Genomic DNA, 110,574 nt, shown 5'->3' on the forward strand with positions numbered 1-110,574 from the left:
CGCCCGGTTCAAGGGCGAGGTGGCCGAGCCCCGGCCCGGTTTGCGCGCGGGCCATATTCCGGGGTCAAAGAATGTGCCCTATGCCACGCTGCTGAATGCGGATGGCACCCTGAAGCCGCCCGCCGAATTGAAGGCGGTGTTCGAGGCGGCGGGGGTGGATCTGGGCAAGCCTGCGATCACCTCTTGCGGATCGGGCGTGACTGCCGCGATCCTGAGCCTTGCGCTGGAGCGCATCGGCCACCGCACCCATGCGCTGTATGACGGATCTTGGTCCGAATGGGGCGCTTATGAAGATCTTGCCGTCGCCAAAGGATAGGCCCATGCTGGACGTGTTGAACCCGCAACCGCAGGACAAGATCCTGCAACTGATTGCCATGTACCGCGATGACCCGCGCGACACCAAGATTGATCTTGGGGTGGGGGTTTACAAGGATGCCAATGGCCTGACCCCGGTGATGCGGGCGGTGAAGGCGGCAGAGCGGCAGCTGTGGGAAACGCAGACCACCAAGAGCTATACCGGCCTTGCGGGCGAGCCTGCCTATAACGCGGCGATGGTTGGCATGATCCTGGGCGACGGCTTTGCCGAGCGGGCGGCTTCGGTGGCGACACCGGGCGGCACCGGGGCCATCCGGCAGGCGCTGGAGTTGATCAAGATGGCGGCACCGGGGGCCACGGTGTGGCTTTCGAACCCGACATGGCCGAACCATCCGTCGATCATCAAGTATCTGGGCATGAAGATGGCGGAGTATCGCTATTTCGACGCCGAGACGCGTGGCGTGGATTTCGCGGGCGTGCTGGAAGACCTGGGCAAGGTGGCCAAGGGCGATATCGTGCTGTTGCACGGCTGCTGCCACAACCCGACGGGCGCGAACCTGACGGCGGATCAATGGGCGCAGGTGGCCGATGTGCTGGAGGCGCAGGGGGCGATCCCGTTCATCGATCTGGCCTATCAGGGCTTTGGCGACGGGCTGGAAGAAGACGCGGCCGCCACGCGGATGATCGCGGCGCGCTTTCCCGAAGTGCTGATCGCGGCGTCGTGCAGCAAGAACTTTGGCATCTACCGCGAGCGGACCGGGGTGCTGATCGCGCTGACCGAGCCTGCGCGCCGCGCCGTGGTGCAGGGCAATCTGGCGTTTCTGAACCGGCAGAACTACAGCTTTCCGCCCGATCACGGCGCGCGGCTGGTGACGATGATTCTGGAAGATGCGGCGCTGCGCGCCGATTGGCAGGCGGAGTTGGAAGAGGTGCGGCAGAGCATGCTGGGCCTGCGGCAGACCTTGGCCGAAGAGCTGCGCCGCGCCACCAATTCCGACCGCTTTGATTTCGTGGCGCATCACCGTGGCATGTTCAGCCGCCTTGGCCTGACCGAGGCACAGGTGGTGACCCTGCGCGAGGATCACGGGATTTACATGGTGGGCGACAGCCGCATCAACATTGCCGGGCTGAACGCGCGCACGGTGCCGATTCTGGCGGCGGCGATTGCAAAGGTCGCAGGCTGAGCCTTTGACACATGATTGCGAAAACGCCCGCGCCGATGGCGCGGGCGTTTTCATGCGGGCTGGCGGACCCGCAGGAGGATAAAAAAGGCCCGAACCTTGCGGCTCGGGCCAGACGTCAGACTGACTGGGAGGAGGAGGTGTCAGCCCTTGGTGAACTCGGGGTAGGCTTCAAGGCCCAGCTCTGCCTTGTCGAGACCCATCATCTCGTCTTCCTGGCTTGGGCGCAGGCCCATGGTCGACTTGAGGATGACCCAGACGATGGCCGAGGCGACGAACATGAAGATGCCGATGGCCGCAAAGCCGATGAACTGGGTCACGAAGCTGGTGCCTTCGGTGTAGAAGGGAACCGCCATGGTGCCCCAGAAGCCTGCCACGAGGTGAACCGGGATGGCGCCGACCACGTCATCGATCTTGAGCTTGTCGAGCAGCGGGACGACGACCAGAACGATCACGCCACCGATGCCGCCGATCCAGACCGCGCCAAACAGCGTTGGGTCCAGCGGGCCTGCGGTGATGGAGACCAGACCGGCCAGCGCACCGTTGAGCACCATGGTGAGGTCGATCTTTTTATACATCACCTGCGACAGGATCATCGCCACCACAGCGCCCGAGGCTGCGGCCATGTTGGTGTTGGCGAAGATGATCGAGACGGCGTTGGCATCGGCTTCGGTGCCCAGAGCCAGCTGCGAGGCGCCGTTGAAGCCGAACCAGCCCAGCCAGAGCACGAAGGTGCCCAAGGTGGCCAGCGCAAGGTTGGAGCCCGGCATCGGGTTCACGCGGCCTTCTTTGGTGTATTTGCCCAGACGGGGGCCAAGGATCAGCGCACCGGCCAAGGCTGCAAAGCCGCCTGCTGCGTGGACAAGGGTGGAGCCTGCGAAGTCAGAGAAGCCTGCTTCGGACAACCAGCCGCCGCCCCACTGCCAGGATGCCTCGATCGGGTAGAGGAAACCGGTCAGCACCACGGTGAAGATCAGGAAAGGCCAGAGCTTGATCCGCTCGGCCAGCGTGCCCGAGACGATCGAGGCGGTGGTGGCGCAGAACATCAGCTGGAAGAAGAAGTCGGAGCCCGCGGAATAGCCGGTGGCCAGATCGGGGTCGCCGCCGATGGACTTGGGCGCAAAGAGCTGGCCGACATAGCCGGTGACCGACCAGGCATCGCCCGGATACATCAGGTTGTAGCCGACGATCCAGTACATCAGCGAGGCGATGGCAAACAGCGCGATGTTCTTGGTGAGCTGCATGGTGACGTTCTTTGAACGGACCAGACCCGCTTCCAGCATCGCAAAGCCGGCGGCCATCCAGAACACCAGAAAGCCGCCGATCAGGAACAGCAGGGTGTTGAAGATAAAGGCGTTGTCGATCACCGCCGGGGCGGCATCGGCCACCACTTCAGCGGCTTCGGCGGTGGCATCCTGCGCCCAGACGGGCAAGCTGGCAAACAGCGACGCGCCCAGCGTTGCCAGCCCAGCAAGTTTCATCGGAGTGTTCATCTTTGCGTTTCCCCTGTCCCCAACGCGTCAGAGCGCATCGTCATTGATTTCGCCGGTGCGCACGCGCACGGCATGCTGGACATCCAGCACGAAAATCTTGCCATCGCCGATCTTGTCGGTCTTGGCGGTGCTGCGGATCGTTTCGACCACGGCATCGGCAAGGCTGTCGGTGACCACGATCTCAAGGCGCACCTTCGGCACGAAGTTCACGGCATATTCGGCACCGCGGTAGATTTCGGTGTGGCCAGACTGGCTGCCGAAGCCCTTGATCTCGGTGACCATCATGCCGCGCACCCCGATGGTGGTGAGTGCTTCGCGCACTTCCTCCAGCTTGAACGGCTTGATTGCTGCAATGATTAATTTCACGTCCTTCCCCTTCTTTCGTTGGGGCCCGGGGTTGGGCCCTTGGCGATAAGAAGCGGCCTTTCGGGGGGGCAGAACAAGAAAACGACGGCGGAACCTTGCCGGAAACGCGGCGGGATTGCACAATTTTTATACTTATTGTGCGACTTGATTACTTTTTGAGCAAATCAGGTATCCGAATCGTGATCTGCCGCTCTCCACAACCCGCGATATTCCGGCTAGAGTCGCGCAAAAGAAGACGCTTAAACAGTTGGGCAGACAATGGCAGCATCGGGCAATGGTCGGGGGAAACTGACGGCGGACAAGCGCTATGGGGCGCCGAGCACCGCTGCGCGCAAGTCCAGCGCAGGCGGTGGCGGACAGCCGCCGCGCAAGCCAGCCCCCCGCAAGCCCAAGCGTCAGCATGGGCTGATCGTGGGGCTGATCGTGGGCCTGTGGCGGCTGATCTGGCGCGTGCTCTGGGGCATCACCTGGCGCGTGGCGGCGGTGACCGCCATGGTGCTGGGCCTGACCGTGTTCTATTTCTACAGCCAGTTGCCCGCCGTGACCGATTTGCTGGACGGGCGGGCGCGCGGCTCTGTCACCATGCTGGACCGCGAAGGTCAGGTCTTTGCATGGCGCGGCGAGACCTTCGGCGGCCAGATCACCGCCGAGAATGTGTCACGCGATTTGCACAATGCGGTGCTGGCCACCGAAGACCGGCGCTTTTATCAGCATTTCGGGGTGAGCCCGCGCGGCATCGCCGGGGCCATTCGCATCAACCTGAGCCAAGGGCGCGGGCCGCTTTCGGGAAATGGCGGGTCGACGATCACGCAGCAGGTCGCCAAGCTCTTGTGCTTGGGCGTGCCCTACAACCCGGCCGACTGGCCTTCGGAAGCCGCCTATGAGCAGGACTGCCGCAGCGGCGGTGTCTGGCGCAAGATCAAAGAGATCCCCTATGCGATGGCGATGGAGGTCAAATACACCAAGTCGGAAATCCTGACCATCTACCTGAACCGCGCCTATATGGGCGCCGGGGCGCGTGGCTTTGAGGCGGCGGCGCAGCGCTATTTCGGCAAATCGGCCAATCAGGTGGGCCCGGCGGAAGCGGCGATGCTGGCAGGGCTGCTGACCGCGCCCTCGCGCTTTGCCCCCACCAACAACCTGACCCGGTCGCAAGAGCGGGCGGCGGTGGTGATCGGGCTGATGGAAGAACAGGGTTTTCTGACCCGCGAACAGGCGGCAGAGGCACGTGCCAACCCGGCGCGGCTGTCGGCGGCGGCCGAGGCGCGGTCGGGCGGGGCCTTTGCGGATTGGGTGATGGAATCGACGCCCAGCTTCCTGTCTTCGGCGACAACGGAAGACGTGATCATCCGCACCACGCTGGACCAGCGCCTGCAAAAGGCGGCGGAAGAGGCGGTGGCCTTTGTCTTTGACACCAAGGTGAAGGAAGGATCAAAGGCGCAGGCCGCCGTGGTGGTGATGTCGGCCGATGGCGCAGTGCGCGCGATGGTGGGCGGGCGGCATTCGGCAGCGGCGGGCAGTTTCAACCGGGCGACACAGGCCAAGCGACAGACCGGATCGAGCTTCAAGCCTTTTGCCTATGCGGCGGCGATGGATCTGGGCTTTACCCCGGCGGATTACGTGGAAGACACGCCGCTGACCATCAACATTCCCGGATCGGGCGCGTGGACGCCCAAGAATTACGACAACCAGTTCAAGGGCATGATCACGCTGTCTCAGGCGCTGGCGGAGAGCCGCAACATCCCGGCGGTGCGGGTGTCGGAGGCGGTGGGGCGCGATGCCGTGCGCCGCGTGGCCAATGGGTTCGGCATCGTTTCGGCGCTGGCGGATGGGCCTGCGCTGGCGCTCGGGGCGTCTGAATCATCGCTTCTGGAAATGTCAGGGGCCTATGCGGGCATCTTGAACGGGGGCACGGCGGTGACGCCCTATGGCTTGCAGGAGCTGCGGTTGCAGGGCGAGCAGGAGGTGCTGCTGGGTGCCACGGGCGGCTTGGGGCAGCGGGTGATCAGCGAGGATGCGGCGCTTTACCTGACCTATATGATGAACCGGGTGATCGAGAACGGGACCGGCACGCGGGCCAAGATTCCGGGCTGGCAGGCGGCGGGCAAGACGGGCACCACCCAAGCCGCGCGGGACGCGTGGTTTCTGGGCTTTACCGCCGATTATGTCGCGGGGGTCTGGATGGGCAATGACGACAACAGCCCGCTGACCGGGGTGACGGGCGGGGGGTTGCCGGCGGAGATCTGGCGCGAGGTGATGGTGCGGGTCCATGAAGGCGTCCCGCCGCAGCCGCTGCCCATGCTGATCCCCGAGCCGAAGCTGCCGCCGGGGGGCTATGCCTCTTCGCCCAGCGTGATGGCCGACGGGCAGTCGCCTTCGGCGGCGCCGCAGGATTATGCCCCGCCGCCGACCGAGGTGCCGGCGCAGGATGTGATCATCTATGACGGGCCGGTGCCTGACACTTGGGTGAACGAGGGGCCGGTGGAAGGCGATCTGGCCGAGCAGATCCTGCGCGACGTGCTGGGGGGCTTTGGCAACTGAGGGCCGCAGAGGCCCACCGTGTAACACGGTGGGCAAAATGGAATGCCTTTTAGAATCAAGGGGGTAAGGGTGTGGGATTTACCCATCCTTAACCTTTGGAGGGCGTGTTCCGATGGCGGTTGTCGCACAAGGCCGGGCGCGGTTATAGACGTGGGCGGATCTATGGCCCGAGTCAAACCACGCAGGACTGGAGCGCGCGATGCTTACCTTGGCGATCAACCTTGAGCGCAGCACCGATCGGCGGGCGGCATTGGAAGCGCAGTTTGACCGTGTGGGTCGGACCTTCCAGCGCTTTCCGGCCATCGAGCCGCTGGAGGTGGAGACCCACCCGGGGCTTGACGCCCGCCGCTTTCGCAGCCTGCACAATCGCGCCATCCTGAAGGGAGAGTTGGGCTGTGCGCTGAGCCACAAGCGCTGTCTTGAGTTGTTTCTTGACGGTTCCGAGTCGCTGTGTCTGGTCTTTGAAGATGACGTTCGCTTTGACGACAGCACCTTCCCGACCCTTGATGCGACGGTGGAGTGGCTTGCCGCGCATCCCGATGTGCGCTGGCATTGCATCAATCTGTCGAGCGCCTATCGGCGGCGGTTCCGGGACTTGGCAGAGATCAACGGTCGGCGGCTGCGCCGGTCTTGGCAGTTCCCGCTGCTGACCTCGGCCCTGCTGTGGAACCGGGAAGGGGCCGCGGCCTTTCTGGCGCATCTGGAGGCGACGCGCATCCACACCCCGGTGGACAACCAATTGCGCGCGATGCTGAGCCGATCCGGCCTTGGCCTGTCGTTTGACAGGCCGCCCGTCGGGCTGACGCATGTTGAAAGCGTGATCGCACCGGGGACAGGGCCAAGATCCCATGCCACCAGCCTGCGCAATGGCTGGTATGATCTGCGGCGGCGCGTGCCCGTGTATGGCTGGGCGCTGTGGAACAGCTTTCGCGGCTGAGCGGGCAAAGCCCGGTGGTTCGCAGAGCCACCAAACCAAAACGCCGCCCCTTGAGGAGCGGCGTTTGTGGCGGGAGGCTGTGCCGGATCAGGCGCGTTTCAGGTCTTCGATCAGGCCGTTGATGTCTCCCCGGCGGCGGTCGAGCATGGCGCCGATCTCGGTGCGTTCGCTGGCGAGCATGTTCACGCCTTCGATGATGATGTTGAAGAACAGGTCTTTGCCGGAGCGGTCAGAGACGTGCCAGCGCACATCGAAAGGGGCTTGGCCGCGCAGGCGGGCGACCGAGATCACCTCGTAATAGCTTTTGAGCGCGCGGGCGCCCGTCACCTCGATCTGGCCGCCGATGAATTCGCGGAAGCGCGCGCCGTATTTGCGGGCCATATAGCCTTGATAGGCGGCGGTGAAGGCCGAGAGCTGCGCGGGGGAGGCACCACGCGCGGCCGGCCCCAGCGCCGAGCGGGCGATGGCGGGCACATCGGCGTAGCGGGCGAAGATGCGTTCAAAATCGCCATACATGGCGCTGGCGGATTTGCCCGAGTTGATCGTGCTGTTCACATCGGCCACGGCACGGCTGACGAGAGCCCCGGCCTGATCGGCGGTGAGTGCGGCCGCCGAGAGCGGCAACGCCAGAGCGGCGGCACCGCCGACAAGGCCGATGCCAAAGCCGCGGCGCGTGATGATCAGCCTGTCATTCGCCATAGATATCCTCATACGGGTCTACAAAGGCTTCGTCAGCGGCTTCACCGCTGGTCTGCCCCAGTTGGAAACGGCGGTTTTGCAGATAAAGCAGGCGGGCCTGCGCATAACTGTCCGCACTGTCATATAGAACAGAGTCAATGGTTTCGGAATAGCGGCCGCGATCACCAACGCTTGATAGCACGCTGGCGGCGGTGGGAATGTTGCGCTCGGGGTCGGGGAGCGCATAGCGCAGCGGGTTGAGGCCGAGATCGACCACGCGGCCCATCAGATCACGTTCGGTGGAGGGGCCAAGGAAAGGCACCTCGACATAATTGCCCTCGCCCGCGCCCCAGACATGCAGGGTTTCGCCGAAATCGGTGCGTTTGCCTTGCAGCCCGATGGCGGTGGCCGGATCGAAGAGGCCGCCGATGCCGACGGTGGTGTTGAGCGCAAAGCGCAAGGTGTTTTGCAGCGCGAACTGCGGGCGGCCTTGCAGAAGGGAGTTCACCACATCGCTGGGGGCATCAAGGTTTTGCGCGAAATTGCTGACGCCTTGGGCGATCGGGCCGGGGGTGTTTTCGTAATAGGCATTGCCCGCCGGGCGCAGGATCGCGCGGTCGATGCTGCGGTTGAAGGCGTGGATCTGGCGGTTGTTGGCTTCGAGCGGGTCGGTGATGCCGCTGGGCGCGGGCGCGGTGGCGCAGGCGCCGAGCAAAGCAAGCGCGGCAAGGCCGAAGGCGGCGCGGGGCAAGGACGGGAAAGAGGCTGGGTGCATCGGGGTCTGGGCCATTTTTTCTGCCCGCGCGGGGCGGCTGTCATATCCTGTTGTGAAAGGGTGATATAGGCCGGAGGACCGGATGACAACGCGTGCAGGACCGTGCGGGCCGCTTTGGGCGGGATTGTGATGGAGGGCGCGCCGAAAAGTTGTTCTGCGACACAAGCTTTTCCGCGCGGCCGGGTCGGCTGGCCTTGAAGCTGGGGGGCGGGGCGGCTAGCGTGCGGCAAAATGATGCGGAGGATACCAGATGTCGAAGATTGAATCGCGGTTGGCCGAGCTGGGGGTGACCCTGCCCGACGCCCCTGCCCCGGCGGCCAATTATGTGCCTTGGGTGATCAGCGGCACGCAGGTCTTCATCTCGGGGCAGATCAGCCAAGGGCCGGACGGGTTGATCAAGGGCAAGCTTGGCACCGATCTGAGCGTGGAAGAAGGCGCGGCGGCGGCCAAGGCCTGCGCGATTTCCCTGCTGGCGCAGGTGAAAGCGGCCACGGGCGGCGACATCGACCGGGTGGTGCGTCTGGTCAAGCTGGTGGGCTTTGTGAATTCGGGGCCCGATTTCGTGGATCAGCCCAAGGTGATCAACGGGGCATCGGATTTCATGGTGGCGGTGCTGGGCGATGCCGGGCGGCATGCGCGTTCGGCGGTGTCGGCGGCGTCTTTGCCGTTTGGCGTGGCGGTGGAGATTGAAGCGGTGTTTGAAATTGCCTGAGATGCCGCGCCCTGCCCTTGCCCCCGCCTTCCTGCGGATTCCGGTGACGCATCGCGCCTTGCATGACAAGGCGCAAGGGCGGATTGAAAACAGCCCCGCCGCGATCCGCGCGGCGGTGGCGGCAGGCTATGGAATCGAAGTGGATGTGCAGCTGTCGGCCGATGGCGTTGCGATGGTGTTTCACGACGAAACGCTGGAGCGGCTGACGGCAGAGCGCGGGCCGATATCGGCGCGGCGGGCGGCAGAGCTGGGGCAGATCAGCCTGAGCGGCGGCACCGACACCATTCCGACGCTGGAGGCGGTTCTGGCGATGGTGGCCGGGCGGGTGCCTTTGCTGATCGAGATCAAGGATCAGACCGGCGTGATGGGGCCGACCGATGGTCGGCTGGAATCTGCGGTGGCGCAGGCCTTGGTGGGCTATGCCGGGGATGTGGCGGTGATGTCCTTCAACCCCTATGCGGTGGAGCACATGGCGCAGCTGGCCCCGGATGTGGCGCGCGGGCTGACGACCTCGAGCTTTGATCCGGCGGATTGGGCGCCGGTGCCGGCAGAGGTGTGCGCGCGGCTGCGCGAGATCCCGGATTTTGACCGGGTGGGGGCGTCGTTCATCAGCCATCAGGGCAATGACCTGACGCGGCCCCGGGTGCTGGAGTTGCGCGCAAGCGGGGTGCCGGTGCTGTGCTGGACGATCCGCTCGCCCGATCAGGAGGCATTGGCGCGGCAGATTGCGGCGAATGTGACCTTTGAAGGCTATCTGAGCGCGATCCCGGCTTGAAAAACGCGGGCGGGGGCACAGTCTTTGGGCGGGGCGCGTGCCCGCGATGACAGAGCCGATGACCGAGATCACCCTGCACCAAAGCCTGAGCGAGATTGACGCCACCGCATGGGATGCGGTGGCGGCACCGGAACAAGCCGACGGGCGGCCGCTGGACCCGTTCACCACCTATCGTTTCCTGCATGCGCTGGAGGCCTCGGGCTCGACCGGGGCGGGCAGCGGGTGGAGCGCGCATCCTTTGGTGCTGCGCGAAGACGGGCGGCTGGTGGCGGCGGTGCCGATGTATGCCAAGGGCCATTCGCAGGGCGAGTATATCTTCGACCACGGCTGGGCACAGGCCTATGAGCGCGCAGGCGGGCGCTATTACCCCAAGTTGCAGATCGCGGTGCCCTTTACCCCGGCGACGGGGCGGCGGTTTCTGGGCGATCCCGCGCATCGCCCGCTGTTGCTGGGGGCGGCGATTTCGGTGGCGGCCAAGAACCGGCTGTCGTCGCTGCATGTCACCTTTTGCACCGCAGAGGAGGCCGAGGCGCTGGCCGGGGTTGAGGGCGTGCTGCATAGGGTGACGCAGCAATTCCACTTTGAAAACAACGGCTATTCCAGCTTTGACGATTTTCTGGCGCAGCTGTCGAGCCGCAAGCGCAAGATGATCCGCAAAGAGCGCGAGACGGCGCGGGCGGCGGGTCTGACGATCCGGGCGCTGACCGGCGATGCGATCGAGCCTGCGCATTGGGATGCATTCTGGCAGTTTTACCAAGACACCGGCGCGCGCAAATGGGGCACGCCTTACCTGACGCGCAAGGCCTTTACCCTTTTGCATGAGACGATGCGCGACGACATGCTCTTGGTGCTGGCCTTTGATGGCGCGCGGCCCGTGGCGGGGGCGTTGAACTTTATCGGGCGCGACACGCTGTTTGGCCGCTATTGGGGCTGTGTGGAAGATCACCCCTGCCTGCATTTCGAGCTGTGCTATTATCAGGCGATGGACTGGGCGATTGCCCATGGCTTGACGCGGGTGGAGGCGGGCGCGCAAGGCGAGCACAAGCTGGCGCGCGGCTATCTGCCCAGCCCGGTGCATTCGCTCCATTGGATCGCCGATGCGGGATTCCGGGACGCGGTGGCGCGCTACCTGCGCGAGGAACGCGCGGCGGTGGATGAAGAGATCGAGGTGCTGACGCAATATGGCCCGTTCCGGCGCGTGCAGTCCGAGGACTGACAGCGGCGCGGGCGCGAAGAAGGGGGACGCGGATGACAGGCGAGACCAAGCTGGAACGCGCGGCGCTGCTGCCGCTGTTTGCCACCGGGTGGAAGCTGGATGCGGGGGGCGCAGGCATCGAAAAGGTGTTCCTGTTCAAGGATTTCACCCAAGCCTTCGCCTTCATGACCGCTGTGGCCGCCGAGGCCGAGGATCTGAACCACCATCCCGAATGGTCGAATGTCTATCGTACGGTGCGGGTGCGGCTGACCACGCATGACGCGGGCGGGTTGACGGCGCTGGACGCCGAACTGGCGCGGCGGATGGACCGGGCGGCAGGCTATCAAGGATAAGGCGCCCCACCCTGCGACAGGGTGGGGCGCTGCGTGTCAGATCGCGGCCAGAAGCGCTTCGCCGCCCGAGATTTCGCAGGTGCCCGGCGACTCTTCGAGGTGCAGTTGGGTGACGGTGCCGTCTTCGGCGTAAAGCGCATAGCGTTTGGAGCGCGCCAGCAGGCCTGCGGGGGCGGCGGTGAAATCAAGCCCCATCGCCTTGGTGAAGCTGCCATCGGCATCGGCGAGCATGGTGACTCCGGCGGCGGTGGCCCCGGTGGCTTCGCCCCAGGCCTTCATCACGAAGGGATCGTTGACCGAGACGCAGATGATTTCGTCCACGCCCTTGGCGGTGAACTGGTCTTTGGTGCGGATGAAGCTGGGAACATGGGCCGAGTGGCAGGTGGGGGTAAAGGCGCCCGGCACGGCAAAGAGCACGATCTTGCGGCCTTTGGCCAAGGCGTGCAGCGACACCTGTTCCGGGCCCTTGTCGCCCAGCTTGATCAGGTTGGCTTCTGGCAGCGTGTCGCCGGTGGAAATCGTCATGGATCTGTCCCTCTCGCGTTGCGTTCCGACTGCGGCCAGATATAGGGTCCGCCCGGTTGGGCGACCAGAGGAATATGGCGATGCGGGTGGTGATCATCGGGGCGGGACAGGCCGGGGCGGCGCTGGCGGCCAAGCTGCGCAGTCTGGGGCATCAAGGGCCGCTGGTGGTGATCGGCGACGAGCCGGCACCGCCCTATCAGCGGCCGCCTTTGTCCAAGGCCTATCTGATGGGCGAGATGGGGCCTGAACGGTTGTGGCTGCGCGGGCCGGACTTCTGGGCGGAGCAGCAGGTGGAGTTGCGGCTGGGCGCGCCGGTGACGGGGCTGGATCTGGGCGCGCGCCACGTGCGGGTGGGGGGCGAGGCGCTGCCCTATGACGCGCTGGCGCTGACCACCGGGGCGGCGCCCCGGCGGCTTCCGGCGGCGGTGGGCGGCGATCTGGGCGGGGTCTATACCGTGCGCACGCTGGCCGATGTCGACCGGATGCGGCCCGAGTTCGTGCCGGGCGCCCGGGTGGTGATCGTGGGCGGCGGCTATATCGGGCTGGAAGCGGCGGCGGTGGCGTCAAAGCTGGGGCTGGAGGTCACGGTGATCGAGGCGGCGCCACGCATCTTGCAACGGGTGGCCAGCCCCGAGACGGCGGCGCATATCCGCGCCTTGCACGCGCGCCACGGGGTGCAGGTGATCGAAGGCGTGGCGCTGGACCGGCTGGTGGGCGACGCACGCGTGACGGCGGCGGTGATGGCCGACGGGCGCGAGCTCGCGGCGGATTTCGTGATCGTCGGCGTGGGCGTCACGCCCAACACAGCGCTGGCGGCGATGGCGGGCCTGACGCTCGACAACGGGATTGCGACCGACACCTATGGCCGCACTTCGGCCCCCGGGGTTTGGGCGGCGGGGGATTGCGCGTCCTTCCCTTGGCGCGGCGGGCGCCTGCGGCTGGAATCGGTCGGCAATGCGATTGATCAGGCCGAGGTGGTGGCGGCCAATATGCTGGGGGCCGCGCTGGCCTATGAGGCGCGGCCATGGTTCTGGTCGGATCAGTATGAGTGCAAGCTTCAGATCGCCGGGCTGAACACCGGCTATGACCGGGTGATCACGCGGCCCGGCGAAGGCGACGCGGTGTCGTTCTGGTATTACCGGGGGGCCGAGCTGCTGGCACTGGACGCGATGAGCGATGCGCGCGCCTATATGGTGGGCAAGCGGTTGATCGAGGCCGGGAAATCCCCCGACCCCCGTCTGGTGGCCGACCCTGCGACCGATCTCAAGGCGCTGTTGCGATGAGGATCATCGGCGGGCGGGCGCGGGGCCTGCACCTCACTCCGCTGGGCGCGGGCGATGCGGCGGCCCATCTGCGCCCCACCTCTGACCGGGTGCGCGAGGCGATCTTCAACCTGCTGATCAATGGCGGCCATGGCCAGCCGGTCCAAGGCGCGCGGGTGCTGGATCTGTTTGCCGGCACCGGCGCCTTGGGGCTGGAGGCGCTGTCGCGCGGCGCGGCCAGCGCCTGTTTCATCGAGGAGGGCAAGGTGGCGCTGGCGCTGCTCAAGCGCAACATCGGGCTGATGCGGGCGGAGGCGCAGGCACAGGTGCTGCGCCGCGACGCCACCCGCCCGGGCGCGGCGGCGGCGGCTTTCGATCTGGTGTTTCTGGATCCGCCCTATGGCAAGGGTCTGGGCGAAAAGGCCCTTGCCGCCTGCCGCGCGGGCGGCTGGCTGGCCCCCGGCGCGCTGATCGTCTGGGAAGAGGGCAGCCCGCCCTTGCCCCCCGCCGGGCTGGACCTTGTCGACCAGCGCCGCTATGGCGACACCCATGTAACCTTGCTCAGGATGCCGGAATGACCCCCAAAGCCGTGATTTTCGATTGTGATGGGGTGGTGGTCGACAGCGAAGAGATGACCTTCGTCCTGTTGGCCGAGGATTTCGCCCGCCATGGGCTGCACCTTTCGGTCGACACCATCGCGCGCGATTTCATTGGCGGCACCATGCGCGATCTGGCCTTGCGCGCGCGGGCGGCAGGGGCGGATTTGCCCGAGGATTGGGTCGAGACCTTTTACGAAACGCTTTACACCCATCTTGCCGCGGGCACCCCGCTGATCCCCGGCATTCTGGAGGTGCTCGACGCGCTTGACGCGGCGGGGATCCCCTTTGCGATGGGCTCGAACGGGTCGGACCGCAAGATGCAGATCACCTTGGGCCAGCATCCGGGGCTGCTCGCGCGGTTCCGTGGCCACCTCTATTCCGGGCAAACGCTGGGCGCGCCCAAGCCCGCGCCCGATCTTTACCTGCACGCGGCCCGCGCGCTGGGCGTGGCCCCGGCCGATTGCGTGGTGATCGAGGACAGCCCGACGGGCGCGCGCGCGGCGCGCGCCGCAGGCATGCGCTGTCTGGGCTACGCCGCGCATACCCCGGCCGAGCGGCTGGTGGCGGTGGGGGCCGAGCCTTTCACCGACATGGCCGCCTTGCCCGGCCTCATCGGCCTGCGCTGACCCCACCCGTCATCTGTTTCCAAATATCCCCCGCGCGGAGCGCAGCCTCCGAGCGGGTTGCGGCTTTGCCGCAGACGTGAGAAAAAACAGCGCGCGCGTCAGCGCGCACCATATTCTTAAAAACCCTTTTAATCCGCCGTGCGCAGCACTTGGGCAGGCCGGGCCGACAGTGGGCGCAAGGCGAAGGCAAGCCCGGCGGCCAGCGTGGCCAGCACCCCGCCGATCACGATGGCCAAGGCCGAGACGGGTTCAAAGCGGTAGCTGCTGTCCATCACGAAATGCATCACCGCCCAGCCTGCAAGCCCGCCGGCCACGATCGCCACCCCTCCGGCGGCGGCCCCCATCAGCCCTGCGCGCAAGGCAAAGCTGGCCAGAATGCGCCCGCGGGTGGCGCCCAGCGTTTTGAGCACCGCGGCCTCATAGACCCGCGCCCGCTCCCCTGCCGCTGCTGCGCCGATCAGCACCACAAAGCCGGTGAGCAGCGTGGCCGCCGCCGCCCAAGCGGTGGCGGTAGCGATGGCGCCCAGCGCCTCGGTCACGCGGTCGATGGCGTCTTTCACGCGCACGGCGGTGATGTTGGGATAGGCACGCGACAGGTCGCGCAGGATGGCGGCCTCGGCCTCGGGCTCGGCATAGACGGTGGCGATATGCGTGTGCGGCGCCCCGGCGAGGGCCGCCGGGTTCAGCGTCATCACAAAGCCCATCCCGGCGCTGGAGAAATCCACCTGCCGGAAGCTGGTGATGGTGGCGGTGATCTCGCGCCCCAGGATGTTGGTGGTGATGGTGTCGCCCAGCTTCAGCCCCATCTCGGCGGCCTCTTCGGCGGCAAAGCTGATCTGCGGCGCGCCCGTGTAATCGGCGGGCCACCATTCGCCGGCGGTCACCGTGGTGGTCTCCGACGGGGTGGCCGCATAGGTGACGCCACGGTCGCCGCGCACCACCCAATGCTCGCCCGCCACCTCACGCGCGGGGCGGCCGTTGATCTGGGTCACCACCCCGCGCAGCATCGGGGCGCTTTCCACCCGGCTGACCGCCGGATCGGTGTTCACCCGCTCCAGAAAGCCATCGATCTGATCCGGCTGGATGTCGACAAAGAAATAGGAGGGCGCGCGGTCAGGCAGATCCTGCGCGATGGACAAACGCAGGTTGGATTCGATCTGCCCCACCGCCGCCAGCACCGACAGGCCAAGGCCCAGCGAGAGCACCACGCTGGTCGCCTCGGCCCGCGGCCCGCCGATGGCGGCCAGCGCAAGGCGCAGGCCCACGCGCCCCCGGGTGAGCCCGGTGCGCGCCAGCCGATGCGCCGCGTGACGCAGGCCCCAGGCCGATGCGGCCAGCACGGCCAGCGCCCCGGCGATGCCCGCAGCCGAGCCCAGCGCCAGTTCCGGCACGCCGGAAAACCACACCGCGCCCAGCACCAGCAGCAGCAAAAGCGCCGCCACGCCCAGCGCGGCAGGCCAGCCCGCCCAGCCATCGCGCCCTGCCCCGCGATAGAGCGCCGCCGCCCGCAGGTTGCGGGTGCGCGCCAGCGGCCAGAGCGTGAAGACAAAGGCGGTGGTCAGGCCATAGAAGGCCGCCTCCAGCAGGGGCAGCGGATAGGGCCGGAAGATCACCGGCAAAGGCAAGGAGGCCGAGATCACCGGCGCCAGTGCCATCGGAATCAGCGTGCCCATCAGCAGCCCCAGCGCCACGCCAAAACCCGCCAGCACGGCGATCTGCATAAGGTAGATGCGAAAGATCATGCGCCCTTCGGCACCCAGCGTTTTCAGCGTGGCAATGGTCGCCACCTTGCCATCCAGATAGGCACGCACGGCAGAAGACACCCCCACCCCGCCCACGGCCAGACCCGCCAGCCCCACAAGGATGAGGAAAGATCCCATGCGTTCGACAAACCGCTCCACCCCCGGGGTGGCGCGGCGGCTGTCTTGCCAGCGCACGCCGTTTTCGCGGTAAAGCGCCTCGGTCTGTTCTTCCAGCGCGGCTAGGTCGCTGCCCGGCGGCAGGGTCATGCGGTATTCGGTTTCATAAAGCGACCCCGGCCCGATCAGGCCCGACTGCGCCAGATCGGCCGTAAGCACCATGGTGCGCGGGCCAAGGGTAAAGCCTTGGGTGGCGGAATCGGGTTCGCGCAGCAGCACGGCGCCCAAGTGAAACTCCTGCACGCCCAGACGGAAGGTTTCACCCGGGGTGAGGCCAAGCCGGTCGACCAGCACCCGGTCCATCACAGCGCCGGGCAGGCCGTTCACCGGGGCAAAGGCCTGCGCCAGCGGGATGTCGGGTTCCAGCGCCACCTCGCCCAACAGGGGGTAGGCCGCATCCACCGCCTTGATCTGGGTCAGCGCGGTGTCATCGCCGCGCACGGCCATCGAGCGGAAATCCACCACTTCGGACAGGCCGGTGGAGATGCTTTCCATATAGGCGCGCTCGGCCTCGTCGGCGAAGCGATAGGTGAATTCCATCTGCGCATCGCCGCCCAGCAGCACCGAGCCCTGATCGCGCAAACCCGCCTCGATGGCGGCGCGGACCATGCCGACCGAGGCAATGGCCATCACCCCCAGCGCAAGGCAGGCCAGAAAGATGCGAAAGCCGCGCAGGCCGCCGCGCAATTCGCGCCGCGCCAGACGCCAGGCCAAAGGCCACCCAGCCAGCCCGCTCATTCGGCGGCCGCCTTCATATGGCTGTCATCGGTGATGCGGCCATCGGCCAGACGCACCACCCTGTCGCAACGCGCCGCCAGCTCGGGCGCATGGGTCACAAGCACCAGCGTGGCGCCATGACGGTCGCGCAGGCCAAAGAGCATGTCCATGATCGCGGTGCCGTTGACCCCATCCAGATTGCCCGTCGGCTCATCCGCCAACAGGATCGCCGGGCGGGGCGCTGCGGCGCGGGCCAGCGCCACGCGCTGCTGCTCGCCCCCCGAGAGTTGCTTGGGGTAATGATCCAGCCGCGACCCAAGGCCCACGCTGCGCAATTCCTCGGCCGCGCGGTCAAAGGCATCGGCCACCCCCGCGAGTTCCAGTGGCACGGCCACGTTTTCCAGCGCGGTCATGGTGGGGATCAGGTGGAAAGACTGGAACACCACCCCCATATTGCTTCTGCGAAAGCGCGCGAGGGCATCTTCGTCCAAGGCGGTCAGGTCCGACCCCAGCGCCAGAACAGACCCGGATGTGGCGCGTTCCAGCCCGCCCATCAGCATAAGGAGCGATGACTTGCCAGACCCGGACGGACCGATCAGCCCCAATGTCTCGCCTTGCGCGACGTTCAGGGTGATGCCCTTCAAAATCTCGACCGGCCCAGCATTGCCTGCCAATGTCAGCGTCGCATCCTTCAACGCCAGAACGGTCTGAACCATGATCTTATCCTTTATGCTGTCCCGAGTTGGATATGGCGCATCGCGCGCGATCCGCAACCTAGGCCTCACGCTGGCGTTATCCTTTTCCGTCGCGGGCGCGGCAAATGCCCAAGGCGTGACCGTTTTTGCCTTGGGAGACAGCCTGACGGCAGGCTATGGCCTGCCCGAACCCGAAGGGCTGGTGCCCCAGCTGAACGCTTGGCTGGCGGATCAGGGGGCCGAGGTGACGGTGCTGAACGGCGGCGTGTCGGGGGACACTTCGGCGGGCGGGCTGTCGCGGCTGGCGTGGAGCCTGACGCCCGAGGTGGATGCGCTGATCGTCACGCTGGGCGGCAATGATCTCTTGCGCGGCCTGCAACCCGGCGTCACCCGCAGCAATATCGAGGCCATCCTGAAAGAGGCGCAGGCGCGCGACCTGCCGGTGCTGTTGATCGGGATGGAAGCGCCGGGGAACTTCGGACCCGCCTACAAGACCGCCTTTGATGGTCTTTATCCCGAGCTTGCCGCACAATATGAGGCGCTGCTGATCGACAGCTATTTCGGGCTGATCGACCCCAAGGCCAGCGACCCCGGCCAGATCGCGCAATATATGCAGGCGGATGGCATCCACCCCAATGCCCAAGGCGTGCAGCGCGCGGTGGAAAGCCTTGGCCCGCGCGTGCTTGAGCTTGTCGCGCAGATCGACTGAGTGCGCGCGACCGATGGGGTTTGCACCTTTCTGAAATACTCCCGCGCGGAGCGCATCCGACAGCGGGTCCGGGTGCGCCGCCCGCGGTGAGGCGCGCGCTTGGGGGCGCGCTTTGCGACGCAACATTGTATCCGGCACAGGACGGGGCTTGATGCAGGCGCGGGGACGGGTCATTCCTGCCCTGCCCCGTTTTCGCCCTGCCCCGTTTTTCCCTGCCCGCCCTGAGGTTCGCGCATGACCCTGCTCGCCGATCTGACCGCCCTTCTGGGCCCTGCCCATGTGCTGACCGGAGCCGATGTCGCGCGGTTTGCGCAGGACTGGACCGGGAAATACGCGGGCGCGCCGCTGGCGGTGGTGCGGCCCGCCAGCACCGAAGAGGTGGCGGCCTGTCTGCGGATCGCCGCGCGCCATGGCGTAGCGGTGGTGCCGGTGTCGGGTAACACCGGGCTGGTGGGGGGCACCCATACCACGGCGGGGGTGATGATCAGTCTGGAGCGGATGAACCGCATCCGCGATCTGAACCCGGTCGCGCGCACCGCCACGGTCGAGGCCGGGGTGATCCTGTCCACCTTGCATGATGCGGCGGCGGCGCAGGGGCTTTACTTTCCGCTGTGGTTTGGCGCGCGCGGCTCGGCCATGATCGGCGGGGTGCTGTCCACCAATGCGGGCGGGTCCAATGTGCTGCGCTATGGCTCCACCCGCGCGCTTTGCCTTGGGCTGGAGGTGGTGCTGGCCGATGGGCGGGTGCTGAACCTGATGAGCGCGCTGCACAAGGACAATTCCGGCTATGCCTTGCGCGATCTGTTCATCGGGGCCGAAGGCACGCTGGGCATCATCACGGCGGCGGTGATGAAGCTGGTGCCTGCCCCGCGCGCCCATGCCACCGCCACGCTGGCGCTGCGCGATCTGCGGGCGGCGCCGCGGCTTTTGAACCGGCTGCAAGAGGCTTCGGGCGGCTTGGTGGAGGCCTTCGAGTTCATGCCTGCCAGCTATTCCCGCCGTCTGGCGGACGTGCGCCCCGATCTGGGCCAGCCTTTTGCCGAGATCGCGGAGGTGACGATCCTGACGGAACTGGCCGCGACGGCGCCGGCGCTGTGCGCGGTGGGCGAGGATGGCACGGTGCCCTTGGCCGGGGTGTTGGAGCGCACAGTGGCCGCGCTGATGGAAGAGGGCGTGATCCTGGATGCCATCGTGGCGCAAAGCGAGGCGCAGCGGCGCGCGATGTGGGCGCGGCGCGAGGCGGCGGCGGAGATCACCTTTGCCAAGCGGCCGTTCGTCGACACCGATATCGCGGTGCCGCTCGACCGGGCGGCGGATTTTCTGGACGCGATCCACGCCCGCCTGCAGGCGGTGCCACAGGCAGCCGAGACGCTGACGGTGGCGCATCTGGGCGATGGCAATCTGCATTTCACGGTGTTCCCCGCCGACGGGTCTGACGCCACCTATGACCGGGTGATCACCCTGATCGAGGATGTGGTGGCGGAATTGGGCGGCAGTTTCTCGGCCGAGCATGGGGTGGGGCTGTCGAAACGGGCGTCGATGGCGCGGCGCAAGGACCCGGTGGCGCTGGCGGTGATGCGCAGCGTCAAGGCCGCGCTGGACCCTGACGGGCGGATGAACCCCGGCAAGGTGCTGCCGCCCGCCGGGGATGCGGCACCATGACCGCGCTGCACACGGTTTTTGCCACGCCGGTGTTTCGGATGCTGGCCGGGGTGATCGGGCTTTTGGGGCTGATCAATGCGTCGCTTTACCCTTATCAATCCTTGATCGGGATCGAGGTTCTGGGCCTGTCCGAGCCGCTGTTCGCGCTGGTGCTGGTGCTGGCCTCGGCGGTGGCGGTGACGACTTCAGTGCTTTTGGGCATCTTGTCGGACCAGAAGGCGAACCGGCGGCGGCTGGCGCTGATCACGGCGCTGATCGGGACGGCGGGCGCGGCGCTGATGGTGTTTGCGCCCGGCAAGCTGAGCTTTGTGCTGACCCACGGGATCTTGCTGCCCATCGCTTCGTCCATCTTCGGGCAGGCTTTCGCGCTCAACCGCTTGGCCACGCAGGCCTTGCCCGCGCAGCGCGAAGGGATTCAGGCCACCGTGCGGGCGGCGATGTCGGTGACCTTTCTGATGATGCTGGTGTTCTGGACCTTGGCCTTTGGTGCCGGGGCCGATGTGATGTGGACCTATGCCACCGGGGGCATGGCGAGCGTGGCGCTTTTGGCGCTGATCTGGGCCTGTTGGCCGCGCGACGGGCAGACGCAGTGGCAGGATCAGCCTTCGGGCCTGCGGCTGGGCGCGGCCTTGGCGCAACTGGCGCGGCCTGAGGTGGCCTTGCGGCTCTTGTGCCTTGGGGCCGTCACGTCATCGGGGGTGCTGTATATGATCCTTGCCGCCTTGGTGTTTTCCGAAACGCCGGGGCGCAGTGCGGCGGATACCGCGCTTTATGTCGGCATGGTGGCCGGGTGGGAGGTGCCCTTCATGCTGCTGCTGCCGCGCTATCTGTCGCATATCCCGCGCCCGACGCTGATCTTCTGGGGCACGGTGCTTTATGTAAGCCATCTGATCGCGCTGCCGTTTCTGGCGGATACGGTGTGGATCTGGGCGATGACGCTGCCTGCGGGCTTGGGCGGGGTGGCGATGCTGATTCTGCCGATTTCCTATTATCAAGATCTGATGGTCGGACGCCCCGGCACGGCGGCATCGATGCTCGCCTTGCAAAAGCTGGTGGCCGATGTGATGGCGGCCTTGGCCTTCAGCGCCGGGGTGGCGATTGGCGGCTATGCGCTGACGGCGGTGCTGGGCGGCGGCATTGCGGTGCTGGGCGCGCTGGGGCTGTGGCTGGCCGACCGGGGCCGCGTCACTGTGGGCGTGTGAAGTCGCGCAGATAGGCCAGCGTGGGCGGGATGGCCTGCACATCGCGCGAGGGTTTGGCAAGCCGCGCCACCCCGCGCGCCAGAAGCGCGATGGGGGCAAGGAGCCGGGTGAGCCGGTGCAGCGCCTGCCACAGGCCTTGGGGGGCTGCGCTGCGATAGGCGGTGAGCGCGGCATCTAGCTCGGGGCCGGGCGCGGTGTTGTGATCGGTGGCAAACCAGCTGTGGGTGAAGATCACCAGATCCAGCGCGCGCACCAGCGCGCTGCGCTTGCGGTTGCGGAACCGCTCCAGATCGATCAGGCGCAGTTCGTTGTTCTGCCAGCAGAAATCACGCAAGGCAGGCCGACCGTGCGAAAAGCCCGCGCGGTGCAGACCGGCAAGCGCAAAACCGGCGGCGCGGAAGGCGGCGATGCGGTCTGGCGCGGGATGCGTGGGGTTGCGCATCAGGTTGGCGAGCGTGGGGCCCAGATCGGGGAGCAGGAGGTAATCGGGACCTTCGGCCAGAACCTCGGGCACCGGGACGCCGCGCGCATGCAACAGCCGCAGCGCCTCGCGTTCGGCGACGAAGGCCGAGCGCCCGCTGCCCTTTTGCAGCCGCATCCGTCCGGTGGCCTGTTCCACCCGCTTGAGCCAGACCCGCCCGCCGCCCGGAAGCGGCAAAGGCTTGATCCGTTCCACCGGTTGGTCCAGCGCCGTTTGCAGGGCGGTGGCGACGGGTGAGGGCAAAGGAGAAGGGTCGGCATCGGTCATGACGCGACTGTAACAGCGCGGTGACGCGAAAGTAAGCGGGCCGCGCGCAGGGGCGGCCCGGCTGTGTCCCGGAGGACGCGGGCTAGCGCCAGCTGAAGAAATCGGCGGGGGCTTTGGCGAGCAGCTCTTCTGCCAGCGCGGTGCCAAGGGCGGCGGCGTCGCGGGCGGCGCCGCTGCGGCTGCCGGTGATCGATTCCGAGCCATCGGGGCGCAGGATTTCACCGCGCAGATGGAGCGAGTCGCCATCGAGCGTGGCGAGGCCTGCGATGGGGGTTTCGCAAGAGCCATCGAGCCGGGCGAGCATGGCACGCTCGGCGTTCAGGCGCAGGCCGGTGGGGATGTGGTGGATGGCGGCGAGCAAGGCGGCGGTGCGGTCGTCATCCTGCCGGCGTTCCACCCCGATGGCGCCTTGGGCCACGGCGGGGAGCATGTCATCGGTTTCGATGGCGGAGCGCGCCATATGGGCCATGCCAAGGCGGTTGAGCCCGGCCATGGCAAGGAAGGTGGCGACGGCCACGCCCTCTTGCAGCTTTTTCATCCGGGTCTGCACATTGCCGCGAAACTCGACCAAGTGCAGGTCGGGGCGGCGCAGGCGCAGTTGCGCCCGGCGGCGCAGCGAGGAGGAGCCGACCGTGGCGCCATGGGGCAGATCGGCCAGACGGGCGACGCTGGGCGAGACAAAGGCATCGCGCACATCTTCGCGCGCAAGGTAGCAATCAAGGATCAGCCCCGCAGGCTGCACCGTGGGCATGTCCTTCATCGAATGCACCGCGATGTCGATGGACCCGTCGAGCAGCGCCTCTTCGATTTCGCGGGTGAACAGGCCCTTGCCGCCGATATCCTTCAGCGCCTTGTCAAGGATCTGGTCGCCCATCACCTTGATGACGCAGATTTCAAACGCCGCTTCGGGCAGATCGAAGGCCACCATCAGGCTGCGCCGCACCTCATGCGCCTGCCAAAGTGCGAGGGGCGAGCCACGGGTGCCGATCTTGAGGGGTTGGGCGGGGTGGGGCAGGTTTTGCATCATGGCTTCCGGCATACAGCTGTCAGGTTCGCCTGACAACTCTTGACAACGCAAGGCGCACAGTCGACCCATGGTCGAAAGGAGCCCAGAATGACCGAAAAGACCATCCTTCGTGCCCTGAAAGGCGAAACCCTTCCGACTCCGCCCATCTGGATGATGCGGCAGGCGGGCCGTTACCTGCCAGAATACCGGGCAACGCGGGCGCAGGCGGGTGACTTTTTGTCGCTGTGCTACACCCCCGATCTGGCGGCCGAGGTGACCTTGCAGCCGATCCGCCGCTATGGATTTGATGCGGCGATCCTGTTTGCCGATATCCTGCTGGTGCCGCAGGCGCTGGGGCCCAAGCTGTGGTTTGCCGAAGGCGAAGGCCCGCGCATGGAGACGACCACCACCATGGCACAGGTGCGGGCGCTGAAGCCGGTGGAGGCGATCCACGAGACGCTGGCGCCGATCTATGAGACGGTGAAGATTCTGGCGCGCGAACTGCCCAAGGAAACCACGCTGATCGGGTTCGCGGGCGCGCCTTGGACGGTGGCGACCTATATGATCGCGGGGCGCGGATCGAAGAACCAAGGGGCGGCGCATGTGCTCAAGGCCTCGGACCGCGATACCTTTTCGGCGCTGATCGATGTGATCACCGACGCGACGGTGCTGTATCTGTCCGAGCAGATCAAGGCCGGGGCCGAGGTGGTGAAGCTGTTCGACAGCTGGGCCGGGAGCCTGAAGGGCGCGGATTTCGAGGATTTCGCGGTGAAGCCAGCCGCGCGGATCATTGCGGCGCTGAAAGAGAAGCATCCGGGGATTCCCGTCATTGCCTTCCCGCGCGAGGCGGGCGACGGCTATATCGGCTTTGCCGCCAAGGTGGGCGCGGATTGCGTGGCGATCGACAATTCGGTGAGCCCGGACTGGGCCGCGCAGCATGTGCAGGCGAGCGGCTGCGTGCAGGGCAACCTGTCGCCAGTGCATATGGTGACGGGGGGCGAGGATCTGGTGCGCGAGACGCGGCGGGTGGTGGACGCCTTCCGCAAAGGGCCGCATATCTTCAATCTGGGCCATGGCATCACGCCGGACGCCGATCCGGCGCATGTGCAGCTGATGATCGACACGGTGCGGGGCGCGTAAGCGCGCCGGGGGGCGGGCGGAGTGATCCCGCCCCCGCCCCTCGCGCCGGTCAGGACAACAGCGGGCCCATCATCTGCTGCAAGGCGTCGAGCGCCAGATCGGCGTCTTCGGTGTGCGGGCCGATGCGGATGGCCACGCTGCGCGCCCAGCCGAAGCTGGCCAGATGTTCGGGGCGCAGCGTGATGGTCAGCCCCTTGGCGTCGCGGGTGATGGATTGCACCGCGTCTTCGGCGCCAAACTCTTCGTCATTCACCGAGAACCACACCGGCCCGCCCGTGAGCGGCTGGCGGAACAGGGCATAGGGTTCATCCTCTTCCTCGCCTTGCGCGAAGCCGATGAACAGGAAGCCGTCTTCGTCATCCTCGACAACCGAGGCATAGGCGGCGTGGATCGTCAGGTCGGCGGTCATAGTGGTCAGGTCCATTTGGCGATGGGCGGCAGGCTCATCAGCACGGCATTGGCATCATGGCCGGTTTCCAGCCCGAATTTGGTGCCCCGGTCATAGACAAGGTTGTATTCGGCATAGAGCCCGCGGTGGATCAGCTGCGCCTCGCGGTCGGCATCGGTAAAGGGGGTGGCGACGCGGCGTTCGGTGAGCGGCACGAAAGCGGGCAGGAAGGCCGCGCCGACCGCTTGGGTGAAGGCGAAATCGGCTTCCCAAGAATCAGAGGCGGTGCCGCCGGTGTTCAGATCATCATAGAAGATGCCGCCCACGCCGCGCGCGCGGCCGCGGTGCGGGACGAAGAAGTATTCGTCCGCCCATGCCTTGAAGCGCGGGTAATAGGCCGGATCATGCGCATCGCAGGCCGCTTGCATCTGGGCATGGAAATGCGCGGTATCCTCGGCATATTCCAGCGCGGGGTTCAGGTCGGCGCCGCCGCCGAACCACCAGGCGTGCGGGGTCCAGAACATGCGGGTGTTCATGTGCACCGCCGGGCAATGCGGGTTGACCATATGGGCGACAAGACTGATGCCGCTGGCCCAGAAGCGCGGGTCACGGTCCATGCCGGGGACACCGCGGGCGGCCATCGCCTTTTGCGCGCGTTCGCCCAGCGTGCCATGCACTTCGGACACGTTGACGCCGACTTTTTCAAACACGCGGCCGCCGCGCATCACGCTCATCAACCCGCCGCCGCCATCGGCGCGGGTGGTGGGGGTGACCTCAAAGCGGCCGGGGGTGCCGGTGCCATGGGTGTCTTCCAGCCCCTCGAACGCGGTGACGATTCTGTCGCGCAAGGTGCGGAACCAGCTGGCGGCGCGGGTCTTGCGCGCCTGATACGGATCGGACATTCGTGGCTCCCCCTTCGGTGTTGCCTCTGCCTAGCAAAAGCGGGGCCGCGCGCCAACATGGCATTTCGGGACGGGGCGGCGTATAGAGGGGGGAGGCCTGAGGGAGGATGCCATGCGCCGCAGTCTTGTTCTTTTGGTATTGCTTGCCGCTTGCGGCACACCGCAAGAGCGGTGCATCGCGCGCGAGACGCGGGACATGCGGGTGCTGGACCGGCTGATCGCGGAAAGCGAGGGCAATCTGGCGCGCGGCTATGCGCTGGAGGAGGTGGTGACCTACCGCGACCGTTGGGTGCAATGCCCGGTGGTGCTGCGCCCGGCCCCGGCGGAAGGCGAGCCTGCGCCCGTGGTGGCCCCGCAGCTGTGTCTTGACGAGGTGGCCGAGACGGTGACGCGGCCCAAGGCGATTGACCTGCGGGCCGAGGCGCAGAAGCTTGAGTCGATGCGCGAGAAGCGGGTCGCCTTGGCGCGGGCGGCGGGACCGGCGATTGCGCAATGCAAGGCGCAGTTTCCCGAATAAAAAGCCCGGTCAGAAGGCGGGGATGGAGACGCGATCGAGCAGACCACGACCGCCATCGAGGTTGAGCACCTGCCCGGTCATGAAGCCGGAGGCGTCGGAGGCGAGGAATTGCATCACCTCGGCCAGTTCGTCGGGCGCGGCGATGCGGCCAAGGGGCGTGCCTTCGACGATGGCATCGCGCGCCTCGGGGGCGTCTTTCAGCGCGGCCTGCAAACTCGCGCTCATGACCGAGCCGATGGCGACCGCGTTGACGCGGATGCCTTTGGGCGCCAGCGCCACGGCGAGCGAGCGGGTCATCTGATCGACGGCGGCGGAGGCCATCGAATAGCCCAAGAGGCCCGGCTGGGTCTGGCGGGCGGCGATGGACGAGATGTTGATGATGGCGCCGATCGGGCCTTCGGTTTCGCCCGATTTCTCGGCCTGCGCGATCATGCGCCGCGCGGTCATCTGGGACAGGCGCAGGCTTGTCATCACGTTTTCCTGCCAGAGCAGATCGACCGCATCCTCTTCGGGATTGAGCGGATCGGAGACGGCAACGCGGCGGTTGGCGTTCACGAGGATATCGACGCGGTCGAAAGCATCGATGGTGGCCGAGAGCAGGTTGGCGATGGTCAGCTTTTCGCGCAGATCACCGCTGAACATGCGCACGGCGCCTTCGGCCCGGGCTTCGGTGCCCAGTTCCGCCTCGAGACAGGCTTCGTCGATGTCGACGAACATCACATTGGCGCCCTTGGCCTGAAAATGGCGGGCGACGGCAAGGCCGATGCCTTTGGCGGCGCCCGTGACAATGGCGGTCTTGCCGGAGATCGAGAGGGACATGCGAGCCTCGGGGTTGGGACAGGGTTAGCGCACCCGGAGGGGGTGGCTTGCGCGGGTCAGCCGGAAGGCGGAATCGCCGCCGATGTCTTCGACCTGCCGGAACAGGGTCGACAAAGGTTGATGATAGGGCAGATGGCGGTTGGCGACCAGCCAGAGCGTGCCATCGGGCACCAGCATCGACGCCGCCGCGCGCAAAAACGCCACGCCAAGGGCAGGATCGGCATCCCGCCCGGCGTGGAAGGGCGGGTTCATCACCACGGAATGCGCGGGGCGCAAGGGTTTGAAGCTGCGCGCATCGGCCCAGTGAAAGCGGGCGCGGGCGTCGGCGACATTGACGGTGGCGCAATCGAGCGCGTCCCTCTCCGCCTCGACCACGTCGAGTTCGGCCACGCTGGAGCGGGTGAGGATGGCCCGCGAGAGATAGCCCCAGCCTGCGCCAAGGTCGATCACGCGGGTGCCAAGCTTTTCGGGCAAGGCCTGTGCAAGGAGGGCCGAGCCCCGGTCAGGGCCATCGGCGGAGAAGACACCGGGCAGGGTTTGAAAGCCGCCATCTATGAGGCGCGGGCGGGCATCCCATCCGGTGAGATCGGCCCCGGCCTGCAACACGAAGGTTTTGCCATGCGCCTTGGACACCGGGCCCGAGAGCGCCAGACCCATGGCGCGGCAATCCTTGAGAATGCTGTCGATGCCATCGGTTTTCTGCCCATCGACGGCGACCGGGCCACCCGGCACCACCTCGACCATCGCGCGCGAGATCAGGGCGCGGGCCGCATCGCGGGCGCGCGGCAGGCAGACCACGGCGGCGGCATAGGGCGGGCCTTCTGCGGCCTGATAGCCGCGCGCGGCGAACCATTCGGCATCGGGGCGAAAGCCGGTGGCCACGCGGATGCGGGCAATGGAGATGCTGGACAGATCGTCGCCTTCGCGCGGGCGATACACGACCACCGGGCCTTCGGGCGGCAACACAAGGGCGCCGCTTTCGAGCGCGAAATCAAGGCGAGCAGAGCGCATCATCAGGTTGGAACAGGCGCGGGGCCTATTCCTTCTCCATCGTGCATTGCAGGGGGTGCTGGTGGCGGCGGGCAAAATCCATGACCTGCGCCACCTTGGTTTCCGCCACTTCATGCGAGAAGACGCCCACGACGGCGAGCCCCTTCTTGTGGACGGTGAGCATGATTTCAAAGGCCTGCGCGTGGTTCAGGCCAAAGAAGCGTTCCAGCACATGAACCACGAATTCCATCGGCGTGTAATCATCATTCAGCAACATCACCTTGTACATCGGTGGGCGCTGGGTGCGGGTCTTGGTTTTGGTGAGCAGCCCCGCGTCATTGCCCGGCCCATCGGTCTTGTCCGACATGGAAAGGGGAAATTGGATCACGGGCGGTGCCTCATGCGAAGGGATTCGGGGTTTCGGGTTCTGGCGGCAATATAAAGCTTTTTCGCCGTGGGGAAAGGGGATCCCCCCAAAGCATTGCGACAAAGCGGTAAAGGAGGCATGAACGCGGGCAGCAGGAGGTGGCGATGACCCTGAGCACGATCGGTTTCGACGCGGATGATACACTGTGGCAAAACGAGGCGTTCTTCCGGCTGACGCAGGCGCAATTCGTGGAGCTTCTGGCCGATTATGCCGGGCGCGACCATCTGGAAGAGCGGCTTCTGGCGGCCGAGCGGCGCAATCTGGGGCATTACGGATTCGGTGTGAAGGGATTCGTCCTGTCGATGATCGAGACGGCGATCGAGGTGACCGAGGGCCGGGTTCCGGCCTCTGTCATCAGTGATCTGATGGCGGCGGGGCGCGAGATGCTGCGCCACCCGATTGAACTGTTGCCACATGCGCGGGAGGCGGTGACGGCACTGGCGGCAGAGCACCGTGTGCTGTTGATCACCAAGGGCGATCTGCTGGATCAGGAGCGCAAGCTGGCGCAATCGGGATTGGGCGATCTGTTCCACGGGGTGGAGATCGTTTCCGACAAGACTCCGGGGGTTTACCGGGCGATCTTTGCGCGCCACGGCACCGCGCCCGAGCAGGCGATGATGGTGGGCAATTCGCTGAAATCGGATGTGCTGCCGGTGCTGGATGTGGGGGGCTGGGGCGTGCATGTGCCGCATGGGCTGACATGGGCGCTGGAGCATGCCGAGCCACCCAACGGCCATGGCCGCTTTCACCAATTGCCCGATCTGGGGGGCTTGGCCGATCTGGTGGGTCAACTGCAAAACACCCACAAAACCTAGAGGTTTCAGCATGAGGACTGCCTGAATTGCCACAACATGAGCGGAAAGCGCAAACCCCTTGAATTTCCGGGGTTTTGCGGAATCATCTGCTGTGCTAGCGTTCCAGCAAATCACGCCCCACGCGAAAAATCGGGGCGGGCCGAGGCAGAGCAAGGAACGACATCATGACAACGCGTCTGGGGCATCATGCCCGCAATTTCGTTTGTCTGGTGGCAATGATCGTGGTGGCGGCCTGTTCGTCCCCGCAGCCGTCAGGTGCAGCCCCCTATGCCGCGATTGTGCAGGACGCCCGCACGGGCGAGGTGTTGCACGCGGAAAACGCGGATACGCGGCTGCATCCGGCCTCGCTGACCAAGATGCTGACGCTGTATATCGCCTTTGAAGAGATCCAGCGCGGGCGGCTGACGCTGGACACGCTGGTGACGGTGACGCCAAGTGCGGCGGCCAAACCGCCCTCGCGTCTGGGCCTGAAGGCGGGGCAGAAGATTGCCGTGCGCTATCTGATCCGCGCCGCCGCGATTCGGTCGGCCAATGACGCGGCCTCGGCGCTGGGAGACCATATCGGCGGGTCGGAGGCTGGGTTTGCACGCCGGATGGATGCGACGGCCAAGGCCATCGGGATGCGCAATTCGACCTTCAAGAACGCCAATGGCCTGACCGCGAACGGGCACCTGTCGACCGCGCGCGACATGAACACGCTGGGGCGGCGGCTGTTCTATGATTTCCCGCAATATTACAACCTGTTCTCGCGCCGCACGGCGGATGCCGGGATGATGCAGGTGAACAACACCAACAACCGTTTTCTGGACGCCTACAAGGGCGCGGACGGGATCAAGACCGGGTTCACCAATGCGGCCGGGTTCAACCTGACCGCCTCGGCGGAGCGCGGGAATGTGCGGATCGTGGCCACGGTGTTCGGGGGCGCGTCGACGGCCGCCCGCAATGCCAAGATGGCCAAGCTGATGGATCTGGGCTTTAGCCGCGCGCCGTCGAATGCGCCGACGCAGGTGCCGCCGGCCCCGAATTATTCGGCGGATGTCGAGGCGGTGCTGATGGCCGAGGCCGATACGCTGCCCGAGGTGGCGAATGGCGCGGGCAAGACGATTCGCTTGCAGACGGCGGTGGCCAGCTCGCCCCGCCCGGTGACACGCCCGGATGCCGGCAAGGTGGCCGCAGCCGAGGTGGCGGTGGCGGCGATCGAGGACAGCATCGCGGCGGCCTTGGCCGAGGCGATGGGCGAGCCGCCTGCGCCCGGCACGCTTGATGCGCAGGTGGTGGCGCTGGCAGAGCCTGCGGCCCCGGTGGCCGAGCAGGTGGCAACGATCGCCCCCCCGCCCGCGCGCCCCGAGGGTCTGGCGCCCGAGTCCGCGCCCGCCGTGATGGCAGAGGCGGCCCCGCCTGCGGAACTGGCCGAGCCCGGCACCTTGGAGGCGCAGGCGCTTGCGCTTGCGGCAGAGCCGACGCTGGACGCGCAGGCGGCCCAGTTGGCGGGTCTGCCTTCCGATGAGATGATGGTGACCGAGCCGATGCAGGTGGCGGCGGTGATGGCCCCGGCAGAACCGGCGGCACCCAAGCGCAATGCGCCGATCTTTGACCGGGTGGACGAAGCGCCGCAGGTGCAGGCCGAGGCCGAGCCGGTGGTGATCCGGCTGTCGACGTCGAACGCGCGGCATTGGGGTGTGCATCTGGGGCGGTTCAACAGCCGGTCCGAGGCCGAGCGCCTGTTGCTGAAGACCCAGCTGACCGAAAGCGCGACCCTGAACGAGGGGCTGCGCAAGGTGGTGCAGAAGGGCGGCGGCTTCGAGGCGAACTTCATGGGGCTGACGCAGGATCAGGCAGACCTTGCCTGCCGCCGTTTGCAGGCCCGCGCGGTGCAATGCTTTCCGATGGGACCCTGAGCGATGAGCGGATATGTCTTTACCCCCCCTGCCCCGGTGAGCGTGGCCATCGTGGGAAGCGATGACCGCTTTCCGGTGCGCCGCATCTTTTGCGTGGGGCGCAACTACGCCGAGCACGCGCGCGAGATGGGGCATGACCCGCAGGCCGAACCGCCGTTCTTTTTCACCAAGCCCGCCGATGCGGTGGTGGCCAGTGGCGGCACGATTGCCTATCCGCCCGCCACAGCGGATTTCCACCACGAGGCCGAGCTGGTGGTGGCCTTGGGACACGGCGGGTTCATGGTGCCCGAGGATGAGGCGCAAAGCCTGATCTGGGGGCATGGGGCGGGCAATGACCTGACCCGGCGCGACATGCAGGCCGAGGCCAAGGCGGCGCGGCGGCCTTGGGATATGGCCAAGGGCTTTGACCGCTCGGCGGTGCTGGGCGCGCTCCGGCCGGGGCCGGTGGCGGCGGATGCGGTGATCCGCTGCACGGTGGATGGCGCGGTGCGGCAGGAAGCGCGGCTTTCGGACATGATCTGGCCGGTGAATGCGGTGATCGCCTATTTGTCGCGGCTGGTCGAACTGGCCCCCGGCGATCTGATCATGACCGGCACGCCTGCGGGCGTGGGGCCCTTGACGCGCGGGCAGGTCTGCGCGGTGACGATTGACGGGCTGGACCCGGCGGTGGTCACGATTTCCTGACGCTTGACGTTTCGCGGGTGGCGGCGTCGGGCTTTGGCCTGTCGTCGTAATCCTTGGTGAGGATGCGGTTGGCGTCGCCCTCGGGGTCGTCGAACTGTTTGGTGCGCATGGCCCAGAAGAAGGCCGCAAGGCCAAGGCCGCCAAGGATGAGCGAAACCGGGATCAGGATGCCGAGAATTTCCATCACTTGAGCCTGAGCGCGTTGAGCGAGACGGTGATCGACGAGAGCGACATGGCCAGAGCCGCCGCCAGTGGCGTGGCAAGGCCGACGAGCGCCAGCGGCACGGCCACCACGTTATACCAAGCAGAGATGGCGAAGTTTTCGCGGATGCGTTTGGTGGATTGCCCGGCGATGCGGGTGGCATCGGCGATGGGGGCCATGTCTTGGCCCAAGAGCACGATGTCGGACGCCACCCGCGCGGCATCAAGTGCCGAGGCGGGCGAGATGGAGACATGGGCGGAGGCCAGCGCCGCCGTGTCGTTCAGCCCGTCCCCCACCATCAGCACCTTGTGGCCTGCGGCGGTGAGATGCGCCACGGTTTGCGCCTTTTCGGCGGGCAGCGCGCCTGCGGTCCAGTCGGTGATGCCGAGGCGGTCGGCCAGATCGCGCACGGCGCCCGGGGCATCGCCCGAGATGAGCTTGATCGCCTTGCCTTGGGATTTCAGCGCGGCGATGGCGGAGTCGGCGCCGGGACGCAGACGGTCGGCAAAGGTGAAGGCGCGCGGGGGCGTGCCTGCGCCGGTGCAGAGATAGGTGGCGGTGACATCCAGCCCCGGCCCGCCGCACCATTCGGCGCGGCCAAGGCGCACGCGGGTGCCTTTCCACAGGCCTTCGATGCCATAGCCCGGCACCTCGCGGATGTCTTCCACCCGTTCGGGGCGCAGGCCCGCCTGCCGCGCGGCATCGGCCAAGGCCATGGCGAGCGGGTGCGACGAGGCGCTGGCGAGTGCGAAGGCCACTTCGGTGGCCGCACGGGGGTGGCTGCCCATGTTGGTGGGCTGCGGCGCGCCCATGGTGAGCGTGCCGGTCTTGTCGAAGACCACGGTATCCACCTCGGCCAGCCGTTCGAGCGCGGTGCCTTGCTTGATGAGAAGGCCCTTGCGGAAGAGGCGGCCCGAGGCCGAGGTGACGACGGCGGGCACCGCAAGACCAAGGGCGCAGGGGCAGGTGATGATGAGCACGGCGGCCGAGATGTTGACGGCATAGCGCAGATCGCCGCCGGTTTTCCACATCCAGAAGCCGAAGGCGGTGAAAGAGAGGATATGGACAAGGGGCGAGTAAAGCGCCGCCGCCCGTTCGGCGAGGCTGGTGTAGCGGGTGCGGGCGGATTCCGCCACGGCGACCAGATCGGCCATGCGGTGGAGGCTGCTGTCGTTGCCTGCGGCGGTGACGCGGAGGGTGAGGGGGCCGGTCAGGTTCACCTCGCCTGCCGAGACGATGGTGCCGACACCGGCGTAGACGGGCAGCGATTCGCCGGTGAGGAGCGAGCGGTCGAGTTCGGAGGTGCCTTGGGTGATGATGCCATCCACCGGCATCCGCCCGCCGGGGCGGACCCGGACCAGATCGCCGACCTGCACATCGGTGATGCCGACGGTCTGTTCGGCCCCGTCGCGCAGGACGGTGGCACGGGGGACTTCGAGGGCGGCGAGTTCTTCGGCGGCAGAGCGGGCCACGGCGCGGGTGCGGTGGTCAAGATAGCGGCCCAAGAGCAGGAAGAAGGTGAGCATCACGGCAGCGTCGAAATAGGCGTGATGGCCCGACATCCAGGTTTCAAAGAGTGAGATGGAGGAGGCGAGGATCAGCGCAAGGCTGATCGGCACATCCATGCCAAGCCGACCCGCGCGCAAGGACCGCCATGCGGATTTGAAGAAGGGCTGGCCGGAGAACACCACGGTGGGCAGCGCGATGACGGCGGAAATCCAGTGGAACATGTCGCGCGTGGCATCCTGCGCGCCCGACCAGACCGCGACCGAGAGCAGCATGATGTTCATCATGGAAAAGAAGGCGACACCCAGCCGCATCAACAGATCGCGGCTTTGACGGTCGGTTTCGGTGCTGGAGAGCAGGCCCGGGTCCAGCTCATGCGCCTCATACCCGGCGCGGGCGGCGGCGGCGATGAGCGTGTCAGCGGTGACGGAAGGCGCGGCCTCGACGCTGAGGCGGCGCAAGGTGAGGTTGAGCCGGGCCGAGGTGACGCCCGGCACCTCGGCCATGGCGCGTTCCAGCGTGGAGATGCAGAGCGCGCAATGGGCCAGCGGCACCGAAAGGATCAGCCGCGCGGCCTTTGGCTGCGCCATTTGCGCCAGACGCTCGGCAGAGGGTGCTGCGACGCAGGCCGGACAGGCCGAGAGGCTGGTGGTCATGGGTTCGGCGGTGTCGATCTGACCGGTGGCGAGGGTCATGGCCTAGCCCTCGACCAGAATGCTGACGCGTTGCGCGAACAGCGTGCCATCGGCGGCCCGCGCCTCAATGCGCAAGAGCCAGCGGCCGGGGGCAAGATCAAGCGGCGCGGTCCACAGGCCGGAGGCCTGCACGAAGGCGGGGCGCTGGTCATCGCGGGCAGCGGTGGTGCGGCCCACCAGAACTTGCAGATCGGCCAAGGGCGCGGGGTTGCCGCTGGCATCGTTGAAATCGAGATAGAGGCGTTTGCCCACGGCATCGTAATCGGGGGTCATCGTCCAGCCCAGCGCGGTTTGGGCGGCGCGGTTGCGATCAAACACCTGACTGGCGACATAGGAATTCTGCACCTCGAGACCCGGAAAGGTGCTGACGGCCTTGTAGGCGAGCAGAAGATTGACCGAGATGATCACGCCGAAGAAGCTGACCATGACAAGCGCCATCTTGCGACCGGTGAATTCCGACATTTACTGATCCTTTCCGTTGAACACGGTGTCATGATGGACCCGGTTCGTCGTGCCGCGTTCTTCGAACCACATCCGGATGTCGCTGCGGTCGGTGGTGGCGGCGGGGGTGCCGGGCGCGGCGTTCAGGTAGACGCGCTGTGACAGGGTCTGGTTGGCGCTGACGGTGACCGAGGGGCCGGAGAGGCCTTCGAGTTCGAGCGCGAGGCCGGAGTCGAAGGGCACCGAGAGGGTGAAAACGGTGTCGCTGCCCTGTTTGTTGCGCAGGCGCACGTCATAGGCATTGCGGATGGTGCCATCCGAAAGGGTGACAAAGGTGGGGTTGCGCACCGGGGTGACGTTCACCTCGATCGGGGAGCGCAGGAACAGCGCCACCACAAGGCCGATGCCGACGCCGGACCACAGCACGGTGTAAAGGATGGTGCGGGGGCGGAAGACGTGGCTCCACACCGATTTCGGCGGCACGCCCGCGCGCTCGGCGGTTTCGTCGGTGAGCGCGAGATAGCCGATCAGATCGCGCGGGCGGCCGATTTTATCCATCGTGTCGTTGCAGGCGTCGATGCACAGGCCGCAGGTGATGCAGGCGAGTTGCTGGCCATCGCGGATGTCGATGCCCATGGGGCAGACGTTGACGCAGGCCATGCAATCGATGCAATCCCCCTGCCCTGCCGGAATTTCATTCTTGTGCAGCTTGCCGCGCGGCTCTCCGCGCCAGTCGCGGTAAGCGATGGTGAGCGTGTCTTCATCCATCATCGCGGCCTGAATGCGCGGCCAAGGGCAGGCATAGATGCAGATCTGTTCGCGCGCGAAGCCGCCGAAGGCAAAGGTGGTGCCGGTGAGGATGAGGATGGTGAGATAGGCCACGGGGCTGGCCTGTCCGGCGAAGAGATCGACCAGCAGCGTGGGCGCATCGGTGAAGTAGAACACCCAAGCCCCGCCAGTGGCCATGGCGATCAGGAACCAGACCGTCCATTTCACCGCGCGCTTGCGGATTTTCTCGGCGTTCCAGTTCTGGCGGTGCAGGCGAATGCGGGCGTTGCGGTCGCCTTCGATCCAGCGTTCGACAAGGATAAAGAGGTCGGTCCACACGGTTTGCGGGCAAGCATAGCCGCACCAGACCCGGCCCGCCGCCGAGGTGAACAGGAAGAGGCCAAGCCCTGCCATCACCAGAAGACCTGCAACGAAGTAGAATTCGTGCGGCCAGATCTCGATCATGAAGAAGAAGAAGCGGCGGTGCGCCAGATCGAGCAGCACGGCCTGATCGGGCAGGTTGGGGCCGCGGTCCCAGCGAATCCACGGGGTGATGTAGTAGATGCCCAGCATCAGGGCCAGAAGCCACCATTTGAGCGTGCGGAACTTGCCGTAGACACGGCGCGGAAAGATCGGCTCACGCGCGGCGTAAAGGCTTGGCGGTTCGGCGGCGTTCGGGGTGGTCACGGGGAAAATCCGATCCTTGCTGTTCAGCGCCTTGCTAGGCGGTCGCGCGCGCGAGAACATTGACGTGGATCAAAATGCGCGGCGCAGATGCAGGTTTCGATGTGGCAGATGGGCGCGGGCGGGGCTGACGGAGAGACGGACCGGCCCCCGGCAGCGCCGGGGGCCAGAGCGGTTTGTGCAGGCCGGGCCTTGGATTACTGGCCGCCGCCCCGGCTGTGGACATAGAGTGCCACGGCGCGGATCTCATCTTCGGTCAGCTTGTCGTTCCAGCCCGGCATCACGCCAAAGCGGGCATTCACGACCGAGGTGGTCACCGCCTCGCGGCTGCCCCCATAGAGCCAGATCGCGTCAAAGAGGTTTGGCGCGCCTTGGGCGATGTCGCCCGAGCCGTCTTCCATATGGCAGGCGGCGCAGTTGTCGAGATAGACCGTTTCCCCTGCTGCGGCGAGCGTGGCGTCATGGTCCTGACCGGACTTCATCAGCACATATTCCACCACTTCGGCGATCTGGGGCCGGTCCAGAATGCCATCGGCACCAAAGGCGGGCATCTGCGACCAGCGCGCCTCGGGGTGGGTGGTGTTGCGGATGCCGTGGGCGATGGTGGTTTGGATGTTCTCGATATCGCCGCCCCAGAGCCAGTCGTCATCCAAGAGGCTGGGGTAGCCCTTGCCCGCGATGCCATTGGCGCCCGAGCCATGGCAGGTGGTGCAGTTGGTGCGGAAAACAGCCGCCCCGGCATTCTGGGCAAAGGACATGAGTTCGGCATCTTGCGACACGGTGGTCATGTCGGCCTGCACCAGACGCGCCTTGATCGGGCCATTGGCATCGTCGAAGCGCTGGATTTCGGCCACCACATCGGCGCGGGTGGAGGCCCCGAGCAGGCCCGGCGTCGCCCCCGAGATCAGCGGCCATGCCGGGTAGGCGATGGTGTAGCCAATGCCCCAGACGATGGTGGCATAGAACACCCAGACCCACCAGCGCGGCATCGGGTTGTCATATTCCTCGATCCCATCCCAGCTGTGACCGGTGGTTTTCACCTCGGTCGGCTTTTGCGTCACCTTCTTGGCGCACATGATGTCACGCCTCCTTCACATGGGGTTTGGGGTCATCCGCCGGGGCGGGTGTCTTGTCGTTGCGAAAGATGGAGTTGGCCACTTCGTCATGCACTTGGCGGCTGCCGGGGCGGAAGGCCCAGACGATGACACCAAGGAAGATGAGAAAGAGCGACAACAAGGCCCAACTGTCGGCGAATTGACGCAGGAAGCTGTAGGTTTCCATCGGCCCCTCCGTCAGCGGCTGGCATCGGGCGTGAAGGTCGAGAAGTCGACCATCGTGCCCAGCACTTGCATATAAGCGATCAGCGCATCGGCTTCGGTCAGCTGCGGCTGGCCATCGAAGTTGCGCACGTTGACGTCGGCCCCGTTGGGCACCGCCGCCGCGCCATAGCGCGATTGCAGACCCGAGCTGTCGCCGTTGGGATCGACCTGCGCCAGAAAATCGGCGCGGGCGTTTTCGATCATGTCCGAGGTATAGGGCACGCCGACCATGGCATGGGTGCGCACCACATTCTCGATATAGCGGCCGTCGATCTCGCGGTTGAAGAGGAAGCCATAGGGCGGCATCACCGATTCCGGCACCACGGATTTCGCATTGCGGAAGTGATCCTGATGCCATTCATCCGAATAGCGCCCGCCCACCCGGGCCAGATCCGGCCCGGTGCGTTTCGACCCCCATTGGAAGGGGTGGTCATACATCGATTCCGCCGCAAGGCTGTAATGGCCATACCGCTCGACCTCATCCCGCATCGGGCGGATCATCTGGCTGTGGCAGCCATAGCAGCCTTCGCGGATGTAGATGTCGCGCCCGGCGAGTTCGAGCGGCGTATAGGGGCGCACGCCTTCGACCTTTTCGATGGTGTTTTCAAGGTAGAAGAGCGGCACGATCTGGACCAGACCGCCGATGGACACAACCAAGAGGCTGAGCACCATCAGAAGCGTGGCATGGGTTTCGATTGCCTTGTGTTTGTCAAGAAAAGCCATTGTCCTGCCCCCCTATCATTCAGCAGGAACAGCCGCGTGTGACGTCACCCGGCTGGGTTGCGCACGCACGGTCATCCACAGGTTGTAGCACATGATGACCGCCCCGCCGAGGAACAGGAGCCCCCCAAGCATACGGACAACATACATCGGATATTTGGCGGCCACGGTGTCGGCAAAGGCGTTCACGAGGTAGCCGTTGGCGTCGACTTCGCGCCACATCAGGCCTTCCATGATGCCCGAGACCCACATCGCGCTTGCGTAAAGCACGATGCCGATGGTGGCGAGCCAGAAGTGCCAGCTGACCAGTTTCAGGCTGTAGAGCCCGTCGCGGTTCCACAGGCGCGGGGTCAGGAAGTAGAGCGCGCCGAAGGTGATCATGCCGTTCCAGCCCAGCGCGCCGGAATGGACGTGGCCGATGGTCCAGTCGGTGTAGTGCGAGAGCGAGTTCACCGCCTTGATCGACATCATCGGGCCTTCAAACGTCGACATGCCGTAAAAGCCGATGGAGACCACCATCATGCGGATCACCGGATCGGTGCGCAGCTTGTCCCAAGCGCCCGACAGCGTCATCAGGCCGTTGATCATGCCACCCCAGGACGGCATCCACAGGATGATGGAGAAGACCATGCCAAGGGTGGAGGCCCAGTCTGGCAGGGCAGTGTAGTGCAGGTGGTGCGGACCGGCCCAGATATAAAGGAAGATCAGCGCCCAGAAGTGGATGATCGACAGCTTGTAGCTGTAGACCGGGCGTTCGGCCTGTTTGGGCACGAAATAATACATCATGCCAAGGAAGCCTGCCGTCAGGAAGAAGCCCACGGCGTTGTGGCCATACCACCACTGGATCATCGCATCCTGCACGCCCGCGGTGACCTGCACCGATTGCGAGCTGAAGATCGAGACCGGAATGGCCATGTTGTTCACCAGATGCAGCATGGCGATGGTGATGATCATGGCCAGAAGGAACCAGTTGGCCACGTAGATGTGGGGTTCCTTGCGCTTCATCAGGGTGCCGGCAAAGACCACAAGGAAGGCGACCCAGACCACGGTGATCAGAATGTCGACATACCAGACGGGTTCGGCATATTCCTTGGACTGCGTGCCGCCGAGGATATAGCCGGTCGCGGCCAGCACGATGACCAGCTGCCAGCCCCAGAAGACGAACCAGCCAAGGTTACCGCCCCAAAGCCGCACCGCGCAGGTGCGCTGCACGATGTAGAAGGACGACATGATGAGCGCATTGCCGCCAAAGGCGAAAATCACCGCCGAGGTGTGCAGCGGGCGCAGGCGGCCGAAGTTGCCGATGCCGTTCAAGGCCTCGAAGTTGAGCCAAGGCCAAGCCAGCTGGCTTGCGATGACGACGCCGACCAGAAAGCCGACGATGCCCCAGAACGAGGTGGCAATCACGCCCGCGCGCACCACCCCATCCATGTATTCATTGGTGTTGACCGTTTTCACCTCGTCCATGCCGCGCAGCACCACCAGAAAGGTGATGCCCGCCGCGAGCATGACGATGATCGCATTGACCTGATAGGCCAGGTCCCAGGCGTAGTTGGAGGCAATGGCCGCCCCAAGGGCAATCAGGCCCAACACGACCAGCTTCAGATAATCCCACATTCCGCGTCCCTTCGTCATTGGCTGGATCCGGCCCCTGATTGATTCGGGGAACTGTCCACGCGCTTTCCGACACGAGTGTTTGTGCAGAAGAGGGCGGAGTGCGGCCTTGATCCATGTCAAATCATGGTGTTGCCCGCAGTGCTAAAGGTCAATGCGGCGTCATTACTCAGGGACGGGCAAGACGCCGCAGGGAAACCCGGACATAGGAGGCGCTTTCCATGACCTACAAATCCATCTTTACCGTTGCGACACAGGCCGCTGAAGTGCCGGTGACGATTGCGGCGGCGGCGCAGGTTTGTGCCCTGTGGGACGGGCATCTGGACGTGCTGGCGCTGGGGGTTGATCGCACGCAACTGGGCTATGCCTATGTCGGAGCGGGGGCGGTGCTGCTTCAGGTGGCGCAAGAGCGCGCCGAAGAGGCGGCGCGCGGCGTGGCACAGGCGGTGCGCGCGGCCTTTGCCGCCGAAGCGCCCGGCCTGCGCGCCGGGGTGGAGGCCGCGGTGACGCAGTTCGGCGCGCTGACCGATCTGGTGGCGCAGCGCGCGCGCTTTGCCGATCTGGTGGTGCTGGGCCGACCCTATGGCAAGGATCAAGGCGGCGAGGAGGAGGCCGTGATCGAGGCGGCGCTGTTCGAGGGGCGTGCGCCGGTGCTGGTGCTGCCCGAGACCGGGCTGGCGCAGGCGGCGCCCAAGCGCGTGGTGGTGGCGTGGAACCAGAGCCGCGAGGCCATGGCGGCGGTGCGCGCGGCGCTGCCGCTGCTGAAACAGGCCGATCAGGTGACGATCACCGTGATCGATCCACCGGTGCATGGGCCCGAGCGGTCAGACCCCGGTGGGATGCTGTGCCAGATGCTGGTGCGTCACGGCGTGCGGGCCGAGGTGACGGTGCTGGCGCGCACGCTGCCGCGCGTGTCGGATGTGTTGCAGCGCCATTTGCGCGACATGAGTGCCGACATGCTGGTGATGGGCGCCTATGGGCATTCGCGCTTTCGCGAGGCGATTCTGGGCGGGGCCACGCGCAACATGCTGGAGCAGGCGACGGTGCCGGTGCTGATGGCGCATTGACCGGGCTGGTGCGAACACGCGGGGCCGGGGGCGATCAACCCTCGGCCTTGGGCAGGTTGGGATCGGTTTCGCAGCGTGACAGCGGCAAGGGCTGCATCTGTGCGACGCGCAGCACCTCGCCCGCGGTGGCGGGGCCGAAACGGCCAGTGATGCAGGCGCAGCCATAGCCGTAAGAGCCGTTGGTTTCGACCCAGCTGCTGCCGGGTTCATAGGCAAAAGCCTCGGCCGGGAGGTCCATCCAGCCGGGCACTTCCGCGCCGCCTTGGGTGGAGAGGGTCCAGGTGGCGTCGCGGTCGGTGAGCCAATGGTTGCCGGGGGTGGGGTTGGCATACCAGCCGCAGCGTTTGACATCGGCTGCCAAGGCGGGGAGCGCGGGCCAAGCGCAGGCAAGGCCCAAAGTCAGCGCCTTAATCCAGAAAGCCGCCATCGCTGTCATCCCCTGTCTGATCCAGAAGCCGGTCGATCGAGGGTATCGTGACCTGCCGCTTGCCGTCCAGCTGGATAATGCCATCCCGCTTCAGCGCGCTGATCTGGCGGCTGACGGTTTCCAGCGTCAGGCCAAGGTAATCGGCCATTTCTTCGCGCGTGAGCGGCAGATCGAAGGTCAGAGCGCCCGTCTGGGCGCGCGGCTCTTTCAGGCTGGCATCCCGGCGGGCGATGATGGCCAAGAGGCTTGCGATCTTTTCGCGCGCGGTCTTGCGGCCCAGAAGGAGCATCCATTCGCGCGCGGCGTCGAGTTCATCGAGCGTCATTTCCAGCAGGCGCTGTGCGATATGCGGCGTGCTGGCCATCAGCTCTTCAAAGGGTTTGCGGCGGAAGCAGCACATCACCAGATCGGTGGTCGCGGTCACGTCATAGGCGGCAGAGGAGCGGCCCGGACGGCCCACGAAATCGGAAGGCAGCAAAAGGCCCACCATCTGGCGGCGGCCATCTTCCATCGTCTGCGTGAGCGTGGCGATGCCGGTGACGACGGAGGCCACGAAATCCATCTTGTCGCCCGACCAGATCACCGTCTGCCCGGCCTCATAGCTGCGGTAATACTTGATCTGTTCAAGCAACTCCAACTCATCCGCCTCGCAGCGGGCGCAGACCGCCCGGTGCCGGATGGGGCAGTCACCACAGTGCTGGCTGGGTGATCGGATGTCACGGTGAACGGACATGGCGACCCTTTCCTGAAGTTGATCTGCATCAAGGCGGATGTGGTGCTGTGGGCAGAGGATACGGGAATGACACATGATCCGCAACTTGCCCGCTTGGGTCTCTTTGATGCGCGCGTGCCGCGCTATACCAGCTATCCCACCGCCCCGCATTTCGGCGGGACGGTGGATGCCGCGCAGTTCACCCGATGGGTCGAGGCGATCCCGGAAGGCTCGGCGATTTCGCTTTATCTGCATGTGCCGTTTTGTCGGCGGCTGTGCTGGTTCTGCGCTTGCCGGACGCAAGGCACCCAGAGCGACGGTCCGGTGCTGGCCTATGTGCGCACGTTGATGGCCGAGATTGCGATGCTGCGCCAGCACCTGCCGCGCGGCGTGACCTTGTCGCGGCTGCACTGGGGCGGCGGCACGCCGACACTGCTTCCGGCGCCCGAGATGGCGCGGCTGGCGGCGGCGGTGATGGAGGCGGTGCCTTTGGGCGAAGGCGCGGAGTTCTCGGTCGAGATCGACCCGAACGAGATTGATGCCGCGCGGCTGGATGCGCTGGTGGCGGCGGGGATGACGCGGGCATCCATCGGGGTGCAGGATTTCGACCCGCTGATCCAGAAAACCATCGGACGCGCGCAGGGCTATGAGTTGACCCGGCAGGTGGCGGAAATGATCCGCGACCGGGGGGTGCGCAGTCTGAACGCCGATATCCTGTATGGTCTGCCGCATCAGACCACGGCGCGGATTTCGGATTCGGTGCAAAAGCTGCTGACGCTGACGCCCGACCGGGTGGCGCTGTATGGCTATGCGCATGTGCCGTGGATGAGCCGTCGGCAGCAGATGATCCCGTCGGATGCCATGCCCACCCCTGAAGAGCGGTTGGCGCTGTTCGAGACCGCGGCAGAGCTGTTTCGCTGGGATGGCTATGTCGATGTGGGGATCGACCATTTCGCGCGGCCGGAGGACGGGATGGCGCAGGCCTTGGCGGCGGGGCGGCTGCGGCGGAATTTTCAAGGCTATACCGATGACACTGCCCCAGTGCTGATCGGGCTGGGGGCCTCATCCATCAGCCGGTTCCCGCAAGGCTTTGCGCAGAACGTGAGCGGCACGTCGGATTACACCAAGGCGGTGCGGGACGGGGTGTTCCCCACCCATCGCGGCCATGTCTTTGCCGGCGAAGACCAGATGCGGGCGCGGATGATCGAGGCGGTGATGTGCGATTTCCACATCAGCCGGGCCGAGATCCTGCGCGATTTCCCGGTGGCGCCCGAACGGCTGGAAAGCCTGTTGCAGGCGGCGGTGACGCGCTTTGGCGATATGGTGGTGCTGGATGCGCAAGGGCTGACGATCCCGCCGCGCGGGCGGGCGCTGACGCGGATGGTGGCGCGGGTGTTCGATGCCTATGACCACAGCAAGGCGCAGCATTCTGCGGCGGTCTGACGACCCGGGCCTTACAATGCGGGGCCCCTGCCCTTAGGTTTATGGGCAGGAGACCTGCTATGAACCATTATTCGCTACTCGATCTGTCCCCCGTGCCCGAAGGCAGCAGCACCGCCGAGGCGCTGGCCAATACGGTGGAGCTTGCGCAACTGGCCGAGGCCACGGGCTATCACCGCTTCTGGCTGGCGGAACATCACAACATGCCGGGGATCGCTTCGGCGGCGACGCCCATCGTGATTGGCCATGTGGCCGGGGCGACCAAGACCATTCGTCTGGGTGCGGGTGGGATCATGCTGCCCAACCATGCGCCTTTGGTGGTGGCCGAACAGTTCGGCACGCTGGCAACGCTGTATCCGGGGCGAATCGATCTGGGGTTGGGCCGCGCGCCGGGGACCGACATGGCCACCGCCCGCGCGCTGCGCCGCCACATGGCGCCCGAGGACAGTTTCCCGCAGGATGTGGTGGAGCTGATCAGCTATTTCGACCCGGCGGTGGAAGGGGCGGCGGTGCGGGCCATTCCGGGCGAAGGCACGCAGGTGCCGGTGTGGATTCTGGGCAGCAGCCTGTATGGCGCGCAATTGGCGGCCTATCTGGGGTTGCCTTATGCCTTTGCGTCGCATTTCGCGCCCGCGATGCTGGAGGATGCGCTGGCCACCTATCGCGCCACCTTCCGCCCGTCGCGCTTTCTGGCGGAACCCTATGCGATGATGGCGGCGGGGGTTTGCGCTGCCGATACGGATGCCGAGGCGCAGGTGCTGCGCACGTCGCAGATGCTGGCCTTTGCGCGGCTGCGCACGGGCGCGCCGGGCAAGCTGCCGCGTCCGGTGACGGATATCGACGCGCATATCCCGCCGCAGGTGCGGGCCGGGGTGGATGCGGCGCTGTCGGTTTCGGCGGTGGGGTCGAAGGCGACGGTGCAGCGCCAGTTGGCCGCGCTGATCGACCGTTATCAGCCCGATGAGCTGATGGTGACCGGAATGATCCATGACCACAAGGCGCGGCTGCGGTCTTTCGCCATCGCGGCGGAGGCTTTGGGCGCGCTGTCGCAGGCGCAGGCGGCCTAGGCTGGCTGCGGGCCAAGGCTTTCGACAAAGGCGACCATGCGCGGCAGGCAGATGCCGCGCAGGTCATAGTCACGCTGAACCGTGGCACGGGCAGCGGCGCGCAGGGCACCAAAGCGCTGCGGATGGGCCAGCGCCTCGGTGAGGGTGCGCGACCAGCCCGCCACATCGAAGAAATCGACCAGCAGCCCGTTTTCGCCATGGCGCAGCACCTCGGCCACCGGGGCGGTGTTGGAGCCGACGACAAGGCCGCCTGCCGCCATCGCCTCGAGCATCGACCAGGACAGGACGAAGGGATAGGTGAGGTAAGCGTGGGCGCGGCTGATCTGAAGGATCGAGACAAAGGTGGGATAGGGCACCTTGCCCATGAAATGCACCCGGTCCATCGGCAGGCGGTGCTGCACTTCCGCAAGGATCTGGTCTTTCCAGCCTTTGGCCCCTTTGGGCGCGGCGCCATAGCTTACCTCATCGCCGCCGACGATCACCGCATGGGCCTCGGGGCGGGCGCGCAGCACATCGGGCAGCGCGCGCAGGAAGATATGATAACCGCGATAGGGTTCCAGATTGCGGTTGACGAAGGTCAGCACCTCATCCCCCGCGCGCAAGGTGCGGCCATCGGGCAAGGTCAGGCTGGCCTGCGGGTTGGGCTGCACCGCGGTGCAATCGACGCCGTCGTGGATGACCGTGATCATCGGGCGCAAGGCATTGGGGTAGGTGTTGGCCTGCCATGCGGTGGGAGAGAGGCCGGCATCGGCGTGCAGCAAGGATTGCCCCAGATGGGCCGTGCGGCCTTGGGCGATCAGGATCTGATCCAGACCGTAAGGGGTGAACTCTGGGTCAAATCCCACATCCGCCCCCACCCCGCGATAATAGAACTCGGCATAGACGATCAGTTTGGCCGAAGGCCAGATTTCCTTGAGAAACAGCGTCTCGCCCCAGCCAGAATGGCCGAAGATCACATCCGGGGTGTAGCCTTCGCCATCGCGCAGCTGCGCACAGGCGCGGGCCACGGTGACGCCGCGATCGGACATCAGGGTGTAATTGCGGCCCAAGCGGGTTTGCGCCGGGTCCACCGGGGCGGCGTCATGCTTGTAGCGGAAGGTGGGGACGCTGGATGAGCGGGTGTTGCGGGAATCGGTCAGCGCGCGCACGTCATGGCCGCGCCGCAGCAGTTCCGGGGCCAGATGCAGAAACTGGCCCGGGAAATTCTGGTGCAGAAACAGGATTTTCACACCGCCGCCTCGGCGCGCGCCCCCGGCACCGCGCCAAACGCCGCCTGCATCAGCGCGCGGGTGTAATCTGAGGCAGGGGCATCAAACACCGCGCGCGCGTCGCCCTGTTCGACCACATCGCCCGCCTTCATCACCATCACCTGATGCGACAGCGCGCGCACGACGCGCAGATCGTGGCTGATGAAGATATAGGCCAGCCCCCATTTCCGCTGCAAATCGCGCAAAAGATCGACGATCTGGACCTGAACGGTCATGTCGAGTGCCGAGGTGGGTTCATCCAGCACCACCAGTTTCGGGCGCAGGATCATCGCACGGGCGATGGCGATGCGCTGCCGCTGCCCGCCGGAAAACTCATGCGGGTAGCGCGTCATGGTGGCGGGGTCGAGACCCACCTCTGTCATGATGGCGGCCACCTTTTCGCGGGATTGGGCGGGGCTGTCATTGCCGTGCAGCGCAAGGCCTTCGGCGATGATCTGCTCGGCCGTCATGCGCGGCGAGAGGCTGCCAAACGGGTCTTGGAACACCACCTGCATGTCGCGGCGGACCGGGCGCAGGGCGCTGCCCGACAGGGCAGAGATGTCGCGCCCCAGCACCACGATGGGCCCGGTGGAGGGCACCAGCCGCAGGATGGCAAGGGCGAGCGTGGTCTTGCCCGAGCCGCTTTCGCCGACGATCCCCAGCGTTTCGCCCGCGCGCACCGACAGGGTGGCGTCGTTCACCGCCTTTACATGGCCCACCGTCTTGCGCAGGAAGCCTGCGGTGATGGGAAACCAGACGCGCAAGGATTGGGTGCGCACCACCTCGGCCGCGTCGGCGGGCACAGGGTCGGGCAGGCCTTTGGGTTCGGCGGCCAGCAGTTTGCGGGTATAAGGGTGTTGCGGATTGGCAAAGATCTCGGCCGTGGGGCCTTGCTCCACGATCTCGCCGCCTTGCATGACGCAGACCCGGTCGGCGATGCGGCGCACGATGCCAAGGTCATGGGTGATGAACAGCAAGGACAGGCCTTCGGAGCGTTTCAGATCGGCCAGCAGGTCAAGGATCTGCGCCTGAATCGTCACATCGAGCGCGGTGGTGGGTTCATCCGCGATCAGCAGTTCGGGGCCATTGGCCAGCGCCATGGCGATCATCACGCGCTGCCGCTGACCGCCGGAGAGTTGATGCGGATAGGCGCCAAGGCGGCTTTCGGCATCGCGGATGCCGACCTTTTGCAGCAGGTCAAGGATGCGGGCGCGGGCCGCCTGCCCTGTCAGCCCCTGATGCAGCGCAAGGCTTTCGCCCAGTTGGCGTTCGATGGTGTGCAGCGGGTTCAGGCTGGTCATCGGTTCCTGAAAGATGAAACTGATGTCATTGCCGCGCACCCGGCGCAATTCAGCCTCGGACGCGCCCACCATCTGGCTGCCCTGATAGGTGACCGAGCCTTGGACAAGCGCATTGTCGCCCAGAAGCCCGACGGTGGAGAGCGCCGTGACCGACTTTCCCGACCCGGATTCGCCCACCAGCGCCACGGTTTCACCTTTGGCCACGGTGAAGGACACGCCGCGCACCGCCTGTATCACCCGGCCATCCTGCCGGAAGCTGATCTGCAGATCCTTGACCTCTAGCACGCTCATTGAAAGGTCTTTCGCGGGTCAAAGGCATCGCGGACGCCTTCGAAGATGAAGACCAGAAGCGACAGCATGATGGCAAAGGTGAAGAAGGCAGTGAAGGCGAGCCAAGGGGCCTGAAGGTTCTGCTTGGCCTGCTGGGTCATCTCGCCCAAGGACGGTGAGGAGGAAGGCAGGCCAAAGCCGAGGAAATCGAGTGCGGTGAGCGCGCCGATGGTGCCGGTGATAATGAAGGGGAGCATGGTCAGCGTGGCGACCATCGCATTGGGCAGCACATGGCGGAACATGATGACGCGGTCGGGCACGCCCAGCGCGCGGGCGGCGCGGACATATTCGAAGTTGCGCGCGCGCAGGAATTCCGCCCGCACCACGCCGACAAGCGCCGTCCAGCCAAAGAGCACCATCAGGCCGACGAGAATCCAGAAGTTCATGCTGAAGATCGCGGCCACGATGATGATGACGTAAAGCGAGGGCGTGGCCCCCCAGATCTCGATGATGCGCTGAAAGATCAGGTCGGTGAGGCCGCCGAAATAGCCCTGCACCGCCCCTGCGGCGATGCCGATCACCGAGGTCAGCACGGTGACGATCAGTGCAAAGCTGACCGAGAGGCGGAAGCCGTAGATCACGCGGGCCAGCACGTCGCGGGCGGTGTCATCGGTGCCCAGCCAGTGCTGCGCATCGGGGGCCGAGGGCGCGGCCTTGCCGATGTCATTGATGGTGTTGAAGCTGTAAGGGATCAGCGGCCAGATGATGCGGCCTTTTTCAATGGCCTCGCCCGCGGCGGTGCCTTGGGCGGATGCCTCGGCCAGAATGGCTTCGGGATCATCCCAGCAGGCCTCGGACCCGGCGGCGATGATCAGGCATTGCACCTCGATATCCTTGTATTTCGCCTCGGTCTGGAAATCGCCGCCAAAGGCGGTTTCCGGGTAGAAACGGGCAAAGGGCGCGTGCCATTCGCCGCGAAACTGCACCAGAAGCGGTTTGTCATTGGCGACGAGTTCAGCACAAAGCGAGATGCCGTAAAGGATGGAGAACAGGATCAGCGACCAGAAGGCGCGGCGGTTCGATTTGAAGTTGCGCCAGCGGCGTTGGTTGAGCGGTGAGAGGGCCATGGATCACCCCCTCCGCTCGAAATCGATGCGCGGGTCGACCCAGACATACATGAGGTCGGACAGGATGCCGACGACAAGGCCGATGAGGCCAAAGAAGAACAGCGTGCCGAAGATCACCGGATAATCGCGTTCCACCGCCGCGCGGAAGCCAAGCTGGCCCAGCCCGTCGAGCGAGAAGATGGTTTCGATGATCAGGCTGGAGCCGAAGAAGACCGAGAGGAACAGCGCAGGAAACCCTGCGATCACGATGAGCATGGCATTGCGGAAGACATGGCCATACAGCACGCGGTTTTCCGGCAGGCCCTTGGCGCGGGCGGTCATGACATATTGCTTCTTGATCTCGTCCAGAAAGCTGTTCTTGGTCAAAAGCGTGAGCGTGGCAAAGCTTGCGATGGTGGAGGCGATCACCGGCAGGGTGATGTGCCAGAGGTAATCGAGCACCTTGCCGATCATCGAGAGCTGATCGAAGTTGTCCGAGGTCAGGCCGCGCAGCGGGAACCAGCGGAAATAGCTGCCCCCCGCGAAGAGGACCAAGAGCAGGATGGCAAAGAGAAAGCCCGGAATGGCATAGGCGGCGATGATGACACCGCTGGTCCAGGTGTCGAATTTTGACCCGTCGCGCACCGCCTTGCGGATGCCAAGCGGGATGGAGATGGCATAGGCGATCAGCGTGGACCACAGGCCCAGCGTCAGCGACACCGGCAGCTTTTCCCAGACCAGTTCCAGCACGCCGATCGAGCGGAAATGGCTCTCGCCGAAGTCGAACTGGATGTAATTCCACATCATGATGAAAAACCGCTCCCAAGCCGGGATGGCTTCCTTCACGCATTCCGGCGCGCGGGCCGAGGGGGTTCCGGTGAAGCCCGGTTCACAGACAAAGCGGGCAAAGCCGAACTGCACCTCAAGCTCGGCCAGAAAGCTGGGGTCAAGGCCTTGGGCGCCGACATAGCCAGAGTCGTTGCCCTGTTGCGCGATGCCGGCATCACCGGCGCCGCTGATGGCCTGAATGGAATCGCCGCCGCCATCGATGCGGGCCAGCACCTGTTCGATCGGGCCGCCGGGCACGAATTGGGTCAGCGCGAAGTTGATGATCATGATCCCGATCAGGGTCGGGATGATCAGCAAGATCCGCCGGAGGATATAGGCGCCCATCTGGTCTGCCTGCCTGTTGTTCTTGTTATCGCAGAACGCCGGAAGCTTTCAGGGCCTCTGCCTTTTCGGCGTTGTACCACCAGAAATCGAGTTCGCCCAGAGCATAGGGCGGCAGCGTCTCGGGGTGTTCGTACATGTTGTAATAGGCGATGGTGTGGGTGTTCTTATACCATTGCGGCACCCAGAAGCGTTCGGCGCGCAGCACGCGGTCCAGCGCCTGGGTGGCCACGGTCAGATCGTCCAGCGATTGCGAGGCCATGACATTTTCGATCAACTGGTCAACGGCGGGGCTTTTCAGACCCATGACGTTGAAGGCCGAAACATCGGCGGTTTCCGAACCATAGAATTGCTTGAGCTCGGAGCCGGAAATGTAGGACGACCGCGCGTTTCCGGTGATCATGTCGAAATCATAGGATGGCGGACGGGTGCGCGATTCCATCTGGGCATTGTCGACCCGGGTCATGCGGGCGTCGATCCCCAGCGCCTTCAGGTTTTCGACGAAGGGGTTCATCACCCGGTCAAAGGTGGGGCTGTCATTCAGCATTTCCACCGAAAGCACCTGCCCGGCGGCGTTGCGGCGCATCCCGTCGCTGCCCACGGTCCACCCGGCCTCGTCCAAGAGGGCGCTGGCGCGGCGCAGGTTGCCACGATCCAGCTGACGCGCGCCCGACTCGGGAGCCATCACCGCCTCATCCGTCAGGATGGTGGCGGGCAACAGGCCCTGATCCACCAAGGGCTGCAAGAGCGCAGCCTCGGCCGGGGTGGGGGTGCCGGAGGCTTCCAGCCATGAGTTTTCCCAGACCGAATGCACACGGGCATAAAGATCGTAGAACAGCGTGGCATTCGACCATTCGAAGTTGAACATCAGGCCGATGGCTTCGCGCACGCGCGGGTCTTGGAACTTTTCGCGGCGCAGGTTGAACAAGAACGCCTGACCACTGGCCTTGGCGCCATCGGGAAGCTCGGTCTTGATGATCTGGCCATTGGCGACTTCGGGGAAATCAAAACCGGTGGCCCATTTGATGCTGCTTGCCTCGTTGCGGAAGGTGTAGTTGCCCGCCTTGAAGCCTTCGAAAGCGGCGTCGTAATCGGAATAATATTCGACGCGGATGCTGTCAAAATTGCTGCGGCCCTTGTTCATCGGGAGATCCGCGCCCCAATAGTCAGGGTTGCGCACCCAAGTGATGGATTTGCCCACATCGATGCGTCCCGGCATGTAGGGCCCGGAGCCGAGCATCGGGGTCATGCTGGATTCTTCGAGATCAAGGTTATTGGCTTCGTAATGCGCCTTAGAGATCACCGGCAGCCCGCCCATATCGGCGGGCAGGTCGCGGAAGGGCACACCGTCCTTGAAGGTGAACTTGATACGCTGGGGGTCCAGCACCTCGACCGCTTCGACCTGCGTGGCCAGCACGGTGCGGAAATCGGTGAGGCCTTTTGCAAGGAAGGTTTCGTAAGAGAACAGCACATCTTCCGCTGTCAGCGGGCTGCCATCGGCAAAGGTCACCTCGGGGCGGAGGTTGAAGATCACCCAAGAGCGGTCTTCGGGATATTCCAGCGTGGAGCACAGCAGGCAATAGGCGGCCCCGATCTCATCTGCGGTGCCGACGAGGATGGATTCGTAAGGGGCCGAAGACAGCGCCGCCGCGCGGCCCTTGACCGAATAGGGGTTCATGCTGTCGAAGCCACCGAAGGCCCAGACCGAGATTTCGCCGCCTTTGGGCGCATCGGGATTGACGTAAGGCAGGTGGGGGAAATCGGCGGGCAATTGCAACTCGCCAAAGGTCGAGATGCCATGCGCGGTGATCACCGTTTCTTGCGCCCAGACCGGCAGCGCCGCCACGACCGCCGCCCCCAGCACCGCCCATTTGCCATAAGCCATCGCCATTCCGACCTTCCCCTTGTGCCTTTGCCGCTTTTGCGCGGCTTTGGTTCATGTTGGAAAGTAAAGCGCGCTTTGTCGATGTCTCAAGTGGCGTTTGCGTGATCTGTGCAAGAAAGGAGAAAGGGCCGCCCCAAAGGACGGCCCTTGCATCGGAATTGCGCCTGTCAGGGCGTGAAATCAGTTGGTGGTGCCGAGATAGGCGATCAGGTTCGCACGCTCGTCGCTGCGCGGCAGACCCGCGAACGCCATCTTGGTGCCCGGCGCATAGCCGCGCGGGTTTTGCAGGAAGGCATAGAGGTTTTCCGGCGTCCATGTCTCGCTCGCCATGCCAAGGAGCGCGTCGGAATAGGCGTAGCCCGCCGAGGCGGCCTTGGCCTTGTCGACGATGCCGTTCAGATGCGGGCCGACGCCATCGGTGCCATCCAGCTTGTGGCAGGCGCGGCACTTGGCAAAGACGGCTTCGCCTGCGCCTGCATCCGCTGCGGCGAAGATGGCTTCGAAATCCGGGGCCTCTTCGGCTTCGGCGGGTTCTTCCGAGGCGCCCGTGTCGATGACATAGGCTTGTTCGTGCCCTTCGCCATGGCCGCCACCCGTGGTGTAAAGCGCGCTGGCCGCCCAACCGCCCAGCAAGAACACCAGAAGCGAGCCACAGGCCGCCCCCAACACCTTGGTCATCGTCATCGTGTCGAACATGTCGCGCTTTCCCTTGGCATTCCGATTTGAGGGCTTCTACCCGCTTCCCTATGTGGGTTTCAAGGTGTAGGTGCGCGACCTATTGCCCCTTTTTACGCACCGTTCTTCCGTGGAGGCCTTCGCATGACTGGCAAAATCGCATTTCAGGGAGAGTTGGGCGCCTATTCGCATCAGGCCTGCCAGCAGGCGCGGCCGGATATGGAGGTGGTTCCCTGCACCACATTCGAGGATGTGGTAGAGATGACACGGTCGGGCGCGGTGGATCTTGGGATGCTGGCCGTGGAGAACAGCACCTATGGGCGGGTGGCCGATGTGCACAGCCTTTTGCCGAAATCCGGGCTGCACATCGTGGACGAGGCCTTTGTGCGGGTGCATGTCAATTTGCTGGGCGTGCCCGGCGCGCGCCTTGAAGAGGTGACCGAGGCGCATGGGCATGTGGTGATCCTGCCGCAATGCGCGCAGTTCCTGCGCAGCCATGGCATCACCGGACGCGTCAGTTCCGACAATGCCCGCGCCGCGCGCGAAGTGGCGGAAGCCGGAAACAAGACCCGCGCGGCGCTTGCCAGCGAGCTTGCGGCTGAGATCTATGGGCTGGACGTTCTGGCGCGGCATATCGAGGATCAGAAGAACAACACCACCCGCTTTCTGGTGATGAGCCGTGAGGCCGATCACAGCCGCCGGGCGGAGCAGATGATCACCACCTTCACCTTCCGGGTGCGCAACATTCCGGCGTCGCTTTACAAGGCCTTGGGGGGCTTTGCGACCAATGGGGTGAACATGACCAAGCTGGAAAGCTATATGGTCGGGGGCAGCTTCATGGCGACCGAGTTCTATGCCGATGTGGAAGGCCATCCCGAAGACCGCAATCTGGCCTTGGCGATGGAAGAGCTGCGCTATTTCACCGACAAGGTCACGGTGATCGGGGTTTACCCATCGGACCGCGCGCGGGGTTGACCGGACGGGGCTGACCGGACGGGGCGAGGCGGAGGGTCAGCGGCGGCTGGCGACGAAGCGGGTTTCCAGATCAAGCGCAAGGTCCTGCAGCCGCTTGTTCAGCTTGCCCTGAACCCGGTTCTTGGCCAGTTTCATCGATTGCAGGAACAGGCGTGCCGCGATGGTCAGCGGGCGCACATCGCTGTGCAGGATGAGCCGCGTGCGTTTGGGCGAAAGCGCCAGCAGATCCAGCGCCATCTCGCCTGCGACCATGCGGCCGGTGCCGGAGAAGCCAAGCTTGGCATCCGGCTCCATCGTAGAGAGGCGGATGTCGATCTGGCGTTCCTTGCCCCGGAAGCGGAAGGTGACGTGCCAGCCCATGCCAAGGCCGGGGGCGCGCAGACTGTCGGTGCGGCGGACATCGGCGCCCCGACGCATCGCCGCCCGCTCCCACGCCTCGAAATCGGCGAGGGCGGCATAGACGAATTCGATCGGTGCCTCAATGTCGGTGCGGGCCGAAAGTTTCATCCTGATCCCCTGCCTTGCTGCTTTGCGCGGGCCAGACAAAGAGATCCGCCGGGCCGCCGGGCTGTGATCGCCCTTTGAGGTAAAACTGGCGTCAATCCAGCCGGTCTGCAAGCCAGTTCTGGATGAGAAAATGGGCAATCGCCCCTTTGCGGGCGGGCTTGATGAAGGCGTGGCTCCCCGCCATCACGGCGACCATCTCTTCGCGGCTGACCCAGAGCGCATGTTCCAGCTCGGCCGGATCAAGGGTGATCGCATCGGTCACGGCCTCGGCCGCGCAGCCCAGCATCAGACTGGCGGGAAAGGGCCAAGGCTGGCTGGACAGATAGCGCACGGCGCCAAGGCGCACGCCCGCCTCTTCCCAGACCTCGCGGCGCACGGCGGCTTCGACCGTTTCACCCGGTTCGACAAATCCGGCTAGGCAGGAATACATGCCCTCGGGCCAGCCGGGACTGCGCCCCAAAAGCGCGCGGTTGCCATGGGTGACCAGCATGATGACCACAGGATCGGTGCGCGGGAAGTGATGGGCCCCGCAGGCCGGACAGTTGCGCTGCCAGCCCGCCATCGCAGGCTGCGACGCCGCACCGCAAACAGCGCAGAACCCGTGGCTGCGGTGCCATTGCAGCACGGCCTTGGCGGTGGCAGCCAGTTCCGCCTCACGCGGGGTGAGCCGCAGCATCGCCGCGCGCAGCTCGGCGAAGGCAAGCTCGGGCGGCAGGCTGGGATGGCGCTGTTCGCTTTGATCGAGAAAGCCGGATTGCACCGCCTCGGCCCCGGCCTCGGGCACCCAATCGGAGATGTCGGTGGCAAAGCACGGGCGGTCGTCATCAAGGCCCAGAAACACGGGCGGCCCGCCGTGGTGCAGCACCGGCGCATCCGGTGCAACCCACGCGAGCCCTGCGCCCGCGCGCAACAGCGGTTTGCCACGCCAGATCGGCAGCACCTGCCCGCGCGCCAGAAGGCGCGCCTGTTCCGCCGCGTCGCCCCGCATTTCGGCCGCGCGGTTCAGGCCGGAGCCGCCAAAAGTTACCGTTTCCGCCAGCCGCATTGCCGCCCCCAAAGTCCTTGTCTTGCGCCGATGGATCTGCGCGCGCCAGTGATGGCATGCGCCGCGCGCGGGCGCAAACGGGCGGGTCTCAGATAGTGTGAAAATACAACTAAGAGCGGATTCCCTTTGCGTCGAACCATTTTTGACTGTGCCGGTGGACACGACTTATTCTAACTCTAAACCATCACGTGCGCAGGGGCGGGTGGTGTATCAGTTGTCCAGATGTCAACGCAGCAGATGACGGCCGTTTTGCGGGGGGATCACCCCTCTTTGGCTTCCAAAGAGACCACAGCCCGGCTTCGCGTGCGGTTGCTGGCGACGAGCGATCTGCACATGCACCTGTCGGCCCATGATTACCACGCCGACACGCCTTGTGTGCGCAAGGGGCTGTGCCTGACCGCAACCCTGATCCGGCAGGCGCGGGACGAGGTGGCGGGTTCGGTCTTGCTGGACAATGGTGATTTCCTGCAAGGCAGCCCGCTGGGCGATTATGTGGCACGAGAACAGGTGCGCCCCCATCCGATGATCGCGGCGATGACGCATCTGGGTTATGATGCGGTCAACCTTGGCAATCACGAATTCTCGTTGGGAATCGGTGCCTTGACCGCCGCCTTGACCGAAGCACGCTTTCCGGTGCTGTCGGCCAATACCGAAGCCCGGGCGGACAGCGCGCTGGGGCCGCTGATCCGCCCATGGGTGGTGGTGCAGCGGGATCTGACCGATCAGCACGGGCGCATGCACCGCCTGCGTCTGGGGATCATCGGTGTGCTGCCGCCGGAAACCGCGATCTGGGACCGGCAGGCAATCGCGGGCGAGGCGCAGATGCACCCGATGGCGGCCAGCGTCGCGCGGCAGGTGGCACCGCTGCGGGACGCGGGGGCGGATGTGATCGTGGTGCTGGCCCATTGCGGCATCGGGCCCGCGCGCGATGGCACCGGCCCGGCAGACGGGGCGAGCCAGATTGCCGCGATCGACGGGGTGGATGCGGTGATCATGGGGCATGTCCATATGGTGTTTCCGGGGCCCGGGGTTTCGGATCTGCCCGAGGTGGACTCGCATGCGGCCACCTTGCACGGGAAACCCGCGGTGATGCCGGGGCTGTTCGGCTCGCATCTGGGGGTGATCGATCTGGATTTGCGGCAAGAGGGCAAGGGCTGGCGGGTTGGCGGACACCAGGTTGAGGCGCGGCCGATCTCGGGACGGGATGATCGGGGGGGGGCCACCGCTTTGGTGCAACCCGATGCGGCGCTGACGGCGCTGGTGCGCCCCACGCATAAGGCCACCCGGCTTTGGGCGCGGGGGCCGGTGGGCCACACCCCGACGGCCATCCACAGCTTTTTTGCGATGCTGACCGATTGCCGTTCGGTGCAGATCGTGAATCAGGCGCAGACCGCCTATGTGACGCGACGGCTGGCCGAAGGGCCGCTGGCAGAGTTGCCGGTGCTCTCGGCGTCGGCCCCGTTCAAGGCCGGGGGCTTGGGCGGACCGGAGAATTACACCTATATTCCGGCAGGGGATGTGCTGTTGCGCCATGCCGCCGATCTGTACATTCATCCCAATACGATCATGGCTTTGCGGGTCACCGGGGCGGAGTTGCGGCGCTGGCTGGAGTATTCCGCGCGGGGGTATCGGCAGATCCTGCCGGGCGTGGCCGACCAGATCCTGCTGGCGCCCGACCTGCCTTGTTTTGTGTATGATACGATCAGCGGGCTGACCTATGAGATCGACCTGACGCAACCGCCCTTTGCCCAAGGCGGCCAGCGCATCCGCAATCTGTGCTGGAAAGGGCAGCCTGTCGATCCCGAGCAGAGCTTCATTCTGGCGACGAACAGCTATCGTGGCACGGGCAATGGCGGCTACGCACCGCCGCGCACGGGGCAGGTGGTGCTGGATGAGCAGACGCCCAACCGCGATATTCTGATTGCGCATCTTGGCGCGGCCTTGGCGCATGGCGAAGGGACAGGTCTGGCCGCGCAGGCGCCGGGTTGGGCCTTTACGGCAACGCCCGAGACATCGGTGATCTTCGAGACCTCCCCCATGGCGGCGGCGCATCTGGACGAGGTGCCGCATCTGGCGCTGACGCCGCTGGACCGCACGCCCGAAGGCTTTTTGCGCTTGCGGCTGACGCTGTAGCGGGCGGTTGCCGCCACCGGGGGCTTTTTCATCGGGGGCCGATCTGCTATCGGCGGTTGCAAGCCGGGGCCTGTCGCCCTTTATCCGTTTCCTGTCACCCCCCAGCGCGAGGCCTGCCCAGTGTTCGATGCCGTATTCTTTGATCTTGACGGAACGCTGGTCGACAGCGAGCGGCTGACGGTGCAAACGGGTGCCGCCGCCTTTGCCGCGCAGGGCCATACGGATGTGGAAGACCTGTTGCACAGCCTTGTGGGGGTGGATCAGATCAGTTCCGCAGCGCTGATCCTGCAACGGTTTCCGGGGCTTGATCTGGAGCAACTGCACGAGTCTTGGCAGAGCGCGTTTCTGGCGGCACAGGCGGTGGATCTTTTGTTGAAGCCCGGCGCTTCGGACATTGTGCACGGTCTGCGCGACCGGCATGCGCTTGCGCTGGTCACGTCGTCGCGGCGCGAACCGGCCGAGGCCCGCCTGCTGCAAGCCGGGCTGCGGCCAGCGTTTCACGCGGTGATCACCCGGGACGATGTGACCGCGCCGAAGCCGCATCCCGAGCCCTATCTGCTGGCCGCGACACGGCTGGGGGTGGACCCGGCGCGCTGTCTGGTGTTCGAGGACAGCGAACCCGGCGCCGAGGCCGCCTTCAGCGCGGGGATGACCGTGGTGCAGGTGCCCGACATCATCCCCGCCTCGGGGCGATTTGCGCATCATGTGGCGGCGAGCCTGACCGATGGCGCCCGCTGGGCCGGGATCTGGACCTGAACGCCCGGCGCGCTTCGGGGCTTGCAAATGGCGCGCCCCTGCCCTATCTGACGCGGTGAGAGGTTGGCGCGGGCGAGCGCCTCGCCAACCCGGTCAGGTCCGGAAGGAAGCAGCCGTAACGAGCCCCGCTTGGGTCGTTGTCCAGCCTCTCACCCTTTCCCTCTTTTTGCTGATGCATCTGGCCCCTCGGGGCGCGTGCTTTGCTGCGCCAAGGCAAAACGCGGCCCCGGATGAGGCCGCGCTTTGGGATTTCTGGGGGCTGCCGCGCTGTCAGGCGCCGGTTTCAAAGGCGGTGGTATCGCCTTTCGGGCGCTGATCGGCGGGCAGAGTGCCGGTGACCAGATAGATCACCTGTTCGGCAATGCCGGTGGCGTGGTCACCGACGCGCTCGATGTTCTTGGCGATGAAATGCAGATGCATGCAGCCCGTGATGTGGCGCGGGTCTTCCATCATATGGGTCAGGATCTCGCGGAACAGCGCGCTGTAGATCTGGTCGATCTCCTGATCGCGCAGGCGCACGGCGGCGGCAAGCTCGGCATCCCGCCGCAGATAGGCGTCCAGTGCGTCCTTGAGCTGCTGCTGCACGGCCGTTGCCATGCGGTAGACCGAGGCCGCCGAATCGCCGATGGGCGGGGACTGATTGAGCACGGTGGAGCGTTTGGCCAGATTCTTGGCGTAATCGCCGCAGCGTTCCAGATTCGAAGCAACCTTCATCACGGTCAGCACGGTGCGCAGATCGCTGGCGGTGGGGGCGCGCAAGGCGATGACGCGCGCGCATTCCTGATTGATCTGTTCTTCCAGCGCATCCACGGCGGCATCCCCCTGACGGACCTGCTGGGCCAAGGCGATGTCACGGTCGCGCAGACCGCGTGCCGCCGACAGCAGGGCCTCTTCGACAAGGGTGCCCATGCGCAGGACAAGCGCCTGCACCGCTTCAAGGTCGCGGTCAAAGGCGCGGAGAATATGCGGATCGGATTGCATGTGATGGCCCCCCTTCAGCCGATCCGGCCGGAAATATAGGATTCCGTGCGCGGGTCGGTGGGGTTGGTGAAGATGGTGCCGGTTTCGCCATATTCGACCAGATTCCCAAGGTGGAAAAAGGCGGTGCGCTGCGACACGCGCGCGGCCTGCTGCATCGAGTGGGTGACGATGACCACCGAGAACGAGGCGCGCAGTTCGTCGATCAGCTCTTCGACCTGTGCAGTGGCGATCGGATCGAGCGCCGAGCAGGGTTCGTCCATCAAAAGCACCTCGGGCGAGGTGGCGATGGCACGGGCGATGCACAGGCGCTGTTGCTGGCCGCCTGACAGGCCGGTGCCGGGCGCGTTCAACCTGTCCTTGGCCTCGTTCCACAAGGCGGCCTTGCGCAAGGCACTTTCCACGATCTCGTCCAGATCGGCCTTGTTGCGGGTCATGCCATGGATCTTGGGGCCATAGGCCACATTGTCATAGATCGACTTTGGAAACGGGTTGGGCTTTTGGAACACCATGCCAACCTTGGCGCGCAGCTGCACCGGATCGACCCGTTTGTCATAGATATTCTCGCCATCGATCAGGATTTCCCCCGACACGCGGGCCGAGGCCACGGTGTCATTCATCCGGTTCAGGCAACGCAGGAAGGTGGATTTGCCGCAGCCCGAGGGGCCGATGAAGGCGGTCACGGTGTTGTCAAGGATATCGACGTTGACATCCTTCAGCGCGTGGGTGGTGCCATAATGCACCTGCACGCCACGCGCCGTGATCTTGGCCTTCTGGGTGTCCACGTCTCTCTCCACAATTCGCATGTCGTTCATTTGGAAGGCACCTTTGTGCGATCTGTTACCAGCGCCGTTCAAAGCGGCGGCGCAGCAGGATGGCGATGATGTTCATGGCCAGCAGGAAGGCCAGCAGCACGATGATGGCGCCCGAAGAGCGTTCGATAAAGGCCGGGTCTGAGCGCGAGGCCCAAGAGTAAACCTGCACCGGCAATGCGGTGGCCGGGTCGAAAAAGCCGCCATCAAGCGGGCTTGCCGGGTAGTTGGCGACGAAGGCCACCATCCCGATCAGGAGAAGCGGCGCGGTTTCGCCCAAGGCCGAGGCAAGGCCAAGGATCGTCCCCGTCAGAATGCCGGGGGCGGCCAGCGGCAGCACATGGTGAAAGACGGTCTGCATCTTGGACGCGCCGACGCCAAGGGCGGCATCGCGGATCGAGGGCGGCACCGCACGCAAGGAGGCGCGGGTGGCGATGATGATGGTGGGCAATGTCATCAGGGTGAGCACGAGCGCGCCCACAATGGGGGCCGAGGCTGGCAGCTTGGCGAAGTTGATGAAGATCGCCAGACCAAGGATACCGTAGACGATGGACGGCACAGCGGCGAGGTTCGAGATGTTCACCTCGATAATGTCGGTCCATTTGTTCTTCGGGGCAAATTCTTCAAGATAGATCGACGCGGCCACGCCGATGGGCAGCACCATGATCGCCACGAGGAACATCATGTAAAGCGAGCCGATGATGGCGATGCCAAGCCCTGCCGATTCCGGGCGCTGATCCGAGGCGTCGGGGTTGGTCAGAAAGCGCCAGTTGAACGCGCTGGTCAGCACCCCGGCCTCGACCAGGCGGTCTGCCAGTTGCAATTGGGCGGGGGTGATGTTGCTGTCGCGTTCGGCCGAGGCCATGGTGACACGGCCCTTGAGATAGCCATCGATCCGGCCCGAGGCGAAGGTGGAAAAGCGGATCGTCTGGCCCAGAAGATCGGGGTCGGCCAGCACCATGTTGCGCAACCGCGCCGGCGCATCGCGCGAGATGAAGTCGCCGACCTGCTTCGGGGTCACGCCTTCGACCGAGATGTTGCGTTCGGCCATATAGTCGTTCAACGCGCCGGAGAGCAGGTTCCCGTAGCCGATCGTGGTGACCTTGCTGAGCGATTCAAGGCTGCGGTCGCCTTCCGGGTCCAGCCGCTCGGGGTCGATCGTGACGGTCAGTTCAAGACTGGCCTGACGGAAGGCCGAGACCCCATCGGAGAAGATGGTCCACAGCATCACGCAAAGGGTGATCAGGCTGATCGAGATGGCGGCGATGCCGTAGAACTTGAAGCGGGCTTCGGCGGCATTGCGCCGTTTCATCAGCGCGTCCTGCTGAAGCAAGGACGCGCCACCCTGCGACCGGGCTTCGGGAAGGCCAGAGGCGGTTGCGTCGGTCATTCGTATTGCTCCCGATATTTGCGCACGATGATCAGGGCGACGATGTTCAGGCCCAGCGTGATCACGAAAAGGGTCATCCCGAGGGCAAAGGCCACAAGGGTTTCGGGCGAGTTGAACTCGGTGTCGCCGGTCAGCTGGCTGACGATCTTGACGGTGATTGTGGTCATCGCCTCGAAAGGGTTGAGGTCAAGCCGCGCGGCCGCCCCGGCCCCCATCACCACAATCATCGTTTCCCCGATGGCGCGGCTGGCGGCGAGCAGGATCGCCCCCACCACGCCGGGAAGGGCGGCGGGCAGGACCACCTGACGGATGGTTTCCGATTTGGTGGCGCCCAGACCATAAGACCCGTCACGCATCGACTGCGGCACGGCATTGATGATGTCATCGGCCAAGGAGGAGATGAAGGGGATGTTCAGAATGCCGATCACGATTCCGGCGGTCATCACCGAAGAGCCCGACGTGCCAAGCCCCAGCGGCTGGGCAAAAGCGTCCCGCAGGAAGGGGCCGACGGTCACCAGCGCGAACAGGCCGAACACAACGGTGGGGATGCCCGCGATGATCTCGATCATCGGCTTGATGATCGCGCGCAGGCGGGGGCTTGCATATTCCGCCAGATAGATCGCGGTGAACAGCCCGATCGGCACCGCCACCAGCATCGAGACGAGGCTGATGTAGAGCGTGCCCCACAAGAGCGGCGCGAGGCCCAGTTGACTGTTGCCTTGGAAAGAGGGCGACCATGTCAGGCTGAGGAAGAAATCCTGCCATGGATACATCGAGAAAAAGCGCAGGCTTTCGGTCAGCATCGACATCACGATGCCCACGGTGGTGAGAATGGCGATGGTGGAGGCCAGCATCAACAGCGCCAGCATCACCCGCTCCACCCGGTTGCGGGCGCGAAAATCCTTGTCGGTGACCTTGATCGCATAGGCCAGCCCGGCAAGCGCAAGTGTGAGCGTCAGCACGGTGCGCATCCATGCGCCAGAGAGGTTGAGCTCGCGGCTGCGTTGCGCGGCCTCAAGCACTTGCGGCGTCACCTCGGCCCCCAGCGCCACGCCGACGGTGCCCAGCACTTCGCGGATCGATCCCGTGGTGGTGCTGACTTCGCGGGCCTGAACGTCTGTCAGCGCGCCCCGCGCCACAGCCACATCCAGCCCGTTCGCCACGCGGCGCACATCGGCCATGATCAGCGTGCGGGCAGCGTCGCTTTCCACGCTGTCGGCGGGAAAATATCCCAGAACCTGACGCTCGACCACCATCGGCTGAAGGATCAGCCAGACGGCCAGAGCCAGCAAAGCCGGCACTGCGGCCATGATCGCCCCGTGCCAGCCGTAGTAATTCGGCAAGGAATGCAGAACCCGGATATTGCCCTGAGCCGAGGCCACGGCGCGGCGGCGCCCCAACACAAAACCGGCCACGGCCAGAACAAGCAAAACGGTTAAAGTGAGGGCGACGGTCATGGTGATCCTGCGCGCAAAAGATGTGGGGGCGGCGCTTGCGCGACGCCCCCGGGTCTTGGATCAGTTCAGCGGCGCCATCGGGGTGCGCGCAGCCACGGCTTCCTGAGTGGCAGCCAGTTCCGGGTCGGACACGAGGCCATACTGGGCCAGCGGCCCATCGGGGCCAGCCATATCATCCGACACGAAGAACTCGACATATTCCTTCAGGCCGGGGATCACGTCGAGATGCGCGGTCTTGACGTAGAAGAACAGCGGACGCGACACCGGGTAATCGCCCGAGGCGATGGTTTCGGTCGAAGGAACCACGCCACCCATGGTGCCGACGCGCAGTTTGTCGGTGTTGTTTTGATAGAAGGACAGACCGAACACGCCGATGGCGTTTTTGTCGTTTTCCAGACGCTGCAGCGTTTCGGTGTAGTCACCGTCGATGTCGACGTTGCGGCCATCGGTGCGCAGCTTGGCGCATTCGGCATTGGCGGCACGGTTCTTGGCCGAGTCGTCATCGCCGGCGACAACCGCAAGGAACAGGTCATGCGCGCCGGTTTCCTTGCAGCCTGCGATGATCACACGCTCGTCAAACACTTCGCGGGTGCCGTGCTTGGTGCCGGGCGACAGAACCAGAATGTCTTGCGCGGGCAGTGCCGGGTTGAATTCGGCCCACTGGCTGTGGGTGTTGGCGGTCAGCGCGCCATCCTTGACGACCTGCGCGGCCAAGGCGTTGTAGATGTCGCCTGCGGTGAAGGCGAATTCGGGGCCGTTCACATCCGAGGCAAAGACGATGCCGTCATAGCCAAAGCGCACTTCCATGATCTCGGTCACGCCATTGGCAGCGCAGGTGTCAAGATCACGCTGGGTGATGCGAGAAGACGAGTTTGCGATGTCGACAGTGTTCGGGCCCACGCCTTCGCACATCTTGGCGCGGCCTGCGCCCGAACCGCCGCCTTCCACGACAGGAGTCGGGAAATCGAAGTTTTCACCGAAGGCTTCGGCGACGATGGTCGAATAGGGCAGAACGGTCGAAGAACCGGTGATTTGCACGTTGTCGCGTGCCGCTGCGGCGGTGGCAGACACGGCCGCGATGGCCAGCGCCGACACGGTGAATTTCATGAGGTTCATATCACTCTCCAGTGGATTTCTCGGACCGTTCACATGTGGCCCTGCCGTTCTGCTACCCGGGGGCGACAACAGTTTTACAACAGCTTCATGACAGTTTTGCGAAGGTGCCTGTGGACATCTGGCCCCGCCAGAGGGTTGCGGTTGATGACGGGGGCAGAGTCTCTATATTGGAGATGCAGTCAGGAGAGCGCGATGACAGACGACACCCGCCAAAGAAAACCCGCGATGCTGCGTGGTTTGCGTCAGCGTTGCCCGAATTGCGGCGAAGGCCAGCTGTTCACCCGCTATCTGAAGGTGGCCCCGGCCTGCGCATCCTGTGGGCAGAGCTTTGCGCCACAAAAGGCGGATGACGGGCCGGCCTATTTCACGATTCTGGTGATGTGCCACATTGCAGGCTTCATGCTGCATTTCATGATCGTCTATACCGAACTTGGGCCGTGGATGACGGCGCTGCTGGTGGGGGCGGTGGTGCTTGCGGGCAGTTTGTGGATGCTGCCACGCATCAAGGGTCTGATGATCGGCTGGCAATGGGCCGACCGGTTGCACGGGTTCTGACACAGGGCGCGGGTGGCCCCACGGCCCCCCTGTCGCGGGCGCAATGATCTGCTAGGCTTTGCGTCTGATGCACAGCCGACAGGACCGACATGAGCCGTGAAGACCAGCCACCCGCAGGCAGCCCCACCATCCGCACCATCGCGATGCCCGCCGACACCAACCCGTCGGGCGATATCTTTGGCGGCTGGCTGATGAGCCAGATGGACCTTGCGGCCGGCAGTGTGGCCTCGCTCACCTCGGGCGGGCGCAGTGCCACGGTGGCGGTGGATGCGATGATCTTTCATCGCCCCGTCAAGGTGGGGGATGAGGTGTCGCTTTACGCCACGCTGGTGCGGCAAGGGCGCACCTCGATGACCATTCACGTCGATGCGTGGCGGCGCGCGCGGGCGCAGCCGCAATCGGAAAAGGTGACAGAGGCGAATTTCACCTTTGTCGCGCTGGATGAGGATGGTCGCCCGGTGCCGATTGCCAAGGCCGCCGATCCGCAAAGGGCGTGACAGTCCTTGCAGCGCATTTGCACGATGCAAAAGGATGCGCTTTAAGGAAGGCGCCGACCGATCCGCCCCGCACCGGCCGGGCACCTTGACGAAAGAACACCTGACCCATGCGCAATTTCCAGCTTCCCGGCCGCTCGCCGGCCCGCGCCACCCAAGCGATGGCGGCCACCTCGCACCCTTTGTCAACGCTGGCCGCGCTGGAGATCCTGCGGGCGGGTGGCAATGCGGTGGATGCCGCCATCTGCGCCGCCGCCGTGCAAGGCGTGGTGGAGCCGCAATCGACGGGCATTGGCGGCGATTGCTTTGTGCTGATGTGCCTTGCGGGGCAAGAGCCGGTGATCGCGCTGAACGGATCGGGCCGCGCGCCTGCGGGGGCGACGATTGAGGCCTATCGCGGCATGGGCTTGGACACGGTGCCGACCTATGGCCCGCATTCGGTGACACTTCCCGGCGCGGTGGATGCCTGGTGCCGGCTGTCGGCCGATCATGGACGGTTGGGCATGGCGGCCGTGCTGGCGCCCGCGATCCATTACGCGGAACACGGCTATGTGGTGCAGGACCGGGTGGCGCAGGACTGGGCCGATACGGCGGCCCGGCTGGCACAGGATGAAGGCTCGGCCGCCATCTTCCTGCCCGGTGGCCGCGCCCCCAAGGCGGGCGAGGTGCATCGTCAGCCTGCCTTGGCGCAAACGCTGCGGCGCATTGCCGAACAGGGCCGCGCCGGGTTCTATGAAGGCCCGGTGGCCGAGGCCTTGGTGGCCCGTCTGCAAGCGCTTGGCGGGGTGCATGTGATGGCGGATTTCGCCGCCACACGCGCCGATTACGTGACGCCTGTCTCTGCCCCCTATCGCGGTTATCGGGTGCACCAGATGCCGCCCAACAATCAGGGGCTGACGGCGCTTTTGATGCTGAACATCCTGTCGGGCTTTGCGCTGTCGGATCTGGCGCCGCTCGGCCCCGAGCGCCTGCATCTGGAGATCGAGGCCGGGCGTCTGGCCTACCGCGACCGCAACGACTGCCTTGGCGATCTGCCGCCCGAGGATGCCACCATCGCCGCCCTGCTGTCACCCGCCCGCGCCGACGGCCTGCGCGGCGCGTTGCACAAGGACCGCGCGATGACCGATCTGCCCGATCCGGGGCTCGCCAAGACCGATACGGTCTATATCTCGATCGTCGAAGAAGACCGCAATGCCGTCAGCTTCATCAACTCCACCTATCACGCCTTTGGCAGCGGCATCACCTGCGCGCAGACGGGCGTGGTGTTGCAGAACAGGGGCGCGAGCTTCCGGCTGGACCCGGCGCATCCCAATGCGCTGAGACCGGGCAAGCGGCCCTTGCACACGATCATGCCGGGGATGCTGACCAAGGACGGGCGCGCCGTGATGCCCTTTGGCGTGATGGGCGGCGACTATCAGCCCTTTGGCCACGCGCATCTGCTGGGCAATCTGCTCGACCACGGCATGGATGTGCAAGAGGCGCTGGATTGCGCCCGCGTCTTCTATCGCAACGGGGAAGTGCAGGCCGAGCATGGCGTGCCGCTGGACAGCGTCGCGGGGCTTCAGGCGCGCGGGCACAAGGTCTCGGTCGCGACGGAACCGCATGGCGGCGGGCAGGCGATCTGGATCGACTGGGAGGCAGGCACGCTGACCGGCGGATCGGACCCGCGCAAGGACGGGCTGGCGCTGGGGTATTGACCGGGCATGGGGGGGTTGGTGTTGAGCCAGCCCCGCAGGAACACAGGACACCGAAGATGACGACTCCTTTCCCCGGCGGGGCGACGCTGGCCGAGGCGCAGGCTTTCTTGCAGCGCTATCCCGACGTGCAGGCCATCGACATCGTGCTGACCGATTGCCACGGGATCGGGCGGGGCAAGTCGATCCGGCGGCATGAGCTGGAAAGCCTGTTCACCGCAGGGCGCGGGCTGCCCGCGTCGATGTTCGCGCAGGATGTGGCGGGCGATGATGTGGCGGGCACCGGGCTGGTGCTGGAAGATGGCGGCGGCGATCTGCGCTGTTGGCCGATTGCGGGGACGCTGGGGTTTCTGCCGGCGACCGGGCGGGGGCTGGTGCTGATCAGCATGTTCAACCCCGACGGCAGCGGCTTTGCGGCCGAGCCCCGGCATGCGCTTTTGCGGCAGGTGAAGCGGGCGGAAGCGCTGGGGTTTGCGCCGATGGGGGCGCTGGAGGTGGAGTTCTATCTGGTCGACCGCGAGCGCGACGGGAACGGGCGGATGCAGCCCGCCCGCTATCCGCTGACGGGGCGGCGGTCGGGGAACACCAACACGATGTCGGTGGATGAGCTGGACGAGATGTCGCCCTTCTTTGACGCGGTCTATGAAGGGGCGGCGGCGCTGGATCTGCCGCTGGAGGCGCTGATTTCGGAATATGCCTGCGGGCAGTATGAGCTGACGATCCGCTACCGCGACCTGATGCGGGCGGCGGATGATGTGATCCTGGCCAAGCGGCTGCTGCGCAGCACGGCGCGGCGGTTCGGGATGGAGGCCTGTTTCATGGCCAAGCCGTTCGGGTCGATGGCGGGGTCGGGGATGCACCTGCATCTGTCGCTGGCCGATGCGGGCGGCAGCAACCTGTTTGCCGACCCGACGGAGGGCGCGCTGTCGCCGCTGATGCTGCAGGCCATCGCGGGGGTGCGGGGGACGATTGGCGAGACGATGGCGGTGCTGGCCCCGTTTCAAAACTCGTGGCGGCGCTTTGCCAGCGTGAACTACTCGCCGGGGAATGATGCTTGGGGGGTGGAGAATCGGACGGTGGCGGTAAGGGTGCCGTCGGGGAGCGGGAAGACCCGGCATTTCGAGCATCGGGTGGCGGGGGTGGACGCCAACCCCTATCTGGTCGCGGCGGTCACCTTGGGGGGGGCGCTGGACGGGATCGCGGCGGGGGCCGATCCGGGGCCAGCCACGCTGGGCAATGCCTATGAGAACGCCCCCTCTGCCAGCCTGCCGCGGGACTGGCTGGGGGCCATCGAGCGGCTGGAGGGGTCGGATTTTGCCCGCCGGGTGCTGGGGGAGCCGCTGCACCGGGGCTTTGTGGCCATCAAGAAGGCCGAGGTGATGAGGATGGCCTTGGAGGTGAGCGAGGCGGAGTGGGCGCTGTACGGGTTTTCGGTGTGAGGGGGTTCCCCCTGTGTTACACCGACCAGCCCCTATGGAAATCAAGGGCTTGACCTGCGGGGATTCATGGTTCCTTAACCTTTTCGCCCTGATGCGAGAGTGTTGCCCGATGCCCGCCCAAGGGCTATGACCATGGAACCCGAACCACCATGAGGCCGCGCCATGACCACCGACCGCAAACCCGTTGTCCTGTGCATCCTTGACGGCTGGGGCATCGGCCCGGTGCGGGAATGGGACGCGGCGGCTTTGGCGCATACGCCCCATTTCGATGCGCTGATGGCGAGCTGCCCGCACAGCACGCTGACCACATTTGGCCCCGATGTCGGCCTGCCGAGCGGGCAGATGGGCAATTCCGAGGTGGGCCATACCAACATCGGCGCGGGCCGGGTGGTGGCGATGGATCTGGGCGCGATCGACCTTGCGGTGGAGGATGGCAGCTTTGCCAGCAATCCCGCGCTGGTGGCCTTTGCCGAGGCGGTCCGCGCCAAGGGCGGCACCGCGCATCTGATGGGGGTGGTGTCGGATGGCGGCGTGCATGGGCATATCAGCCATGTGCTGGCGGCCTGCCGGGCGCTGACCGCGCGCGGGGTGCCGGTGGCGCTGCACGCGATCACCGACGGGCGCGATGTGGCGCCCTCTTCCGCCGCTGGCTTCATGGCGCAACTGGTGGCGGGCTTGCCCGCAGGTGCGCGCGTGGCCACGGTGACAGGGCGTTATTGGGCGATGGACCGCGACAACCGCTGGGACCGCGTGGCGCGCGCCTATGAGGCGATGATCTTGGCCAAAGGCGAAGCCGCCCCCGATGCCGAGGCGGCGGTGGCGCACTCCTATGCCAAGGGTGAGACGGATGAATTCCTCGCCCCCACGGTGATTGGCGATTACGCGGGCGCGCGCGATGGCGACGGGCTGTTTTGCCTGAACTTCCGCGCCGACCGCGCGCGCGAGATTCTGGCGGCCATGGGCCAAGCCGACTTCACCGGCTTTGCCGTGGACCGCCGCCCCGACTGGGCGGCGATGCTGGGGATGGTGGAATATTCCGAGGCACATAACGCCTTTATGGCCACCGCCTTCCCCAAGCGGGTGATCGTGAATTGCCTTGGCGAATGGGTGGCCAAACATGGCAAGACCCAGTTCCGGCTGGCGGAAACCGAGAAGTATCCGCATGTCACCTTTTTTCTGAACGGCGGGCGCGAGGTGCCGTTTGACGGCGAGGCGCGGTTCATGCCGCTGTCGCCCAAGGTGGCGACCTATGACCTGCAACCCGAGATGAGCGAGCCCGAGGTGGCGGTGCAGCTGGAGGCCGCGATCGAGGCGGGCTATGACCTGATCGTGGTCAACTTTGCCAACCCCGATATGGTGGGCCATACCGGGGTGATGGCGGCCGCGATCAAGGCCTGCGAGGCGGTGGATGAAGGCCTTGGCCGCGCGGTGGCGGCGGTGCGGGCGCGCGGCGGCGCGCTGATCGTGACCGCCGACCACGGCAATTGCGAACAGATGTGGGACCCGGTGACCAATGGCCCGCATACGGCGCACACCTTGAACCCGGTTCCCGTGATCGTGATGGGCGCGCCCGAAGGAACCACCTTGCGCGCGGGCGGGCGTCTGGCCGATCTTGCGCCCACGGTGTTGCAGCTGATGGGGCTGCCGCAGCCCATTGAAATGACCGGAGTTAGCCTGCTGCAATGATCCGCGCTGCCGCCCTTGCCCTGATGCTTTCGAGCCCTGCGGCATTGGCGCAGGGGGTGGCGGAGCAGGCGGCAGCGGCCTCGGCCGATTTGCAGGCGGCGGTGGCCGAACTGGAGGCGGCCCAATCCGCCCGCGAGCGGGTTTCGGCGCTGACCCGCACCATCCGCGCCTATGAGACAGGCTTGGCCGCGATGCGCGAGGCGCTGCGGCAAGCGCATCTGCGCGAGACGACGCTGGAATTGCAGTTTCAGGCCAAGCGCGACCGGGTGGCGCAGCTGGTGGGGGTGCTGAGCCAATTGGAAAGCCGCCCGGGGCCCTTGCTGCTGTTGCACCCTTCTGGGCCTTTGGGCACCGTGCGGTCGGGCATGATGCTGGCCGATGTGACCCCGGCGCTTCAGGCGGAGGCCGAAACGCTGAGCGCCGAGCTGACCGAATTGCGCGATCTGCGGGCGCTGCAACAGGCCGCCGGAGAAACCTTGCTGGCGGGTCTGGATGTGGCGCAAGAGGCGCGCACCGCGCTGTCACAGGCGATTTCGGAGCGGACCGAATTGCCGCGCCGCTTTACCGAAGACCCGGAGACCCTGCGCGGTTTGCTGGAAAGCGCGGATACGCTGGAGGCCTTTGCCTCGGGGCTGGCGCTGGACAGCAGCGCGGGCGGCAGTTTTGCCGAAGCCAAGGGGCGGCTGCCCCTGCCGGTGCTGGGCACGCTGTTGCGGCGGTCGATGGAATCGGATTCGGTGGGCGTGCGCCGCCCCGGCGTTACGCTGGCGACGCGGGCGCGGGCGCTGGTGACGACGCCTTGGCCCGCAACAGTGCGTTACCTTGGGCCCTTGCTTGACTACGGAAATGTGATCGTTCTGGAGCCCGGAGGGGGCTATCTGTTGATCCTTGCCGGGCTGGAAACGGTTTATGGTGAGGTTGGCGAGGTTCTGGCCGCTGGCGCGGCGCTTGGCCTGATGGGAGGCGGCGATCCGGGGGTTGCCGATTTTCTGGCAAGCGCGCAAGAAGGTGGTGGCGTGCAGGGCACACAAACGCTCTATATGGAGCTGAGACAAGGGGCAGACCCGGTCGATCCGGCCGAATGGTTCGCGGCATTGAGGGAATAGGACAAGGCGATGAGAAAGTTCGTGATGGCCGCGCTCGGCGGCACCGTGGCCGGGGTTGTCCTGACCACCCAGCTGGCGGCCCCGCTGATTGCACAGGAAAACAGCCGCAATGCCAATGTGTATGAGCAGCTGGACCTGTTCGGCGACATCTTCGAGCGGGTGCGGGCGCAATATGTGGAAGAGGTGGACAGCAAGCAGCTGATCGAAGCGGCGATCAATGGCATGCTGACGTCGCTTGACCCGCATTCGGGCTATCTGGCGCCGCAGGATTTCGACGACATGCAGGTGCAGACGCGCGGCGAATTCGGCGGGCTTGGCATCGAGGTCACGCAGGAAGAGGGCTTTGTGAAGGTGGTGTCGCCGATCGACGACACGCCTGCGGATGAGGCTGGGATCGAGGCGGGCGATTTCATCACCCATGTGAACGGCGAGTCGGTGCTGGGGCTGCAACTGGATGCGGCGGTGGATCTGATGCGCGGCCCGGTGGGATCGGAGATCATCATCACCGTGGTGCGCGAAGGGGTGACGGAACCTTTCGACGTGTCGATCATCCGCGACACCATCAAGCTGACGGCGGTGCGCAGCCGCGTGGTGGGCGATACGGTGGTGCTGCGGGTGACCACCTTCAACGACCAGACCTATCCGGGGCTGGAAGAAAACCTGCGCTCGGCCGTGGAAGAGCTGGGCGGGATGGAGAATGTGAACGGCTTCGTGATTGATCTGCGCAACAACCCCGGCGGGCTGCTGACACAGGCGATCCGGGTGTCGGATGCCTTCCTTGACAAGGGGGAAATCGTCTCGACTCGCGGCCGCAACGCGCAGGACAGCGAGCGGGTGAACGCGCAAGAAGGCGATCTGGCGCAAGGCAAGCCGATCGTGGTGCTGATCAACGGCGGCTCGGCCTCGGCCTCGGAAATCGTGGCGGGCGCGCTGCAAGACCACCGCCGGGCGATCGTGGTGGGGACCAAGAGCTTTGGCAAAGGCTCGGTGCAGACGGTCATCCCGCTGCGCGGCGAAGGCGCGATGCGGCTGACGACGGCACGGTATTACACGCCTTCGGGCCGCTCGATTCAGGCGCTGGGCGTGATGCCCGATATCGTGGTGAACCAGCCGCGCCGCGACCCGACGGCGACCACCCCCGAAGAAGAGAGCAGCGCCGCCAGCCGCCAGACCTCGGAAGCCGATCTGCGGGGAACGCTGACGAATGACTCGATGTCCGAGGATGAGCGCAAGCTCTTGGAAGAAGAGCGCGCGCGCACGGAAGAGGCCGCCAAGCTGCGCGACGAGGATTACCAGCTGGCCTATGCGGTCGACATCCTGCGGGGCTTGCAGGCGGTCGCGCAATAAGCGATGGGGCGCAGAGCAGGGGCCCGCCCCTGCTCCCCCCGATAGGCGGAGCCGATGCCGATGACCCCTGACACCCTGCCCTACCGCCCATGCGTGGGCGTGACCCTGATCAACGCGCAAGGCCAGATCTGGACCGGCCAGCGCCTCGATTCCACGATTCCGGCGTGGCAGATGCCACAAGGCGGCATCGACGCGGGCGAAGCCCCGCGCGACGCCGCGCTGCGCGAATTGTGGGAGGAAACCGGCGTGACCGCCGATCTGGTCGAAATCTTGGACGAAACCCCCGACTGGCTGACCTATGACCTGCCGCCAGAGCTGCTGGGCAAGGTCTGGAAAGGCAAGTTCCGCGGGCAGAAGCAGAAGTGGTTCCTGTGCCGCTTCCACGGCCACGACAGCCAGATCCGCATCGACCGCCCGCATCCCGAATTCGCCGCGTGGAAATGGATCGGCGCGCAGGAGATGTGCGACAGCATCGTGCCCTTCAAGCGTGCCGTCTATGCGCAGGTGGTCGACAGGTTCCGCGCCCATCTGGCGGCCTGAACCGCCGCGCCAACGGCACCGTCGCGTTTTGAGTATTTGGAAAAGGTGCAAATCCACAAAGGTTGCGCCCCGGCCATCGGCACCGGTCCAGTGCGCAGGAAGCGCTTTCCACGTGACCGGGGCGACTTGCACCTTTACGGTCATCGGGACTCCTCCCTGTACCGCCTTTTCACCATCACGCATTACCCCTAATGGCAGGTTAAGCGCAGCAGGGTCATTGCACCTTTCTGAAATACTCCCGCCGGAGGCTCCCCTGCGGCAACCGGCGCGCCCCAGCAAAGCGCGCGCGGCGGCGCCGCCTGCCGTGGCAACGCCGTTGCGGGGGGCTCGATGCCCCCCGCGACGGCCCCGGCGCTTGGGTTACAGGCTTTGCCCGGCCAGCAGGCGGGGCAGGTCACCGCTGAGGCCCGCGGCCTGACGCATGAAGCCGCGGCGCAGGCCGGGCAGCGCATTGACCGCGCCCATGCCAAGGTCGCGCATCAGGCGCAGCGCGGGATTGTTGTTCGAAAACAGTCGGTTGACGCTATCCATGCCCAGCGCGAGCGTGGTGGAGTCAAACCGCCGCCAGCGCTGATAGCGCTCCAGCACATCGGCGGCGCCGATGTCTTCGCCGCGGCGGTGCGCATCGACCAGAACCTCGGCCAAGGCCGCCACATCGCGCAGGCCCAGATTCAGCCCTTGTCCGGCAATCGGATGGACCCCGTGCGCCGCATCGCCCACCAGCGCAAGGCGCGGCGCCACAAAGCTTTGGGCCAGGCTGAGCGACAGCGGATAGGTGAAGCGCGCCCCGGCCAGCGCGATCTCGCCGAGAAAATCGCCGAAACGCGGGCGCAGCACCTCGAGATAGTCGGCATCGCCCAGCGCCTGAATCGCGGCGGCGGCGGTCTCGGTCTCGCTCCACACGATCGAAGAATGATGTCCGCCCGGCAGCGGCAAAATCGCCAGCGGCCCGGCGGGCATGAAGAACTGATGCGCGATCCCGTTGTGCGGCGCTTCGTGCCGGATCGCGGTGACCAGCGCGGTCTGACCATAGCCCCAGCCCACCCGGCGGATGCCAGCGCGGGCGGCGGTTCCTGACCCCCGGCCATCGCAGCCGATCAGCAGGCGCGCGCGCAAGATCTGGCCCGAGGCGAGGGTGACGGTCACGCCCTGCGCCCCGCTCTCTTGCGCGACAACCGTTTCACCCGAACGCAGCGTCAGCCCCGGGGTGTCTTGCATCGCGGTGAGGAAGGCGCGGTAGAGGTGGCGGTCTTCCAGCATGAAGCCCATCGGGCCTTCCTCGATCTCGGCCGAATCGAAGTGCAGGAAGAACGGCGCCGCCCCTTGGCCCGCGGTGCCATCCGAGGCCTTGATCTGCAGGATCGGCTGCACCTGATCGGCCACGGCGGACCAGAGGCCGATGGCGGTGAGCAGGCGTTTGGAGGCGATGGCCAGCGCATAGCTGCGCCCGTCGAACCCGGTCTCGGCCCGGGCGGTGGCCGGGCGGGCATCCACCACGGTGACGCTCAGCCCCGATTGCGCAAGGGCAAGCGCCAGTGCCGGGCCGTTCAATCCCCCCCCGGCAATCAGGATGTCGCTGTCATATGTCATGGCGGGGACTATGGGGCAAAGTTCGGAATTGTCCATGCGCTGCCTTGCCGCTAGCGTGGCCGCGATGGCAGCGGCGGGCGGTTTCATGGCGAAGAGCTGGACGAATATGACGGCGGCGGAACTGGGGGCCGAGATCGGCCGCGGCCGGATCAATCCGGTGGAGCTGTGCGAGATGCAGCTGGAGGCCATCGCGCGCCACCCGCTGCGCGAGCGCATCTATGCGCGGGTGATGCCCAACCGCAGCCGGGCCGAGGCGATGGCGGCGGCGACGCGGGCCAAGGCGGGGTTGCGGCGCGGGCTGCTCGACGGGGTGCCGATCAGCTGGAAGGATCTGTTCGACACCGCGGGCCGGGAGACCGAGGCCGGGTCGCGTCTGCTGGCCGGGCGGGTGCCCGGCGCGGATGCCGAGGCCTTGCGTGCCGCGACGCTGCAAGGGCTGGTCTGTCTGGGCAAGACCCATATGTCGGAACTGGCCTTTTCCGGGCTGGGGCTCAATCCGATGACGGCGACGCCGCCATGCATCAACGATGAGGCGGCGGTAGCAGGGGGGTCGTCCTCGGGGGCGGCGGCCTCGGTTGCCTTTGGTCTGGCCCCGGCGGCGATCGGGTCGGACACCGGGGGGTCGGTGCGGATTCCGGCGGCGTGGAATGATCTGGTCGGCTTGAAGACAACGCATGGTCGGATCTCGACGCAAGGGGTGGTGCCCTTGTGCGCGCGGTTCGACACCGTGGGACCTTTGGCGCAGACGGTGGAGGATTGCGCGCTGCTTCTGGCGGCGCTGGAGGGGGGGCAGGCGGCGGATCTGGACGGGGCCAGCCTTGGCGGCGCGCGGCTGCTGGTGCTGGAGACGGTGGCGCTGGAGGATTTGCGCGCGGCCCCCGCGCGCGGGTTTGACGATGCGCTGGCGCGGCTGGCGCGGGCTGGCGCGCGGATCGAGCGCGGGGTGGTGCCAGAGCTGCGCGAGGCGATGGGGCTGTCGCCGATCCTGTTCACCGCCGAGGCCTATGGCATCTGGGGCAAGACCCTTGAGGCGGCGCCGGACAAGATGTTCGCGCCGATTCTGGAGCGGTTCCGGTCGGGGGCGGGCTATGCGGCGGCGGATTATGTGGCGGCGTGGCGGCGGCTGGAGGTTTTGCGCGCCATCTGGGCCGAGGCGGTGGCGGGCTATGATGCGGTGCTGGTGCCGACCGCGCCAATCCTGCCGCCGGATGCGGCGCGGCTGCTGAGCGATCCGGACTATTACGCGCGCGAAAACCTGCTGGCGTTGCGCAACACGCGGATCGGCAATCTGATGGGGGGCTGCGCGCTGACGCTGCCAACTTCAGAGCCGTCTTGCGGCATCAGCCTGATGGCGGGGCCTGGGCAGGAAGAGCGGCTGTTGCGGCTGGGGGCGGCGGCGGCGCGCGCCTTGCGCTAGGCCGCGGCGCGGGTGGCGCAAGCCGGCTGGGGCGGCGGCTGGGGCGGCGGGCGAAAAAGACACAATGGCTTGTGGCTAACCCCAAGCTTGCGCGGCTTTTTCTGGACCACGCCCCTGCGAGGGGCTATCCTGCGGTGAAACGGGGCGCGACGACCCCGAACAAGAGGCAGATATGGCGTTTCCAGAGCGGTTCTCGAACCTGCCGGATTATGCGTTTCCGCGGCTGCGGAAGCTGCTGGATGCGCATGCGCCCGGCGGTCCGGTGGTGCATATGACCATTGGCGAGCCGCGGCATCCGATGCCGGGTTTTGTCGGGGGGATTTTGGCGCAGAGCCTTGAGGGCTTTGGCGTTTACCCGCCCAATGACGGCACGCCCGAGCTGCTTGCGGCCATCGCGGGATGGGTGGAGCGGCGCTATGGCGTGGCGCTGACGCCAGAGCGGATCATGGTGTTGAACGGCACGCGGGAGGGGTTGTTCAACGCGGCGGTGGCGCTGTCGCCCGAGGTGAAGCGCGGCAAGCGCCCGGTCATCTTGATGCCGAACCCGTTCTATCAGGTCTATGCCGTGGCGGCGCTGACGGTGGGGGCGGAGCCTGTCTATGTGCCCGCCACTGCCGAGACGGGATTTCTGCCCGATTATGAAGGGCTGCCCGCCGAGGTGCTGGACCGGGTGACGGTGGCCTATTTGTGCTCGCCCGCCAATCCGCAAGGCGTGGTGGCCCCGGCGGATTATCTGGCGCGGCTGATGGCCTTGGCCGAGCGCCATGATTTCCGCATTTTCGCGGATGAGTGCTATTCCGAGATCTGGCGCGATGCGCCGCCGCCCGGCGCGCTGGCGGTGGCGGCGGCGCAGGGCGTGGACCCGGAGCGGGTGGCGGTGTTTCATTCGCTGTCGAAGCGGTCGAACCTGCCGGGGTTGCGGTCGGGCTTTGTGGCGACGGGGGCGCAGAGCATGGCGCGCATCCGGCAGTTGCGGTCTTTCGCGGGGGCGCCCTTGCCGCTGCCCATTCAGCGCGTGTCAGAGGCCGCGTGGCAGGATGAGGCGCATGTGGCGGAAAGCCTTGCACTGTATCAGGCGAAATTCGCCATGGCCGATGAGGTCTTTGCCGCAACCCACAACCGGGTGGCGCCGGAAGGCGGCTTTTTCCTGTGGTTGCCGGTGCCCGAGGGGGATGGCGAGACCGCCGCGCTGAAACTGTGGCGCGAAACCGGCGTGCGGGTGTTGCCCGGCGCGTATCTTTCGCGCGATGCCGGGGGCGCGAACCCCGGCAAGGCCTATATCCGGGTGGCTTTGGTCGCCCCACAAACAGAATTGCAGCACGGGCTGATCCGCCTTCGTGACTGCCTCTACGATTGAGGACAGGTAAGGTCATGGCATCCATCAACATGCGTCAGCGCGACCCGCTTCTGGATCAGGACACCGCCGCCATGCTGGAGCGCCGTGGGCGCGAGCTGGTGGGGATTGCCCTGTTGCTGGTGGCGGTTCTGTTCGCGGCGATGCTGGGCAGCTATTCGCCGGAAGATCCGGGCTGGATGGTGGCCACCGATGAGCCTGCCGCCAATATGCTGGGCCGGTTTGGCGCGGCGGTGTCGTCGACGCTGATGATCATCGGCGGCAAAGGCGCGTGGATGCTGCCGGTGATTCTGGGCGTCTGGGGGCTGCGCTTTGTGACCCATCGCGGGGCCGAGCGTGCCATGGGGCGCATCGTCTTTGCGGTGATCGCCGTGGCGCTGGCGTCGGTCTTTGCCGCCACGCTGGTGCCCGGATCGGACTGGCCGCATTCCTTTGGTCTGGGCGGGCTGTTTGGCGACACCATTCTGGGCACCCTGCTGGGCGTGGCCCCGGTGAGCGCAGGCGTGGGCCTGACGCTGTTTTCGCTGATTCTGGGCGGGCTGCTGCTGGTGATGGGGCTGTGGGTGACGGGATTCACCATGGTGGAACTGTCGGTCATCGGGCGGTTTCTGGCGATGGGGTCCATCTTTGCCTATGGCGCGGCCCTGAACATGGCAGGGCGCGGCACCAGCCGCGCGGCGCATGCGCTGGCCGAGCGGCGCGCCGTGCGGGCCGAGGCGATGGCCCATCGCGCGGCCACACGGTCGCAGGCGTGGGACGAGGGCGAGGCGCCGCCTGCCTATCCCCGCACGGCCGCCCCTGCCGCCAAGGCCTTTGCGCCGATGGCGGCGCGCAATGCCGCGATTCACCGCGCCGCTGCCGCGCCGCCCGCCCCCGAGCCGGAAGACACGGCGGCGCAGGCGCAGGAATGGGGCCGCCCTTCGGCCTTGCGCAGCCCGCTGCGCGCCGATCCGCGCTATCCCGAGCCGATGGCCGAGGCGGCGCATTATGCCCCGCCGCGCGAGAAGGCAGGCATTCTGGCCCGCATGCCGCAATTGATGCGGCGCGCCGAGCCCGAGCCCGAGTTGGTCGAGCCGGTGTTGCCCGAATTCACCGATGCGCAGGCCCCGAGTGATGACCGCATCAAGGCGCGGATTTCCGATGCGATCCGGTCGCGGATGCGGCATCCCGGCCCGGTGCTGAACCCGGGGAGCACCGCGCAAACGCGGCGGGAGCCGCCCGTGGCCCGCAGCCTGACACAGCGGTTGCGCGGGCCGCAGCCGCTGATTGCGGACACACGGCGGAGCGTGACCCCGCCTCCGGTGATGGCGCCCGCAGGCCTGCCGCCCGAGCCGCCGTTGACCGCAGCCCAGGTGGTGCCGCTGATGGCGCCGCAGGCCGCCGCGCGCTTTGCCGGGGCAGCGGTGCCGCCCACTGCGCCTTTGGGGGCAACGTCGGGAATGGGCCTGCCCCCTGCCCCGCCGCTGCCGCGCGCCTATCGCGCGGAGGAAGAGCCGGAGGCGTTTGGCGACTCGGCGCAGGCATGGGATGATGTGAACAACATCTTCACGCCCGACCTGCCGCCGGTGCCGCCCTATGCGGATGACGCCGAGGCCGATGAGGCATGGCAGCCGGATGACAATTACGAGCCGGATTATGACCCGACCCCGGTGATGGCCCCGCGCGCGCCGCGTGTGGCCCCGCATATCCCGGTGCCCGAGGTGCGCAAGCCCGTGGTGCAGCATGTGGTGAAAAAGCCGGTGGCCCCGTCGCGGCAGGCGATTGCCGAAAGCCACCCGCGCCTGCGTTTTGACGAGCAGGTGAACCAGCCTTATGAACTGCCGCCGCTGTCGCTGCTGTCCAGCCCGTCGACGGTGGAGCGCTTTGCCCTGTCGGATGAGGCGCTGGAAGAAAACGCGCGGATGCTGGAATCGGTGCTGGATGATTACGGCGTGAAGGGCGAAATCGTCAGCGTGCGCCCCGGCCCCGTGGTCACGATGTATGAGCTGGAGCCTGCGCCGGGCCTGAAGGCGAGCCGGGTCATCGGGCTGGCCGATGACATCGCGCGCAGCATGTCGGCGCTGAGTGCGCGGGTGTCCACCGTGCCGGGCCGGTCGGTGATCGGGATCGAATTGCCCAATGCCACCCGCGAAAAGGTGGTGCTGCGCGAAATCATCGCCGCGCGCGATTTTGGCGACAGCAACATGCGGCTGCCGCTGGCACTGGGCAAGGACATTGGCGGCGATGCGATTGTCGCGAACCTTGCCAAGATGCCTCACCTCCTCATCGCGGGGACCACGGGTTCGGGCAAATCGGTGGCGATCAACACGATGATCCTGTCGCTGCTGTATAAGCTGTCGCCCGAGGAATGCCGGTTGATCATGATCGACCCCAAGATGCTGGAACTGTCGGTTTATGATGGGATTCCGCATCTGCTCTCACCCGTGGTGACGGACCCGAAGAAGGCGGTTGTCGCGCTCAAATGGGTCGTGGGCGAGATGGAAGAGCGCTATCGCAAGATGTCGAAGATGGGCGTGCGCAACATCGAAGGCTATAATGGCCGGGTGCGCGAGGCGCTGGCCAAGGGCGAGATGTTCAAGCGCACCATTCAGACCGGGTTTGACGAGGATACCGGCGAGCCGGTGTTCGAGACGGAAGAATTCGCGCCGGTGGCCCTTCCTTACATCGTGGTGATCGTCGACGAGATGGCCGATCTGATGATGGTGGCGGGCAAAGAGATTGAAGCCTGCATCCAGCGCTTGGCGCAGATGGCGCGGGCGTCGGGCATTCACCTGATCATGGCGACGCAGCGGCCTTCGGTGGATGTGATCACCGGGACGATCAAGGCGAACTTCCCGACCCGGATTTCGTTTCAGGTCACCAGCAAGATCGACAGCCGCACCATTCTGGGCGAGCAAGGGGCCGAGCAACTGCTGGGCATGGGCGACATGCTATATATGGGCAATGGCGCCAAGATCACCCGTATTCACGGGCCGTTCGTGAGCGATGAAGAGGTTGAGGAAATCGTCAACCACCTGAAGAGCTTTGGCCCGCCGGTCTATATGTCGGGCGTGGTGGAAGGCCCGGATGAAGACACCGCATCGGATATTGATGTGGTGCTGGGCCTGTCGAGCGGTGAAGGCGGCGGTGACGACGCGCTGTATGATCAGGCGGTGGCGATTGTGGCCAAGGACCGCAAATGCTCGACCAGCTATATCCAGCGCAAGCTGGGAATTGGCTATAACAAGGCCGCCAAGCTGGTGGAGCAGATGGAAGAGCAAGGCGTGGTCACGGCGGCCAACCATGTGGGCAAGCGCGAGATTCTGGTGCCGGAAACCTGATCCGGGGCCAGAGACGCGACAAAACGCGCGCCCCGGTTGGGGCGCGTTTTTTATTGGTCAGCGCACGGCGTTGAGTTCGGCATCCTGCAAGGTGCAGTCGCGGATCACATCCGCGCCGCAGCGGCGGGGGGTGAGATCGGGGGTGAGGCAGAGGCGCACCTCTTGGATCATACCCGCGCGGCAGGTGACGGTGATCTGATCGGCGCGCAGGCCGGGGTTGGCTTCGAGAAAGGCGCCTTCGATGACCGAGGCGGGCACCTTCAGATCTTGGGTGATCCGGGGGAAGATCGGGGAAATGGTGATGGACTCAAAGGCTTGGCGGGCCAGCGCGTAATAGGCGCGGGCAGAAAGGCCCGAGCAGCGGCCGTGTTTCTTCCATTGGTAGAAGGCGGCCCCGGCCCCGCCGAAGAGATCTGCGACGGCGGCGGTGTCGCTGCGCGACGGGTCGGCGGCGGTGGTGCGGCAATCGCTGGGCCAGCCGCGTTCGTATTGCGGCCAAAGCCCGTGCAGGACAAAGGGCACCCCCCTGCCCCGGTCGCATTGCGGATCGCGGCGGGCGTCGCCTTGCAGGGCGCACCAGTTGGAGGACCAAGACAGCGCCATCACGTAATAGTCGAAATCGCCGGCCCGGTCGCCTTCGGCCCGCGCGGGCGCAGCGGTTGCGCAGATCAGCGCCAGTGCCAGTGCGAGCTTTCGCATTTCCGCTTCCCCTTTCGGTCAAAACCGCCTATATCACCCAAGAATTCCCGACATCGTGGAAATCGCAGGCAAGGCGCCTGCAGCCGTTTTCCCGGCACGGGAGAGATTTGTAAAGGAGTTGGGCATGAACAAGCCGCTTATGGCAAAGGCCACCGCCGTCTGGCTCGTGGACAATACCACCCTGTCGTTCAAGCAGGTCGCGGATTTCTGCGGCATGCATGAGCTTGAGGTGCAGGGCATTGCCGATGGCGACGTGGCGCCCGGCGTGAAGGGCTTTGACCCGGTTGCCAACAACCAGCTGGACGCGGGCGAGATTGAGAAGGGTCAGAAAGACCCGCTCTACAAGCTGAAGCTGAAGTTCAACGCCGCCGCCGTGGGCGAGGAAAAGCGCCGGGGTCCGCGCTATACCCCGCTGTCCAAGCGGCAGGACCGTCCGGCATCGATCCTGTGGCTGGTGAAGTTCCACCCCGAGCTGTCGGATGGGGCGATCGGCAAGCTGGTGGGCACCACCAAGCCGACGATTCAGGCCATCCGCGAGCGCACGCATTGGAACATCAACAACATCACCCCGGTGGACCCGGTGGCGCTGGGGCTGTGCAAGCAGTCGGAGCTGGATGTGGCCGTGCAGGCCGCCGTGCGCCGCCGCGCGGCGGAAGGCATCGTGATGAGCGATGACGAGCGCCGCAAGCTGGTGTCGACCGAGCAGTCGCTGGGCATGCCGGAAGAGCCGAAGATCCCGTCGGGTATGGAGATGTTCTCGCGTCCGGAGAAGGAGGAAAAGCCCGCTGCCGATTTCTCGGATGCGGAAAGCTTTTTCAACCTGCCGCAGCATGATGACGACGAGGACGACGAGGACGACGATCTGCGCCGCTGAGGCGCGCGACCGCGCCCCAAGCGCAGATCAGAGATCGACCGGAGGCACCCTTTGGGGTGCCTTCCTGTTTGCGGGGGGCGGCGCGGGGTTCAGGTTTTCGGCCCAGCGCCGCACCTCGGGCATTCGGGGCCGCGCCACCGGCACGGTGTCCCCATGGGTGAGGATCAGATGCGCGCCCGAACGGTCGGGGCGGAAGCCCACCACCGCCGCCGCCGCCACCCAATAGCTGCGGTGGACGCGCCGCCCAAGATCGGGGTGCAGCACTGCCACCGCATCGGCGATGCGGCCGCGCAGCAGGGTGCGGGTGCCATCGCGCAGCACGACCGCAACATAGTGCTCTTCCGCTTCGAGCAGATAAAGCTGGTGGGTGGCGAAGGTCTGGCCAAACAGATGCACATGCGCAGGCGGCGGCGACTCGGCTGGCAGCGGCGACAAGGCCCCGCCTTCGGACTCGATGAACGCGCCGAGCCTGTCTTGCGCCGCCGAGTTGCGCAGATCGGGCAGAATGCGCGGAATCACATAGGTGGATTGCAGCGTCTCGCCCAGATAACAAAACACCAGATTGAACCCGGTGACCAAGGCCATATCGGTGAGGCTGGGCAGGGGCGCACCCAAGAGCAAGGCGGCCAGCAGCCCGCAGAGCGTGGCCCCCAGCCCCGCCCCGCCGACGGTGAAAAGGCTGTAGGCGGGCCAGTTCATCCGGTGGCACAGCCAGAGCAGCGCATAGAGAAAACTGGTGAAACTGCCAAAGCAGGCGGCGTAGAACAGGGTGAGCCGCAACGGGCCGAAGTTCAGCAAATGGTTGTAAGGACCGATCAGAATGATGCTGAGGCCCATCAGCATCATCATGCCAACGAAATAGGGATGGCGGAATTGCAGCCGCAATTCACGCCACGTGATCTGCAAACGCCTGCCGTTCAAGTAAACAACCTGCATTTCACACCAATCGTCTTGGTCCGCTTGCGGCGGCCTTGCTATCCTGTTGTTACGGGTCGGAGGCTGTTCAGCCCGTTCAAGAGTGATCGTTTCCCTGTTCCGACCCGGGCGTTCCTGTGTCTTTGTCCAAGGTCAGCTTGTCAAAAACACCCCGCCTGTCCAGTGGGAAGCAGATGCCATGCGCCATTTCGGGCCTGTTTTCCCGCAAATCGCGCTGTATCAGAGGCGGCGCCGCGCCCGCAAGGCCGCACCGATGGTGCCATCGTCCAGATAATCGAGTTCGCCGCCAATCGGCACCCCTTGTGCCAGCGAGCTGATCTGCACGTCCAGCGGGGCCAGCGTATCGGCGATGTAATGCGCGGTGGTCTGGCCGTCGACGGTGGCGTTGAGCGCGAGAATCACTTCGGTGACGCCGTCTTGTTCGACGCGGGCGACCAGATCGGGGATGCGCAGCGTGTCGGGGCCGATGGCATCCAAGGCGCTGAGCGTGCCGCCCAGAACGTGATAGCGCCCCTTGAAGGCGCCGCCACGCTCCATCGCCCAAAGATCGGCGACGGATTCCACCACGCAGATCTCACGCGCGTCGCGTGCGGGATTGGCGCAGATGGGGCAGATCTCGGCGGTGCCGATATTGCCGCAAATGCGGCAATCTTGCGCGGTCAGCGCGACCGTGGCCATGGCCTGCGCCAAGGGGGCCATGACGGTATCGCGCCGCCGGAGCAGATGCAGCGCCGCCCGCCGGGCCGAGCGCGGCCCGAGCCCCGGCAGCCGGGCCATCAGCGCGATCAGGGCCTCGATCTCGCGCGGGGGGCCAGAAGGGGGGCCAGAGGGCGCGCCTGACATCGGTCAGAACGGCAGTTTCATGCCGGGGGGCAGGCCCAGACCTTCGGTGAGCTTGGCCAGTTCCGACTGGCTGCGCTCGGCCGCGCGGGATTGGGCATCCTTGATGGCGGCAAGGATCAGGTCTTCGACCACTTCTTTTTCAGAGGCAACAAAGATCGACGGATCGATCTCGAGCCCGGTCAGCTCGCCCTTGGCGGTGCAGCGCGCCTTGACCAGACCGGCCCCCGATTCGCCGATCACCACCGTGCGCGCGAGGTCTTCTTGCATTTCGGCCATCTTGGCCTGCATCTCTTGCGCCTTTTTCATCATGCCGGCCATGTCGCCCAGCCCGCCCAAACCTTTCAGCATCGTCTTGTCCTTTCAATTGTCCTCGAAGGGATCCCATTCATCTTCGACTTCGGGCAGCGCCTCGGCGGCGGCGGCCTGCACCAGATCTTCGGCGGTGCGGATCTCGGCGATCTTGGCACCGGGGAAGGCCAGCATCACGGCCTGCACCAGCGGGGTTTGCAGCACCTCGGCCTCGGTCTGCAACCGCGCGGCATCGCGGGCTTCGGCGATGGTGGGCTGGCCGCCCGAAGAGACGACAGAGACACCCCAGCGCTGGCCTGTGAAGGCCTGCAAGCGTTGGCCCAGCCGCGCGGCGAGATCCTGGCTCGCGCGGGGGGCGGGTTCAAACTCGATCCGGCCGGGGGAATAGCGCACGAGGCGGACGCCTTCCTCGACCTCATAGAGCAGCTTCATGTCCCGCCGGTCGCGGATCAGGGCCACGACCTGATCAAAGCTGGCATAGACCACCTGTTCAGCCGCCAGCGCCATCACCTGCCCGGCGCCGTTCATCACTGGCCCGCGCATCGGGGCCGAAGGCGCGCGCACCATGCCATGCACGGCCCCGCCGCCCGCCGGCGCCCCGCCCGCAACCGGCCCCGGCGCGTTCTGCAAGCGCCGCACCAGCGATTCGGGATCGGGCAGATCGGCCACATGCGTCAGCCGGATGATCGCCATTTCGGCGGCCATCATCGCATTGGGGGCCAGCCCCACCTCTTCGATCGCCTTCAAGAGCATCTGCCACATCCGGCTCAGCGACCGCATCGGCAAGGCCTTGGCCATCTCAAGCCCGCGCGCGCGCTCATCCGGCGGGGTGGTCGGGTCTTCGGCGGCCTCGGGCGTGATCTTGAGGACGCTGACCCAATGGGTGATCTCGGCCAGATCGCGCAGGATCGCCATCGGATCGGCGCCATCGGCATATTGCCCGGCCACTTCCGTGAGCGCCGCCGCCGCCTCGCCCTTCATGATCATGTCGAAAAGATCAAGCACACGGCCCCGGTCGGCCAGCCCCAGCATGGCGCGCACTTGCAGCGCGGTGGTTTCCCCGGCGCCATGGGCGATGGCCTGATCCATCAGGCTCATGGCATCACGGACCGAGCCTTCGGCGGCCCGGGTGATCAGCGCCATGGCATCGGGGGCCAGTTGCGCGCCTTCCAGCGCGGCCACCTTGGACAGATGCGCCATCATCACCTCGGGCTCGATCCGCTTGAGGTCGAACCGCTGACAGCGCGAAAGCACGGTGACCGGCACCTTGCGGATCTCGGTGGTGGCGAAGATGAATTTCACATGCGCCGGCGGCTCTTCCAGCGTTTTGAGCAGCGCGTTGAAGGCACTGGTCGAAAGCATGTGCACTTCGTCGATGATGTAAATCTTATAGCGCGCGCTGGCGGCGCGGTAATGCACCGAATCGATGATCTCACGGATATCGCCCACCCCGGTGCGCGAGGCCGCGTCCATCTCCATCACATCGACATGGCGGCCTTCGGCGATGGCGCGGCAAGGTTCGCACTGGCCACAAGGCTCGGTCGTGGGGCCGCCGCTGCCATCGGGGCCCACACAGTTCAGCCCCTTGGCGATGATCCGCGCCGTGGTGGTCTTGCCCACCCCGCGCACCCCTGTCATCACAAAGGCATGGGCGATGCGGTCGGCGGCAAAGGCGTTCTTGAGCGTGCGCACCATCGCCTCTTGCCCGATCAGATCGGCAAAGGTGGCGGGGCGGTATTTCCGCGCCAGAACCTGATAGGATTTGTCGGGGCTGTCAGACATAATGCGTTCCGGGGGTGACTTGCCCCCAACCTAGGCGCTCCCGCCGCCCGCGTCCACCCGAAGGCCCGACGATGACCCTTGAGATTGCAGAAATACCGGCGCTTGGCGGCACGCTGGCGCTGTGCCCGATGCCGGGGCGACAGGGTGATTACGCGGGCGACCTTGCCCGCCTGCGCGACTGGCGGCCCGCGCTGGTGCTGACGATGACCTCACGGCTGGAACTGGCCACCAAAGGGGCGGGCAACCTGCCCGCCGATCTGGCGGCGGCGGGCATTGCGTGGTGCCATCTGCCGGTCCCGGATTTCGGCACCCCTAAAGCGGACACCGCCGCACTTTGGCCCAAGGCTTCGGCACAGGCGCGCGCCCTCCTCGCGGGCGGGGGCCGGGTGCTCGCGCATTGCATGGGCGGTTGCGGCCGGTCGGGCATGGCGGTGCTGCGCCTGTTGGTCGAGGGCGGCGAAGACCCCGACACCGCCTTGGCCCGCCTGCGCGCCGCGCGCTCTTGCGCGGTGGAAACCAAGGCGCAACAGCGTTGGGCAAGCGCGCGCTAAACCCTTTCATCTGTTCTAAAATATCCCCGCCGGAGGCTCCCGCAGGTGCAACCCGTGCTCAGGCCCGATGATAGGGCGCCCCCGCCAGGATCGAGGCGGCGCGGTAGAGCTGTTCGCAGAGCATCACCCGCACCAGCATATGCGGCCAGACCATCTTGCCAAAGCTGAGCGAGGCATCGGCCCGTGCCCGCAAGCCCGGGTCGATCCCATCCGCGCCGCCGATGACAAAGGCCAGATCCTGCCGCCCTTCGTCGCGCCAGCGCGCGAGCATGGTGGCAAAGTCGGGGCTGCTGACCAGCGCGCCGCGTTCGTCCAGCGTCACCATCAGGGCGCCCGCAGGCACTGCGCGGGCCAGAAGCTCGGCCTCGGCGGCCATGCCGCCGCCGCGCTTGTCCTCGACCTCATGCGTGCTGAGCGGGCCAAGCGAGAGGGCGCGCCCCGAACGGTCGAATCGGGTGGTGTAATCGTCGATCAAGGCCCGCTCGGGGCCGGTGCGAAGCCGGCCCACAGCGCAAAGATGCAGGCGCATGGGATCAGACGACCGACCCGCGCAGGGCATCGCCCGAAGGCAGCCACATCTTTTCCAGCTGATAGAACTCGCGCACTTCCGGGCGGAAGACATGGACGATCACGTCGCCGGTGTCGATCAGCACCCAATCGCCGGTTTCCTTGCCTTCCATCTTGCAGACAAGGCCAAAGCTTTGCTTCACGCGGTCGGCGAGCTTTTCGGCAATCGCCGCCACCTGTCGGGACGACCGCCCCGAGCAGATCACCATGTAATCGGCCACGTCCGAGCGGCCGCGCAGGTCGATCTGCACGACCTGTTCGGCCTTGTCGTCTTCGACCGAGGCGAGCACTGTTTGCAGCAACTCATCGGCGGTGTAATCCGGGGCGCTTGCGCGGTTGGCCCGGGGTCCGACCGGCAGCCCGGTCGCAGGATCTGAGTGAGACAGGACATCGTCCTCCATCTGACGCGCCGATCCATCCCCGGCGCCGGGACACCCCGAAAGGTAGCACCCTTGGGTGTCAACCTCAACAAAGCGGGCAAGCCGGGGTGCATAGCGCCGATCCGCCGCCTGCGCAAGGCAAGAAGGGCCGCAGGCCGTGCCGCGCGACCAAGAGAACCTTGCCTGACGCGGCGTTTGGGCGTATCAAGCGCGCCATGACCGGGTTCATCTATTTCAACATCACCGACCATGCGCGGCTGCCAGCCCGCTTTTTCGGCATGACCCGCACGGTGCTTGCGCGGCTGTGAAACGGCCCGCCTTGCGCGCCGCTGGCGCGCGCCCTTCGCTATTCCCAAGCCATCCCAAGATAAGGTGAGAGCCATGACCGCTCCGCGTACGCTTTACGACAAGATCTGGGACGATCACGTCGTCCATCAGGCCGAAGACGGCACCTGCCTTTTGTATATCGACCGCCATCTGGTGCATGAAGTCACCAGCCCGCAGGCTTTTGAAGGCCTGCGGATGACCGGGCGCCGCGTGCGCGCGCCCGAAAAAACCATCGCGGTGCCCGATCACAACGTGCCCACCACGCTGGACCGCGCCAATGCGGCCACGATGACCGAAGACAGCCGCGTGCAGGTGGCCGCGCTGGACAAGAACGCCAAGGACTTCGGGATCAACTATTATCCGGTGTCCGATGTGCGTCAGGGCATCGTGCATATCGTGGGCCCCGAACAAGGCTGGACCCTGCCCGGCATGACGGTGGTGTGCGGTGACAGCCACACGGCCACGCATGGCGCCTTTGGGTCGCTCGCGCATGGCATCGGCACCTCGGAAGTCGAGCATGTGCTGGCCACGCAGACGCTGATTCAGCGCAAGGGCAAGAACATGAAGGTGGAGATCACCGGCAGCTTGCGCCCCGGTGTGACCGCGAAAGACATCACCCTGTCGGTGATCGGCGCCACCGGCACCGCAGGCGGCACCGGCTATGTGATCGAATATTGCGGGCAGGCGATCCGCGAGCTTTCCATGGAAGGCCGGATGACCGTGTGCAACATGGCCATCGAAGGCGGTGCGCGCGCCGGCCTGATTGCGCCGGATGAAAAGACCTTTGCCTATTGCATGGGCCGCCCGCATGCGCCCAAAGGCGCCGCTTGGGAGGCGGCAGTGGCCTATTGGAAGACGCTGTTCTCGGATGAGGGCGCGCATTGGGACAAGGTCGTCACCCTGCGCGGTGAGGATATCGCCCCCGTCGTCACTTGGGGCACCAGCCCCGAGGACGTGCTGCCGATCACCGGCACCGTGCCCGCGCCCAGCGATTTCACCGGTGGCAAGGTCGAGGCGGCGGCGCGCAGTCTGGACTACATGGGTCTGACCCCGGGTCAGAAACTGTCGGACATCGCGATTGACACCGTGTTCATCGGGTCTTGCACCAATGGCCGGATCGAAGATCTGCGCGCGGCGGCCGAGATCCTGAAAGGCCGCAAGATCAAGGTGAAACGCGCGATGGTGGTGCCGGGTTCGGGCCTTGTGCGGGCACAGGCGGAAGAAGAAGGTCTGGCACAGATCTTCATCGATGCGGGCTTTGAATGGCGGCTTGCGGGCTGTTCCATGTGCCTTGCGATGAACCCGGACCAGTTGGCCCCAGGCGAGCGCTGTGCCGCCACGTCGAACCGCAACTTCGAAGGCCGTCAGGGCCGTGGCGGGCGCACGCATCTGATGTCGCCCGCGATGGCGGCGGCCGCGGCGATCACCGGGCATCTGACCGATGTGCGCGAGATGATGGCGGAAGCCGTCTGAGCCTTCGGGACAAGGATCGCGCGGCCCTAGCGGCGGCGCGGTCCTTTCCGCAACAGCAGGACCAGCGCGTTCAGCGCGATCATGACCAGACCTGTCAGTTCGAAGATCACGTTGAACCGCACATCCCCGACCCGCAGATTGATGATCTCGTCAAAATGATGAAACCCGACCGCCCGGAAGGCCACGAAGCCAGACACGACGATCAGGCCCAGCAGGGCCAGAGCGTTGCGCCGCAGGTCGCGTCGCATCAGATACAGGCTGGTGGCGAGAAGCAGCAGGATCACGGCAAGCAAGGCCATGATCACGCCGCGCTGCACACCGCGGCGGTCTTCGTACCAGCCTTGCTGGTGGGCGATGCAGCGGCCGGTGGCCGTGAGCAGGGATTGCAGGTCGAGTTGCTTGTTGAGGGCCAGAAAGGCCATGGCGATGCAGATCACGCCCCAGAACAGCTGCGCGCGGCGGGAGCCGCCCCGGCTGCGGAGCACCACCCGCAACGCCAGAAGCGCGCAGAGGGCATAGGCCGCCACCGTGCCCCAGCCCCAGATCGTGGGATCTCCGATCGTCGGCGACCAGCGGTTGAAGGCGCAGGTGCGCAGCAGGGACAGGTCGATGGTCTGAAACATAAAGCTCTGCGATCCGGTTCGGGTCGCGCCATCCTAACAGCGCCGGCTGCATAGCCAAGCCCCGCCGGCACCCAGCATCAAGGACCCCACCCATGGACAAATTTACCACACTGACCGGCATCGCGGCCCCCATGCCGCTGGTGAACATCGACACCGACATGATCATTCCCAAGCAGTTCCTGAAGACCATCCAGCGCTCGGGCCTTGGCAAGAACCTGTTTGACGAGATGCGCTACACGCAAGACGGGCAGGAGATTCCCGACTTCGTGCTGAACCAGCCCGCCTATCGCAATGCGGAAATCATCGTGGCGGGCGACAATTTCGGCTGCGGGTCGTCGCGCGAGCATGCGCCTTGGGCGCTGCTGGATTTCGGCATCCGCTGCGTGATTTCCACCAGCTTTGCCGACATCTTCTATAACAACTGCTTCAAGAACGGCATTCTGCCGATCGTGATGCCGCAAGAGGTGGTGGATGTGCTGATGGCCGATGCCCGCAAGGGGGCCAATGCGCGGGTCACCGTGGATCTGGTGACGCAGACCGTGACGACCTCGGACGGGCAGAGCTTTGGCTTTGAGGTCGACGCCCACCGCAAGCATTGCCTGCTGAACGGGTTGGACGATATCGGGCTGACCCTGGAAAAGGCGGCGGCGATCGACAGCTTCGAGGCCAAGAACGCCACGCTGCGCCCTTGGGCCTGAAAATCCTTGAACCACAACATCTTGGGCTGCCCTCTGGGGCGGCCCTTTTGTTTTCGCCCCTCTGATGCAATCCTGCGACACATTGGCCGCGAATGTGCCACAATAATTAATCACACAAGTCCAAGGCATTGCGAGGTGACACGAAAGAAGGCACAAATTGGGCGAGATTGAGGCGAGCCGTCACAATGGCGGTAAGATCCTCGGAACAAGGCTCCGGCACAGAATCGGGTCCAACCGGGTAAAGGGTAACAGAACTGTGGTCTCGCGATTCTCGGGGGCAATTTTGCGCGCCATGCTGGTGATGGGGGTTGTGGTGACACCCTCTGTCCTCATCAGCGACGTGTCGATGGATGCCCGCCAGATGGCCGCGCTGGTGGCCCTGTTCGCCGGGATGCTGACCTTTGTCGAATACAACACCGCCGCCCCCAGCCTGATCGAGTTCCGCGATGCGCCGCCGTTCAACCGTGTGCGTCTGGCGATGCTGTTTGCCACCGTCTTTTGCCTGTCGGTGATGGAATCGGGCAGCGCCGGGGCCAACAGCCTGAGCGCGCTGGTGCAGGCGATTGGCCATCTGATCGGGCAATCGATGGATTTCCCCTATTCTCCGGTGCGGCTGGCCAAGCTGATGCTGGCCGAAAGCGCCACGCCCGAGCAGGTGCAGGCGGTGCGGGATGCGGCGGGGCTGGCTTATCTTACCTCTCTCATCTCCCTGTCGGTGTTTGTGATCTTGTTGAAATCCGGCAGCTGGCCGCTGCGCGACCGGGTGTTCAACGTGTGGATCAACCTGCCCACCTTTGACCCGACCGCAGGCGATCTGGTCGACCGGCTGGAGCGCGATGGCCGTATCAATATTGCACTGGGCTTTCTGATTCCTTTCATCATTCCGTTTATCGTCAGCGTGACCTCGGCCGGGATCAACCCCGACTGGATGACCGCATCGCAAACTCTGGTCTGGATGATGACAGCATGGGCCTTTTTGCCTGCAAGCCTGTTCATGCGCGGGATCGCGCTGGGGCGGATCGCCGAAATGGTCCGCGATGTGCGCCGCGCGCAAGTGGCGCGCGACCGCTCCGCCACCTCGCGCGCGTCGCGGGTGTTCTGATCGCATGGGCCGGGCCCTGCGGGGCCGAGCCTGTGCGGCTGGCCTATTGGAACACCGATCTGAACCGCGACGGGCCGGGGCTTTTGCTGCGCGATCTGGAAAAGACTGCCGACCCAACCCAAGACTCCGCCTCTGACTTGCGCGTGGCCACAGCGGTGATTGCCGCCTTGCAGGCCGATGTGCTGGTGATTTCGGGATTTGACTATGATGCCGGGGGGCTGGCGCTGGCGGCGCTGAATCGGGGGCTGCCGCAGCCCTATCCGCATCTGGTGCCGTTGCGGCCCAACACCGGGGTGGCCAGCGGCTTTGATCTGGATGGCAACGGGCGGCGGGGCGAGGCGCGCGATGCGCTGGGCCATGGCCGCTTTCCGGGCGAAGGCGGCCTGGCGATTCTGTCGCGGCTGCCGGTGGATGCGGCGGCGGGGGCGGATCATTCGGGCCTGTTGTGGCGCGATCTGCCGGGGGCCGATCTGCCCCCCCTGCCCGCCGGCGCGGCGGAGGTTTTGCCGCTGTCCACGACCGGGCATCATGACACAGCGCTGGTGCTGCCCGATGGCCGCCGCCTGCATCTGCTGACATGGCACGCAACGCCCCCGGCCTTTGACGGGCCCGAGGGGCGGAATGTGAAGCGCAACCATGACGAAACGGCGTTCTGGCTGCATCTTCTGGACAGCCCGCAAGCGCCGCCGCCGCCCTTTGTGCTGATCGGGCAGGCCAATCTGGACCCGGACAAGGGCAACGGCGATGCGTCAGCCCTGCGCGCGCTGCTTTCCGATGCGCGGGTGCAGGATGTGCTGGCGGGCGATACGGTGGATTATGGCGGCGCGCTGGGGCCGTTGCGGGTGGCCTATATCCTGCCCTCGGCGGGGATCACGGTCACGGCGGCGGGCCATGCCCCGCAGCCGGAGGGGGCGCGGCACCATCCGATCTGGGTGGAAATAAGCCCCTGAGGGCCTGCTTTCCCCAAGGACCGCTTGACCCTGTGCGGCCCATTGGCTACGCCGCTGCCAACCCGTCAGACAGGAGCCTTTTGATATGGCAAACCCTTCCCTTCTTATCCTCGCCGGTGACGGCATCGGCCCCGAAGTCATGGCCGAAGTGAAGAAAATCATCGGCTGGATGGGCGCCAAGCGCGGCGTGACCTTTGATGTCAGCGAAGATCTGGTCGGCGGCTGCGCTTATGACAAGCATGGCACGCCGCTGCACGATGACACCATGGCCAAGGCGCAAGAGGTGGATGCCGTGCTGCTGGGCGCGGTGGGTGGCCCGAAATATGACACGCTGGATTTCAGCGTGAAGCCCGAGCGCGGCCTGCTGCGCCTGCGCAAGGAGATGGACCTGTTTTCCAACCTGCGCCCGGCACAATGCTTTGACGCGCTGGCCGATTTTTCTTCGTTGAAGAAAGATGTGGTGGCGGGGCTGGATATCGTCATCGTGCGCGAATTGACCAGCGGCGTCTACTTTGGCGAGCCGCGCGGGATTTTCACCGAAGGCAATGAGCGCGTGGGCATCAACACCCAGCGTTACACCGAATCCGAAATCGCGCGTGTGGCGCGGTCGGCGTTCGAGCTTGCGCGCAAGCGCGGCAACAAGGTCTGCTCGATGGAGAAGGCCAATGTGATGGAATCCGGCATCCTGTGGCGCGATGTGGTGCAGGAGATCCATGACAAGGAATATCCCGATGTGCAGCTGTCGCATATGTATGCGGATGCGGGCGCGATGCAGCTGACCCGCTGGCCCAAGCAGTTTGACGTGATCGTCACCGACAACCTGTTTGGCGACCTGCTGTCGGATCTGGCGGCGATGCTGACCGGATCGCTGGGCATGCTGCCCTCGGCCAGCCTTGGCGCGCCGATGGCCAATGGCCGCCCGAAGGCGCTGTATGAGCCGGTGCATGGCTCGGCCCCGGATATTGCCGGGCAAGGCAAAGCGAACCCGATCGCCTGTATCCTGAGCTTTGCGATGGCGCTGCGCTATTCGTTCGACATGGGCGACGAGGCGGCACGGGTGGAAAAGGCCGTGGAAAAGGTGCTGGCCGATGGTCTGCGCACCGCCGATCTGATGGGCCCGGAAGGCGGCACCCCGATTTCGACCAGCCAGATGGGCGATGCGATCGTGGCAGCGCTGGACGCAAGCCTGTAAGCCACTGGCAAGATGTTGCACAAAGGCCCGCCACCCGGCGGGCCTTTGTCATTTCGGCGCTGCGGGGCGTTGAGGCGGGGGGCGGTTTCTGCGCATAGTGGTGGCGCAAACAGGGTGGCGCAGTGCCCCTGTCGGCCGGAGGAACCCATGGGACATAACCTGAAAGGCGCGCTTTACGCGCTGCTGGCCTTTGCGATCTATGCAACCCATGACGTGGTGATCAAGTTTCTGGGCGAGAGTTACAACTCGTTTCAGATCATCTTTTTCTCGGGCCTTCTGGGCTTTCCCCTGATCACCTTCATGCTGATGAGCGACCGGACCGATGGCAACCTGATCCCGCGCCATCCGTGGTGGTCTTTGCTGCGGTCGTTGACCGCGGTGTCGACCGGGGCGGCGGGGTTTTACGCCTTTACCGTGCTGCCCTTGGCGCAGACCTATGCGATTTTGTTCGCGATGCCTTTGCTGATCACGGTGCTGGCGATTCCGATGCTGGGGGAAAAGGTGGGGGCGCGCCGGGGCATTGCCGTGGTGGTGGGGCTGATCGGCGTGCTGATCGTGCTGCGCCCCGGGTCGGCCGAGCTGTCTTGGGGGCATCTGGCGGCCCTGTCGGCGGCGCTGACGGGATCGCTCACCTCGGTGATCGTGCGCAAGATCGGGTCGGATGAACGGTCTGCGGTCTTGATGCTGTATCCGATGGTGGCGACGTTTCTGCTGACCGGGGCAATGATGCCCTTTGTCTATGTGCCGATGCCGCTGGAGCATCTGGCGCTGACGGGGGTGATCGCGCTGATGGCCTTTGTGGCGGCGATGCTGTCGATCGCGGCCTATCGCACGGCACCGGCGATCATTGTGGCACCGATGCAATATTCGCAGATCATCTGGGCGGTGATCTATGGCGCGCTGCTGTTTGACGAAGAGGCGGATTTCTACACGCTGCTGGGCACCGGGGTCATCATCGCGTCGGGGATTTACATCGTGCTGCGCGAAGGCACGGGCAGCGTGTCGAAAAACAGCCCGGTGCTGTCGAACAAATCACGCCCGGAAACCGGATTGATGCCCCGCATCAGCCTGCTGCTGAAACGCGGCGACTGGCGGCGGGGGGCATAAGGGCGGGGCGCCTAAGGGCCTCACGCATCGCTGCGCGAGGCCATTTGTCGAAAAGTGTTTGAACTCGCTGGTATTACTGCCACATTCTTAATGAGGTCGTGGAGGGTTTTACCTTGGCAAGCAACAATGACATTTGTGAAGCGCGGGTGGGCGGGCACTGGGCTGTCATCACCATTGAAGAAGCTTTAACCCTTCGTAGCAAACCCCTTCTTCGCTGCGTGGAATGTCACGGCCAGTTGCGCACACACAAACTGGCGAATAACGGAATGCGCGCGCATTTTGAACATCGCAAAGGCCATAACGGTTGCTCGCGTGGGAGCAGCTATGGCGGACATAAGATGCGGCATCCCGACGCTCTGGAATAGCCCTTGGGTGTCAAGTTTCCCGCGAGCCCTCTTGCAATGAGCAAGGGACAGGTTTAAGGCGGTGCGCACGGTCGGAGCGTAGCGCAGTCTGGTAGCGCACCTGCTTCGGGAGCAGGGGGTCGGAGGTTCGAATCCTCTCGCTCCGACCATTTTTCCCGCCTATGTCCCCATATGACGCTGTGGTCAGCTTTCGACCTTCAGCACGATTTTGCCGGTGTGGGCCGAGCTTTCCATATGGGCATGGGCGGCGGCGGCCTTTTCCAGCGGGAATTCGCTGTCCATCACCGGGGCGAAATGGCCTGCGGCGATCATCGGCCAGACATGGGTTTCTACCGCGCGGGCGATGCGGGCCTTGGCCGCGTCGGATTGCGGGCGCAAGGTAGAGCCGGTGAGCGTCAGGCGGCGCACCATCAGTTCGGAAAAGTTCAGTTCCACCTTGGGGCCTTGCAGAAAGGCGATCTGCACGAGGCGGCCATCATCGGCCAGCGTGCCGATGTTGCGCGGCAGGTAAGGGCCGCCCACCATATCGAGAATCAGGTTGGCGCCGCCCATGGCCTTGATCTCGGCCGCCCAATCCTCGGTCTTGTAGTTGAAGGCGCGCTCGGCGCCGAGCGCTTCGCAGGCGCGGGCCTTGGCGTCGCTGCCGGCGGTGGTGAAGACGCGGGCGCCGAGCGCGCGGGCGATCTGAATGGCGGTGGTGCCGATGCCCGAGGCGCCGCCGTGGACCAAGAACCGCTCTCCGGCCGTCAGGCCGCCGCGCATGACCACGTTGGACCAGACGGTGAAGCAGGTTTCAGGCAGGCAGGCGGCCTCTGCCATCCCCATCCCGGCGGGGACGGGCAGCGTGTGCTGTTCATGGGTGGTGACATATTCGGCATAGCCGCCACCGGGCAGCAAGGCGCAGACCTTGTCGCCGATCTTCCAGCGGGTGACGTTGGGGCCAAGTTCGACCACGGTTCCCGATGCCTCGAGCCCCGGCAGCGGCGAGGCATTGGCGGGCGGCGCATAGCGGCCCGCGCGTTGCAGCGCATCGGGGCGGTTCACCCCGGCATAGGCCACGCGAATGACGATCTGGCCATGGCCGGGGACCGGCACCGGATGGGTCGCGGGTTTGAGCACATCTGGCCCGCCGGGTTCGGAAATCTCGACGGCGCGCATGGTGTGGGACAGGGTCATCGGCAACCTTTCAGCGGAAACGGTCCATCATCTTGCCCGGCAGATCCTCGGGGGTTTCGGGCCTGCGGATCTTTTCCATCAGTTTCAGCGGCCCGGCAAGCACCGCCTTGGCAACGGGATTTTCGCGCATCGCCGCCTTGGCCTTTTCGATGCCCATGACGTTTTCAATGCGGCGGTCGAGGAAATCCCATGTGGCCTGATGGCCGGGGCTGTCATCGCCCAGCCAGAAGAGCACGGTGGCGGAGTAAACGGCCGAGAGCGTCGCGCGTTTGCTATACCAGTTGAAATCGCGGCTGGTGTCGCCCAAGGCCGACCAGATGGCATCTGACGTGCCCCAGATGGCGCGCGCACCTTCGGCGGCATAGATCGGCAGCGCGAAGAGCGTGGTGCCGCGACGGACGGCCTCTTTGTCCTCGACCAGTTCCAGACGCAGGCGCACGGCCTTGGCGATGCGGTCGCGGTAGCGCAGGGCGGAGAGATCGGTGGCGGCAAGCTGTTCGCGCAACCGCGCATCGCCGCGCCGGTGATAGGCAAGCGCGAGATCCACCCCGCCGCGCGGGAACAGCGCGCGGGCCAGACCATCATGCACGCCTGAATCGCGGATGGCGGCGCGCAGCGTGGTTTCGGACCAGCCATCAAAAGGCACATGCAGCAAGGCGGCATCCAGCAGGCGGTCTTCGGGAGTTGCTTCGGGTGTCATGGTCGGCATCCTTTGCAGGGAGACGGGGATCGGGGGCTGTAGACAGGGACAGTGATGTTTGTTATAGCGCGCCCTGCCTGCACATACAGTGCAACTCTAACCTAGGAAGGTGGTGACAACCACATGCAGGTCAGCGTCCGTGACAACAACGTTGAGCAAGCCCTCCGGGCTCTCAAGAAAAAGCTCCAGCGCGAAGGCGTGTTCCGCGAAATGAAGCTCAAGCAGCATTTCGAGAAACCCTCCGTCAAGAAAGCGCGCGAGCAAGCCGAAGCCGTTCGCCGTGCGCGCAAGCTTGCGCGCAAGAAGGCATTGCGCGAAGGCGGCGTTTAAGTCGTTTTTGGAAAGCTGGGCCGGGGGTGTATCCTTTGGCCTTTTGATCAACCCCCGTCCGCAAGGCCGGGGGTTTTTCTTTTGGCGCGCCCGTGCAGGCGGGACACGGCAAGGGCCCGCCTGCACAGTGACTGTGCAGTTGAAAGCGGGCGGGTCGTGCTTAGCTGCGGTGCAGCACAACCAAAGGACACGTCCCGATGACGACAGATGCACTTTTCCGCCCCTTCACGCTCAAGGGCATGACCCTTGCGAACCGGATCGTGATGGCCCCGATGACCCGCGCCATGGCGGCGGGCGGGATTCCGGGCGCAGCGCAGACCGATTACTACCGCAAGCGGGCCGAAGGTGGCGTCGGGCTGATCCTGACGGAAGGCACCGTGATCAACCGTCCGGCGTCGCGCAACCTGCCAGGCATTCCGTTTTTCCATGGCGAGGCCGCGCTGAAAGGCTGGGCCGATGTGGCGCAGGCGGTGCATGGCGCGGGTGGCAAGATCGCGCCGCAGATCTGGCACACCGGATCGACCCGCGCCGGGGCTTGGGTGCCGGAGGCCGAGGTGGAAAGCCCGTCGGGTTTGGTCGGACCGCATGACCCGCGCGGCATCGCGATGAGCGAGGAAGACATCGCCGACACCATCGCCGCCTTTGCGGCAGGCGCGCGCGATGCCAAGGCGGCGGGCTTTGATGCGGTGGAGCTGCACGGGGCGCATGGCTATCTGATCGACCAGTTCTTCTGGTCGGGCACCAACCTGCGCGATGACCATTGGGGCGGGGCCACGATTGCCGAGCGCTCGCGCTTTGCCGCCGAGATCGTTCGTGCCACGCGCGCGGCGATTGGCCCGGATTTCCCGCTGATCCTGCGGGTGAGCCAGTGGAAGCAGCAGGACTATGCCGCGCGGCTGGCGGAAACCCCTGCCGAGATGACCGACTGGCTGTTGCCTCTGGTAGAGGCGGGGGTGGATATCCTGCATTGCTCGCAGCGGCGGTTCTGGGTGGCCGAGTTCCCCGAGCTGGATGGCGAGGACGGGCTGAACTTTGCCGGCTGGGCCAAGAAGCTCACCGGGGCGGCCACGATCAGCGTGGGGTCCGTGGGGCTCAATTCCGATTTCGGCGGGGCCTTCGCGGGCGAAGCGTCGCAGAACACGCCGATCGACGGGCTGATCCGCCGGATGGAGCGCGAGGAGTTCGACCTGATCGCCGTGGGCCGCGCGCTGATTTCCGATGCGCAATGGGTGCGGAAGGTGGAAGAAAACCGCATGGCCGAGCTGGGCGGGTTTGATGCGGCCGATCTGGCGGTTCTGGCCTGAGGTTGGCGGCGGCCCCGGGTGTCGGGGCCGCCACAGCACCGCAAGGGCGGTGTTTACACCGCGATGGCGGTGGTTTTCACCACCGTGCGCAGGGCAAAGGAGGATTGCATCTGCCGCACGCCCGGCAGGCGTGACAGAAACTGGCGGTGGATGCGGGCGAAATCCTCGGTGTCTTCGGCCATGATCTTCAGCAGATAATCCGCCGCGCCCGCCATCAGGTGGCATTCGAGCAGGTCGGGCAGGCGCGCCACCTCGCGCTCGAAGGCGTCGAGCAGCTCTTCGGCTTGGCTTTGCAAGGTGATTTCCACGAAAACCGTGGTGAGCCGCCCGATCTTGCGGGTGTCGAGCAAGGCGACATAGCCCGCGATATAGCCTTCTTCCTCCAGCCGCTGGGTGCGGCGGTGGCAGGCCGAGGGCGACAGGTTGACCCGTTCGGACAGGTCGGCATTGGTGATACGGCCATCGCGTTGCAGCACATTCAGGATGCGGCGGTCTGTTGCGTCGAGTTCCATGGGTGTCGGTGATTTCTTTCGCAGAGATGGGTTTTTGCAGGCAATCTTACGCCAAGGGGCGCGGGTTGTCGCGGAAAATTCAAAGAAGTGACGGGCGATCGGCGCGACACTGACGGCATAAACCAACAAACGACAGGGTGGAGAGTATGAAGATCGGTTGCCCGAAGGAGATCAAGCCGCAGGAATTCCGCGTGGGCATGACGCCAGATGCGGTGCGCGATGCGGTGGCGCATGGCCATTCGGTGCTGGTGGAGACCGGCGCGGGGCTGGGCGCAGGCTTTGCGGATGCGGATTATACGGCGGCGGGTGCGAAGATCGCGCCGGATGCCGAAAGCGTCTTTGCCGAAAGCGGCATGATCGTGAAGGTGAAGGAGCCGCAGGCGGCCGAGCGCAAGCGGCTGCGCGAGGGGCAGGTGCTGTTCACCTATCTGCATCTGGCCCCCGATCCAGAACAGACGCGCGATCTGCTCGACTCGGGCGTGACGGCGATTGCCTATGAAACAGTGACCGACCGCGCGGGCGGGTTGCCGCTGCTGGCACCGATGTCCGAGGTGGCGGGGCGGTTGGCGCCGCAGGTGGGGGCGTGGACGCTGCAAAAGGCCAATGGCGGGCGCGGCGTACTTTTGGGCGGTGTGCCGGGGGTGCTGCCGGCCCGCGTGGTGGTGATCGGCGGCGGCGTGGTGGGCACCCATGCGGCGCGGGTCGCGGCAGGCATGGGGGCGGATGTGGTGGTGCTGGACCGCTCGCTCACCCGGCTGCGCTATCTGGATGATGTGTTTGCGGGCGTGTTCCGCAATGCCTATGCCAGCGGGGCGGCGACGGCAGCGGCGGTGGCCGAGGCGGATCTGGTGATTGGCGCGGTGCTGATCCCCGGCGCGGCGGCGCCAAAGCTGGTGAGCCGGGCGCAACTGGGAACGATGAAGCCGGGGGCGGCGATTGTGGATGTGGCGATCGATCAGGGCGGGTGCTTTGAGACCAGCCGGGCCACCACGCACCAAGACCCGATCTATGAGGTGGATGGCATCATGCACTATTGCGTGGCCAATATGCCGGGGGCGGTGGCCCGCACCTCGACGTTGGCCTTGGGCAATGCCACCCTGCCCTTCCTGCTGGCGCTGGCCGACAAGGGCTGGAAGACCGCCTGCGCGGATGACTCGCATCTGAAGGCCGGGTTGAACACCCATGCCGGGAAGCTGACCTATGCGGCAGTGGGCGAAGCGCTTGGCCTGCCGGTGATCAGCGCGGATGCCGCGATCAAGGGCTGAGGCTTGGCGCGCAGGCCCCCGCGAAACCGGGGGCCTGCGACGGGATCAGGCTTCGCGGCGCTGAAGGGTGTCGCGGATTTCTTTCAGCAGATCGACTTCGGTCGGGCCAGCAGGCGCGGCGGCGGCGGCTTCGGCCTTTTCCTTGCGGATGACCTGATCCTTGAGCCGGTTCACCGCCTTGACCAGCAGGAAGACCACCCAAGCGATGATCAGGAAGTTGATGACGGCGGTGATGAAGGCGCCATAGGCAAAGACCGGAACCCCCGCCTCGCGCGCGGCGGCGAGCGACACCGGATCGGTGCCCGACAGGTCGATGAAGTGGTTCGAGAAATCGACGCCGCCGGTGATCAGGCCGATGATCGGGTTGATCAGATCGGCGACCAGCGAGTTCACGATGGCGGTGAAGGCGGCGCCGATGATGATGCCAACGGCCAGATCAACCACATTGCCCTTGGCGATAAACGCCTTGAATTCATTAATCATTCCACATTTCCCTCTTGGCTGCCTTGCGTGTGGCAGCTTGACTGTGCGCTGTGTCCCGGCGCATGGGGCTGTTTATGCCACAGTCGCGATGCGTTGCGCAGGGGGAATTCCGGAAAGACTGTGTCATCACGGCCCAAAGCAGGGCCGAATTGCCACAGTGCCCCGATCAGGGCAGCGCGCGCACCATGGTGACGGCGCGGGAAAAGCCGAAGACATGGCGCAACGGGCCAAGGGTTTCGCTGCGCCACGCGGCAAAGCCCAGCCGTTCATAGAGCGCGCGGGCGCGGATGTTGGTGTCGATCACCTCGAGCCGGATGGCGCTGTAGCCCCGCGCCCGCGCCTCGTCCATCAGGGCGGCCATCAGGGCGCTGCCGATGCCCTGCCCGCGCGCGGCGGGCGCGACGCACAGACCATCGACAAGGAAGCGATCATTGTCGGTGTCGCTTTGCAGCAGGCGCAGCAAGGCGCTGCGCCACGCCGCGCCAAGGTGACCATAGACGGATTGCAGATCGGCGAGATCGCCTCCGGCAAAGCTGCCTTGCGGTGATTTGAAGCCGACGATGCCCAAGAGCGCGCCGTCATCGGACAGCGCGCAAAGACAGTGATCGGCGCGCAGGACGCGCAGCAGGAAGGCATGCGCGCGCGGGGCCGGACCCATGACGCGGCCCAGCTTGCCGCCGAACGCCTGCCAATACAGGTGCGCGGCCTGAGGACGCAGCGGTTCGGGAAGGCCAAAGCAGATCTGCACCCTGTTTGTCCCTTTCATGTCCGTGCCAAAATGCCTAAGCCTGAGCCGCGGCCCGGTAAAGGCAAAAGACATGACTCCCATACGATCTCCGTTTCTGCGCGGCTGCGTGGCCTCGTCCCCGTTTGTTATCGTGGTGGTGCCCTTTGCGCTGCTGTTCGGGGTGGTGGCGACCGAGGCAGGGCTGAACCTGTTGCAGGTGATGCTGTTTTCTTTCAGCGTCTTTGCCGGTGCGTCGCAATTTGCCGCCGTGCAGCTGATGCAGGATCAGGCGCCGGTGCTGGTGGTGCTGGCGACCTCGCTGGCGGTGAACCTGCGGATGGTGATGTATTCGGTGGCGATGACGCCGCATCTGGGCGCGGCCCCGTTCGGGACGCGGGCCTTGATGGCGTATTTTCTGGTGGACCAAAGCTTTGCCGCCAGCCAGATGGAGTTTGAAAAGCGCCCCGATCAGCCCTTGGCCGACAAGGTGGCGTTTTTCTTTGGCACTGTAACGCCCATTGCGCCGATGTGGTTCATCTCCACCTTTGCGGGCGCGGTGGTGGGCGAGGCGATCCCGGCGGACTATGCGCTGGATTTCGCGGTTCCGATCACCTTTCTGGCGATCTGCGCGCCGATGCTGCGCAGCATTCCGCATGTGGTGGCGGCGGCGGTATCGATTGGGGCGGCGCTGCTGTTTGCGGGCCTGCCCTATGGCACCGGGCTGCTGCTGGCGGCGGTGCTGGCCATGGCGGCGGGGGCCGGGGCCGAGGTGGCGCTGACAAAAGGAGCCAGACAGGCATGACGATTGATCCGACCACCTTCTGGATCGTGCTGCCCGCGCTGGCGATTGGCACCTATGTGATCCGGCTGTCGTTCTTGGGGGTGCTGGGGGACCGCCCATTGCCCGAAGGGCTGCGGCGGGCGCTGCGCTATACGGCGGTGGCGATTTTGCCGGGGCTGGTGGCCCCGGCGGTGCTTTGGCCTACTGCCACGGGCGGGCAGACCGACCCGGCGCGGCTGGCCGCCGCGCTGGTCACGCTGGCGGTGGGGATTGCCACCCGCAGCGTGATTGGCGCCATTCTTGCGGGTGGGGTTACGCTTTATGCGGTGCTGTGGCTGTAGTTATTGCAGGGCCGGATCGCCAGCCTGAACCATCAGCACGCCGTGGTTGTCATCGGCATCTTCATCGGTGATCGTGCGGCTGGTGACACCGGGCAGCTTGCCAAAGGCTTCCATCAGCCGGGCCGGATACCATGTGGAGGGCAGCGATTCAAACCCGGGCACGTCGCGCAGGATTTCGGTGATCGACCGGGTGCATTGTGCTTTGGGCACGGCCCCGTAAGCCTTGGCGCGCTGCGCCACCAGTTCGGCCACAGCGGGCGAGACGAGGATGGTTTGTTCGACCACGTCAAAGGTTTCTCGGGCGTGATAGTCGATGTAGAAATCCACCATCTTGGGCGTCATGCCGAAATGCACGTCATTCCGTTCCGGCAGGTTGGGATGATACCAGGTGCCCGCCGGATCGAACATGATGCGTTCGGACCCGTTGATCAGCAGGCCGGAATGCGCGCCCGACCGGTCACGCGTGGCCAGCACGGTGAACAGCGTGATGGACGTGGGCCCGTTGTGCACATAGCGCGCCCGGGCCACATCTTCATCCGAGGCCCATTTGGGTTCTGCCCCGCAGGCAGCAAGGGTCAGCATCGCCACGAAGGCGAGGATCAGGCGAACCATGTGGAGGCCTTTCAGGCGTTGACAAGAGCCAGGAAGATCAGGATGCCGATGCTGATGCAGGCGCCCCAAGTGACCAAGCGGATGAAGCCTGCGAAGGCTTTTTCCTGAGCGGTGATGTCCATGCTGCCATGCTTGTGTTCGGCCATGTCGCGACTTCCTTTGTTGGGTCTTTTCCTGCTGATAAACGATTCACGCCGCCCTGTCACGGGGCCGGATGTGCGACAGATCGAAGAGGGGCGCGGCGGGATCAGGCCGATCCGTCGCCGGATTCGCCCCCTGCCCAGCCGCTGGGCAGACGAAAGCCGATGCGGCGCGGCGGTTCGGCGGGGCGGCGTTTGGGCACCGCGCGCAGGATCACGTTCAACTGGCTGACGTGCTGAATCAACTGGGTTTTCTGGCCCTCTTCGTCGATGCCATAGAAGGTGAGGATGTCCGGATCGTGAAAGCCCAGACCTTCGATCTGCAGGATGCCCGCGTCTGATCCGGTGAAGCCAAGCGCAACCTCATGCGCGTTGTCGAGCTGGGCTTCAAAATGGCGCAGATGAAGGATGACGCGTTCATAGGCGGATTCGGCAGGGCTTTGCGGCTTGGCCTTGGCGGGCGCCAGAGTTTCGACCGCCTGTGTTTTTGCCTTTGTCATCCGTCAGATCCTTTGCCACAGCCACGCGCCTTCGGGGGAAAGGTGGCGCGAAACGCGGCCCTGATGCAAGAGGTGGTTCAGATGCGCCACCGACTCGACCAGCGCCATGCCATAGGCCGGGCCGGTGATCTCGCGCTTGAACAGCGGAAGGAAACAGTCGGCGGCGGTGCGGGGCTGGGCCAGATGGTCGTGCAGGCGGTCGAGCGCGCCGAGGTGGTTGTCGATCATCTGCACCAGCCGCAGCGGCAGGCCGGTGAAGGGCAGTTTATGGCCGGGCAGCACCAGCTGCGAGTCACGCGCCAGCGGTTGAAACTGACGGCAGCTGTGCAGCCAATCGGCCAGCGGGTCGCCATCAGGCTCGGTCGGGTAGACGCCGATGTTGGCGGAGATGCCGGGCAAGAGTTGATCGCCGCCTAGAATCAGATCGCCCGACCAGAAGGTGGCATGATCGGGCGCATGGCCCGAGCCGAAGCGGATGGTCCAGTCGCGCCCGGCCATGTGGAGGGTGCCGCCATCGTTCAGCACGGTGAAGCCCAAGGGCATCGGGGCCACCACGTCGCAGAAATTGAACGGGCGGGCGGTGGCGCGTTCGGCCAGCATCGCGGCTGGCATTCCGGCGCGTTGGGAAAACAGATGCGCTTCGGGGCTGGGGACGGGCTGTTCATCCAGCACCAGCATCCGGGCATAAAGCCATGCGGTGCGGGGCATCAGAAGCTCTGCCCCTTGCGCCTGAAACCAGCCGGCAAGGCCGACGTGATCGGGGTGGTGGTGGGTGACGATGACACGGCGCACCGGACGGCCTGCCAGCGGCCCCGCCAGCAAGTGCTGCCAGATCGCGCGGCTGCGCTTGGTGTCCATCCCGGTGTCGATCAGCGTCCAGCCGTCGCCTTCGTCCAGCGCATAGACGTTGACGTGATCGAGCGTCATTGGCAGCGGCAGGCGCATCCACAGGATGCCCGGCGCGACTTCGGTGGCGGTGCCTTCGGCGGGGGCCTCCGCGAACGGATGGCGGATGCCCGCGCCGCTGTCGGGGGTCATGCGGCGAAGTCTTCGGGCGACAGCGCGTACAGATCGGCTGCGCCTTCGCGCATCTGGGCCAGAAGGCCAAGATATTCCGGCAAGAGGCGTTTCACCGCGACGCGGGCCAGCGCGGTGCGCGGGCCGCTGCCGCCTTCGGCCAGCGCGGATTTCAGGTGGAAATGCCCGCCCAGCACCAGCGCAAAGGCGCGCAGATAGGGCACCGCCCCGGCGAAACGGTCGGTCAGGTCCTGCGCCAGCAGCGCCTCGGTGGCTTCGCGCAGCGATTCGCAGGCCTGCCAGACATCTTCGGCCAGATCGGGGAGCCGGGCGCGGGCGGTTTGCGCGCCCATCTCGATTTCGCGCAGCAAGAGGAACGCGGCCTCGCCATTGTCCATCATCTTGCGGGCGACGAGGTCCATGGCCTGAATGCCATTGGTGCCTTCGTAGATCGGCGTGATGCGGGCATCGCGCAGGAATTGGGCGGCGCCGGTTTCTTCGATAAAGCCCATGCCGCCGTGGATCTGCACCCCTTCGGAGGCGACGGCGACGCCGACATCGGTGCCATAGGCCTTGGCGATCGGGGTCAGGAAGGCCGCGCGGGCCTTCCAAGCGGCTTCGCCGGTGGCATGGGCCATGTCGATGGCGACGGCGCAAGACAGGCCGATGGCGCGGGCCGAGGTGACTTGTGCCTTCATCGTGGCCAGCATCCGACGCACATCGGCATGGCCGATGATGGTGGGGGTGGCCGGATCGGCGGTGCGGCCTTGGGTGCGGGTCATCGCGTAATCAAGCGCCTGCTGATAGGCGGCTTCGGCCACGCCGACGCCTTGCAGACCCACGCCCAGCCGGGCGTTGTTCATCATGGTGAACATCGCCGCCATACCCTTGTGCGGGGCGCCCACCAGCCAGCCCGTGGCACCGTCGAATTGCATCACGCAGGTCGGGCTGCCATGGATGCCCAGCTTGTGTTCCAGACTGACCACCGAAAGGCTGTTGCGCGGGCCGGGATTGCCCGCCGCATCGGGCAGGAATTTCGGCACCAGAAACAAGCTGATGCCCGAGGTGCCGGGCGCGCCATCGGGCAGGCGGGCCAGCACCAGATGGATGGTGTTGGCCTGAAAATCGCTATCGCCCCAAGTGATATAGATTTTCTGGCCGCTGATCGCATAGCTGCCGTCGCCCTTCGGTTCGGCCTTGGCACGGAGCGCGCCGACATCAGACCCGGCCTGCGGTTCGGTCAGGTTCATCGTGCCGTTCCATTCGCCCGAGATCAGCTTGGGCAGATAGGTGGCCTTGAGGTCGTCGCTCGCGTGGTGTTCCAGCGCTTCGATCTGGCCTTGGGTCAAGAGCGGGTTCAACTGCAAGGACAGGCAGGCGCCCGAGAACATTTCATTCACCGCGCTGGCAAGGGTAAGCGGCAGGCCCATGCCGCCATTTTCAGACGCGGCGGCGATGGCGACCCAGCCGCCCTCGGCGATGGCGTGATAGGCCTCGGCATAGCCGGGAGAAGAGCGCAGGACACCGTTTTCAAGCCGGGCCGGCACTTTGTCACCGGCGCGGTTGACCGGGGCCAGCACTTCCGAGGCCAGACGACCTGCCTCGGTCAGCACGGCGTCAACCGTTTCCGGCGTGGCTTCGGCAAAACGGTCGGTGGCGGCGACCTGCGGGAAGCCGACGACATGATCCAGCAGAAAGCGCAGATCAGAGAGGGGGGCGCGGTAGGGCATCGGAACCTCGGATATGTCGGCGACAGGGCGGCTTGCCTTGGCAAATGCGGCGGGCAAGGGTAAGGGCGTTGAGCACAGGTTAGCCATGGGGGCCAACCTCTCAAGCCCTACGCTGCGTCACATGACACTTATTACCAAAGACCTTGGCCCGGACCAAACGGGCATTGCAGAGGCTGCGGCGATTTTGCGCGCGGGCGGTCTGGTGGCGATGCCGACCGAGACGGTCTACGGGCTGGCGGGCGATGCGCGCAACGGGACGGCGGTGGCGCAGATCTTTGCGGCCAAGGCGCGGCCCAGCTTTAACCCGCTGATCGCGCATGTGACCGGGCTGGAGATGGCGGAAGAGATCGCGGTGTTCGATGACCGCGCGCGGGCGGTGGCGGCGGCCTTCTGGCCCGGCGCGCTGACACTTGTGTTGCCGCTGCGCGCGGGATCGGGGCTGTCGCCATTGGTAACGGCGGGACTGGCCACGGTGGCGATCCGCTGCCCGGCGCATCCGGTGGCGCAGGCCTTGATCCGGGCGTTTGGCGGGCCGCTGGCCGCGCCTTCGGCCAATCCTTCGGGGCGGGTGTCGCCGACACGGGCCGCGCATGTGCGGCAAGGTTTGGGCGGCAAGATTGATGCCATTCTGGATGGCGGGCCCTGCACGGTGGGGGTGGAATCCACCATTCTGGGGCTGGATGGCCCCCCGACCCTGCTGCGCCCCGGCGGTGTGCCGGTGGAGGCGCTGGAGGCGATGCTCGGCCCGATCGGGACGGGCGGCGATGCCCATAAGCCGACCGCGCCGGGACAGCTGGCCAGCCATTACGCACCCGAAGCCGGGGTGCGCTTGCAGGTGACGGAGCCGGTGGTGGGCGAGGTCTGGGTGGGCTTTGGCCCCGGCTGCGACGGGGCGGCGCTGTCGCTTTCGCCGCGCGGCGATCTGGTGGAGGCGGCGGCGGCACTGTTCCAGACGCTGCGCGAAGCCGATGATCTGGCAGGCCCGGGCGGGCGCATCGGCTTTGCGCCCGTGCCCGAGCAGGGGCTTGGCCGGGCGATCAATGATCGGCTGCGGCGCGCGGCGGCGCCCCGGCCTTAAGGTCTAGTCAAAGACGCCCATCACCCGGCCAAAGAGCATGAAGGCGCGGGCGGTGCGGGTGTCGGCCAGTTCGGAAATCTCGGCATCGGTGGCGTTCTTCTCGAACTGCTGGAACATGCGGTCGAAGGTGCGCAGGAAATGGTGGCCCGCGTCGCGGAACACCGGATCTTCGCGCATCCGCCCGGCGGTGAGCGCCAAGGACGAGCGGTCGCGCACCCCGCCGATGGCGGCGATGCCGCGCCCGCGTTCGCCTGCCGCGAAACGGCGCCAGAGTTCGGGGCGCGCGCGGTCGGGGCGCAGGTCATCCATATAGATGCCCTCTTGGCTCATCAGCGTCAGCACGTCTTGGGCGGCGCGGATCAGCTTGGCCACGTCGCGGTCTTCCAGTGCCAGACGCAAGGCGCGGAAGCCTTCGCGGTCATCCGGGTTTTCGGGAAATTGCAGGGCGCGGATGAAATCGGCCACCGAAAGCGGTGGGCGCATCGATTCGGCAGGCGTGCCCAAGGCGAGGCCGGGTTGTTCCTCGGCGGGCGCGGGCGGCGGGGGCGGCACCAGCGCTGCCTTGCGGTCGGCCGAGGGTTGGGTCAGTGCGGCATCGCGGCGTGTGCTGAAGCTCGCCAGCGCGGTTTCCGTCTGGCGCGCGATGTCATCAAGCTTTTTCTCGACCGAAGGGCGCATCCCCGCCGCGTCCTTGCGCTGCGCGTTGACATAGGCGGTGCGCATCGCATCGACCGTGGCTTGCAGACGCGCGGCCTCGGCCCGGAGTTCGCGGACGGAGCGCAAGGTGGTGACGGCCGCCCAGATCAGCGCCAGCGGCAGAAAGACCACCAGCAGCGTCATCACCAGACCGGGGAGGCCGCTGCCTTCGGGGGCGTTGAGCACATAGACCACCACCGCAACCACCCAGATCACCGACAGGGCGGCGGCGATCATTTCGGTCACGGCGAAGCGCGGCACTTCGGTGCGGGCGGTCAAGGCGAGGTCGATGGTCTTGTCTTCGGTGTCGGGCATGGGTGCCTCGCTGCGCGCCGGGAATCAGACGTAACGAACGCTGACCACTTCATAACTGCGATCCCCGCCGGGGGTCTTGACCTCGACGCTGTCACCTTCGTCCTTGCCGATCAAGGCGCGCGCCAGAGGCGAGCGGATGTTGAGCAGGCCGCGTTCGATATCGGCCTCGGTTTCGCCAACGATCTGATATTTACGCTCTTCTTCGGTGTCTTCGTCGACGAGCACGACGGTGGCGCCAAACTTGATGGACCCCGACAGCTTGGTGGGATCGATCACCTCGGCCAGAGAGAGGATGCCCTCCAGCTCTTTGATGCGGCCTTCGATGAAGGACTGCTTTTCGCGGGCCGAGTGGTATTCGGCGTTTTCCGACAGATCACCATGCTCACGCGCTTCGGCAATCGCGCGGATCACGGCCGGGCGCTCCACCGATTTGAGGGTTTTCAGCTCTTCATCCAGAGCGTCAAATCCGCCACGGGTCATCGGGATCTTTTCCATCGTCCATCTTCCACGAAAAGGGAGGCCACGGCCCCTGTGGGGGGCCATGGCCCGTCACTAACTGAAGATTACCCAAGCGGATGGCGGGGTGAAATGCAAGAGGAGATGCTGCACGGCGGCGGCGGGTTGTCGCCCAAGGGCGCGCGGGCCTTGGGCAGGCGCGACAGAAAGTTGCGGGCGCGCTGCATTGCGGCAATGTGATGTTGCGTTATGGTTGACCCTAAGTCTGCCATCGGGCAATGACAAAGCCAGCAAAATCACGAGATCAGACACGGGCCCGGCCCGTCAGCGGAGACGACAGATGAGCCAGATTGCACGTGAAAAGATGGAATATGACGTGGTCATCGTCGGCGCAGGCCCGGCGGGCCTGTCTGCCGCGATCCGGTTGAAGCAACTGGACGCCGATCTGTCGGTGGTGGTGCTGGAAAAAGGCTCGGAAGTGGGCGCGCATATCCTTTCGGGGGCGGTGCTGGACCCGGTGGGTCTGGACGCCTTGCTGCCCGACTGGCGCAGCATGGGCGCGCCGATCAAGACGCTGGTGCAGGAAGACAACTTCTACATGCTCGGGCCTGCCGGGCAGATCCGCATCCCCAACTTCCCGATGCCGCCCCTGATGAACAACCACGGCAATTACATCGTGTCGATGGCCAATGTCTGCCGCTGGATGGCGGGCGTGGCCGAAGGGTTGGGGGTAGAGATCTTCCCCGGCATGTCCTGCAGCGAGTTGGTGTTTGACGGGAACCGTGTGGCGGGCGTGGTGGCGGGCGAGTTTGGCCGCGATCCCGCGACCGGAGAGCCGGGGCCGTCTCATGAACCGGGAATGGAGCTGCATGGCAAATATGTCTTCCTGTCGGAAGGCGTGCGCGGCAGCCTGTCCAAGCAGGTGATCGAGAAATACGATCTGTCCAAAGGCCATTGCCCGCAGAAATACGGCCTTGGCATGAAGGAAATCTGGGAGATCGACCCGGCCAAGCACAAGCTTGGCACCGTCACGCATACGATGGGTTGGCCCTTGGGCAAGAATGCGGGCGGCGGGTCGTTCATTTATCATCTGGAAAACAATCAGGTTTACATCGGTTTCGTGGTGCACCTGAACTACGAGAACCCGCATCTTTACCCCTATATGGAATTCCAGCGCTTCAAGCATCACCCGATGGTGGCCGAGCTTTTGGCGGGCGGCAAACGCGTGGCCTATGGCGCGCGGGCGATCTCCGAGGGTGGCTGGCAGTCGATGCCCAAGATGGTGGCACCGGGGGTGGCGCTCTTGGGTTGTTCGGTGGGCATGGTGAACGTGCCGCGCATCAAGGGCAATCACAACGCCATGCTGTCGGGCAAGGCAGCGGCCGAAGCGGCCCATGCCGCGATCAAGGCGGGCCGCGCGGGCGATGAGTTGGCGGCCTATGAGGCCGAGGTGCGCGGCGGCGCGATTGGCGCCGACCTGAAGAAGGTGCGCAACGTCAAGCCGCTGTGGTCGAAATACGGGTTGGTCGCCAGCCTGATGGGCGGCGGTCTGGACATGTGGACCAACACCTTGGGCTTTTCGCTGTTCGGCACGCTGAAGCATGGGAAATCGGATGCGGCGGCAACGGGGCTTGCCAAGGATTTCGCGCCGATCGATTACCCCAAGCCCGATGGCACGCTGTCTTTCGACCGCCTGACGAACGTGGCCTATAGCTTTACCAACCATGACGAAGCGCAGCCCGCGCATCTGAAGCTCAAGGACCCGTCGATCCCGATTGCGGTGAACCTGCCGAAATATGCCGAACCCGCGCAACGCTATTGCCCGGCGGGCGTGTATGAGGTGGTGGCGGAAGACGGCAAGGCCCCGCGCTTTGTGATCAACTTTCAGAACTGCGTGCATTGCAAGACCTGTGATATCAAGGACCCGTCGCAGAACATCGTCTGGACCACCCCGCAAGGCGCGGGCGGCCCGAATTATCCGAACATGTGAGGCAAGATGAACGGACCGGGGCGCGAGGACATTGTGGTGTTTGTC

At 65.6% G+C, this 110,574-nt stretch carries 109 protein-coding genes, 1 tRNA gene, 1 other RNA gene and 1 pseudogene (2 of these 112 cut by a window edge); 54 read left to right on the forward strand and 58 right to left on the reverse strand.

The window, feature by feature from the left end; genetic code table 11:
• Window positions 1-316: the 3' portion of a 3-mercaptopyruvate sulfurtransferase gene (sseA, locus tag CUR21_RS06565; RefSeq protein WP_100196220.1), read on the forward strand. Its footprint begins 530 nt before the window's first position; only the last 316 of its 846 coding nucleotides appear in the window; the start codon falls outside the window, past its left edge; its stop codon occupies window positions 314-316.
• A 4-nt stretch (window positions 317-320) separates the two neighbouring features.
• Entirely contained in the window at window positions 321-1,499 is a 1,179-nt protein-coding gene (locus CUR21_RS06570; protein WP_100196221.1) for an amino acid aminotransferase, read from the forward strand.
• A gap of 140 nt (window positions 1,500-1,639) precedes the next feature.
• Here CUR21_RS06570 and amt read toward each other — a convergent pair whose 3' ends face one another.
• Window positions 1,640-2,977 carry an ammonium transporter gene (gene amt, locus CUR21_RS06575; protein WP_100196222.1) on the reverse strand — a complete coding sequence of 446 codons (1,338 nt, stop codon included), beginning with the start codon at window positions 2,975-2,977 and terminating at the stop codon, window positions 1,640-1,642.
• Between the two features lie 39 nt (window positions 2,978-3,016).
• Window positions 3,017-3,355 carry a P-II family nitrogen regulator gene (locus CUR21_RS06580; RefSeq protein WP_100196223.1) on the reverse strand — a complete coding sequence of 113 codons (339 nt, stop codon included), beginning with the start codon at window positions 3,353-3,355 and terminating at the stop codon, window positions 3,017-3,019.
• A 258-nt stretch (window positions 3,356-3,613) separates the two neighbouring features.
• On the opposite strand from CUR21_RS06580, the gene CUR21_RS06585 reads away from it, so the two are divergent.
• Entirely contained in the window at window positions 3,614-5,896 is a 2,283-nt protein-coding gene (locus CUR21_RS06585) for a transglycosylase domain-containing protein (protein WP_100196224.1), read from the forward strand.
• 199 nt (window positions 5,897-6,095) lie between these two features.
• On the forward strand, window positions 6,096-6,833 hold the full coding sequence (locus CUR21_RS06590) for a glycosyltransferase family 25 protein (RefSeq protein ID WP_100196225.1): 738 nt from the start codon (window positions 6,096-6,098) through the stop codon (window positions 6,831-6,833).
• 87 nt (window positions 6,834-6,920) lie between these two features.
• Here the strand turns inward: CUR21_RS06590 and CUR21_RS06595 are convergent, their stop codons facing one another.
• Together CUR21_RS06595 and CUR21_RS06600 are read right to left on the reverse strand one after the other, a co-directional pair.
• Complete coding sequence (locus CUR21_RS06595) at window positions 6,921-7,532, reverse strand: phospholipid-binding protein MlaC (RefSeq protein ID WP_100196226.1); 612 nt, start codon at window positions 7,530-7,532, stop codon at window positions 6,921-6,923.
• Window positions 7,522-8,301, reverse strand: coding sequence for a VacJ family lipoprotein (locus tag CUR21_RS06600; protein WP_232622716.1), 780 nt, complete (start codon window positions 8,299-8,301; stop codon window positions 7,522-7,524). The genes CUR21_RS06595 and CUR21_RS06600 overlap by 11 nt, the downstream gene beginning before the upstream one ends.
• Before the next feature lie 235 nt (window positions 8,302-8,536).
• Between CUR21_RS06600 and CUR21_RS06605 the strand changes: the two genes are divergently transcribed.
• The 4 genes from CUR21_RS06605 to CUR21_RS06620 are packed head-to-tail and all read left to right on the forward strand — an operon-like array spanning window position 8,537 to window position 11,321.
• The gene (locus CUR21_RS06605; RefSeq protein ID WP_100196227.1) at window positions 8,537-8,998 is read left to right on the forward strand and encodes a RidA family protein; all 462 of its coding nucleotides are present in this window, start codon (window positions 8,537-8,539) and stop codon (window positions 8,996-8,998) included.
• A gap of 1 nt (window position 8,999) precedes the next feature.
• On the forward strand, window positions 9,000-9,773 hold the full coding sequence (locus CUR21_RS06610) for a glycerophosphodiester phosphodiesterase family protein (RefSeq protein ID WP_100196228.1): 774 nt from the start codon (window positions 9,000-9,002) through the stop codon (window positions 9,771-9,773).
• Between the two features lie 46 nt (window positions 9,774-9,819).
• A complete protein-coding gene (locus tag CUR21_RS06615; RefSeq protein WP_100196774.1) occupies window positions 9,820-10,989 on the forward strand; it encodes a GNAT family N-acetyltransferase in 1,170 nt (389 codons plus the stop codon).
• A 32-nt stretch (window positions 10,990-11,021) separates the two neighbouring features.
• Complete coding sequence (locus tag CUR21_RS06620) at window positions 11,022-11,321, forward strand: 4a-hydroxytetrahydrobiopterin dehydratase (RefSeq protein WP_100196229.1); 300 nt, start codon at window positions 11,022-11,024, stop codon at window positions 11,319-11,321.
• Window positions 11,322-11,357: 36 nt separating this feature from the next.
• On the opposite strand, the gene CUR21_RS06625 is transcribed toward CUR21_RS06620, so the two are convergent.
• Window positions 11,358-11,846, reverse strand: coding sequence for a peroxiredoxin (locus CUR21_RS06625; RefSeq protein WP_100196230.1), 489 nt, complete (start codon window positions 11,844-11,846; stop codon window positions 11,358-11,360).
• A gap of 80 nt (window positions 11,847-11,926) precedes the next feature.
• Between CUR21_RS06625 and CUR21_RS06630 the strand changes: the two genes are divergently transcribed.
• From CUR21_RS06630 to CUR21_RS06640, 3 genes are read left to right on the forward strand one after another with little or no spacing between them, the layout of a single operon-like run.
• Window positions 11,927-13,129, forward strand: coding sequence for an NAD(P)/FAD-dependent oxidoreductase (locus tag CUR21_RS06630; RefSeq protein ID WP_100196775.1), 1,203 nt, complete (start codon window positions 11,927-11,929; stop codon window positions 13,127-13,129).
• Window positions 13,126-13,686: a 16S rRNA (guanine(966)-N(2))-methyltransferase RsmD gene (gene rsmD, locus CUR21_RS06635; protein ID WP_100196231.1), complete on the forward strand. Its 561-nt coding sequence runs from the start codon at window positions 13,126-13,128 to the stop codon at window positions 13,684-13,686. Before CUR21_RS06630 ends, rsmD begins: the two co-directional genes overlap by 4 nt.
• Window positions 13,683-14,333, forward strand: coding sequence for an HAD family phosphatase (locus CUR21_RS06640; RefSeq protein ID WP_100196232.1), 651 nt, complete (start codon window positions 13,683-13,685; stop codon window positions 14,331-14,333). Before rsmD ends, CUR21_RS06640 begins: the two co-directional genes overlap by 4 nt.
• A 128-nt stretch (window positions 14,334-14,461) precedes the next feature.
• Here CUR21_RS06640 and CUR21_RS06645 read toward each other — a convergent pair whose 3' ends face one another.
• A complete protein-coding gene (locus tag CUR21_RS06645; protein ID WP_100196233.1) occupies window positions 14,462-16,990 on the reverse strand; it encodes an ABC transporter permease in 2,529 nt (842 codons plus the stop codon).
• The gene (locus CUR21_RS06650; RefSeq protein WP_100196234.1) at window positions 16,987-17,685 is read right to left on the reverse strand and encodes an ABC transporter ATP-binding protein; all 699 of its coding nucleotides are present in this window, start codon (window positions 17,683-17,685) and stop codon (window positions 16,987-16,989) included. Before CUR21_RS06650 ends, CUR21_RS06645 begins: the two co-directional genes overlap by 4 nt.
• Before the next feature lie 13 nt (window positions 17,686-17,698).
• On the opposite strand from CUR21_RS06650, the gene CUR21_RS06655 reads away from it, so the two are divergent.
• The 3 genes from CUR21_RS06655 (at window position 17,699) to CUR21_RS06665 (ending at window position 21,237) form a co-directional block, all read left to right on the forward strand.
• Window positions 17,699-18,373, forward strand: a complete 675-nt coding sequence (locus CUR21_RS06655) for an arylesterase (protein WP_369802515.1) — start codon at window positions 17,699-17,701, stop codon at window positions 18,371-18,373.
• Window positions 18,374-18,607: 234 nt separating this feature from the next.
• Entirely contained in the window at window positions 18,608-20,035 is a 1,428-nt protein-coding gene (locus CUR21_RS06660) for an FAD-binding oxidoreductase (RefSeq protein WP_100196236.1), read from the forward strand.
• Complete coding sequence (locus CUR21_RS06665; RefSeq protein ID WP_100196237.1) at window positions 20,032-21,237, forward strand: hypothetical protein; 1,206 nt, start codon at window positions 20,032-20,034, stop codon at window positions 21,235-21,237. Before CUR21_RS06660 ends, CUR21_RS06665 begins: the two co-directional genes overlap by 4 nt.
• Here CUR21_RS06665 and CUR21_RS06670 read toward each other — a convergent pair.
• Entirely contained in the window at window positions 21,221-21,985 is a 765-nt protein-coding gene (locus tag CUR21_RS06670; protein ID WP_100196238.1) for a phosphotransferase, read from the reverse strand. The two genes, CUR21_RS06665 and CUR21_RS06670, sit on opposite strands and share 17 nt — an antisense overlap.
• A gap of 82 nt (window positions 21,986-22,067) precedes the next feature.
• Window positions 22,068-23,012: a hydroxymethylbilane synthase gene (hemC, locus tag CUR21_RS06675; protein WP_100196776.1), complete on the reverse strand. Its 945-nt coding sequence runs from the start codon at window positions 23,010-23,012 to the stop codon at window positions 22,068-22,070.
• A gap of 87 nt (window positions 23,013-23,099) precedes the next feature.
• On the opposite strand from hemC, the gene hemE reads away from it, so the two are divergent.
• Window positions 23,100-24,131, forward strand: a complete 1,032-nt coding sequence (gene hemE, locus CUR21_RS06680) for a uroporphyrinogen decarboxylase (RefSeq protein WP_100196239.1) — start codon at window positions 23,100-23,102, stop codon at window positions 24,129-24,131.
• A 49-nt stretch (window positions 24,132-24,180) separates the two neighbouring features.
• On the opposite strand, the gene CUR21_RS06685 is transcribed toward hemE, so the two are convergent.
• The gene (locus tag CUR21_RS06685; protein ID WP_100196240.1) at window positions 24,181-24,540 is read right to left on the reverse strand and encodes a hypothetical protein; all 360 of its coding nucleotides are present in this window, start codon (window positions 24,538-24,540) and stop codon (window positions 24,181-24,183) included.
• Between the two features lie 5 nt (window positions 24,541-24,545).
• Window positions 24,546-25,421, reverse strand: coding sequence for an oxygen-dependent coproporphyrinogen oxidase (gene hemF / locus CUR21_RS06690; RefSeq protein ID WP_100196241.1), 876 nt, complete (start codon window positions 25,419-25,421; stop codon window positions 24,546-24,548).
• A gap of 112 nt (window positions 25,422-25,533) precedes the next feature.
• Between hemF and CUR21_RS06695 the strand changes: the two genes are divergently transcribed.
• The gene (locus CUR21_RS06695) at window positions 25,534-25,938 is read left to right on the forward strand and encodes a hypothetical protein (RefSeq protein WP_100196242.1); all 405 of its coding nucleotides are present in this window, start codon (window positions 25,534-25,536) and stop codon (window positions 25,936-25,938) included.
• Window positions 25,939-25,947: 9 nt separating this feature from the next.
• On the opposite strand, the gene CUR21_RS06700 is transcribed toward CUR21_RS06695, so the two are convergent.
• From CUR21_RS06700 to clpS, 3 genes are read right to left on the reverse strand one after another with little or no spacing between them, the layout of a single operon-like run.
• Window positions 25,948-26,757: an SDR family NAD(P)-dependent oxidoreductase gene (locus CUR21_RS06700; protein ID WP_100196243.1), complete on the reverse strand. Its 810-nt coding sequence runs from the start codon at window positions 26,755-26,757 to the stop codon at window positions 25,948-25,950.
• Window positions 26,758-26,781: 24 nt separating this feature from the next.
• Entirely contained in the window at window positions 26,782-27,768 is a 987-nt protein-coding gene (locus CUR21_RS06705; protein ID WP_100196777.1) for a class I SAM-dependent methyltransferase, read from the reverse strand.
• Between the two features lie 25 nt (window positions 27,769-27,793).
• A complete protein-coding gene (gene clpS / locus CUR21_RS06710; protein ID WP_100196244.1) occupies window positions 27,794-28,114 on the reverse strand; it encodes an ATP-dependent Clp protease adapter ClpS in 321 nt (106 codons plus the stop codon).
• A 164-nt stretch (window positions 28,115-28,278) separates the two neighbouring features.
• On the opposite strand from clpS, the gene CUR21_RS06715 reads away from it, so the two are divergent.
• The 3 genes from CUR21_RS06715 to CUR21_RS06725 all read left to right on the forward strand — a co-directional run bounded on the left by CUR21_RS06715 (window position 28,279) and on the right by CUR21_RS06725 (window position 31,571).
• Complete coding sequence (locus CUR21_RS06715; protein WP_100196245.1) at window positions 28,279-28,989, forward strand: HAD family hydrolase; 711 nt, start codon at window positions 28,279-28,281, stop codon at window positions 28,987-28,989.
• Between the two features lie 164 nt (window positions 28,990-29,153).
• Complete coding sequence (locus CUR21_RS06720) at window positions 29,154-30,887, forward strand: serine hydrolase (RefSeq protein WP_100196246.1); 1,734 nt, start codon at window positions 29,154-29,156, stop codon at window positions 30,885-30,887.
• 3 nt (window positions 30,888-30,890) lie between these two features.
• A complete protein-coding gene (locus CUR21_RS06725) occupies window positions 30,891-31,571 on the forward strand; it encodes a fumarylacetoacetate hydrolase family protein (RefSeq protein WP_100196247.1) in 681 nt (226 codons plus the stop codon).
• 31 nt (window positions 31,572-31,602) lie between these two features.
• Here CUR21_RS06725 and ccoS read toward each other — a convergent pair.
• From ccoS to ccoN, 8 genes and pseudogenes are all read right to left on the reverse strand, one after another.
• A pseudogene (gene ccoS, locus CUR21_RS06730) lies at window positions 31,603-31,755 on the reverse strand (cbb3-type cytochrome oxidase assembly protein CcoS); the annotation flags it as partial.
• Window positions 31,755-33,974 (reverse strand): heavy metal translocating P-type ATPase, encoded by a 2,220-nt coding sequence (locus tag CUR21_RS06735; protein ID WP_100196249.1) that lies wholly within the window; start codon window positions 33,972-33,974, stop codon window positions 31,755-31,757. The gene CUR21_RS06735 and the pseudogene ccoS, both read right to left, overlap by 1 nt.
• A gap of 3 nt (window positions 33,975-33,977) precedes the next feature.
• The gene (locus CUR21_RS06740) at window positions 33,978-34,436 is read right to left on the reverse strand and encodes a FixH family protein (protein ID WP_100196250.1); all 459 of its coding nucleotides are present in this window, start codon (window positions 34,434-34,436) and stop codon (window positions 33,978-33,980) included.
• On the reverse strand, window positions 34,437-35,870 hold the full coding sequence (ccoG, locus tag CUR21_RS06745; protein ID WP_198431640.1) for a cytochrome c oxidase accessory protein CcoG: 1,434 nt from the start codon (window positions 35,868-35,870) through the stop codon (window positions 34,437-34,439). It lies immediately after the preceding gene.
• A 194-nt stretch (window positions 35,871-36,064) separates the two neighbouring features.
• Entirely contained in the window at window positions 36,065-36,943 is an 879-nt protein-coding gene (gene ccoP / locus CUR21_RS06750) for a cytochrome-c oxidase, cbb3-type subunit III (protein WP_100196252.1), read from the reverse strand.
• Between the two features lie 4 nt (window positions 36,944-36,947).
• The gene (locus CUR21_RS06755; RefSeq protein WP_100196253.1) at window positions 36,948-37,148 is read right to left on the reverse strand and encodes a cbb3-type cytochrome c oxidase subunit 3; all 201 of its coding nucleotides are present in this window, start codon (window positions 37,146-37,148) and stop codon (window positions 36,948-36,950) included.
• A gap of 11 nt (window positions 37,149-37,159) precedes the next feature.
• Window positions 37,160-37,909, reverse strand: a complete 750-nt coding sequence (gene ccoO, locus CUR21_RS06760) for a cytochrome-c oxidase, cbb3-type subunit II (RefSeq protein ID WP_100196254.1) — start codon at window positions 37,907-37,909, stop codon at window positions 37,160-37,162.
• Between the two features lie 15 nt (window positions 37,910-37,924).
• Window positions 37,925-39,523 (reverse strand): cytochrome-c oxidase, cbb3-type subunit I, encoded by a 1,599-nt coding sequence (ccoN, locus tag CUR21_RS06765; protein WP_100196255.1) that lies wholly within the window; start codon window positions 39,521-39,523, stop codon window positions 37,925-37,927.
• 218 nt (window positions 39,524-39,741) lie between these two features.
• On the opposite strand from ccoN, the gene CUR21_RS06770 reads away from it, so the two are divergent.
• Window positions 39,742-40,587 carry a universal stress protein gene (locus CUR21_RS06770; RefSeq protein WP_100196256.1) on the forward strand — a complete coding sequence of 282 codons (846 nt, stop codon included), beginning with the start codon at window positions 39,742-39,744 and terminating at the stop codon, window positions 40,585-40,587.
• A 34-nt stretch (window positions 40,588-40,621) separates the two neighbouring features.
• Here the strand turns inward: CUR21_RS06770 and CUR21_RS06775 are convergent, their stop codons facing one another.
• Together CUR21_RS06775 and fnrL are read right to left on the reverse strand one after the other, a co-directional pair.
• Window positions 40,622-41,014 carry a DUF4087 domain-containing protein gene (locus CUR21_RS06775; RefSeq protein WP_157791954.1) on the reverse strand — a complete coding sequence of 131 codons (393 nt, stop codon included), beginning with the start codon at window positions 41,012-41,014 and terminating at the stop codon, window positions 40,622-40,624.
• On the reverse strand, window positions 40,995-41,747 hold the full coding sequence (gene fnrL / locus CUR21_RS06780; protein WP_100196258.1) for a transcriptional regulator FnrL: 753 nt from the start codon (window positions 41,745-41,747) through the stop codon (window positions 40,995-40,997). Before fnrL ends, CUR21_RS06775 begins: the two co-directional genes overlap by 20 nt.
• 66 nt (window positions 41,748-41,813) lie before the next feature.
• Here fnrL and hemN point away from each other — a divergent pair, with 66 nt between their 5' ends.
• A complete protein-coding gene (gene hemN / locus CUR21_RS06785; protein ID WP_100196778.1) occupies window positions 41,814-43,169 on the forward strand; it encodes an oxygen-independent coproporphyrinogen III oxidase in 1,356 nt (451 codons plus the stop codon).
• Between the two features lie 59 nt (window positions 43,170-43,228).
• Window positions 43,229-44,233 carry an LLM class flavin-dependent oxidoreductase gene (locus CUR21_RS06790; protein WP_100196259.1) on the forward strand — a complete coding sequence of 335 codons (1,005 nt, stop codon included), beginning with the start codon at window positions 43,229-43,231 and terminating at the stop codon, window positions 44,231-44,233.
• Here the strand turns inward: CUR21_RS06790 and CUR21_RS06795 are convergent.
• From CUR21_RS06795 to CUR21_RS06820, 6 genes are all read right to left on the reverse strand, one after another.
• Window positions 44,230-45,462, reverse strand: coding sequence for a glycosyltransferase (locus tag CUR21_RS06795; protein WP_100196260.1), 1,233 nt, complete (start codon window positions 45,460-45,462; stop codon window positions 44,230-44,232). The two genes, CUR21_RS06790 and CUR21_RS06795, sit on opposite strands and share 4 nt — an antisense overlap.
• Window positions 45,459-47,072 carry an ABC transporter ATP-binding protein gene (locus tag CUR21_RS06800; protein ID WP_100196261.1) on the reverse strand — a complete coding sequence of 538 codons (1,614 nt, stop codon included), beginning with the start codon at window positions 47,070-47,072 and terminating at the stop codon, window positions 45,459-45,461. Before CUR21_RS06800 ends, CUR21_RS06795 begins: the two co-directional genes overlap by 4 nt.
• A complete protein-coding gene (locus tag CUR21_RS06805; RefSeq protein ID WP_100196262.1) occupies window positions 47,069-48,178 on the reverse strand; it encodes an ABC transporter permease in 1,110 nt (369 codons plus the stop codon). The genes CUR21_RS06800 and CUR21_RS06805 overlap by 4 nt, the downstream gene beginning before the upstream one ends.
• 3 nt (window positions 48,179-48,181) lie before the next feature.
• The gene (locus CUR21_RS06810) at window positions 48,182-49,330 is read right to left on the reverse strand and encodes a microcin C ABC transporter permease YejB (RefSeq protein ID WP_100196263.1); all 1,149 of its coding nucleotides are present in this window, start codon (window positions 49,328-49,330) and stop codon (window positions 48,182-48,184) included.
• Between the two features lie 25 nt (window positions 49,331-49,355).
• Window positions 49,356-51,218 carry an extracellular solute-binding protein gene (locus CUR21_RS06815; protein WP_100196264.1) on the reverse strand — a complete coding sequence of 621 codons (1,863 nt, stop codon included), beginning with the start codon at window positions 51,216-51,218 and terminating at the stop codon, window positions 49,356-49,358.
• A 174-nt stretch (window positions 51,219-51,392) separates the two neighbouring features.
• Complete coding sequence (locus CUR21_RS06820; protein ID WP_100196265.1) at window positions 51,393-51,908, reverse strand: cytochrome c family protein; 516 nt, start codon at window positions 51,906-51,908, stop codon at window positions 51,393-51,395.
• Between the two features lie 123 nt (window positions 51,909-52,031).
• On the opposite strand from CUR21_RS06820, the gene CUR21_RS06825 reads away from it, so the two are divergent.
• Window positions 52,032-52,862 carry a prephenate dehydratase gene (locus CUR21_RS06825; RefSeq protein ID WP_100196266.1) on the forward strand — a complete coding sequence of 277 codons (831 nt, stop codon included), beginning with the start codon at window positions 52,032-52,034 and terminating at the stop codon, window positions 52,860-52,862.
• Between the two features lie 36 nt (window positions 52,863-52,898).
• Here CUR21_RS06825 and CUR21_RS06830 read toward each other — a convergent pair whose 3' ends face one another.
• Both CUR21_RS06830 and nudC read right to left on the reverse strand, forming a co-directional pair.
• Window positions 52,899-53,369 (reverse strand): SRPBCC family protein, encoded by a 471-nt coding sequence (locus tag CUR21_RS06830; RefSeq protein ID WP_100196267.1) that lies wholly within the window; start codon window positions 53,367-53,369, stop codon window positions 52,899-52,901.
• Between the two features lie 91 nt (window positions 53,370-53,460).
• Window positions 53,461-54,414: an NAD(+) diphosphatase gene (gene nudC / locus CUR21_RS06835; protein WP_100196268.1), complete on the reverse strand. Its 954-nt coding sequence runs from the start codon at window positions 54,412-54,414 to the stop codon at window positions 53,461-53,463.
• A 237-nt stretch (window positions 54,415-54,651) separates the two neighbouring features.
• Here nudC and CUR21_RS06840 point away from each other — a divergent pair, with 237 nt between their 5' ends.
• The 3 genes from CUR21_RS06840 to ffs all read left to right on the forward strand — a co-directional run bounded on the left by CUR21_RS06840 (window position 54,652) and on the right by ffs (window position 57,458).
• On the forward strand, window positions 54,652-56,547 hold the full coding sequence (locus tag CUR21_RS06840; protein WP_157791955.1) for a bifunctional 2',3'-cyclic-nucleotide 2'-phosphodiesterase/3'-nucleotidase: 1,896 nt from the start codon (window positions 54,652-54,654) through the stop codon (window positions 56,545-56,547).
• 120 nt (window positions 56,548-56,667) lie between these two features.
• Complete coding sequence (locus CUR21_RS06845; RefSeq protein ID WP_157791956.1) at window positions 56,668-57,303, forward strand: HAD family phosphatase; 636 nt, start codon at window positions 56,668-56,670, stop codon at window positions 57,301-57,303.
• 56 nt (window positions 57,304-57,359) lie between these two features.
• Window positions 57,360-57,458, forward strand: an RNA gene (gene ffs / locus CUR21_RS06850) — signal recognition particle sRNA small type.
• 115 nt (window positions 57,459-57,573) lie between these two features.
• On the opposite strand, the gene phoU is transcribed toward ffs, so the two are convergent.
• Genes phoU through CUR21_RS06875 form a run of 5 tightly spaced genes read right to left on the reverse strand, consistent with a single transcriptional unit; the run spans window position 57,574 to window position 63,056 of the window.
• Window positions 57,574-58,284 (reverse strand): phosphate signaling complex protein PhoU, encoded by a 711-nt coding sequence (gene phoU, locus CUR21_RS06855; RefSeq protein ID WP_100196271.1) that lies wholly within the window; start codon window positions 58,282-58,284, stop codon window positions 57,574-57,576.
• A 14-nt stretch (window positions 58,285-58,298) separates the two neighbouring features.
• The gene (gene pstB, locus CUR21_RS06860; protein ID WP_100196272.1) at window positions 58,299-59,096 is read right to left on the reverse strand and encodes a phosphate ABC transporter ATP-binding protein PstB; all 798 of its coding nucleotides are present in this window, start codon (window positions 59,094-59,096) and stop codon (window positions 58,299-58,301) included.
• Between the two features lie 25 nt (window positions 59,097-59,121).
• Entirely contained in the window at window positions 59,122-60,483 is a 1,362-nt protein-coding gene (gene pstA, locus CUR21_RS06865) for a phosphate ABC transporter permease PstA (protein WP_100196273.1), read from the reverse strand.
• Window positions 60,480-61,940 carry a phosphate ABC transporter permease subunit PstC gene (gene pstC, locus CUR21_RS06870; protein ID WP_100196274.1) on the reverse strand — a complete coding sequence of 487 codons (1,461 nt, stop codon included), beginning with the start codon at window positions 61,938-61,940 and terminating at the stop codon, window positions 60,480-60,482. Before pstC ends, pstA begins: the two co-directional genes overlap by 4 nt.
• Before the next feature lie 60 nt (window positions 61,941-62,000).
• A complete protein-coding gene (locus CUR21_RS06875) occupies window positions 62,001-63,056 on the reverse strand; it encodes a substrate-binding domain-containing protein (protein WP_100196275.1) in 1,056 nt (351 codons plus the stop codon).
• Between the two features lie 192 nt (window positions 63,057-63,248).
• Between CUR21_RS06875 and CUR21_RS06880 the strand changes: the two genes are divergently transcribed.
• The 8 genes from CUR21_RS06880 to CUR21_RS06915 all read left to right on the forward strand — a co-directional run bounded on the left by CUR21_RS06880 (window position 63,249) and on the right by CUR21_RS06915 (window position 71,917).
• Window positions 63,249-63,611 carry a DUF983 domain-containing protein gene (locus CUR21_RS06880; protein WP_100196276.1) on the forward strand — a complete coding sequence of 121 codons (363 nt, stop codon included), beginning with the start codon at window positions 63,249-63,251 and terminating at the stop codon, window positions 63,609-63,611.
• A gap of 89 nt (window positions 63,612-63,700) precedes the next feature.
• Entirely contained in the window at window positions 63,701-64,108 is a 408-nt protein-coding gene (locus CUR21_RS06885) for an acyl-CoA thioesterase (RefSeq protein ID WP_100196277.1), read from the forward strand.
• A 107-nt stretch (window positions 64,109-64,215) separates the two neighbouring features.
• The gene (locus CUR21_RS06890) at window positions 64,216-65,802 is read left to right on the forward strand and encodes a gamma-glutamyltransferase family protein (protein WP_100196278.1); all 1,587 of its coding nucleotides are present in this window, start codon (window positions 64,216-64,218) and stop codon (window positions 65,800-65,802) included.
• 56 nt (window positions 65,803-65,858) lie between these two features.
• On the forward strand, window positions 65,859-67,238 hold the full coding sequence (locus tag CUR21_RS06895) for a glutamine synthetase family protein (protein WP_100196279.1): 1,380 nt from the start codon (window positions 65,859-65,861) through the stop codon (window positions 67,236-67,238).
• A gap of 162 nt (window positions 67,239-67,400) precedes the next feature.
• Window positions 67,401-68,924 (forward strand): 2,3-bisphosphoglycerate-independent phosphoglycerate mutase, encoded by a 1,524-nt coding sequence (gpmI, locus tag CUR21_RS06900; protein ID WP_100196280.1) that lies wholly within the window; start codon window positions 67,401-67,403, stop codon window positions 68,922-68,924.
• Window positions 68,921-70,030, forward strand: coding sequence for a murein hydrolase activator EnvC (locus CUR21_RS06905; protein ID WP_100196281.1), 1,110 nt, complete (start codon window positions 68,921-68,923; stop codon window positions 70,028-70,030). The genes gpmI and CUR21_RS06905 overlap by 4 nt, the downstream gene beginning before the upstream one ends.
• A 9-nt stretch (window positions 70,031-70,039) precedes the next feature.
• Entirely contained in the window at window positions 70,040-71,377 is a 1,338-nt protein-coding gene (locus CUR21_RS06910) for a S41 family peptidase (RefSeq protein WP_100196282.1), read from the forward strand.
• A 60-nt stretch (window positions 71,378-71,437) separates the two neighbouring features.
• Window positions 71,438-71,917 (forward strand): RNA pyrophosphohydrolase, encoded by a 480-nt coding sequence (locus CUR21_RS06915; RefSeq protein ID WP_369802509.1) that lies wholly within the window; start codon window positions 71,438-71,440, stop codon window positions 71,915-71,917.
• Window positions 71,918-72,277: 360 nt separating this feature from the next.
• On the opposite strand, the gene CUR21_RS06920 is transcribed toward CUR21_RS06915, so the two are convergent.
• Window positions 72,278-73,507: a UbiH/UbiF/VisC/COQ6 family ubiquinone biosynthesis hydroxylase gene (locus CUR21_RS06920; RefSeq protein WP_100196779.1), complete on the reverse strand. Its 1,230-nt coding sequence runs from the start codon at window positions 73,505-73,507 to the stop codon at window positions 72,278-72,280.
• A 106-nt stretch (window positions 73,508-73,613) separates the two neighbouring features.
• On the opposite strand from CUR21_RS06920, the gene CUR21_RS06925 reads away from it, so the two are divergent.
• The 3 genes from CUR21_RS06925 (at window position 73,614) to CUR21_RS06935 (ending at window position 79,598) form a co-directional block, all read left to right on the forward strand.
• The gene (locus CUR21_RS06925) at window positions 73,614-74,924 is read left to right on the forward strand and encodes an amidase (RefSeq protein ID WP_369802516.1); all 1,311 of its coding nucleotides are present in this window, start codon (window positions 73,614-73,616) and stop codon (window positions 74,922-74,924) included.
• A 172-nt stretch (window positions 74,925-75,096) separates the two neighbouring features.
• Window positions 75,097-76,281 (forward strand): aminotransferase class I/II-fold pyridoxal phosphate-dependent enzyme, encoded by a 1,185-nt coding sequence (locus CUR21_RS06930; RefSeq protein ID WP_100196284.1) that lies wholly within the window; start codon window positions 75,097-75,099, stop codon window positions 76,279-76,281.
• Window positions 76,282-76,295: 14 nt separating this feature from the next.
• The gene (locus CUR21_RS06935) at window positions 76,296-79,598 is read left to right on the forward strand and encodes a DNA translocase FtsK (protein ID WP_100196285.1); all 3,303 of its coding nucleotides are present in this window, start codon (window positions 76,296-76,298) and stop codon (window positions 79,596-79,598) included.
• Between the two features lie 57 nt (window positions 79,599-79,655).
• On the opposite strand, the gene CUR21_RS06940 is transcribed toward CUR21_RS06935, so the two are convergent.
• Window positions 79,656-80,297, reverse strand: a complete 642-nt coding sequence (locus CUR21_RS06940) for a ribonuclease T2 (protein ID WP_100196286.1) — start codon at window positions 80,295-80,297, stop codon at window positions 79,656-79,658.
• Window positions 80,298-80,421: 124 nt separating this feature from the next.
• Between CUR21_RS06940 and CUR21_RS06945 the strand changes: the two genes are divergently transcribed.
• The gene (locus CUR21_RS06945; protein WP_100196287.1) at window positions 80,422-81,171 is read left to right on the forward strand and encodes a DUF1013 domain-containing protein; all 750 of its coding nucleotides are present in this window, start codon (window positions 80,422-80,424) and stop codon (window positions 81,169-81,171) included.
• Window positions 81,172-81,198: 27 nt separating this feature from the next.
• On the opposite strand, the gene CUR21_RS06950 is transcribed toward CUR21_RS06945, so the two are convergent.
• The 4 genes from CUR21_RS06950 to CUR21_RS06965 form a co-directional block, all read right to left on the reverse strand.
• Window positions 81,199-82,107: a LytTR family DNA-binding domain-containing protein gene (locus tag CUR21_RS06950; RefSeq protein ID WP_100196288.1), complete on the reverse strand. Its 909-nt coding sequence runs from the start codon at window positions 82,105-82,107 to the stop codon at window positions 81,199-81,201.
• Between the two features lie 219 nt (window positions 82,108-82,326).
• Window positions 82,327-82,950 (reverse strand): recombination mediator RecR, encoded by a 624-nt coding sequence (gene recR, locus CUR21_RS06955; protein WP_100196289.1) that lies wholly within the window; start codon window positions 82,948-82,950, stop codon window positions 82,327-82,329.
• Between the two features lie 3 nt (window positions 82,951-82,953).
• Window positions 82,954-83,298 (reverse strand): YbaB/EbfC family nucleoid-associated protein, encoded by a 345-nt coding sequence (locus CUR21_RS06960; RefSeq protein ID WP_100196290.1) that lies wholly within the window; start codon window positions 83,296-83,298, stop codon window positions 82,954-82,956.
• Window positions 83,299-83,310: 12 nt separating this feature from the next.
• A complete protein-coding gene (locus CUR21_RS06965; RefSeq protein WP_100196291.1) occupies window positions 83,311-85,041 on the reverse strand; it encodes a DNA polymerase III subunit gamma/tau in 1,731 nt (576 codons plus the stop codon).
• 71 nt (window positions 85,042-85,112) lie between these two features.
• Between CUR21_RS06965 and CUR21_RS06970 the strand changes: the two genes are divergently transcribed.
• Window positions 85,113-85,592, forward strand: a complete 480-nt coding sequence (locus tag CUR21_RS06970) for a protein phosphatase (protein ID WP_100196292.1) — start codon at window positions 85,113-85,115, stop codon at window positions 85,590-85,592.
• Window positions 85,593-85,650: 58 nt separating this feature from the next.
• Here CUR21_RS06970 and rlmH read toward each other — a convergent pair whose 3' ends face one another.
• Together rlmH and rsfS are read right to left on the reverse strand one after the other, a co-directional pair.
• On the reverse strand, window positions 85,651-86,121 hold the full coding sequence (gene rlmH / locus CUR21_RS06975; protein ID WP_100196781.1) for a 23S rRNA (pseudouridine(1915)-N(3))-methyltransferase RlmH: 471 nt from the start codon (window positions 86,119-86,121) through the stop codon (window positions 85,651-85,653).
• 4 nt (window positions 86,122-86,125) lie between these two features.
• Window positions 86,126-86,560 (reverse strand): ribosome silencing factor, encoded by a 435-nt coding sequence (rsfS, locus tag CUR21_RS06980; protein WP_100196293.1) that lies wholly within the window; start codon window positions 86,558-86,560, stop codon window positions 86,126-86,128.
• A gap of 360 nt (window positions 86,561-86,920) precedes the next feature.
• On the opposite strand from rsfS, the gene leuC reads away from it, so the two are divergent.
• Window positions 86,921-88,339: a 3-isopropylmalate dehydratase large subunit gene (leuC, locus tag CUR21_RS06985; protein ID WP_100196294.1), complete on the forward strand. Its 1,419-nt coding sequence runs from the start codon at window positions 86,921-86,923 to the stop codon at window positions 88,337-88,339.
• A 26-nt stretch (window positions 88,340-88,365) separates the two neighbouring features.
• On the opposite strand, the gene CUR21_RS06990 is transcribed toward leuC, so the two are convergent.
• Complete coding sequence (locus CUR21_RS06990) at window positions 88,366-88,962, reverse strand: isopropylmalate isomerase (protein WP_100196295.1); 597 nt, start codon at window positions 88,960-88,962, stop codon at window positions 88,366-88,368.
• 92 nt (window positions 88,963-89,054) lie between these two features.
• Here CUR21_RS06990 and leuD point away from each other — a divergent pair, with 92 nt between their 5' ends.
• The 6 genes from leuD (at window position 89,055) to CUR21_RS07020 (ending at window position 94,525) form a co-directional block, all read left to right on the forward strand.
• Window positions 89,055-89,660 carry a 3-isopropylmalate dehydratase small subunit gene (leuD, locus tag CUR21_RS06995; RefSeq protein WP_100196296.1) on the forward strand — a complete coding sequence of 202 codons (606 nt, stop codon included), beginning with the start codon at window positions 89,055-89,057 and terminating at the stop codon, window positions 89,658-89,660.
• A gap of 256 nt (window positions 89,661-89,916) precedes the next feature.
• The gene (locus CUR21_RS07000) at window positions 89,917-90,762 is read left to right on the forward strand and encodes a hypothetical protein (protein WP_198431641.1); all 846 of its coding nucleotides are present in this window, start codon (window positions 89,917-89,919) and stop codon (window positions 90,760-90,762) included.
• A gap of 32 nt (window positions 90,763-90,794) precedes the next feature.
• Window positions 90,795-91,712 carry an endonuclease/exonuclease/phosphatase family protein gene (locus CUR21_RS07005; RefSeq protein ID WP_232622718.1) on the forward strand — a complete coding sequence of 306 codons (918 nt, stop codon included), beginning with the start codon at window positions 90,795-90,797 and terminating at the stop codon, window positions 91,710-91,712.
• Between the two features lie 85 nt (window positions 91,713-91,797).
• Window positions 91,798-92,904, forward strand: coding sequence for a 3-isopropylmalate dehydrogenase (leuB, locus tag CUR21_RS07010; RefSeq protein WP_100196297.1), 1,107 nt, complete (start codon window positions 91,798-91,800; stop codon window positions 92,902-92,904).
• Window positions 92,905-93,051: 147 nt separating this feature from the next.
• Window positions 93,052-94,011 carry a DMT family transporter gene (locus tag CUR21_RS07015; protein WP_100196298.1) on the forward strand — a complete coding sequence of 320 codons (960 nt, stop codon included), beginning with the start codon at window positions 93,052-93,054 and terminating at the stop codon, window positions 94,009-94,011.
• A 437-nt stretch (window positions 94,012-94,448) separates the two neighbouring features.
• Window positions 94,449-94,525: transfer RNA gene (locus CUR21_RS07020), tRNA-Pro, on the forward strand.
• Between the two features lie 34 nt (window positions 94,526-94,559).
• Here CUR21_RS07020 and CUR21_RS07025 read toward each other — a convergent pair.
• Complete coding sequence (locus CUR21_RS07025) at window positions 94,560-95,552, reverse strand: NAD(P)H-quinone oxidoreductase (RefSeq protein WP_100196299.1); 993 nt, start codon at window positions 95,550-95,552, stop codon at window positions 94,560-94,562.
• A gap of 10 nt (window positions 95,553-95,562) precedes the next feature.
• A complete protein-coding gene (locus tag CUR21_RS07030; RefSeq protein WP_369802510.1) occupies window positions 95,563-96,261 on the reverse strand; it encodes a COQ9 family protein in 699 nt (232 codons plus the stop codon).
• 114 nt (window positions 96,262-96,375) lie between these two features.
• Here CUR21_RS07030 and rpsU point away from each other — a divergent pair, with 114 nt between their 5' ends.
• On the forward strand, window positions 96,376-96,582 hold the full coding sequence (gene rpsU, locus CUR21_RS07035; RefSeq protein WP_100196301.1) for a 30S ribosomal protein S21: 207 nt from the start codon (window positions 96,376-96,378) through the stop codon (window positions 96,580-96,582).
• Between the two features lie 197 nt (window positions 96,583-96,779).
• Complete coding sequence (locus CUR21_RS07040; RefSeq protein ID WP_100196302.1) at window positions 96,780-97,886, forward strand: NADH:flavin oxidoreductase; 1,107 nt, start codon at window positions 96,780-96,782, stop codon at window positions 97,884-97,886.
• Window positions 97,887-97,939: 53 nt separating this feature from the next.
• Here the strand turns inward: CUR21_RS07040 and CUR21_RS07045 are convergent, their stop codons facing one another.
• Window positions 97,940-98,398, reverse strand: coding sequence for an Lrp/AsnC family transcriptional regulator (locus CUR21_RS07045; RefSeq protein ID WP_100196303.1), 459 nt, complete (start codon window positions 98,396-98,398; stop codon window positions 97,940-97,942).
• Window positions 98,399-98,544: 146 nt separating this feature from the next.
• On the opposite strand from CUR21_RS07045, the gene ald reads away from it, so the two are divergent.
• Window positions 98,545-99,663, forward strand: a complete 1,119-nt coding sequence (gene ald, locus CUR21_RS07050; RefSeq protein WP_100196304.1) for an alanine dehydrogenase — start codon at window positions 98,545-98,547, stop codon at window positions 99,661-99,663.
• Between the two features lie 45 nt (window positions 99,664-99,708).
• On the opposite strand, the gene mscL is transcribed toward ald, so the two are convergent.
• The gene (mscL, locus tag CUR21_RS07055) at window positions 99,709-100,146 is read right to left on the reverse strand and encodes a large conductance mechanosensitive channel protein MscL (protein ID WP_100196305.1); all 438 of its coding nucleotides are present in this window, start codon (window positions 100,144-100,146) and stop codon (window positions 99,709-99,711) included.
• A gap of 166 nt (window positions 100,147-100,312) precedes the next feature.
• On the reverse strand, window positions 100,313-100,912 hold the full coding sequence (locus CUR21_RS07060; RefSeq protein ID WP_100196784.1) for an N-acetyltransferase: 600 nt from the start codon (window positions 100,910-100,912) through the stop codon (window positions 100,313-100,315).
• Between the two features lie 52 nt (window positions 100,913-100,964).
• Here CUR21_RS07060 and CUR21_RS07065 point away from each other — a divergent pair, with 52 nt between their 5' ends.
• Window positions 100,965-101,675 carry an AzlC family ABC transporter permease gene (locus CUR21_RS07065; RefSeq protein ID WP_100196306.1) on the forward strand — a complete coding sequence of 237 codons (711 nt, stop codon included), beginning with the start codon at window positions 100,965-100,967 and terminating at the stop codon, window positions 101,673-101,675.
• Window positions 101,672-101,995 (forward strand): AzlD domain-containing protein, encoded by a 324-nt coding sequence (locus tag CUR21_RS07070; protein ID WP_100196307.1) that lies wholly within the window; start codon window positions 101,672-101,674, stop codon window positions 101,993-101,995. The genes CUR21_RS07065 and CUR21_RS07070 overlap by 4 nt, the downstream gene beginning before the upstream one ends.
• Here the strand turns inward: CUR21_RS07070 and CUR21_RS07075 are convergent, their stop codons facing one another.
• The 5 genes from CUR21_RS07075 to CUR21_RS07095 form a co-directional block, all read right to left on the reverse strand.
• Window positions 101,996-102,607 carry a hypothetical protein gene (locus CUR21_RS07075; protein WP_100196308.1) on the reverse strand — a complete coding sequence of 204 codons (612 nt, stop codon included), beginning with the start codon at window positions 102,605-102,607 and terminating at the stop codon, window positions 101,996-101,998.
• 11 nt (window positions 102,608-102,618) lie between these two features.
• Entirely contained in the window at window positions 102,619-102,753 is a 135-nt protein-coding gene (locus CUR21_RS07080; RefSeq protein WP_100196309.1) for an aa3-type cytochrome c oxidase subunit IV, read from the reverse strand.
• Window positions 102,754-102,854: 101 nt separating this feature from the next.
• Entirely contained in the window at window positions 102,855-103,247 is a 393-nt protein-coding gene (locus CUR21_RS07085) for a DUF6173 family protein (RefSeq protein WP_100196310.1), read from the reverse strand.
• Window positions 103,248-103,250: 3 nt separating this feature from the next.
• On the reverse strand, window positions 103,251-104,285 hold the full coding sequence (locus CUR21_RS07090; protein ID WP_100196311.1) for an MBL fold metallo-hydrolase: 1,035 nt from the start codon (window positions 104,283-104,285) through the stop codon (window positions 103,251-103,253).
• Window positions 104,282-105,994: an acyl-CoA dehydrogenase gene (locus CUR21_RS07095; RefSeq protein WP_100196312.1), complete on the reverse strand. Its 1,713-nt coding sequence runs from the start codon at window positions 105,992-105,994 to the stop codon at window positions 104,282-104,284. Before CUR21_RS07095 ends, CUR21_RS07090 begins: the two co-directional genes overlap by 4 nt.
• Window positions 105,995-106,115: 121 nt before the next feature.
• Here CUR21_RS07095 and CUR21_RS07100 point away from each other — a divergent pair, with 121 nt between their 5' ends.
• Window positions 106,116-107,072, forward strand: a complete 957-nt coding sequence (locus tag CUR21_RS07100; protein WP_100196313.1) for an L-threonylcarbamoyladenylate synthase — start codon at window positions 106,116-106,118, stop codon at window positions 107,070-107,072.
• 3 nt (window positions 107,073-107,075) lie between these two features.
• Here the strand turns inward: CUR21_RS07100 and CUR21_RS07105 are convergent, their stop codons facing one another.
• Both CUR21_RS07105 and greA read right to left on the reverse strand, forming a co-directional pair.
• The gene (locus CUR21_RS07105; protein ID WP_100196314.1) at window positions 107,076-108,083 is read right to left on the reverse strand and encodes a hypothetical protein; all 1,008 of its coding nucleotides are present in this window, start codon (window positions 108,081-108,083) and stop codon (window positions 107,076-107,078) included.
• Window positions 108,084-108,107: 24 nt separating this feature from the next.
• Entirely contained in the window at window positions 108,108-108,578 is a 471-nt protein-coding gene (gene greA, locus CUR21_RS07110; RefSeq protein WP_198431642.1) for a transcription elongation factor GreA, read from the reverse strand.
• A 301-nt stretch (window positions 108,579-108,879) separates the two neighbouring features.
• Between greA and CUR21_RS07115 the strand changes: the two genes are divergently transcribed.
• On the forward strand, window positions 108,880-110,529 hold the full coding sequence (locus tag CUR21_RS07115) for an electron transfer flavoprotein-ubiquinone oxidoreductase (protein WP_100196315.1): 1,650 nt from the start codon (window positions 108,880-108,882) through the stop codon (window positions 110,527-110,529).
• A 6-nt stretch (window positions 110,530-110,535) separates the two neighbouring features.
• Window positions 110,536-110,574, forward strand: partial view of a hypothetical protein gene (locus CUR21_RS07120; protein WP_100196316.1) — the beginning only. Its footprint extends 390 nt past the window's final position; 39 of the gene's 429 nt are visible here — the first part of the coding sequence; its start codon is at window positions 110,536-110,538; its stop codon lies off the right edge, out of view.

Origin of the sequence: Pseudorhodobacter sp. MZDSW-24AT (assembly GCF_002794355.1) — a bacterium.
In the GTDB taxonomy this organism is placed as follows: domain Bacteria; phylum Pseudomonadota; class Alphaproteobacteria; order Rhodobacterales; family Rhodobacteraceae; genus Pseudotabrizicola.

Bases quoted from the DNA above. Each gene is read 5' to 3' on its own strand.
- CUR21_RS06965 (WP_100196291.1), bottom strand. From the start codon at position 85,041: ATGTCTGACAGCCCCGACAAATCCTATCAGGTTCTGGCGCGGAAATAC.
- CUR21_RS06895 (WP_100196279.1), top strand. From the start codon at position 65,859: ATGACGACTCCTTTCCCCGGCGGGGCGACGCTGGCCGAGGCGCAGGCT.
- CUR21_RS06890 (WP_100196278.1), top strand. From the start codon at position 64,216: ATGCGCAATTTCCAGCTTCCCGGCCGCTCGCCGGCCCGCGCCACCCAA.
- CUR21_RS06830 (WP_100196267.1), bottom strand. From the start codon at position 53,369: ATGAAACTTTCGGCCCGCACCGACATTGAGGCACCGATCGAATTCGTC.
- CUR21_RS06600 (WP_232622716.1), bottom strand. From the start codon at position 8,301: ATGGCCCAGACCCCGATGCACCCAGCCTCTTTCCCGTCCTTGCCCCGC.
- CUR21_RS06915 (WP_369802509.1), top strand. From the start codon at position 71,438: ATGACCCCTGACACCCTGCCCTACCGCCCATGCGTGGGCGTGACCCTG.
- CUR21_RS06960 (WP_100196290.1), bottom strand. From the start codon at position 83,298: ATGCTGAAAGGTTTGGGCGGGCTGGGCGACATGGCCGGCATGATGAAA.
- rsfS (WP_100196293.1), bottom strand. From the start codon at position 86,560: ATGGAGGACGATGTCCTGTCTCACTCAGATCCTGCGACCGGGCTGCCG.
- CUR21_RS06930 (WP_100196284.1), top strand. From the start codon at position 75,097: ATGGCGTTTCCAGAGCGGTTCTCGAACCTGCCGGATTATGCGTTTCCG.
- CUR21_RS07080 (WP_100196309.1), bottom strand. From the start codon at position 102,753: ATGGCCGAACACAAGCATGGCAGCATGGACATCACCGCTCAGGAAAAA.
- rlmH (WP_100196781.1), bottom strand. From the start codon at position 86,121: ATGCGCCTGCATCTTTGCGCTGTGGGCCGGCTTCGCACCGGCCCCGAG.
- CUR21_RS06910 (WP_100196282.1), top strand. From the start codon at position 70,040: ATGAGAAAGTTCGTGATGGCCGCGCTCGGCGGCACCGTGGCCGGGGTT.
- mscL (WP_100196305.1), bottom strand. From the start codon at position 100,146: ATGATTAATGAATTCAAGGCGTTTATCGCCAAGGGCAATGTGGTTGAT.
- CUR21_RS06805 (WP_100196262.1), bottom strand. From the start codon at position 48,178: ATGGCCCTCTCACCGCTCAACCAACGCCGCTGGCGCAACTTCAAATCG.
- CUR21_RS06820 (WP_100196265.1), bottom strand. From the start codon at position 51,908: ATGTTCGACACGATGACGATGACCAAGGTGTTGGGGGCGGCCTGTGGC.
- CUR21_RS06920 (WP_100196779.1), bottom strand. From the start codon at position 73,507: ATGACATATGACAGCGACATCCTGATTGCCGGGGGGGGATTGAACGGC.
- CUR21_RS07085 (WP_100196310.1), bottom strand. From the start codon at position 103,247: ATGACAAAGGCAAAAACACAGGCGGTCGAAACTCTGGCGCCCGCCAAG.
- greA (WP_198431642.1), bottom strand. From the start codon at position 108,578: ATGGAAAAGATCCCGATGACCCGTGGCGGATTTGACGCTCTGGATGAA.
- CUR21_RS06610 (WP_100196228.1), top strand. From the start codon at position 9,000: ATGCCGCGCCCTGCCCTTGCCCCCGCCTTCCTGCGGATTCCGGTGACG.
- CUR21_RS06950 (WP_100196288.1), bottom strand. From the start codon at position 82,107: ATGCAGGTTGTTTACTTGAACGGCAGGCGTTTGCAGATCACGTGGCGT.
- CUR21_RS06605 (WP_100196227.1), top strand. From the start codon at position 8,537: ATGTCGAAGATTGAATCGCGGTTGGCCGAGCTGGGGGTGACCCTGCCC.
- CUR21_RS06740 (WP_100196250.1), bottom strand. From the start codon at position 34,436: ATGTCGGAATTCACCGGTCGCAAGATGGCGCTTGTCATGGTCAGCTTC.
- hemF (WP_100196241.1), bottom strand. From the start codon at position 25,421: ATGTCCGATCCGTATCAGGCGCGCAAGACCCGCGCCGCCAGCTGGTTC.
- CUR21_RS07040 (WP_100196302.1), top strand. From the start codon at position 96,780: ATGACGACAGATGCACTTTTCCGCCCCTTCACGCTCAAGGGCATGACC.
- CUR21_RS07090 (WP_100196311.1), bottom strand. From the start codon at position 104,285: ATGACCCCCGACAGCGGCGCGGGCATCCGCCATCCGTTCGCGGAGGCC.
- recR (WP_100196289.1), bottom strand. From the start codon at position 82,950: ATGTCAGGCGCGCCCTCTGGCCCCCCTTCTGGCCCCCCGCGCGAGATC.
- gpmI (WP_100196280.1), top strand. From the start codon at position 67,401: ATGACCACCGACCGCAAACCCGTTGTCCTGTGCATCCTTGACGGCTGG.
- CUR21_RS06685 (WP_100196240.1), bottom strand. From the start codon at position 24,540: ATGACCGCCGACCTGACGATCCACGCCGCCTATGCCTCGGTTGTCGAG.
- CUR21_RS06715 (WP_100196245.1), top strand. From the start codon at position 28,279: ATGACCCTGAGCACGATCGGTTTCGACGCGGATGATACACTGTGGCAA.
- CUR21_RS06885 (WP_100196277.1), top strand. From the start codon at position 63,701: ATGAGCCGTGAAGACCAGCCACCCGCAGGCAGCCCCACCATCCGCACC.
- CUR21_RS06665 (WP_100196237.1), top strand. From the start codon at position 20,032: ATGACCGCGCTGCACACGGTTTTTGCCACGCCGGTGTTTCGGATGCTG.
- CUR21_RS06790 (WP_100196259.1), top strand. From the start codon at position 43,229: ATGAACCATTATTCGCTACTCGATCTGTCCCCCGTGCCCGAAGGCAGC.
- phoU (WP_100196271.1), bottom strand. From the start codon at position 58,284: ATGCAATCCGATCCGCATATTCTCCGCGCCTTTGACCGCGACCTTGAA.
- ald (WP_100196304.1), top strand. From the start codon at position 98,545: ATGAAGATCGGTTGCCCGAAGGAGATCAAGCCGCAGGAATTCCGCGTG.
- CUR21_RS07115 (WP_100196315.1), top strand. From the start codon at position 108,880: ATGAGCCAGATTGCACGTGAAAAGATGGAATATGACGTGGTCATCGTC.
- CUR21_RS07070 (WP_100196307.1), top strand. From the start codon at position 101,672: ATGACGATTGATCCGACCACCTTCTGGATCGTGCTGCCCGCGCTGGCG.
- ccoP (WP_100196252.1), bottom strand. From the start codon at position 36,943: ATGTGCGCCAAGAAGGTGACGCAAAAGCCGACCGAGGTGAAAACCACC.
- pstA (WP_100196273.1), bottom strand. From the start codon at position 60,483: ATGACCGACGCAACCGCCTCTGGCCTTCCCGAAGCCCGGTCGCAGGGT.
- CUR21_RS07105 (WP_100196314.1), bottom strand. From the start codon at position 108,083: ATGCCCGACACCGAAGACAAGACCATCGACCTCGCCTTGACCGCCCGC.
- ccoO (WP_100196254.1), bottom strand. From the start codon at position 37,909: ATGGCTTTTCTTGACAAACACAAGGCAATCGAAACCCATGCCACGCTT.
- nudC (WP_100196268.1), bottom strand. From the start codon at position 54,414: ATGCGGCTGGCGGAAACGGTAACTTTTGGCGGCTCCGGCCTGAACCGC.
- CUR21_RS06625 (WP_100196230.1), bottom strand. From the start codon at position 11,846: ATGACGATTTCCACCGGCGACACGCTGCCAGAAGCCAACCTGATCAAG.
- rpsU (WP_100196301.1), top strand. From the start codon at position 96,376: ATGCAGGTCAGCGTCCGTGACAACAACGTTGAGCAAGCCCTCCGGGCT.
- CUR21_RS07030 (WP_369802510.1), bottom strand. From the start codon at position 96,261: ATGCCGACCATGACACCCGAAGCAACTCCCGAAGACCGCCTGCTGGAT.
- CUR21_RS06705 (WP_100196777.1), bottom strand. From the start codon at position 27,768: ATGCGCTCTGCTCGCCTTGATTTCGCGCTCGAAAGCGGCGCCCTTGTG.
- CUR21_RS06695 (WP_100196242.1), top strand. From the start codon at position 25,534: ATGCGCCGCAGTCTTGTTCTTTTGGTATTGCTTGCCGCTTGCGGCACA.
- CUR21_RS06660 (WP_100196236.1), top strand. From the start codon at position 18,608: ATGACCCTGCTCGCCGATCTGACCGCCCTTCTGGGCCCTGCCCATGTG.
- CUR21_RS06700 (WP_100196243.1), bottom strand. From the start codon at position 26,757: ATGTCCCTCTCGATCTCCGGCAAGACCGCCATTGTCACGGGCGCCGCC.
- CUR21_RS06630 (WP_100196775.1), top strand. From the start codon at position 11,927: ATGCGGGTGGTGATCATCGGGGCGGGACAGGCCGGGGCGGCGCTGGCG.
- leuD (WP_100196296.1), top strand. From the start codon at position 89,055: ATGGACAAATTTACCACACTGACCGGCATCGCGGCCCCCATGCCGCTG.
- CUR21_RS06770 (WP_100196256.1), top strand. From the start codon at position 39,742: ATGACCTACAAATCCATCTTTACCGTTGCGACACAGGCCGCTGAAGTG.
- CUR21_RS06810 (WP_100196263.1), bottom strand. From the start codon at position 49,330: ATGGGCGCCTATATCCTCCGGCGGATCTTGCTGATCATCCCGACCCTG.
- pstC (WP_100196274.1), bottom strand. From the start codon at position 61,940: ATGACCGTCGCCCTCACTTTAACCGTTTTGCTTGTTCTGGCCGTGGCC.
- pstB (WP_100196272.1), bottom strand. From the start codon at position 59,096: ATGAACGACATGCGAATTGTGGAGAGAGACGTGGACACCCAGAAGGCC.
- fnrL (WP_100196258.1), bottom strand. From the start codon at position 41,747: ATGTCCGTTCACCGTGACATCCGATCACCCAGCCAGCACTGTGGTGAC.
- CUR21_RS07095 (WP_100196312.1), bottom strand. From the start codon at position 105,994: ATGCCCTACCGCGCCCCCCTCTCTGATCTGCGCTTTCTGCTGGATCAT.
- CUR21_RS07025 (WP_100196299.1), bottom strand. From the start codon at position 95,552: ATGACCCTGTCCCACACCATGCGCGCCGTCGAGATTTCCGAACCCGGC.
- amt (WP_100196222.1), bottom strand. From the start codon at position 2,977: ATGAAACTTGCTGGGCTGGCAACGCTGGGCGCGTCGCTGTTTGCCAGC.
- CUR21_RS06880 (WP_100196276.1), top strand. From the start codon at position 63,249: ATGACAGACGACACCCGCCAAAGAAAACCCGCGATGCTGCGTGGTTTG.
- CUR21_RS06570 (WP_100196221.1), top strand. From the start codon at position 321: ATGCTGGACGTGTTGAACCCGCAACCGCAGGACAAGATCCTGCAACTG.
- CUR21_RS06825 (WP_100196266.1), top strand. From the start codon at position 52,032: ATGACTGGCAAAATCGCATTTCAGGGAGAGTTGGGCGCCTATTCGCAT.
- CUR21_RS07060 (WP_100196784.1), bottom strand. From the start codon at position 100,912: ATGAAAGGGACAAACAGGGTGCAGATCTGCTTTGGCCTTCCCGAACCG.
- clpS (WP_100196244.1), bottom strand. From the start codon at position 28,114: ATGTCGGACAAGACCGATGGGCCGGGCAATGACGCGGGGCTGCTCACC.
- CUR21_RS06720 (WP_100196246.1), top strand. From the start codon at position 29,154: ATGACAACGCGTCTGGGGCATCATGCCCGCAATTTCGTTTGTCTGGTG.
- CUR21_RS07065 (WP_100196306.1), top strand. From the start codon at position 100,965: ATGACTCCCATACGATCTCCGTTTCTGCGCGGCTGCGTGGCCTCGTCC.
- CUR21_RS06650 (WP_100196234.1), bottom strand. From the start codon at position 17,685: ATGGTTCAGACCGTTCTGGCGTTGAAGGATGCGACGCTGACATTGGCA.
- CUR21_RS06875 (WP_100196275.1), bottom strand. From the start codon at position 63,056: ATGAACCTCATGAAATTCACCGTGTCGGCGCTGGCCATCGCGGCCGTG.
- CUR21_RS07015 (WP_100196298.1), top strand. From the start codon at position 93,052: ATGGGACATAACCTGAAAGGCGCGCTTTACGCGCTGCTGGCCTTTGCG.
- CUR21_RS06590 (WP_100196225.1), top strand. From the start codon at position 6,096: ATGCTTACCTTGGCGATCAACCTTGAGCGCAGCACCGATCGGCGGGCG.
- CUR21_RS06775 (WP_157791954.1), bottom strand. From the start codon at position 41,014: ATGGCGGCTTTCTGGATTAAGGCGCTGACTTTGGGCCTTGCCTGCGCT.
- CUR21_RS07045 (WP_100196303.1), bottom strand. From the start codon at position 98,398: ATGGAACTCGACGCAACAGACCGCCGCATCCTGAATGTGCTGCAACGC.
- CUR21_RS06645 (WP_100196233.1), bottom strand. From the start codon at position 16,990: ATGAGCGGGCTGGCTGGGTGGCCTTTGGCCTGGCGTCTGGCGCGGCGC.
- CUR21_RS06640 (WP_100196232.1), top strand. From the start codon at position 13,683: ATGACCCCCAAAGCCGTGATTTTCGATTGTGATGGGGTGGTGGTCGAC.
- CUR21_RS07100 (WP_100196313.1), top strand. From the start codon at position 106,116: ATGACACTTATTACCAAAGACCTTGGCCCGGACCAAACGGGCATTGCA.
- CUR21_RS06940 (WP_100196286.1), bottom strand. From the start codon at position 80,297: ATGCGAAAGCTCGCACTGGCACTGGCGCTGATCTGCGCAACCGCTGCG.
- CUR21_RS06595 (WP_100196226.1), bottom strand. From the start codon at position 7,532: ATGGCGAATGACAGGCTGATCATCACGCGCCGCGGCTTTGGCATCGGC.
- hemE (WP_100196239.1), top strand. From the start codon at position 23,100: ATGACCGAAAAGACCATCCTTCGTGCCCTGAAAGGCGAAACCCTTCCG.
- CUR21_RS06620 (WP_100196229.1), top strand. From the start codon at position 11,022: ATGACAGGCGAGACCAAGCTGGAACGCGCGGCGCTGCTGCCGCTGTTT.
- CUR21_RS06815 (WP_100196264.1), bottom strand. From the start codon at position 51,218: ATGGCGATGGCTTATGGCAAATGGGCGGTGCTGGGGGCGGCGGTCGTG.
- CUR21_RS06925 (WP_369802516.1), top strand. From the start codon at position 73,614: ATGACGGCGGCGGAACTGGGGGCCGAGATCGGCCGCGGCCGGATCAAT.
- CUR21_RS06970 (WP_100196292.1), top strand. From the start codon at position 85,113: ATGACCCTTGAGATTGCAGAAATACCGGCGCTTGGCGGCACGCTGGCG.
- CUR21_RS06615 (WP_100196774.1), top strand. From the start codon at position 9,820: ATGACAGAGCCGATGACCGAGATCACCCTGCACCAAAGCCTGAGCGAG.
- leuC (WP_100196294.1), top strand. From the start codon at position 86,921: ATGACCGCTCCGCGTACGCTTTACGACAAGATCTGGGACGATCACGTC.
- ccoN (WP_100196255.1), bottom strand. From the start codon at position 39,523: ATGTGGGATTATCTGAAGCTGGTCGTGTTGGGCCTGATTGCCCTTGGG.
- leuB (WP_100196297.1), top strand. From the start codon at position 91,798: ATGGCAAACCCTTCCCTTCTTATCCTCGCCGGTGACGGCATCGGCCCC.
- CUR21_RS06840 (WP_157791955.1), top strand. From the start codon at position 54,652: ATGACGGCCGTTTTGCGGGGGGATCACCCCTCTTTGGCTTCCAAAGAG.
- CUR21_RS06725 (WP_100196247.1), top strand. From the start codon at position 30,891: ATGAGCGGATATGTCTTTACCCCCCCTGCCCCGGTGAGCGTGGCCATC.
- CUR21_RS06670 (WP_100196238.1), bottom strand. From the start codon at position 21,985: ATGACCGATGCCGACCCTTCTCCTTTGCCCTCACCCGTCGCCACCGCC.
- rsmD (WP_100196231.1), top strand. From the start codon at position 13,126: ATGAGGATCATCGGCGGGCGGGCGCGGGGCCTGCACCTCACTCCGCTG.
- CUR21_RS06755 (WP_100196253.1), bottom strand. From the start codon at position 37,148: ATGGAAACCTACAGCTTCCTGCGTCAATTCGCCGACAGTTGGGCCTTG.
- CUR21_RS06655 (WP_369802515.1), top strand. From the start codon at position 17,699: ATGCTGTCCCGAGTTGGATATGGCGCATCGCGCGCGATCCGCAACCTA.
- hemC (WP_100196776.1), bottom strand. From the start codon at position 23,012: ATGATGCAAAACCTGCCCCACCCCGCCCAACCCCTCAAGATCGGCACC.
- CUR21_RS06935 (WP_100196285.1), top strand. From the start codon at position 76,296: ATGGCATCCATCAACATGCGTCAGCGCGACCCGCTTCTGGATCAGGAC.
- hemN (WP_100196778.1), top strand. From the start codon at position 41,814: ATGACACATGATCCGCAACTTGCCCGCTTGGGTCTCTTTGATGCGCGC.
- CUR21_RS06990 (WP_100196295.1), bottom strand. From the start codon at position 88,962: ATGTTTCAGACCATCGACCTGTCCCTGCTGCGCACCTGCGCCTTCAAC.
- CUR21_RS06905 (WP_100196281.1), top strand. From the start codon at position 68,921: ATGATCCGCGCTGCCGCCCTTGCCCTGATGCTTTCGAGCCCTGCGGCA.
- CUR21_RS06800 (WP_100196261.1), bottom strand. From the start codon at position 47,072: ATGAGCGTGCTAGAGGTCAAGGATCTGCAGATCAGCTTCCGGCAGGAT.
- CUR21_RS07075 (WP_100196308.1), bottom strand. From the start codon at position 102,607: ATGGTTCGCCTGATCCTCGCCTTCGTGGCGATGCTGACCCTTGCTGCC.
- CUR21_RS06585 (WP_100196224.1), top strand. From the start codon at position 3,614: ATGGCAGCATCGGGCAATGGTCGGGGGAAACTGACGGCGGACAAGCGC.
- CUR21_RS06945 (WP_100196287.1), top strand. From the start codon at position 80,422: ATGAACAAGCCGCTTATGGCAAAGGCCACCGCCGTCTGGCTCGTGGAC.
- CUR21_RS06735 (WP_100196249.1), bottom strand. From the start codon at position 33,974: ATGACCCTCGCCACCGGTCAGATCGACACCGCCGAACCCATGACCACC.